This window comes from Streptomyces sp. DG2A-72 (assembly GCF_030499575.1).
Taxonomy (GTDB): domain Bacteria; phylum Actinomycetota; class Actinomycetes; order Streptomycetales; family Streptomycetaceae; genus Streptomyces.
In genome coordinates, this window is record NZ_JASTLC010000001.1 from 8,156,158 (window position 1) to 8,270,690 (window position 114,533).

At 70.1% G+C, this 114,533-nt stretch carries 101 protein-coding genes and 8 pseudogenes (2 of these 109 only partly in view); 52 read left to right on the forward strand and 57 right to left on the reverse strand.

Annotated elements, in window-relative coordinates:
* From dxs to QQY66_RS38745, 3 genes are all read left to right on the forward strand, one after another.
* A protein-coding gene (gene dxs, locus QQY66_RS38735; RefSeq protein ID WP_301985044.1) for a 1-deoxy-D-xylulose-5-phosphate synthase crosses the window boundary here: on the forward strand, positions 1-979 show its 3' portion. The gene continues 941 nt to the left of window position 1, outside the view; the window shows 979 of its 1,920 coding nt (coding positions 942-1,920); the start codon falls outside the window, past its left edge; its stop codon occupies positions 977-979.
* Between the two features lie 148 nt (positions 980-1,127).
* Positions 1,128-2,654, forward strand: coding sequence for an amino acid permease (locus tag QQY66_RS38740; protein ID WP_301985045.1), 1,527 nt, complete (start codon positions 1,128-1,130; stop codon positions 2,652-2,654).
* Between the two features lie 100 nt (positions 2,655-2,754).
* Positions 2,755-3,060, forward strand: a complete 306-nt coding sequence (locus QQY66_RS38745) for a hypothetical protein (protein ID WP_301985046.1) — start codon at positions 2,755-2,757, stop codon at positions 3,058-3,060.
* On the opposite strand, the gene QQY66_RS38750 is transcribed toward QQY66_RS38745, so the two are convergent.
* Together QQY66_RS38750 and QQY66_RS38755 are read right to left on the reverse strand one after the other, a co-directional pair.
* The gene (locus QQY66_RS38750; RefSeq protein WP_301985047.1) at positions 3,029-3,403 is read right to left on the reverse strand and encodes an NTP pyrophosphohydrolase; all 375 of its coding nucleotides are present in this window, start codon (positions 3,401-3,403) and stop codon (positions 3,029-3,031) included. The genes QQY66_RS38745 and QQY66_RS38750 overlap by 32 nt on opposite strands.
* Before the next feature lie 342 nt (positions 3,404-3,745).
* Entirely contained in the window at positions 3,746-4,687 is a 942-nt protein-coding gene (locus QQY66_RS38755) for an NAD(P)-dependent oxidoreductase (RefSeq protein ID WP_367667028.1), read from the reverse strand.
* Between the two features lie 147 nt (positions 4,688-4,834).
* Between QQY66_RS38755 and QQY66_RS38760 the strand changes: the two genes are divergently transcribed.
* The gene (locus QQY66_RS38760) at positions 4,835-5,851 is read left to right on the forward strand and encodes a hypothetical protein (RefSeq protein ID WP_301985049.1); all 1,017 of its coding nucleotides are present in this window, start codon (positions 4,835-4,837) and stop codon (positions 5,849-5,851) included.
* 66 nt (positions 5,852-5,917) lie between these two features.
* Here QQY66_RS38760 and QQY66_RS38765 read toward each other — a convergent pair whose 3' ends face one another.
* The 4 genes from QQY66_RS38765 to QQY66_RS38780 form a co-directional block, all read right to left on the reverse strand.
* Positions 5,918-8,044 carry a 3-hydroxyacyl-CoA dehydrogenase NAD-binding domain-containing protein gene (locus tag QQY66_RS38765; RefSeq protein ID WP_301985050.1) on the reverse strand — a complete coding sequence of 709 codons (2,127 nt, stop codon included), beginning with the start codon at positions 8,042-8,044 and terminating at the stop codon, positions 5,918-5,920.
* Complete coding sequence (locus tag QQY66_RS38770; RefSeq protein WP_301985051.1) at positions 8,041-9,267, reverse strand: acetyl-CoA C-acyltransferase; 1,227 nt, start codon at positions 9,265-9,267, stop codon at positions 8,041-8,043. The genes QQY66_RS38765 and QQY66_RS38770 overlap by 4 nt, the downstream gene beginning before the upstream one ends.
* 118 nt (positions 9,268-9,385) lie before the next feature.
* Complete coding sequence (locus QQY66_RS38775) at positions 9,386-10,423, reverse strand: LacI family DNA-binding transcriptional regulator (RefSeq protein WP_301985052.1); 1,038 nt, start codon at positions 10,421-10,423, stop codon at positions 9,386-9,388.
* Positions 10,420-12,807: a glycoside hydrolase family 2 protein gene (locus QQY66_RS38780; RefSeq protein ID WP_301985053.1), complete on the reverse strand. Its 2,388-nt coding sequence runs from the start codon at positions 12,805-12,807 to the stop codon at positions 10,420-10,422. The genes QQY66_RS38775 and QQY66_RS38780 overlap by 4 nt, the downstream gene beginning before the upstream one ends.
* A 152-nt stretch (positions 12,808-12,959) precedes the next feature.
* Here QQY66_RS38780 and QQY66_RS38785 point away from each other — a divergent pair, with 152 nt between their 5' ends.
* The 3 genes from QQY66_RS38785 to QQY66_RS38795 are packed head-to-tail and all read left to right on the forward strand — an operon-like array spanning position 12,960 to position 16,050.
* Positions 12,960-14,270 carry an ABC transporter substrate-binding protein gene (locus QQY66_RS38785; protein ID WP_301985054.1) on the forward strand — a complete coding sequence of 437 codons (1,311 nt, stop codon included), beginning with the start codon at positions 12,960-12,962 and terminating at the stop codon, positions 14,268-14,270.
* Positions 14,270-15,223: a carbohydrate ABC transporter permease gene (locus QQY66_RS38790; protein ID WP_301985055.1), complete on the forward strand. Its 954-nt coding sequence runs from the start codon at positions 14,270-14,272 to the stop codon at positions 15,221-15,223. Before QQY66_RS38785 ends, QQY66_RS38790 begins: the two co-directional genes overlap by 1 nt.
* Positions 15,220-16,050 carry a carbohydrate ABC transporter permease gene (locus tag QQY66_RS38795; RefSeq protein ID WP_301985056.1) on the forward strand — a complete coding sequence of 277 codons (831 nt, stop codon included), beginning with the start codon at positions 15,220-15,222 and terminating at the stop codon, positions 16,048-16,050. The genes QQY66_RS38790 and QQY66_RS38795 overlap by 4 nt, the downstream gene beginning before the upstream one ends.
* Before the next feature lie 18 nt (positions 16,051-16,068).
* Here QQY66_RS38795 and QQY66_RS38800 read toward each other — a convergent pair whose 3' ends face one another.
* Positions 16,069-17,370, reverse strand: a complete 1,302-nt coding sequence (locus QQY66_RS38800; RefSeq protein ID WP_301985058.1) for a ribonuclease D — start codon at positions 17,368-17,370, stop codon at positions 16,069-16,071.
* Between the two features lie 190 nt (positions 17,371-17,560).
* Between QQY66_RS38800 and QQY66_RS38805 the strand changes: the two genes are divergently transcribed.
* Positions 17,561-17,833, forward strand: a complete 273-nt coding sequence (locus QQY66_RS38805; protein ID WP_301985059.1) for a hypothetical protein — start codon at positions 17,561-17,563, stop codon at positions 17,831-17,833.
* A 51-nt stretch (positions 17,834-17,884) separates the two neighbouring features.
* Here the strand turns inward: QQY66_RS38805 and QQY66_RS38810 are convergent, their stop codons facing one another.
* The 3 genes from QQY66_RS38810 to QQY66_RS38820 all read right to left on the reverse strand — a co-directional run bounded on the left by QQY66_RS38810 (position 17,885) and on the right by QQY66_RS38820 (position 19,314).
* Positions 17,885-18,082 carry a hypothetical protein gene (locus QQY66_RS38810; RefSeq protein ID WP_301985060.1) on the reverse strand — a complete coding sequence of 66 codons (198 nt, stop codon included), beginning with the start codon at positions 18,080-18,082 and terminating at the stop codon, positions 17,885-17,887.
* A gap of 795 nt (positions 18,083-18,877) precedes the next feature.
* The gene (locus QQY66_RS38815) at positions 18,878-19,102 is read right to left on the reverse strand and encodes a hypothetical protein (protein WP_301985061.1); all 225 of its coding nucleotides are present in this window, start codon (positions 19,100-19,102) and stop codon (positions 18,878-18,880) included.
* A complete protein-coding gene (locus QQY66_RS38820) occupies positions 19,102-19,314 on the reverse strand; it encodes a hypothetical protein (RefSeq protein WP_301985062.1) in 213 nt (70 codons plus the stop codon). Before QQY66_RS38820 ends, QQY66_RS38815 begins: the two co-directional genes overlap by 1 nt.
* Before the next feature lie 385 nt (positions 19,315-19,699).
* On the opposite strand from QQY66_RS38820, the gene QQY66_RS38830 reads away from it, so the two are divergent.
* The 3 genes from QQY66_RS38830 to QQY66_RS38840 all read left to right on the forward strand — a co-directional run bounded on the left by QQY66_RS38830 (position 19,700) and on the right by QQY66_RS38840 (position 22,169).
* On the forward strand, positions 19,700-20,224 hold the full coding sequence (locus QQY66_RS38830; protein WP_301985065.1) for a DUF6879 family protein: 525 nt from the start codon (positions 19,700-19,702) through the stop codon (positions 20,222-20,224).
* Between the two features lie 20 nt (positions 20,225-20,244).
* The gene (locus tag QQY66_RS38835; protein ID WP_301985066.1) at positions 20,245-21,093 is read left to right on the forward strand and encodes a helix-turn-helix transcriptional regulator; all 849 of its coding nucleotides are present in this window, start codon (positions 20,245-20,247) and stop codon (positions 21,091-21,093) included.
* 581 nt (positions 21,094-21,674) lie between these two features.
* On the forward strand, positions 21,675-22,169 hold the full coding sequence (locus QQY66_RS38840; protein WP_301985067.1) for a hypothetical protein: 495 nt from the start codon (positions 21,675-21,677) through the stop codon (positions 22,167-22,169).
* Between the two features lie 650 nt (positions 22,170-22,819).
* On the opposite strand, the gene QQY66_RS38845 is transcribed toward QQY66_RS38840, so the two are convergent.
* The 7 genes from QQY66_RS38845 to QQY66_RS38875 all read right to left on the reverse strand — a co-directional run bounded on the left by QQY66_RS38845 (position 22,820) and on the right by QQY66_RS38875 (position 27,308).
* Positions 22,820-23,389, reverse strand: coding sequence for a hypothetical protein (locus tag QQY66_RS38845; protein WP_301985068.1), 570 nt, complete (start codon positions 23,387-23,389; stop codon positions 22,820-22,822).
* Between the two features lies 1 nt (position 23,390).
* A complete protein-coding gene (locus QQY66_RS38850; protein WP_301985070.1) occupies positions 23,391-23,639 on the reverse strand; it encodes a hypothetical protein in 249 nt (82 codons plus the stop codon).
* Positions 23,640-23,641: 2 nt separating this feature from the next.
* Positions 23,642-24,646 (reverse strand): hypothetical protein, encoded by a 1,005-nt coding sequence (locus tag QQY66_RS38855; protein ID WP_301985071.1) that lies wholly within the window; start codon positions 24,644-24,646, stop codon positions 23,642-23,644.
* Between the two features lie 7 nt (positions 24,647-24,653).
* A complete protein-coding gene (locus tag QQY66_RS38860) occupies positions 24,654-25,010 on the reverse strand; it encodes a hypothetical protein (protein WP_301985072.1) in 357 nt (118 codons plus the stop codon).
* Between the two features lie 475 nt (positions 25,011-25,485).
* Entirely contained in the window at positions 25,486-26,556 is a 1,071-nt protein-coding gene (locus QQY66_RS38865; RefSeq protein ID WP_301985073.1) for an AAA family ATPase, read from the reverse strand.
* 207 nt (positions 26,557-26,763) lie between these two features.
* Complete coding sequence (locus QQY66_RS38870) at positions 26,764-27,033, reverse strand: hypothetical protein (protein WP_301985074.1); 270 nt, start codon at positions 27,031-27,033, stop codon at positions 26,764-26,766.
* Between the two features lie 83 nt (positions 27,034-27,116).
* Positions 27,117-27,308: an AlpA family transcriptional regulator gene (locus QQY66_RS38875; RefSeq protein ID WP_301985075.1), complete on the reverse strand. Its 192-nt coding sequence runs from the start codon at positions 27,306-27,308 to the stop codon at positions 27,117-27,119.
* Positions 27,309-27,394: 86 nt separating this feature from the next.
* Between QQY66_RS38875 and QQY66_RS38880 the strand changes: the two genes are divergently transcribed.
* Positions 27,395-27,922 carry a helix-turn-helix domain-containing protein gene (locus tag QQY66_RS38880; RefSeq protein WP_301985076.1) on the forward strand — a complete coding sequence of 176 codons (528 nt, stop codon included), beginning with the start codon at positions 27,395-27,397 and terminating at the stop codon, positions 27,920-27,922.
* A complete protein-coding gene (locus QQY66_RS38885) occupies positions 27,903-29,189 on the forward strand; it encodes a site-specific integrase (RefSeq protein ID WP_301985077.1) in 1,287 nt (428 codons plus the stop codon). The genes QQY66_RS38880 and QQY66_RS38885 overlap by 20 nt, the downstream gene beginning before the upstream one ends.
* A 218-nt stretch (positions 29,190-29,407) precedes the next feature.
* Here QQY66_RS38885 and QQY66_RS38890 read toward each other — a convergent pair whose 3' ends face one another.
* A complete protein-coding gene (locus QQY66_RS38890) occupies positions 29,408-30,070 on the reverse strand; it encodes a response regulator transcription factor (RefSeq protein WP_155059374.1) in 663 nt (220 codons plus the stop codon).
* Between the two features lie 223 nt (positions 30,071-30,293).
* Complete coding sequence (locus QQY66_RS38895) at positions 30,294-30,917, reverse strand: DUF3000 domain-containing protein (protein ID WP_301985078.1); 624 nt, start codon at positions 30,915-30,917, stop codon at positions 30,294-30,296.
* A 266-nt stretch (positions 30,918-31,183) separates the two neighbouring features.
* Between QQY66_RS38895 and hemE the strand changes: the two genes are divergently transcribed.
* Positions 31,184-32,251 (forward strand): uroporphyrinogen decarboxylase, encoded by a 1,068-nt coding sequence (gene hemE / locus QQY66_RS38900; RefSeq protein WP_301985079.1) that lies wholly within the window; start codon positions 31,184-31,186, stop codon positions 32,249-32,251.
* A 1-nt stretch (position 32,252) separates the two neighbouring features.
* Here hemE and QQY66_RS38905 read toward each other — a convergent pair whose 3' ends face one another.
* The gene (locus QQY66_RS38905; protein ID WP_301985080.1) at positions 32,253-33,077 is read right to left on the reverse strand and encodes a rhomboid family intramembrane serine protease; all 825 of its coding nucleotides are present in this window, start codon (positions 33,075-33,077) and stop codon (positions 32,253-32,255) included.
* Between the two features lie 119 nt (positions 33,078-33,196).
* On the opposite strand from QQY66_RS38905, the gene QQY66_RS38910 reads away from it, so the two are divergent.
* Entirely contained in the window at positions 33,197-33,508 is a 312-nt protein-coding gene (locus tag QQY66_RS38910; RefSeq protein ID WP_301985081.1) for a hypothetical protein, read from the forward strand.
* An 80-nt stretch (positions 33,509-33,588) separates the two neighbouring features.
* Here QQY66_RS38910 and QQY66_RS38915 read toward each other — a convergent pair whose 3' ends face one another.
* Together QQY66_RS38915 and QQY66_RS38920 are read right to left on the reverse strand one after the other, a co-directional pair.
* Positions 33,589-34,986 (reverse strand): FAD-dependent oxidoreductase, encoded by a 1,398-nt coding sequence (locus QQY66_RS38915; protein ID WP_301985082.1) that lies wholly within the window; start codon positions 34,984-34,986, stop codon positions 33,589-33,591.
* A 41-nt stretch (positions 34,987-35,027) separates the two neighbouring features.
* Positions 35,028-36,002, reverse strand: coding sequence for a DUF4349 domain-containing protein (locus QQY66_RS38920; RefSeq protein WP_301985083.1), 975 nt, complete (start codon positions 36,000-36,002; stop codon positions 35,028-35,030).
* Positions 36,003-36,211: 209 nt separating this feature from the next.
* On the opposite strand from QQY66_RS38920, the gene hemG reads away from it, so the two are divergent.
* Positions 36,212-37,672, forward strand: coding sequence for a protoporphyrinogen oxidase (hemG, locus tag QQY66_RS38925; RefSeq protein ID WP_301985084.1), 1,461 nt, complete (start codon positions 36,212-36,214; stop codon positions 37,670-37,672).
* 5 nt (positions 37,673-37,677) lie between these two features.
* Positions 37,678-38,409, forward strand: a complete 732-nt coding sequence (gene hemQ, locus QQY66_RS38930; protein ID WP_301985085.1) for a hydrogen peroxide-dependent heme synthase — start codon at positions 37,678-37,680, stop codon at positions 38,407-38,409.
* Between the two features lie 6 nt (positions 38,410-38,415).
* On the opposite strand, the gene QQY66_RS38935 is transcribed toward hemQ, so the two are convergent.
* The 6 genes from QQY66_RS38935 to QQY66_RS38960 form a co-directional block, all read right to left on the reverse strand.
* Positions 38,416-40,068 carry an alpha/beta hydrolase gene (locus tag QQY66_RS38935; protein WP_301985086.1) on the reverse strand — a complete coding sequence of 551 codons (1,653 nt, stop codon included), beginning with the start codon at positions 40,066-40,068 and terminating at the stop codon, positions 38,416-38,418.
* Positions 40,069-40,184: 116 nt separating this feature from the next.
* Positions 40,185-40,961: a TIGR04222 domain-containing membrane protein gene (locus tag QQY66_RS38940; RefSeq protein ID WP_301985087.1), complete on the reverse strand. Its 777-nt coding sequence runs from the start codon at positions 40,959-40,961 to the stop codon at positions 40,185-40,187.
* 93 nt (positions 40,962-41,054) lie between these two features.
* On the reverse strand, positions 41,055-41,858 hold the full coding sequence (locus QQY66_RS38945; protein WP_301985088.1) for a DUF4142 domain-containing protein: 804 nt from the start codon (positions 41,856-41,858) through the stop codon (positions 41,055-41,057).
* A 136-nt stretch (positions 41,859-41,994) separates the two neighbouring features.
* Positions 41,995-43,311, reverse strand: coding sequence for a DUF692 domain-containing protein (locus QQY66_RS38950; RefSeq protein ID WP_301985089.1), 1,317 nt, complete (start codon positions 43,309-43,311; stop codon positions 41,995-41,997).
* A gap of 228 nt (positions 43,312-43,539) precedes the next feature.
* A complete protein-coding gene (locus QQY66_RS38955) occupies positions 43,540-44,334 on the reverse strand; it encodes an SAM-dependent methyltransferase (protein ID WP_301985091.1) in 795 nt (264 codons plus the stop codon).
* A gap of 100 nt (positions 44,335-44,434) precedes the next feature.
* Positions 44,435-45,526: an acyl-CoA desaturase gene (locus QQY66_RS38960; RefSeq protein ID WP_301985092.1), complete on the reverse strand. Its 1,092-nt coding sequence runs from the start codon at positions 45,524-45,526 to the stop codon at positions 44,435-44,437.
* A gap of 604 nt (positions 45,527-46,130) precedes the next feature.
* Between QQY66_RS38960 and QQY66_RS38965 the strand changes: the two genes are divergently transcribed.
* On the forward strand, positions 46,131-47,300 hold the full coding sequence (locus tag QQY66_RS38965; protein WP_301985093.1) for a N(5)-(carboxyethyl)ornithine synthase: 1,170 nt from the start codon (positions 46,131-46,133) through the stop codon (positions 47,298-47,300).
* A gap of 68 nt (positions 47,301-47,368) precedes the next feature.
* On the opposite strand, the pseudogene QQY66_RS38970 reads toward QQY66_RS38965, so the two are convergent.
* Positions 47,369-48,135, reverse strand: a pseudogene (locus tag QQY66_RS38970) (peptidyl-tRNA hydrolase).
* Positions 48,136-48,191: 56 nt separating this feature from the next.
* Here QQY66_RS38970 and QQY66_RS38975 point away from each other — a divergent pair.
* Both QQY66_RS38975 and QQY66_RS38980 read left to right on the forward strand, forming a co-directional pair.
* Complete coding sequence (locus QQY66_RS38975) at positions 48,192-49,046, forward strand: ATP-binding cassette domain-containing protein (RefSeq protein ID WP_301985094.1); 855 nt, start codon at positions 48,192-48,194, stop codon at positions 49,044-49,046.
* Positions 49,043-49,714: an ABC transporter gene (locus tag QQY66_RS38980; RefSeq protein ID WP_301985095.1), complete on the forward strand. Its 672-nt coding sequence runs from the start codon at positions 49,043-49,045 to the stop codon at positions 49,712-49,714. Before QQY66_RS38975 ends, QQY66_RS38980 begins: the two co-directional genes overlap by 4 nt.
* Here the strand turns inward: QQY66_RS38980 and QQY66_RS38985 are convergent.
* The 3 genes from QQY66_RS38985 to QQY66_RS38995 form a co-directional block, all read right to left on the reverse strand.
* Positions 49,706-49,885, reverse strand: coding sequence for a hypothetical protein (locus QQY66_RS38985; protein ID WP_031487047.1), 180 nt, complete (start codon positions 49,883-49,885; stop codon positions 49,706-49,708). The genes QQY66_RS38980 and QQY66_RS38985 overlap by 9 nt on opposite strands.
* Before the next feature lie 40 nt (positions 49,886-49,925).
* Positions 49,926-50,765, reverse strand: coding sequence for a polysaccharide deacetylase family protein (locus QQY66_RS38990; protein WP_301985096.1), 840 nt, complete (start codon positions 50,763-50,765; stop codon positions 49,926-49,928).
* Positions 50,766-50,855: 90 nt separating this feature from the next.
* On the reverse strand, positions 50,856-51,464 hold the full coding sequence (locus QQY66_RS38995) for a hypothetical protein (protein ID WP_301985097.1): 609 nt from the start codon (positions 51,462-51,464) through the stop codon (positions 50,856-50,858).
* Between the two features lie 186 nt (positions 51,465-51,650).
* Between QQY66_RS38995 and QQY66_RS39000 the strand changes: the two genes are divergently transcribed.
* Both QQY66_RS39000 and QQY66_RS39005 read left to right on the forward strand, forming a co-directional pair.
* The gene (locus tag QQY66_RS39000) at positions 51,651-52,847 is read left to right on the forward strand and encodes a sensor histidine kinase (protein WP_301985098.1); all 1,197 of its coding nucleotides are present in this window, start codon (positions 51,651-51,653) and stop codon (positions 52,845-52,847) included.
* Complete coding sequence (locus QQY66_RS39005; RefSeq protein WP_301985099.1) at positions 52,844-53,446, forward strand: DNA-binding response regulator; 603 nt, start codon at positions 52,844-52,846, stop codon at positions 53,444-53,446. Before QQY66_RS39000 ends, QQY66_RS39005 begins: the two co-directional genes overlap by 4 nt.
* Before the next feature lie 71 nt (positions 53,447-53,517).
* Here the strand turns inward: QQY66_RS39005 and QQY66_RS39010 are convergent.
* The 6 genes and pseudogenes from QQY66_RS39010 to zapE all read right to left on the reverse strand — a co-directional run.
* A pseudogene (locus QQY66_RS39010) lies at positions 53,518-53,853 on the reverse strand (alkaline phosphatase PhoX); the annotation flags it as partial.
* Positions 53,854-53,971: 118 nt separating this feature from the next.
* A complete protein-coding gene (locus tag QQY66_RS39015) occupies positions 53,972-54,931 on the reverse strand; it encodes a slipin family protein (RefSeq protein WP_301985100.1) in 960 nt (319 codons plus the stop codon).
* A gap of 144 nt (positions 54,932-55,075) precedes the next feature.
* Positions 55,076-56,569, reverse strand: coding sequence for a SulP family inorganic anion transporter (locus QQY66_RS39020; RefSeq protein ID WP_301987638.1), 1,494 nt, complete (start codon positions 56,567-56,569; stop codon positions 55,076-55,078).
* A gap of 8 nt (positions 56,570-56,577) precedes the next feature.
* Complete coding sequence (locus QQY66_RS39025) at positions 56,578-57,156, reverse strand: carbonic anhydrase (protein WP_301985101.1); 579 nt, start codon at positions 57,154-57,156, stop codon at positions 56,578-56,580.
* 77 nt (positions 57,157-57,233) lie between these two features.
* Positions 57,234-57,629 carry a hypothetical protein gene (locus tag QQY66_RS39030; protein WP_301985102.1) on the reverse strand — a complete coding sequence of 132 codons (396 nt, stop codon included), beginning with the start codon at positions 57,627-57,629 and terminating at the stop codon, positions 57,234-57,236.
* Positions 57,630-57,812: 183 nt separating this feature from the next.
* Positions 57,813-58,919, reverse strand: a complete 1,107-nt coding sequence (gene zapE / locus QQY66_RS39035) for a cell division protein ZapE (protein WP_301985103.1) — start codon at positions 58,917-58,919, stop codon at positions 57,813-57,815.
* Between the two features lie 164 nt (positions 58,920-59,083).
* On the opposite strand from zapE, the gene QQY66_RS39040 reads away from it, so the two are divergent.
* The 4 genes from QQY66_RS39040 (at position 59,084) to msrB (ending at position 62,327) form a co-directional block, all read left to right on the forward strand.
* The gene (locus QQY66_RS39040; protein WP_301985104.1) at positions 59,084-59,857 is read left to right on the forward strand and encodes a pyrimidine reductase family protein; all 774 of its coding nucleotides are present in this window, start codon (positions 59,084-59,086) and stop codon (positions 59,855-59,857) included.
* A 145-nt stretch (positions 59,858-60,002) separates the two neighbouring features.
* Positions 60,003-60,476, forward strand: coding sequence for an indole-3-glycerol phosphate synthase (locus tag QQY66_RS39045; protein WP_301985105.1), 474 nt, complete (start codon positions 60,003-60,005; stop codon positions 60,474-60,476).
* Between the two features lie 44 nt (positions 60,477-60,520).
* The gene (murC, locus tag QQY66_RS39050) at positions 60,521-61,906 is read left to right on the forward strand and encodes a UDP-N-acetylmuramate--L-alanine ligase (RefSeq protein ID WP_301985106.1); all 1,386 of its coding nucleotides are present in this window, start codon (positions 60,521-60,523) and stop codon (positions 61,904-61,906) included.
* 13 nt (positions 61,907-61,919) lie between these two features.
* Positions 61,920-62,327: a peptide-methionine (R)-S-oxide reductase MsrB gene (gene msrB, locus QQY66_RS39055; RefSeq protein ID WP_301985108.1), complete on the forward strand. Its 408-nt coding sequence runs from the start codon at positions 61,920-61,922 to the stop codon at positions 62,325-62,327.
* A gap of 8 nt (positions 62,328-62,335) precedes the next feature.
* Here msrB and QQY66_RS39060 read toward each other — a convergent pair whose 3' ends face one another.
* Positions 62,336-62,518, reverse strand: a complete 183-nt coding sequence (locus QQY66_RS39060) for a hypothetical protein (protein ID WP_301985109.1) — start codon at positions 62,516-62,518, stop codon at positions 62,336-62,338.
* A gap of 518 nt (positions 62,519-63,036) precedes the next feature.
* Between QQY66_RS39060 and QQY66_RS39065 the strand changes: the two are divergent.
* Positions 63,037-69,825 (forward strand): annotated as a pseudogene (locus QQY66_RS39065) (SDR family NAD(P)-dependent oxidoreductase); the annotation flags it as partial.
* Here QQY66_RS39065 and QQY66_RS50570 read toward each other — a convergent pair.
* Positions 69,717-70,025 (reverse strand): annotated as a pseudogene (locus QQY66_RS50570) (hypothetical protein); the annotation flags it as partial. The pseudogenes QQY66_RS39065 and QQY66_RS50570 overlap by 109 nt on opposite strands.
* Between QQY66_RS50570 and QQY66_RS39070 the strand changes: the two are divergent.
* The 6 genes from QQY66_RS39070 to QQY66_RS39095 all read left to right on the forward strand — a co-directional run bounded on the left by QQY66_RS39070 (position 69,983) and on the right by QQY66_RS39095 (position 80,029).
* Positions 69,983-75,007, forward strand: coding sequence for a type I polyketide synthase (locus tag QQY66_RS39070; RefSeq protein ID WP_301985111.1), 5,025 nt, complete (start codon positions 69,983-69,985; stop codon positions 75,005-75,007). The pseudogene QQY66_RS50570 and the gene QQY66_RS39070 sit on opposite strands and share 43 nt — an antisense overlap.
* Positions 75,007-75,330 carry an acyl carrier protein gene (locus tag QQY66_RS39075; RefSeq protein ID WP_301985112.1) on the forward strand — a complete coding sequence of 108 codons (324 nt, stop codon included), beginning with the start codon at positions 75,007-75,009 and terminating at the stop codon, positions 75,328-75,330. The genes QQY66_RS39070 and QQY66_RS39075 overlap by 1 nt, the downstream gene beginning before the upstream one ends.
* A 2-nt stretch (positions 75,331-75,332) precedes the next feature.
* Positions 75,333-76,139: an alpha/beta fold hydrolase gene (locus QQY66_RS39080; RefSeq protein WP_301985113.1), complete on the forward strand. Its 807-nt coding sequence runs from the start codon at positions 75,333-75,335 to the stop codon at positions 76,137-76,139.
* Positions 76,136-77,317 carry a glycosyltransferase gene (locus QQY66_RS39085; protein ID WP_301985115.1) on the forward strand — a complete coding sequence of 394 codons (1,182 nt, stop codon included), beginning with the start codon at positions 76,136-76,138 and terminating at the stop codon, positions 77,315-77,317. Before QQY66_RS39080 ends, QQY66_RS39085 begins: the two co-directional genes overlap by 4 nt.
* A gap of 16 nt (positions 77,318-77,333) precedes the next feature.
* Positions 77,334-78,431, forward strand: coding sequence for a class I SAM-dependent methyltransferase (locus QQY66_RS39090; RefSeq protein ID WP_301985116.1), 1,098 nt, complete (start codon positions 77,334-77,336; stop codon positions 78,429-78,431).
* 368 nt (positions 78,432-78,799) lie between these two features.
* Positions 78,800-80,029 carry a phosphodiester glycosidase family protein gene (locus tag QQY66_RS39095; protein ID WP_301985117.1) on the forward strand — a complete coding sequence of 410 codons (1,230 nt, stop codon included), beginning with the start codon at positions 78,800-78,802 and terminating at the stop codon, positions 80,027-80,029.
* A gap of 100 nt (positions 80,030-80,129) precedes the next feature.
* Here the strand turns inward: QQY66_RS39095 and QQY66_RS39100 are convergent, their stop codons facing one another.
* Entirely contained in the window at positions 80,130-81,161 is a 1,032-nt protein-coding gene (locus QQY66_RS39100) for a lysylphosphatidylglycerol synthase transmembrane domain-containing protein (protein ID WP_301985118.1), read from the reverse strand.
* A 170-nt stretch (positions 81,162-81,331) separates the two neighbouring features.
* Positions 81,332-82,696, reverse strand: coding sequence for a hypothetical protein (locus tag QQY66_RS39105; protein ID WP_301985119.1), 1,365 nt, complete (start codon positions 82,694-82,696; stop codon positions 81,332-81,334).
* Between the two features lie 113 nt (positions 82,697-82,809).
* Between QQY66_RS39105 and QQY66_RS39110 the strand changes: the two genes are divergently transcribed.
* The gene (locus QQY66_RS39110; protein WP_301985120.1) at positions 82,810-84,039 is read left to right on the forward strand and encodes a molybdopterin-dependent oxidoreductase; all 1,230 of its coding nucleotides are present in this window, start codon (positions 82,810-82,812) and stop codon (positions 84,037-84,039) included.
* On the forward strand, positions 84,039-84,497 hold the full coding sequence (locus tag QQY66_RS39115) for a hypothetical protein (protein ID WP_301985121.1): 459 nt from the start codon (positions 84,039-84,041) through the stop codon (positions 84,495-84,497). Before QQY66_RS39110 ends, QQY66_RS39115 begins: the two co-directional genes overlap by 1 nt.
* On the opposite strand, the gene QQY66_RS39120 is transcribed toward QQY66_RS39115, so the two are convergent.
* The 3 genes from QQY66_RS39120 to QQY66_RS39130 form a co-directional block, all read right to left on the reverse strand.
* Positions 84,386-85,138 (reverse strand): bifunctional 2-polyprenyl-6-hydroxyphenol methylase/3-demethylubiquinol 3-O-methyltransferase UbiG, encoded by a 753-nt coding sequence (locus QQY66_RS39120; RefSeq protein WP_301987639.1) that lies wholly within the window; start codon positions 85,136-85,138, stop codon positions 84,386-84,388. The two genes, QQY66_RS39115 and QQY66_RS39120, sit on opposite strands and share 112 nt — an antisense overlap.
* Positions 85,139-85,206: 68 nt before the next feature.
* Positions 85,207-85,815 (reverse strand): DUF2064 domain-containing protein, encoded by a 609-nt coding sequence (locus tag QQY66_RS39125; protein ID WP_301985123.1) that lies wholly within the window; start codon positions 85,813-85,815, stop codon positions 85,207-85,209.
* On the reverse strand, positions 85,812-86,507 hold the full coding sequence (locus QQY66_RS39130; RefSeq protein ID WP_301985124.1) for a glycosyltransferase family 2 protein: 696 nt from the start codon (positions 86,505-86,507) through the stop codon (positions 85,812-85,814). The genes QQY66_RS39125 and QQY66_RS39130 overlap by 4 nt, the downstream gene beginning before the upstream one ends.
* A 130-nt stretch (positions 86,508-86,637) precedes the next feature.
* Here QQY66_RS39130 and QQY66_RS39135 point away from each other — a divergent pair.
* Together QQY66_RS39135 and QQY66_RS39140 are read left to right on the forward strand one after the other, a co-directional pair.
* A pseudogene (locus QQY66_RS39135) lies at positions 86,638-87,407 on the forward strand (response regulator transcription factor).
* A gap of 2 nt (positions 87,408-87,409) precedes the next feature.
* A complete protein-coding gene (locus QQY66_RS39140; RefSeq protein ID WP_301985125.1) occupies positions 87,410-88,522 on the forward strand; it encodes a sensor histidine kinase KdpD in 1,113 nt (370 codons plus the stop codon).
* A gap of 106 nt (positions 88,523-88,628) precedes the next feature.
* Here QQY66_RS39140 and QQY66_RS39145 read toward each other — a convergent pair whose 3' ends face one another.
* The 3 genes from QQY66_RS39145 to QQY66_RS39155 are packed head-to-tail and all read right to left on the reverse strand — an operon-like array spanning position 88,629 to position 91,821.
* A complete protein-coding gene (locus QQY66_RS39145) occupies positions 88,629-89,612 on the reverse strand; it encodes an NAD(P)-dependent oxidoreductase (protein ID WP_301985126.1) in 984 nt (327 codons plus the stop codon).
* 53 nt (positions 89,613-89,665) lie between these two features.
* Positions 89,666-91,117, reverse strand: coding sequence for a HAMP domain-containing sensor histidine kinase (locus tag QQY66_RS39150; protein ID WP_301985127.1), 1,452 nt, complete (start codon positions 91,115-91,117; stop codon positions 89,666-89,668).
* On the reverse strand, positions 91,114-91,821 hold the full coding sequence (locus QQY66_RS39155) for a response regulator transcription factor (protein WP_301985128.1): 708 nt from the start codon (positions 91,819-91,821) through the stop codon (positions 91,114-91,116). The genes QQY66_RS39150 and QQY66_RS39155 overlap by 4 nt, the downstream gene beginning before the upstream one ends.
* 166 nt (positions 91,822-91,987) lie before the next feature.
* Between QQY66_RS39155 and QQY66_RS39160 the strand changes: the two genes are divergently transcribed.
* The 12 genes and pseudogenes from QQY66_RS39160 to QQY66_RS39215 all read left to right on the forward strand — a co-directional run.
* Entirely contained in the window at positions 91,988-93,325 is a 1,338-nt protein-coding gene (locus QQY66_RS39160) for a ferredoxin reductase family protein (protein ID WP_301985129.1), read from the forward strand.
* 10 nt (positions 93,326-93,335) lie between these two features.
* Positions 93,336-94,001 carry an FMN-binding protein gene (locus tag QQY66_RS39165; protein ID WP_301985130.1) on the forward strand — a complete coding sequence of 222 codons (666 nt, stop codon included), beginning with the start codon at positions 93,336-93,338 and terminating at the stop codon, positions 93,999-94,001.
* Between the two features lies 1 nt (position 94,002).
* A complete protein-coding gene (locus tag QQY66_RS39170; RefSeq protein ID WP_301985131.1) occupies positions 94,003-94,722 on the forward strand; it encodes an FAD:protein FMN transferase in 720 nt (239 codons plus the stop codon).
* A gap of 115 nt (positions 94,723-94,837) precedes the next feature.
* The gene (locus QQY66_RS39175; RefSeq protein WP_301985132.1) at positions 94,838-95,290 is read left to right on the forward strand and encodes a helix-turn-helix domain-containing protein; all 453 of its coding nucleotides are present in this window, start codon (positions 94,838-94,840) and stop codon (positions 95,288-95,290) included.
* A 48-nt stretch (positions 95,291-95,338) separates the two neighbouring features.
* Positions 95,339-95,935, forward strand: coding sequence for an IS630 family transposase (locus tag QQY66_RS39180; protein WP_301985133.1), 597 nt, complete (start codon positions 95,339-95,341; stop codon positions 95,933-95,935).
* 231 nt (positions 95,936-96,166) lie between these two features.
* Positions 96,167-96,541: a VOC family protein gene (locus QQY66_RS39185; RefSeq protein WP_301987640.1), complete on the forward strand. Its 375-nt coding sequence runs from the start codon at positions 96,167-96,169 to the stop codon at positions 96,539-96,541.
* A 250-nt stretch (positions 96,542-96,791) separates the two neighbouring features.
* Complete coding sequence (locus QQY66_RS39190) at positions 96,792-97,943, forward strand: ABC transporter ATP-binding protein (protein WP_301985134.1); 1,152 nt, start codon at positions 96,792-96,794, stop codon at positions 97,941-97,943.
* Positions 97,940-98,623: an ABC transporter permease gene (locus QQY66_RS39195; RefSeq protein ID WP_301985135.1), complete on the forward strand. Its 684-nt coding sequence runs from the start codon at positions 97,940-97,942 to the stop codon at positions 98,621-98,623. The genes QQY66_RS39190 and QQY66_RS39195 overlap by 4 nt, the downstream gene beginning before the upstream one ends.
* The gene (locus QQY66_RS39200; RefSeq protein WP_301985136.1) at positions 98,620-99,285 is read left to right on the forward strand and encodes an ABC transporter permease; all 666 of its coding nucleotides are present in this window, start codon (positions 98,620-98,622) and stop codon (positions 99,283-99,285) included. Before QQY66_RS39195 ends, QQY66_RS39200 begins: the two co-directional genes overlap by 4 nt.
* Before the next feature lie 347 nt (positions 99,286-99,632).
* Positions 99,633-100,589, forward strand: coding sequence for an ABC transporter substrate-binding protein (locus QQY66_RS39205; RefSeq protein WP_301985137.1), 957 nt, complete (start codon positions 99,633-99,635; stop codon positions 100,587-100,589).
* 499 nt (positions 100,590-101,088) lie between these two features.
* Positions 101,089-101,256: pseudogene (locus QQY66_RS39210) on the forward strand (MFS transporter); the annotation flags it as partial.
* 274 nt (positions 101,257-101,530) lie between these two features.
* Positions 101,531-102,064: pseudogene (locus QQY66_RS39215) on the forward strand (MFS transporter); the annotation flags it as partial.
* Positions 102,065-102,201: 137 nt separating this feature from the next.
* On the opposite strand, the gene QQY66_RS39220 reads toward QQY66_RS39215, so the two are convergent.
* The 8 genes and pseudogenes from QQY66_RS39220 to QQY66_RS39255 all read right to left on the reverse strand — a co-directional run bounded on the left by QQY66_RS39220 (position 102,202) and on the right by QQY66_RS39255 (position 109,369).
* Positions 102,202-102,819 carry an ATP/GTP-binding protein gene (locus tag QQY66_RS39220; protein ID WP_301985138.1) on the reverse strand — a complete coding sequence of 206 codons (618 nt, stop codon included), beginning with the start codon at positions 102,817-102,819 and terminating at the stop codon, positions 102,202-102,204.
* Positions 102,806-103,164: pseudogene (locus QQY66_RS39225) on the reverse strand (DUF742 domain-containing protein). Before QQY66_RS39225 ends, QQY66_RS39220 begins: the two are co-directional and overlap by 14 nt.
* Before the next feature lies 1 nt (position 103,165).
* The gene (locus QQY66_RS39230) at positions 103,166-103,585 is read right to left on the reverse strand and encodes a roadblock/LC7 domain-containing protein (protein ID WP_210579565.1); all 420 of its coding nucleotides are present in this window, start codon (positions 103,583-103,585) and stop codon (positions 103,166-103,168) included.
* Between the two features lie 11 nt (positions 103,586-103,596).
* On the reverse strand, positions 103,597-106,011 hold the full coding sequence (locus QQY66_RS39235; protein ID WP_301985139.1) for a nitrate- and nitrite sensing domain-containing protein: 2,415 nt from the start codon (positions 106,009-106,011) through the stop codon (positions 103,597-103,599).
* 130 nt (positions 106,012-106,141) lie between these two features.
* Entirely contained in the window at positions 106,142-107,146 is a 1,005-nt protein-coding gene (locus tag QQY66_RS39240; RefSeq protein WP_301985140.1) for a substrate-binding domain-containing protein, read from the reverse strand.
* A 228-nt stretch (positions 107,147-107,374) separates the two neighbouring features.
* Positions 107,375-108,178, reverse strand: coding sequence for an SAM-dependent methyltransferase (locus QQY66_RS39245; RefSeq protein ID WP_301985141.1), 804 nt, complete (start codon positions 108,176-108,178; stop codon positions 107,375-107,377).
* A 103-nt stretch (positions 108,179-108,281) separates the two neighbouring features.
* Positions 108,282-108,692, reverse strand: coding sequence for a DUF6114 domain-containing protein (locus tag QQY66_RS39250; RefSeq protein WP_301985142.1), 411 nt, complete (start codon positions 108,690-108,692; stop codon positions 108,282-108,284).
* Positions 108,692-109,369 carry a DUF6230 family protein gene (locus QQY66_RS39255; RefSeq protein ID WP_301985143.1) on the reverse strand — a complete coding sequence of 226 codons (678 nt, stop codon included), beginning with the start codon at positions 109,367-109,369 and terminating at the stop codon, positions 108,692-108,694. The genes QQY66_RS39250 and QQY66_RS39255 overlap by 1 nt, the downstream gene beginning before the upstream one ends.
* 534 nt (positions 109,370-109,903) lie before the next feature.
* Between QQY66_RS39255 and QQY66_RS39260 the strand changes: the two genes are divergently transcribed.
* Positions 109,904-110,557: a Tat pathway signal sequence domain protein gene (locus QQY66_RS39260; protein ID WP_301985144.1), complete on the forward strand. Its 654-nt coding sequence runs from the start codon at positions 109,904-109,906 to the stop codon at positions 110,555-110,557.
* An 18-nt stretch (positions 110,558-110,575) separates the two neighbouring features.
* On the opposite strand, the gene QQY66_RS39265 is transcribed toward QQY66_RS39260, so the two are convergent.
* Complete coding sequence (locus QQY66_RS39265) at positions 110,576-111,508, reverse strand: lytic polysaccharide monooxygenase (protein WP_301985145.1); 933 nt, start codon at positions 111,506-111,508, stop codon at positions 110,576-110,578.
* A 370-nt stretch (positions 111,509-111,878) separates the two neighbouring features.
* Between QQY66_RS39265 and QQY66_RS39270 the strand changes: the two genes are divergently transcribed.
* Both QQY66_RS39270 and QQY66_RS39275 read left to right on the forward strand, forming a co-directional pair.
* A complete protein-coding gene (locus QQY66_RS39270; protein WP_301985146.1) occupies positions 111,879-113,684 on the forward strand; it encodes a S8 family serine peptidase in 1,806 nt (601 codons plus the stop codon).
* 304 nt (positions 113,685-113,988) lie between these two features.
* Positions 113,989-114,533 carry the 5' portion of a ScbR family autoregulator-binding transcription factor gene (locus tag QQY66_RS39275; RefSeq protein ID WP_301985147.1) on the forward strand. Its footprint extends 103 nt past the window's final position, so only the first 545 of its 648 coding nucleotides appear in the window; the start codon lies at positions 113,989-113,991; the stop codon falls past the right edge of the window.

Below are 114,533 nucleotides of genomic sequence, written 5' to 3' on the forward strand. Positions count from 1 at the left end.
CTCCGACTGGACCTCCGTCTTCGGTGAGGAGATGGTGCGGCTCGGCACGGAGCGCGAGGACATCGTGGCGATCACCGCGGCGATGCTCCAGCCGGTCGGCCTCAAGAAGTTCGCCGACACCTTCCCGGACCGGGTCTACGACGTCGGGATCGCCGAGCAGCACGGCGCCGTCTCCGCGGCGGGCCTGGCCACGGGCGGTCTGCATCCGGTGTTCGCGGTGTACGCCACATTCCTCAATCGTGCCTTCGACCAGGTCCTGATGGATGTCGCCCTCCACAAGTGCGGTGTGACTTTCGTACTGGACCGGGCCGGCGTCACCGGCACCGACGGCGCCTCCCACAACGGCATGTGGGACATGTCGATCCTCCAGGTCGTCCCCGGGCTGCGGCTGGCCGCCCCGCGCGACGCCGACCAGGTCCGCGCCCAGCTGCGCGAGGCCGTCGACGTGACCGACGCGCCGACCGTGGTCCGCTTCTCGAAGGGCGCCGTCGGCCCCGCCGTACCCGCCGTGGGCCGTGTCGGCGGCATGGACGTACTGCGCGAGCCGGGGACGCAGACGCCGGACGTGCTCCTCGTCTCGGTGGGCGCCCTAGCGCCGATGTGCCTGGAGATCGCCTCCCTGCTCGACAAGCAGGGCATCTCCACGACCGTAGTCGACCCGCGCTGGGTCAAGCCGGTCGACGAGGCCATGGCGCCCCTCGCCGAGCGGCACCGCGTGGTCGTCACCGTCGAGGACAACTCCCGCGTCGGCGGTGTCGGTTCGACGATCGCCCAGGCACTGCGCGACGCCGGCGTCGACGTCCCGCTGCGTGACTTCGGCATCCCGCCGCGCTTCCTCGACCACGCCTCCCGCAAGGAGGTCATGGCCGAGATCGGGCTGACCGCACCCGACATCGCCCGCCAGGTCACGGGACTGGTCTCCAAGCTGGACGGCCGGTTCGACCGTCCGGAGGCCACCGTGGAGCCCGCGCGCGACTAGCGCCTCACCTCGCGTCCGGATGGGCCGGTTTCACCACCGCGAAGGGTGGTGAAACCGGCCCATCCGTGTGAAACGAACCGCGCCGGGGCATACGCACCACGCCCCCTCTCGATCATGTCGAGGACGACACAGCGTGGGAGGTACGCCCGTGAGCAGCACCCTCTTCAGGACGAAGAAGGTCGAGCAGTCCATCCTCGATACCGAGGAACCCGAGCACGCGCTCAAGAAATCCTTGTCCGCGCTCGATCTGACGGTGTTCGGCGTCGGCGTCATCATCGGCACCGGAATCTTCGTCCTCACCGGTACGGTCGCCAAGAACAACGCCGGTCCCGCCGTCGCGCTGGCCTTCGTCACGGCCGGCGTCGTCTGCGCGCTCGCCGCGCTCTGCTACGCCGAGTTCGCCTCCACGGTCCCGGTGGCGGGCTCCGCGTACACGTTCTCGTACGCCTCCCTCGGCGAGCTGCCCGCCTGGATCATCGGCTGGGACCTGGTCCTGGAGTTCGCGCTCGGCACGGCGGTGGTGGCCGTCGGCTGGTCCGGCTACATCGCCTCGCTGATGGACAACGCGGGCTGGCAGCTGCCCGAGGCGCTCGGCACCAGAGACGGCGCCGACGGCTTCGGCTTCGACATCCTCGCCGCCGCGCTCGTCCTGCTGCTCACCGCCATCCTCGTGGTCGGCACCAAGCTCTCCGCCCGGGTCACCTCGCTCGTCGTCGCCATCAAGGTGACGGTGGTGCTGACCGTGATCATCGCGGGCGCCTTCTTCATCGACGGCGACAACTACGACCCGTTCATCCCGAAGGCGCAGGCCGTGGAGGCGGGGGATAACCTGCAAGCCCCGCTCATCCAGCTGATGTTCGGCTGGGCGCCCTCCAACTTCGGCACGATGGGCATCTTCACCGCCGCCTCCGTCGTCTTCTTCGCCTTCATCGGCTTCGACGTCGTCGCCACGGCCGCCGAGGAGACCAAGAACCCACAGCGCGACATGCCCCGCGGCATCCTCGGCTCGCTCCTCATCTGCACGGCCCTGTATGTCGCCGTGTCGATCGTCGTGACCGGCATGCAGCACTACACCGAGCTGTCCATCACCGCCCCGCTCGCCGACGCCTTCAAGGCCACCGGGCATCCCTGGTACGCGGGCTTCATCAGCTTCGGCGCCGCGGTCGGCCTGACGACGGTCTGCATGATCCTGCTGCTCGGCCAGACCCGGGTCTTCTTCGCGATGAGCCGTGACGGACTGCTGCCGCGCTTCTTCTCCCACGTCCATCCGCGGTTCAAGACCCCGCACCGGCCGACCATCCTGCTCGGCGTGCTCATCGCGATCCTCGCCGGCTTCACCCCCCTCAGCGAACTGGCGGAGCTGGTGAACATCGGCACGCTGTTCGCCTTCGTGGTCGTCGCGATCGGTGTGATCATCCTGCGGCGCAGCCGCCCCGACCTGCACCGGGCCTTCCGCACCCCATGGGTGCCGTTCATCCCGATCCTGTCCGTGTGCGCCTCGCTGTGGCTGATGCTCAACCTGCCCGCCGAGACCTGGGTCCGCTTCGCCGTCTGGATGGCCGCCGGCTTCGTCGTGTACTTCGTCTACGGCCGCTCTCACAGCCGTCTCGGACGGCACGAGGAGACGGCTGTCAGCGATGTGCTGAAGCCGCCGAAGCCCGGCGACGCCCAGTAGCCGACCGAGCCACCGATCCGGCCCCGCAGGCCCGCTCCGGCGGAGACCGCGGGGTCGTAGGCTCGCCGGACACGCACCCGACCGGAACGGCGAGCCATCAGTGATCCGAGACCTGTACAACGTGCGGTACACGGGAGGCGAAGGGTCCACCCCGCTCACCGACGAGGAGGAACAGCGCACCAGATCCGCCCTGTTCCACGAACTCGGCAACCAGATCGCCGAACGCGGCTGGACCCGCTTCCCCGCCTACACCCCGCAGGAGCGCCGCCGTCTGGTCGACGTGGCCCAGCGACTCACCGCCCACTGGGGGCAGCGGGTGACGGTGGAGGCCGAGGACCAGTGCGGGATGCGGCTGTCGTTGGCCGGGTACGGGATCACCGGCGGCGGATCGACCGCGGGCCGGTGACCTCGGCTCCCAACTCCGTCACCCGGCGCCGAAGTTCACGGTCGGCCGTGACGACGAGACAGTCCCGGCCGCCCGCCCGCGCGACCAGCTCGACCGTGTGGTCGTCCCCGCTCCCGCTCGCCCCCTCGACCCGTACGCCGGGCACGGATTCGACCCCCCGAGCGGCCCCCTCGACCACGAGCACGATCTCCACGGGCCCGGGATGCCCCGGTACCCCGTCGGCAGCCAGCACATCCCGCAACCGCGCCGCGGCCCCACGCCGATCCCGCCACCACCCATCGGGAACCGACCCGACGACATTGGCGCCGTCGACGATGAGGAGCAGCGGGGATACGTCATCCATGGGTCCAGGGTCGCACGCGAGCGCCGCCACCTCCGCTGAGCTGCGGGCGTGCGGCGGGGGCGGTGCCCACCGAGCTGGCAGCAGGCCGCCGTCGAGTCAGGTTGCGGGCATGGGTGCCGCGGAGCCGGCGCCCACCCAGCTGGCGGCAGGCAGCCGTCTGGTCAGGTTGCGGGCATGCGTGCCGCGGGGGCGGTGCCACCCAGCAGGCGGCAGGCCGCCGTCCAGTCCGTCCAGTCAGGCTGCGGGCATGCGTGCCGCCTGGGGCGGCACGGGTGGGCGCAGGCGGCACCCCGTCAGCGCCGGGCTGCGCGACGCACCCCTGTCCAGCCCCCACCCCGGCGCTCAGTCCTCCGACTTCTCGTCAAAGCTGGCGAAATACGCCGCCACCATGTCCTCGCCCCCATGCCCCTGCACAACCGCCCGCTCCAACCGCTCCGCACCGGCCGCCGCGCCATCCAGCCGCACCCCCCGCCGCTCACCCGCCTCGACGATTAGCCGCGCGTCCTTCGCCGCCGTCGTCACCGCGAACTGAGGGGGCGTCAGCCGGTCCTCCAGCACGAGCCCGGCCTTCGCCCGCAGGTACCCCATGTCGAGCGGCCCACCCGCGATGAGGTCGAAGAACCCCTGGGGATCCACCTCGAGCGCCTTGGCCAGCGCCAGCACCTCACCGGTGGCGTTGGTCGCGGCGATCACCCAGCTGTTGGCCACCAGCTTCAGCCGCGTCGCGGTACCCGCCGCCCCGTCCTCCCCGGTCCACACGGTGCGCGCACCGACCGCGTCGAACACCGGCGTCACGGTCTCCCGCCCCCGCTCCGGCCCGGCAGCGAGCACGGTGAGCTGCCCGGCCTCGGCGGGCTGCCGGGTGCCCAGCACGGGCGCGTCGTAGAACACCAGGTCGTGTCCCTGGGCGAACGCGGCCAGATCGGCGATCGATTCGAGACCGGCGGTGGTGGACTGCATCCAGACGGCGCCGGGACGCAGGCCGGGCGCGGCCTCGTCCATGACGTCCAGCGCGGCGGGACTGTCGTAGAGCATGGTCAGTACGACATCGGCGCCCCGGACGGCGTCGGCGGGCGTGTCGGCGATGTACGCGCCGTCGGCGGCGAGGGGCTCCGCCTTGGCGCGGGTGCGGTTCCAGGCCCGCACGGAGAGCCCGGACTTCGCGAGGTTACGGGCCATCGCGGCCCCCATGATCCCGGTGCCCAGGACGCTCACGGTCAGCTGGTCGGTCATCTGCGTCAACTTTCTGTGTCGCGGGTGTGCGGGAGTGCCGCGTCTGTACAACTTATGGGAAGGAGCCTGCCCGGTTTCGGCGCCGGAAGACGCGGACGACGCCGTCCGGCCGCGCATGACGAGTGTCGGCTCCGCGTGGCTGTGACCAGGCGGGAGTCCGATCCCCGGTACGCGGTCCGCCCCGAATAGAGTGAGGCGGTGAACGGCGACTGGCTCATCCGCGGCCGAGACGGCCGCCTCGGCGTCTACTGGCCGTCGAACGACGCCGTCCTGTGCCGGGCGGAACGCGTCCCCGGCGGCCCGTGGGACCCCCCGCGCCGCGTGGGCGGCGAGCAGAGTGTGCAGGCGGGGTTCGCGGTCGGCCAGGGCGCCGACGGCTACGCCCATCTGGTCGCCTGGCGGCCCACTGGGCAGGGCGAGTCGGGCCTGGTGCACTCCACACACTTCCGGCCCCTGCTCGCGCCCCTGGACTGGATCCCGATCGGCCATCCCCAAAAGAACGGCGAGCGGACCGGCACCCCCGCCGTCACCGTCGACGCCGAGGGACGGGCGTACCTCTTCGTGCGCAACCGCGGCAAGGGCGTCCACACCATCAACCAGAAGGAACGCGGCGGCTGGAACGGCTGGCACAACCTCAGGGGCTCCAGGGTGCACGAGGAACTCGTCGCCGTCACCGGGGAGTCGGGCCTCGTCGAGGTGTACGCCACCAACCCCGACGGGATCCTGAGCTGGCATCAGCAGGAACCCGGCGCCCGCCCGGTCGCGGCCGATCCACTGCCCCTCCGCATCGAGCCGGGCACGCTGAGCGCGCTGCCGACCTCGAAGGAGCACACGACGCTGTTCTTCGCGGACCCCGAGGGCATGCTGTACGCGTGGCGGCCGGGCGGCGACCCGGTCGCGCTCATCGCCGCCGTGGGCCCAGGCCCGGTGGCCACCCTCCGCTGTGTCCTGGACGGCCATGACTGCACCCTGCTCGCGCAGCGCTCGGCCTCCGGCCGGGTGGCCTTCGCCGCCTACCCGACCGAACTGGAGTCGGCGGGCCTGTGGTGGACGGAGTCCGGCCCGCAGCTCCCGGCAGGCACCCGGGTCGCCCTGGCGGAGGACGCCGAGGGACGCGTCGTGGCCGCCAGCATGACCCCGGACGGTGTCCTGCGCCTCGCCCGGCAGAAGGACGAGCCCGGCCTCGCGCTCGCCGCCTGGCAGGAAGACCTCTGACCACGACAACGCCGGTGCCCCGCACACCGGTTGGCGTGCGGGGCACCGACGTACATCACCAGCGGTTTATACGGGGACGCTGGCCACGCCCGCTTCCAGGAACCGCTTCCCGTTCACGCGCTCCGACACGCCCTCACGGTCCAGGTACGGCGTGATGCCGCCCAGGTGGAAGGGCCAGCCGGCGCCGGTGATCAGGCAGAGGTCGATGTCCTGGGCCTCGGCGACGACACCCTCGTCGAGCATGAGCCCGATCTCCTGCGCCACCGCGTCCAGCACGCGCGCCCGCACCTGCTCCTCGGTCAGGACGACATCGCCCTGCTTGAGCAGCGCGGCGACCTCGGGGTCGAGTTCGGGCTTGCCGCTGTCGTAGACATAGAAGCCGCGCTTGCCCGCCTTGACGACGGCCGCGAGGTTGGGGGAGACCTTGAAGCGGTCCGGGAAGGCCCCGTTGAGGGTCTCCGAGACGTGCAGGCCGATCGCGGGGCCGACCAGCTCCAGCAGGACCAGCGGGGACATCGGCAGGCCGAGCGGCTCGACCGCCTTCTCGGCGACCTCGACCGGGGTGCCCTCGTCGATGACGTTCTGGATCTCGCCCATGAAGCGGGTGAGGATGCGGTTCACGACGAACGCCGGGGCATCCTTCACCAGAACCGCCGTCTTCTTCAGCTTCTTGGCGACCGCGAATGCCGTGGCCAGCGAGGCGTCGTCGGTCTGCTCGCCGCGGACGATCTCCAGCAGAGGCAGCACCGCGACCGGGTTGAAGAAGTGGAAGCCGACGACCCGCTCGGGGTTCTTCAGCTTCGACGCCATCTCGGTGACCGAGAGGGACGAGGTGTTGGTGGCGAGGATCGCGTGCGCCGGGGCGACCGCCTCGACCTCCGCGAACACCTGCTGCTTGACACCGATCTCCTCGAACACGGCCTCGATGATGAAGTCCGCGTCAGCGAAGCCCTCGGCCTTGTCCAGGACACCAGTCACCAGCGCCTTGAGGCGGTTGGCCTTGTCCTGGTTGATACGGCCCTTGCCGAGCAGCTTCTCGATCTCGGCGTGGACGTAGCCCACACCCTTGTCGACGCGCTCCTGGTCGATGTCGGTCAGCACGACCGGCACCTCCAGGCGGCGCAGGAAGAGGAGGGCGAGCTGGCTGGCCATCAGACCCGCGCCGACGACGCCGACCTTGGTGACCGGACGCGCCAGGTTCTTGTCCGGCGCACCGGCCGGGCGCTTGCCGCGCTTCTGCACCAGGTTGAACGCGTAGATGCCGGCGCGCAGTTCGCCACCCATGATCAGGTCGGCGAGCGCCTTGTCCTCGGCGTCGTAACCCTGCTGGAGGTCGCCGTTCTTGGCGGCGGCGATGATGTCGAGGGCACGGTAGGCGGCCGGAGCCGCCCCGTGCACCTTGCCGTCCGCGATGAAACGGCCCTTGGCGACAGCCTGGTCCCAGGCCTCACCGCGGTCGATCAGCGGGCGCTCGACCTCGACGTCGCCCTTGAGCACCTGGGCGGTCCAGATCAGCGACTGCTCCAGGAAGTCGGCGCCCTCGAAGACGGCGTCGGCGATACCCAGGTCGTAGACCTGCTGCCCCTTGAGCTGCTTGTTCTGGTTGAGGCTGTTCTCGATGATCACCGAGACGGCCTTGTCGGCGCCGATCAGGTTCGGCAGCAGCGTGCAGCCGCCCCAGCCGGGGACCAGGCCGAGGAAGACCTCGGGGAGCGAGAAGGCGGGCAGCGCCTTGGAGACGGTCCGGTACTTGCAGTGCAGACCGACCTCGACGCCACCGCCCATGGCGGCGCCGTTGTAGTACGCGAAGGTCGGCACGGCGAGGCCCGCGAGGCGCTTGAAGACCTCGTGGCCGCCCTTGCCGATGGCGAGCGCGTCGTCGTGGTTCTTCAGCAGCTCGACGCCCTTGAGGTCGGCGCCGACCGCGAAGATGAACGGCTTGCCGGTGACACCCGCACCGACGATCTCGCCGGCTGCGGCCTCCTGCTCGACCTGGTCGATGGCGGTGTTCAGGTTCGCCAGCGAGGCCGGACCGAACGTGGTCGGCTTGGTGTGGTCGAAGCCGTTGTCGAGCGTGATCAGCGCGAAGCGCCCGGCGCCGAACGGCAGGTCGAGGTGGCGTACGTGCGCCTGGGTGACGACCTCGTCCGGGAACAGCTCGGCCGCGCCCTTCAGGAGTTCAGCGGTGCTCACTTGTTGCCTCCGGCGTCCTTGTGGTGCGGGTTCTCCCAGATCACCGTGGCGCCCATGCCGAAGCCGACGCACATGGTGGTGAGGCCGTAACGGACCTCCGGCTGCTCCTCGAACTGGCGGGCCAGCTGCGTCATCAGGCGGACGCCGGAGGAGGCGAGCGGGTGACCGTAGGCGATGGCGCCGCCGTACTGGTTGACGCGCGCGTCGTCGTCCGCGATGCCGTAGTGCTCCAGGAAGGCCAGGACCTGGACGGCGAAGGCCTCGTTGATCTCGAAGAGGTTGATGTCCTCGATCGACAGACCGGCCTGGGCCAGCGCCTTCTCGGTCGCCGGGATCGGGCCGTAGCCCATGACCTCCGGCTCTACGCCCGCAAACGCGTACGAAACGAGGCGCATCTTGACCGGCAGGTTGTGCTCGCGGGCGAAGTCCTCGCTCGCGATGATCGACGCGGTGGCGCCGTCGTTCAGACCGGCCGCGTTACCGGCGGTGACCCGGCCGTGGACACGGAACGGGGTCTTCAGACCGGCCAGGTTCTCCAGCGTCGTACCCGGGCGCATCGGCTCGTCGGCGGTGACCAGGCCCCAGCCCGTCTCACCGGCCTCCGGGTTGGTCCGGCGCACCGAGATCGGCACCAGGTCCTGCTGGATCTTGCCGTTGGCGTACGCCTTCGCGGCCTTCTCCTGCGAGCGCACGGCGTACTCGTCGGCGCGCTGCTTGGTGATGGTCGGGTAGCGGTCGTGCAGGTTCTCGGCGGTCATGCCCATGAACAGGGCGGACTCGTCGACCAGCTTCTCGCTCACGAACCGCGGGTTCGGGTCCACGCCCTCGCCCATGGGGTGCCGGCCCATGTGCTCGACACCACCGGCGATGACGGCGTCGTACGCACCGAAGGCGATGGAGCCCGCGGTGGTGGTGACGGCGGTCAGCGCACCGGCGCACATGCGGTCGATCGAGTAGCCGGGCACCGACTGCGGCAGACCGGCGAGAATGCCCGCCGTCCGGCCGAGGGTCAGGCCCTGGTCGCCGATCTGCGTGGTCGCGGCGACGGCGACCTCGTCGATCTTCTTCGGGTCGAGACCGGGGTTGCGGCGCAGCAGCTCCCGGATCGCCTTCACGACAAGGTCGTCGGCGCGAGTCTCGTGGTAGATGCCCTTCGGGCCCGCCTTGCCGAACGGTGTGCGGACGCCGTCGACGAAGACGACGTCCCTGACGGTACGAGGCACGATGGCTCTCCTCCAGAGGTGCGGGACGCTGAGCGCTTGCTCAGACCATGCTACTTATGGGTAACGTAGCTGCACAGCCCCGGTGGGTCGAGCGGCGAAGGTCACATCTGGACGGTGGCTATCCCCGCGGCGGCGCCGTCGACCCCCGCGGCGTCAGCACCGGAGTAGGCACCGGATGCGACCCCCTCCCATCCCCCATGATCACACCGAACAGCGTCCGAGCCACATCCACCCCGAACCCGTGCACGTCATGACTCATCGCGGACAACGTGGGATGCGTGAGCCGGCACAACTGCGAGTCGTCCCACGCCAGCAACGAAACATCCCCCGGCACCGACAACCCCATCTCCGCCGCCACCGACAACCCCGCCACAGCCATGATGTCGTTGTCGTAAACGATGGCCGTGGGCCGATCCGGCGCCGCAGCCGTCAACAGCGAGCGCGTCGCCCGCGCCCCCGCCTCACCCGAGAAGTCGGTGGCGACCTGCCAGGCCCCCGCCAGCTCCAAGGCCCGCCCCGCCTCGTCGAACGCCGCCGTACGGATGGACGTATGGCCGAGGGCCGCCGCACCCCCGACCCGCGCGATCCGCCGGTGCCCGAGCGCCGCCAGATACCGCACGGCCTCGGTCACGGCCGTCGCGTCCTCCGTCCATACGGAGGTCAGACCCCCGGTGAGCGACGGATGCCCCACGGCCACGACCGGCATGCCGAGCCGCTCCACCACGCCCACCCTCGGGTCGTCCGCGCGGAAGTCGACCAGGATCGAACCGCCGATCTGCCGCCCCCGCCACCACGCCTCCTGGAGCCCGGCCTCCTCCTCCAGATTGCGTACGAGCCGCAGCAGCAGCGAGCAGGAGTGCTCGGTCAGCACGCTCTCCAGACCCGAGATGAACTCCATGTAGAACGGTTCCAGCCCGAGTATCTGCGCCGGCCGGCAGATCGCCAGCCCCACCACGTCCACGCGCGACCCCGCCAGCGACCGCGCCGCGAGGCTCGGTGCCCAGCCCAGCTCCCGGGCCGCCCGGAAGATCCGGTCCCGGGTCGCCTCCGACAGCCCCGGCTTGTGGTTGAAGGCGAGGGACACGGCACCCTTGGAGACACCGGCGCGCGCGGCGACGTCCTTGATGGTGACGCGGGATGTCGGCGTTTCCGTCATCGGGTGGGCTCCACGCAGTACAGGGCTGATCGGGCGGCGCCCGCATCGGGAGTCTTCCAGCCCCGCACACCGATGGTCACCCGCTCGCCCGGAAGCAGCGTGACCAGCCCCCGGTCGGCCCGTGCGTCCGGGTCCAGCCGGTCGGCCTGCAACAGCAGATCCCGTACGAGGGTGTGGGCCGTGACCTGTACCCCTCCCGGCACGAGCGCGACGTCGAACTCCGGCCGGACGTACGGGATTTCACGATCCGGGGCGGGAAAGTGCCACGCGCGCAGCCCGCCCCCGTCCGCGACCAGGAACTCCTTCGGACCCACCGGCTCCAACTCCCGTCGCACCCGCACCACCGCCACGGAACGCCCGCCCGCCGTGAAGCCCGCGCTCGCCTCACCGAGCACCGCGCCCTCGACAGACATCCGACGCAGCCTCAGTTCACCGGCCCATTCCTCGGCAGACTGGTTGACCGCCGCCAGCACCAGCCCGCCCTCCCTCCGCTGCACCGTCAGCAACCGGTCCGCATACAGCCGCCGCAACTCGAAGTACAACGGTTTCTCCCGCCCGTCCCCGTCGATCGCCGCCCACGACGTCACCGGCCAGCAGTCGTTGAGCTGCCATACGACCGTCCCCGCGCACACCGGCCAGTGCGACCGCCAGTGCTCGATGCCGGCGGCTACCGCACGCGCCTGATTGACCTGTGTGAGGTAGTGCCAGCGATCGAAGTCGCCCTCGGGAAACGCGAAATGACGCTCCAGGCCACGCCGCAGCTTGCCGTTTCCGTCGTCCGCCTTCTGGTGGTGCAGCATGCCGGGGGAGTCGGGCGCGAGCTCCTCACCCGGCAGCGCGCGCCGCAGCGTGGCGTGGGCGGGCGGTGCCTGCCAGCCGAACTCCGCGACAAAACGGGGGACTTCGAGCCGGTAGTCCTCATGATCCGCCCGGTTCCACACCTCCCACGAGTGGTGCGTGCCGTGCGCCGGATCGTTCGGGTGCCGCGCCCAGGACCCGGACCAGGGACTGCCCGCCGTGTACGGCCGCGTCGGATCCAGCTCGGCGACCACCCGCGGCAGCACGCCGAGGTAGTACCCCTCGCCCCAGGAGCCCCCGTCCAGCCGCCGCTCCCAGTCCCAGTCCCTGAAGCCCCACAGGTTCTCGTTGTTCCCGTTCCACAGCACCAGCGACGGATGCGGCATCAGCCGTACGACGTTCTCCCGGGCCTCCGCATCCACCTCGCCCCGCAGCGGCTGCTCCTCGGGGTAGGCCGCGCACGCGAACGGAAAGTCCTGCCACACCAGCAGCCCCAGTTCGTCGCACGCGTCGTAGAAGTCCTTGCTCTCGTAGATCCCGCCGCCCCACACACGCACCAGGTCCACACCCGCGTCGGCTGCCTGTCCGAGCCGCTCTCGGTAGCGGTCACGCGTCATCCGGGACGGAAACACGTCGTCCGGGATCCAGTTGACGCCCCGCGCGAAGAGCCGCTCACCATTGACGACCAGCGTGAACCCCGATCCGTACGCATCCGGCGAGGTGTCCAGCTCGACGCTGCGGAAGCCGACGCGCCGACGCCACACGTCGAGCGCGTCGCCATCGTGCAGCAGCGTCAACTCGACGTCGTACAACGGCTGTTCACCGGACCCCCGGGGCCACCACAGGTCCGCTTCGGGGACTTCCAGCCGTACGACGCCCCGAGTGCCGTCGATCGAGGCGCGCACCCGTGCACCGCCTGCACCGCCCATCGTCGCCTCGACGGACAGCGGTGCCTCGACCCGGGTCCGCTCGACGTCGACGTACAACTCGACCCGCCCTGTGCCTTCTTCGACGGTGACGAGCGGGCGCACGCGGGCGATCCGCGCCGTCGACCAGTGCTCCAGCCGTACCGGGCGCCAGATCCCGGCCGTCACCAGGGTCGGCCCCCAGTCCCAGCCGAAGGAGCAGGCCATCTTGCGGATGTACGGGAAGGGCTCGGCGTAGGCCGCCGGCCGCTCGCCCAGCTTGCCGCGCACGGCCTCGGCCTCGGCGTACGCGGAGGTGAAGTGCACGGACAGGCGCCCGTGGAGACCGGTTACGTCGAATCGATGGGAGCGGTGCATATTCCGTGTGCGGCCCAGCAGCCGTCCGTCGAGCAGGACTTCGGCGACCGTGTCGAGGCCGTCGAAGACGAGGTTGGTCTGCTCATGCCCGGATACCGCGTTCAGGTCCGTTTCATAGACCCAGTCCCGCCGCCCCACCCACGCGACCTCGGTCTCGTTCCGACCGAGAAACGGATCCGGGATCACCCCGGCCGCCAGCAGATCGGTGTGCACACAGCCGGGCACGGTGGCCGGGAGCGTGTCCCCAGTGCCTCCGGGGTGTCGCAGGATCCATCCCTCGGTGAGCGGTGCGACCTCCAGCATGGGGCACTCCCTAAACCGGTCAATCCCATTACAGAGAAGGTTTCTGACACCCGTTGGCGAGATAGGGACTTTACCGGTCGAGAAAGCGCTGTCAGAGTTCCGAATCAGCCAACCCGCAGTGCTCGTCCGTCTCGTGAACGGAGCTGATGCACATGTACCGCCGTACAGTCCTGGCCATTGCCGCGGGTGCCTTGCTGCTCTCGGCGTGCACCGGTACCGGAGGCTCGTCGAAGGGGGCGGATGCCGAAGCGCCCGATGATCCGGCCCAGGTGAGCGGAACCATCAAGGTGCTCACCGTGCGGACCGACCTCGTGCAGGACGGCACGATGGACCGGTACGCCGCCGAGTTCAACAAGACCTATCCGAAGGTCGAGGTCGAATTCGAGGCCCTGACCAACTACGAGGCCGAAGTCAAGATCCGTATGAACACGGAGAACTACGGCGACGTCCTGCTGATCCCCGCGGTTATCAAGAAGAGCGACTACCCGAAGTTCTTCGCCTCGCTGGGCACCCAGGAGGAGCGCAGCAAGAAGTACCGCTTCACCGACTACACCACCGTCGACGGCAAGGTCTACGGTCAGAGCCCGGTCGGCGTGGCGCCCGGCTTCCTCTACAACAAGAAGGTCTGGCGTCAGGCCGGAATCACCGACTGGCCCACCACCCCGGCCGAGTTCCTGACCGCCCTGAAGGCGATCAAGTCGAAGACCGACGCCGTCCCCTACTACACCAACTTCGCCGCGGGCTGGCCGCTGACGTCGTGGACGTACGTCAACGGCTCGGTCCACTGCGACGCCGAGGCCACCACGAAGCTGGCCGAGGGCGACCCCTGGGCGCAGGACGCCGACCTGCGCGTCGGTGACACGCTGCTGCACGACATCGTCAAGCAGGGCCTGGCCGAGAAGGACCCGGCCACCACCAACTGGGAGGAGTCCAAGCCCCGGATGGCGAAGGGCGAGATCGCCACGCAGTGGCTCGGCACGTGGGCGATCGTCCAGTTCCAGGACGCCGCGAAGAAGGCCGGAGAAAACCCCGACGACATCGGTTTCATGCCGTTTCCCGCCCAGGCGGACGGCACGTTCTGCGCGGTCGTCGCCCCCGACTACAACCAGGCCGTCAACGTCCACTCGAAACACAAGGAGGCGGCCCGCGCCTGGATCGACTGGTTCACCGACAAGTCCGGCTACGACAAGGACAACCTGGCGATCTCCCCGCTCCAGGACGCCCCGCTGCCCGAGGTGCTGAAGCCGTACGAGGACGCCGGTGTGAAGCTCATCGACCTGGACGACGCCAAGGGCGCCCAGGTGAAGCTCATCGACAACGAGTCCGAAGCCGGTATCTACGCCCCCGAGTACCGCCAGAAACTGGTCGACGTGGCCCGCGGTGCCACCGAGGGCAGCCTCGACGATCTCTTCGCCGACCTCAGCAAGCGCTGGACCGAGGCACAGAAGTCCGTGGGGTCGTGATGACGGACACCACCCCGAAGGCGGCCGTGCGGGCCGGGGCCGGGGCGGCGCACCTGGCCCCCGTCCCGGCCCGCGCCCCCCGCCGGGCACGCCTGTGGCGGGGCGTCACCCCCTGGCTGTTCTTGATCGCCCCGCTCGCGCTCCTGATCATCTTCACCTACGCGCCGATCGCCAACATGGTCGCGTACAGCTTCACCGACTGGGACGGCGTGAGCCCCGAGCTCAACTACACGGGCGCCGAGAACTACGCCGAGATCTTCACCCGCGAAGACCTCTTCCGCGTCTTCTTCGTAAGCGGCTACTACCTCGCCGCCTCCGTCGTCCAGATCGCGGCCGCGCTCTACTTCGCGACGATCCTGAGTTTCAACGTCCGTTTCCGGAACTTCTTCAAGGGCGTGCTCTTCTTCCCGTATCTGATCAACGGGGTAGCAATCGGTTTCGTCTTCCTCTACTTCTTCCAGGACGGCGGCACCCTCGACTCGATCCTGAGCCTCTTCGGCGTCACGACCGACCACGCCTGGCTCGGGACATCCACCTCCGCGAACGTCTCACTCGCCGGCGTCTCGGTCTGGCGCTACATGGGCCTGAACTTCGTCCTCTTCCTCGGCGCGATCCAGTCGATTCCGGGGGAGCTGTACGAGGCCGCCGAACTGGACGGCGCGAACCGCTGGCACCAGTTCCGCTACATCATCGCGCCCGGTATCAAGCCGGTCCTGAGCCTGACGGTCATCCTCTCCATCTCGGGCTCCCTCTCGGTCTTCGAGATTCCGTACATCATGACCGGCGGTGCGACGGGCACGGAGACGTTCGTGATCCAGACCGTCAACCTGGCCTTCCGCTTCAACAAGACGGGGCTCGCCTCGGCCGCCGCGGTCGTGCTGCTGCTGATCATCCTCGCGGTGACCTGGGTCCAGCGGCGCCTCGTCCCCGACGACAAGGTGGACCTCGTATGACGCGCCGAGCCGTAGCCCGTACGCTCGTCTATCTCTCGCTGACAGTCGCCGCGTCGATAGTCCTGCTCCCGCTCGTCGTAGTCCTGCTGACCTCCCTCAAGACGGAGAAGGAGATGGCGGACGCCGACGGAGCCCTGTCACTCCCCGCCGACCTGCTCAACTTCGGAAACTACGTCACCGCGTTCCAGGACGGCCGTATGCTCTCGGCGTTCGGCAACACGGCCCTCATCCTGCTGTTCGCCGTCGGCGGCACGGTCCTCATCGGCTCGATGACGGCGTACGCGATCGACCGCTTCACGTTCCGCTTCAAGACACTGGTCGTGGCGCTCTTCCTGGTCGCCGCGCTGGTCCCCGGTGTCACCACCCAGGTGGCGACCTTCCAGATCGTCAACAGCTTCGGCATGTTCGACACGCTCTGGGCGCCGATCGTGCTCTACATGGGCACGGACATCGTGTCGATCTACATCTTCCTGCAGTTCGTACGATCCATCCCGATCTCCCTGGACGAGTCGGCACGCCTTGAGGGAGCCAACGCCTTCACGATCTATCGCAAGATCATCTTCCCGCTCCTCAAGCCGGCGATCGCCACGGTCGTGATAGTCAAGGGGATCACCGTCTACAACGACTTCTACATCCCCTTCCTCTACATGCCGTCCGAGGATCTTGGCGTGATCTCGACGTCGCTGTTCCGCTTCCGCGGCCCGTACGCGGCGCACTGGGAAACGATTTCGGCGGGAGCGGTCCTGGTGATCCTGCCGACGCTGATCGTGTTCCTGTTCCTGCAGCGCTTCATCTACAACGGTTTCATGCGAGGAGCGACGCGCTGAGAGACCTAGAGGAACCGTTTACGGCGCCTTGGCGGACAACGCCTCCACCAGCACCGGAGTCACCAGCTCGACTTGCCAGGCCCGAGCCCCGAACCCGGCCAGAGCCGCCCCCACCGCCCCGGCATCAGCCGGAACCGGCGGCTCCCAGCACACTCTCCGCACCGTGTCCGGCGTGATCAGGTTCTCCTGCGGCATGTTCAGTTCCTCGGCCAACGCCGAGACCCCGGCGCGGGCCGCGGACAGCCGAGCGGCCGCGGCCGGATCCTTGTCGGCCCAGGCCCGCGGCGGCGGAGGCCCCATGACCGGCTGACCCGGCTGTGGCAACTGCGCGTCGGCCAGCGCCTTCGCACGATCCACCGCCGCCTGCCACTGCTCCAGCTGCCGCCGCCCCATCCGGTGCCCGAACCCGTTCAAAGCGGCGAGCGCATGCACATTGGCCGGAAGAGCGAGCGCGGCCTCCACGATGGCCGCGTCACTCAGCACCTTGCCCGGCGACACATCCCGCCGCTGCGCGATCCGGTCCCGCGTCTGCCACAGCTCGCGCACGACGCCCAGCTGCCGACGCCGGCGCACCTTGTGCATCCCGGACGTACGACGCCAGGGATCCTTGCGCGGCTCGGCGGGCGGCGCCGCCGCGATCGCCGCGAACTCCTGGTGGGCCCACTCCAGCTTGCCCTGCCGGTCCAGTTCCTTCTCCAGCGCGTCCCGCAGGTCGACGAGGAGCTCCACATCCAGCGCGGCGTACCGCAGCCACGGCTCTGGCAGCGGGCGGGTGGACCAGTCGACGGCCGAGTGCCCCTTCTCCAGGACGAAGCCGAGAACGCCCTCGACCATCGCGCCGAGCCCGACCCGCGGGAACCCGGCGAGCCGCCCGGCCAGCTCGGTGTCGAACAGCCGCGTCGGCACCATGCCTATTTCCCTGAGGCAGGGCAGATCCTGTGTGGCGGCGTGCAGCACCCACTCCACGCCGGACAGCGCCTCGCCGAGGCCGGAGAGGTCGGGACAGTCCACCGGGTCGATCAGCGCGGTGCCCGCGCCCTCGCGGCGCAGCTGGACGAGATAGGCGCGCTGTCCGTAGCGGTAGCCGGAGGCGCGCTCGGCGTCGACGGCGACAGGGCCGGAGCCGGCCGCGAAGGCGGCGATCACCTCGGCGAGCGCGGCGTCGTCGGCGACGACCGGCGGAATACCGTCACGCGGTTCGAGCAAAGGGATCGGTTCAGGGTTCGGCGCCCCCGTAACAGAAGATCCGCCGTCGTCCGGAGGGGCGCCTCCGGTGGTTCGCAGTGAGCTGTCTGCTGCGGTCTCTTGGGCGTCGGTCACATGTCAAGGGTATCTGTACGAGCGAACGCCTGACCTGCACCTTCAAGCCATCGATCGACTGACCTGCGAAAACGTATCTCAGTGAGTTCTATCGCTTCACACTGATTCTCGCAGCGGTGTGCCCCGGATGTGCCCTCGCGGCACCGCGCCGCAACACTGGACGTACGGCACCTGCAAAGAAGTGATCGTCATGACCATCGGTAAGAGCGAGACCGCCAACCCTCTGCGAGACGTGATCGGCTCGAACGACGACCTGATCAAGGCGTACACGCTGATCATTGCGGCGCTGGCCGGAGATGCCCAGACCTATGACCGGATCATGAACGACTGCGGCGAAACCGAGGCGCTCACCGAAGCCCTGGTCAAGGTCGCTGGTTCTCTTCTGTTCCAGGCCCACACCCCGCTGGTCAGCGCCCTCACTGAGGGCAGGCCCGAGATTGCGTTCGCGGACACGGACGACTGACCCGCGCTGACGCGAAGCCCCAGAGACCGACCCTCCGGGGCTTCCGCATGGTCACAGCACGCCAAGGGTCGACAGCACTGTCAGGCAGAGGATCAGGCAGCCAGCGAACGCGCCGCCGCCGTACAGGACAGCCTCACTGATGGGCGAGCCGGGGGCGTGGCTCATGAGGCCAGCCACGATGGCCACGATGACGGAGATCAGGATGCAGATGATGACCACCAGCACCTTGACGCCGAACGAGAGCTTCAACGGTCTGAGTACCTTTCCGGCGATCAGACCTTCGGCACGCAGCTCTCAGCCTGACCACCACGTGACGTACGTGTGAGGTCTTGCTGAGGCCGTGCCGACGTTCAGGGTCTCGGTGCCTTGCCAGGGCTGATCCGGCTAGTCCCTCTCCTTTGATCCCAACATGGCATAAGCGCCGGGCAGGTCGCGTGCGGGTGCCACCGCATGGGCCTCGACCTGCCGGTCAATGCCAGCCCCGAGGTTGGCCTCGCCGTTGCGACTGCCTCTCCAAGGTGCGCAACACCGACGGACCACCTGGGTACGTCGGAACCCAGGCTCTCGTAGGTCTGTGCGCGCAACTGTAGCCGAAGCCAGGGGTGTTGAAGGTTCACGCAGCCCGATGGGGCCATAGGGAGGGTACAGAGATTTCCCCGGCGCCCGGAGTCCCGGCACCGGGGGGAGTTAGTTCCAGACCACGAACCGGAACCATGCCCAGTGGGCATGGCTGGGCAGGCTTCTCAGAGTCCACGGACGGGCGGTTTACCCACTGCGCTCCTCCCTTGTCGTCCACGGCAACCGCCAGGCCAAGCCCTTTCAGGAGTTCCAGCGCGACCCTGCCCAGGTTGTCGGGGTATAGCTCGCGCCCCTCGGATACCGTGTGGAGCGTCCGGCACAGTGCCTCGAACTCCTTGACCGAGACAGTCGGCTTCTCAATTGCGACCATGATTTCAAGTCCCTCACAGAGAAGGTTGTCCTGCCTCCACCGCACGCCGCGCCCAGGGTGGTGTCAAGGCGAGCACCGCCGCCGAAGGTCCCTGACTATGGCTCGGCCGGAGCACGCATGGCCTCGGCCATCCGCGCTGCCGCCTCCGCGCGGACCATGCCGAGGTGTACGTAGGGCTTGCCGCTGTGGGTCACCATCGGGCGCACGCTGCCCCAGACGCTTTCGGGGAGGCCAAGACCGGCCAGGGCTGCTCGGATCGCCTCTGCCGCTTCGGTGGCCTCCTTGCGGCGGTCCCTGTAGGTCTGCATGTCCATCGCCATCAGTGCACTCCCGAGGCGTGATCGCGGACCTCAGTGGCATGCTTGGCGGCCTGCGTGATGTCGCCCTTGTGCTTCGCGGCGTTGAGCTGTCTCCAGTTGGCCGCACACACCTTGCAGCCGGGGACCGGGACGCAGTCGAGAAGCCACGCGTTCAGGCCCACTGGGAGGACTACCGGCGGCTCCTGGGTGGTCTTTGGGCGTGTGGCTGCCATCGTGTCTCCCCGACTCGTGTGACTCCGGTTACGACCGTAGGAATTAGTGAACGGGCTGGTCCATGAAGTTGCACACGGTTGCACAGCCTGGTGCGCGCCCTTGACGCTCCTTCACCACCAGGGCAACTCTGCAACCGACAGCAACCGGCTTGACGTTGGGGAGGGCCCATGCAGGAGCTACGGTTCGTCGGGAAAGATCCGGAGTCCGGAGATCACGGCTGCCCTGCGGTGTGGGTAGACGAAGCGACGCGTGATCTCGTGATCCAGGGCGTCAGGGCCGACGCAGACACTGTGGCCCGGACCGTCCAGGACAGCCCTCTTCCGGACCATGAGGGCGTGATCCGGCTACCGCAGCGCATGATCCCGCTGTTGAGGGAGGCACTTGATGGCGCAGAGCCTCAGTAGCTTTGCTGACCTGATCCGGTCCGTGGAGCGTTCCGCTGTGCACCTTGAGATGCGGGACGTATACGCGATCTCCAACGAGGACGAGGGCTTTGCGGCGTGGAAGCGGGGCCACCGGCTCGACCCGGACGACCGCCAGTCCTGGTGGCGTTCCTGGCTCGACCTGGTCCAGGAGGTCACCGCCAAGGGTGTCGTCATGCGCCGCGCGAGGATCGTTGGCGAGCCGCCAAGCGAGTACATCCGGTACGAGCACTCGTTCACCTTCACCAACGTCGCCGCAGGCGAGGACATCCGCTGGCTCCCGAGGCGGCAGGCATCCGACCTCGCCCTTCCGGGGAACGACTTCTGGCTCTTCGACGGCCGTATCGCGCAGTTCAACGTCTTTGACGGTGACGGGCGTTGGGTGCACACCGACCAGACGGACGAGCCGGCGGTTGCCCGGTTGTGCTCCACCGCGTTCGACGCCGTCTGGGAGCGGGCCATCCCGCACGAGAAGTACGCCATCTGAGAAGCCCGGTACGCCAGTTCATGTCCACATCTCCGCTGTCCACCGCCCAAGCCGCCCGCGCGGCCATTGCTTCCCGCCTGGATGAGATCAGGAGGGATGCCGGGCTCACCGGACATGAGCTGGCGCAGCGTTGCGGCTGGCACAAGTCGAAGGCGTCCCGCATCGCACGTGCCAAGACCATCCCGTCCGATTCCGACATACGTGCATGGTGCCAGGCCTGCGGCGCCGAGGATCGGGCGCCGGACCTGATCGCCGCCTCCCGCACTGCCGAGTCCATGTACACACAATGGAGGCAGATCCACCGCGACGGCATGCGGCGCATCCACGAGAAGACCGTCCCGCTGTACGAGCGCACGCGCCATTTCCGCGTCTACGCCTCGAACCTGGTTCCCGGCATGCTCCAGAGCGCCGACTACGCGACAGGGCTCCTTCGGTCCATCACGGACTTCCAGGGCACACCCGACGACGTGGCCGACGCCGTACAGGCACGCCTGAACCGCTCCCGCGTCGTCTATGAGGGCGACCACCGCTTTGCCCTGCTGCTCGAAGAGACGGTGCTCTACCACCGGGTCTGCGACGACGCGGCGATGGCCGTGCAGCTCCGGTACCTGCTGGAGATCATGTCCCGGCCGAACGTGTCCCTCGGGATCATCCCGTTCACGGCCCGCCGCACCGTGTGGCCGCTGGAAGCCTTCTACGCCTTCGACGACGCACAGGTTGCGGTCGAGACACTGACGGCCGAGGTCAACATCACAACTCCCGGAGAGATCCGCACGTACCTCAAGGCGTTCGCTGAGCTGTCCCGAATCGCGATGCACGGCGCAGGTGCAAGAGCCGCTATCAACAAGGCAATTGACTCACTGGACTAAGGCCGAACATCCAGGGCCAGTGCGCTGGAAAGTACGGGGACGTGGGCGCCCGTCAGGAATGCGGCGTACCCCTCTGTGCGGTAAAACGGAAGGGGGCAGGCTCCAGCGGAGGCAACAATGACCCACTACGATCACATCACCGAAAGGATGGATCTATTCCGGGCTCGGGGGTCTGGTTTGACCGTCACTCCCTGGAGTGCTCAGGACCTTTGCGAACAAGATGAACCGCCTGCCGACGCCGACAAGATCATTGATACCTACGGACTCCTGTACCATTGGACCACAGAGAGCACACTCTCTCTCATAAAGAGGAACGGCCTGGGCCTACCAGACCATGGAACGTTTCTCACACCTTCCACGTATTCGGCATGCATAGCTCCATACAGGTTGGGGCTTCACACGCCACGCAACGTGTGCTTGGCCGTCAGCGTCCAAGGTGTAAAAGATATATGGGGACCGGGTGTCGCTCCACCAATGGTTTCGATCTGGAGGGGCGGCGGCCTTGAATTTTATTGCAGGGAGGTAATTCCCGTAGCGAATATCCGGGCAATCTATGAAGTCGACCCATGCGGAGACATGCAATGGATGAAGTTGGCGAGTTGAATGCGGTCTACGATGCAATAGAGTCGGTAGTGGAAACTGCTGGCTCGCTCGCAGTCGACGAGCATGGAATGAAGCTGGGTCCGCTCATGAAGACCTGGGACGCGGGTTCGCGAATCCTCAGCTGGCGCGATCTCAATACAAAGGACGCAAACATTCGAGCGGAAATAATCGCAATCATCGGCTCGTACGAGACGACACTTGCTCGCAGGATTTCCGAAAGTCCGGTGAAGGTCTCCTTCTACGCCCGAGCCCGGAGGATACGACCGCATGACGTAACGGAGCTTATCGATGTGTGGAGCGGGCACTTCGGGATGAATACATCCCCTGACCCCAAAGCACTTGGGAGTCACATCGCCGAGGCCGGAAAAAAGGCCGAAGAGTTGGCGGCGGCCCTGCGCCACAAGAAGGGGCGGAGCAAGGAGGTACTGTTTTCCAGCCGCGATGTCGGGGGCCTCTTCGACTCCAGCTATTAGGGCACGGTTGACCCAGTTAGCTCCCGACCTGCGCATATGCGCAATCGAAAGCGTGGAGAGAGTAGCGGAAGACGTCCGGTCCTCCTGGGCACTAGTTTATTACGTCGCGACCCCCGCCCCCCGGTATGGGTGGTACCTATGCCCGAGTACATCACTGAGGCACCACCTCACTCACACACAAAAAGATTGATTGATTTTCTTTTTGTTTCTTTCATTTATTTGTTTTGTTTGTTCTTTATTGTGTATTATGTGTGCATTGTATGTATATAGTATAGATATATGGGTAAGGTATGGGGGTAGGAGTGGGGGGTACCCCCTCTCCCCCTCTATGTATGGGTAGTAGTACACACATGTACGTAACCCATTTATTAAGTACTAGTAGGTACGGGGATGCAGTATCCGGTGGGTGCCAACCCTCACCATTCCCCCTTGCGCTGTTACACGAGTAGCCTCCCGTATGTTCGCCTTGTCACCCCACAAATCAGGGCGAATAGAAACAGAAATGATATGGTCCACTGTCCATGCCTTGGGGTGTCGGGAATGTGTGCGCCCCATTGATATTAAGGGGCCCAGGTAATTGCGGGCCTGGCCCCCGCATTAAATGATGACGGCCCGAAGTGAGGAGTTAGACACCTCGGGCCGCCACCGGTCTACTTGAATCCATCCGTGAACCCACGGTCTTTGTCACGGGCGCAAAGACGATCCTGGTCGCAGGCGCGGTGCACCTTGGCCGTCCTGCCCCTGGCCTTGCTGAGCAGGCTCTCCGCCTCGTCCAGCGCTTCGCGGGCCTGGCTTTCTGCGGTCCGCAGCTCGCCCAGGTCGGGGTGCTGCCGGAACGTCCAGCCGTCCGGCCCGTAACCCACGCTGCCGGGGTCGTTCTCGGCCTGCACGCGGGCTACGGTCGCGGATGTCCAGGCTTGAGATGCCTGCATGTAAGCCTCGGCGGCCTCTTCCTCGGCCCTGGTCGCCTCGGCGATCTGCGGGGCGTACCGGTCGACGACTGCCTGCTCGGCCTTGCCCAGCGGATCGGACTTCGGGGGAACGGAGAAAAGCTCGATCCTGCCGTCAGCCCGGCAATACCAGGCGATGGTCTGTCCGGCGAACCTGCCTTTGCCCTCGATGGCCCAACCGTCAGCTTCACAACCCTGGTGAGGGCACTGGGCGCTACCGTTGGCTTCGCCGGCTGCGGCAACTGCCTTGTTGCTCCGGGGAGTTCGCATCTCACATCACCCCCGCCGCATGCTCGACCGCAATCTGCTTGGCTCGTTCGACCACCGCGATAAGCCTTTCGGTTTCGTACATGTTGCGGCGAGTCATGACGCTATTGAGCAGCGCTACCGTGTTGGAGGGCAGCGGCTCTCCGCCCTGAGTGTCGCCACCATCGTTGATGTACAGCGCCCGGCGTAGCTCGGCCTGCTTCTCTTCAGTGGGCGACGGGCTTGAGTTGAGATCGTCGCGGTTTTCGCTCATTTTCAGTAACCCATCCTTTGTAGCCGTGACCGGCTCTCGTATAGCCGCACGTCTTCTTCCGATTCTTCGGGGTGACTAATGTGCCGTAGCTCGTGAGGAACGACATTCCAGCAATCATCTTCGGACAGGCCGGAGTTGAGTTCTATGACACTGGGTGCCGCCTTTGGGTGACACCTACCGAGCAACGGAACTTCTGACCAGAAATCCATAAATTCGTCCGCCCCATCTTCGGCCGAAAACCACTTGATGCGAATCTGATCCCGGTCTAGCCCCAACTCTGGAGCGTAGGTGCCGATGGCGGCATAGGCTGCGTCGCGGACCGTCTGCGGCACGATCCATGCTTTGTCGTATGAATATCCGACTCCCACCTCCTTCACGTAGTTGTGATAGAGGCGTTCCACCTCGGTACGCAGTGCTTCGTGGCGGCACTCCTCGTCCAAACGCTCGCGAATGGTAATCAATTCGTCGGTCTCCAGGTTCTTCCTGATCCGCAAAAGTTCACGTCGCTCGACATCGCTGATGTCTGACCGGCTCTTAATGCTTACGAGTTCGGTCCCGATCGAGGCGGCTTGCAGGACCGGGGATATCTCCCTGACTTTCACTGACGAGATGTACCTCGTAGGGCGGCCCTTGATGTCCTTTCCCATTCGGCTCTTGATTTCGTCCAGGCTCCAACTGAACTCGGCCAGGTCTCCGAGACCTTTCAGCACGGCGTGTGCGTCACGGCCTGCCACGGAGTCCATGAACAGTTCGCCGACTACCCTTGCTGTGTTGCCGACCACCTTGATGCTTCCGCGTCCGATGGGCATTGCGTTCGGTCCCCATGCCGAATGATTCCAGCCGCTGATGATTACAGGTCCTTCTTTGACGGCTCCCGGTTCCACAATGTCTCCATCGTGGTCACGGACCCCGAAGGTCACGAAGGTCGCCTCTATCCTCCCGCTTGCATCGGTTCCGGCCACCGCCTTGACGGTCACGCCGTTGGATGCTGTCTTACGCTCAATCATCACTACTTCACCTCCCCTTGCCTTGCCTTGCCTTCTTCAGAATGAACGCTTTATCGAACACATAGAACTTCTTGCCTACCGGCACGCCGCCCAGCTCTACCCGCCTCCGGTTTACCGTTCGCGGTGAGACGCCAAGAATTTCGGCGCACTCCTCCCCACAGATCAATTGTGACCCAATGTCCAGTACCGGACGGGATTTATGTCCCGTACCGGTCAGCTCGGCGAAAATCCGCAGCAGTTCTTCTCGCCGGGCGCCGTTTAGGAGCTTCTTCGCCTCCTTGCTCGGATCGGCGTGCAGGGCGATGTGGATCGCGTTGCTCAGCAGGTTCGCTTGTATGGACCCCACTGCGTACGTCGGCTGCATCACTACGACCACCGCCCCCAGCAGGAAAGCCCGAAGCGGCAAAGACGCGCCTGAGAGGCGATTGAGGACCGCTCGGGTACCTGATAGCTGGAAGGCATTCGAGAGGCCCTGAGATGCCGCCCAGGACCTTCTTGGGGGCATTTACGCATGGCGGCCACCACGCCGGAGCGGACATGAGTCGGAATGCCGACCAGAGAGCCCGAAATCGCTGCACCACAGGCAGTCAGCCAAGAGCGGCTCGTCCATGGGATCGGCGACGGACACCGCCTCGGCGGCCAGACCGGCTATTAGGTCGGACAGATCAATTTCGTCTTCCATCGTGATTCCTTTCTTAAGGGCTTGCCCTGGTCGTCCAGCGCGTACCCTCACCGACGGTCAGGCCGGTACGGCGGGTGACCGTGTGATGTGACGTGACCTCCCTATAGGGAGAGGTCACATCACGCACACGTGAGCGGTCACGTGTGACATTCGGTCATCACGCGGCTTGACCAGGGATTTCTTCGAGAGCGAACCATTGAGCGGCTTTCCCTACGCCTTCTGGGGGGATCTGGTCGGCCAGGTTCAGTTCCGCGAGGCGGTTCAGTCCTCGTGAACACGTCTCTCGGCGGAGCCCGTGGCCATGCTTTTCTGCGATCCGGTCAACCAGTTGCGCGACTGTCTCTGGTCGCCCTCCGGCCGCAATCATTGCTTCCAAGAGCTTCCGTTCAGACGGTGTCAGTTCAGCCGTTCCGTCTTCTGGTTCATTGGCAGCTTGCTCAATGGAGTACTGCATCGGGCTGCTGAGATCATCGGGGTCATCGGCGCGTACCCGGCGAATGAGCGTCATGGCGGGAACCGCTATTTCGTCGCCTTTGAACTGCCACTTCAGCCGCACCGTCGACTCCTTGGTATTCGGATCTGTACGCTCACCACCCTGTACGCCAACGCTGATCAGGAACCGCCCCCATTCGGCAGGGCCGACACCGCTGGATCGGTCGTGGCCGTCACCTTGACCAGTTTTGTTCCAGTGATGCGTGATCAGCAGCGATGCATCAAACTCCTGTGCAATGCGCTGCACTCGGTAGAGCATTGCCCCCATGGAGTTGAGGTCGCTGCTCTTTGCTTTGTCTCCCGCCGCCAAGTAGAGCGGATCGATGATGATGAGTGATGGTCGATACTGTTCAACTGCTTTCCGGACCTCATGCAGAATCTGCAAGTCGTTCAGTTGCGGTGCAGTGAAACACGGCACTATTGGAAGCCGGTCAGTATCGGCTTCCGCTATCCCCTTCGACTTCCCGACTGCGCGAGCCCGCCGCACCATCTTGCGTTTGCTTCCCTCGCCGAAGAAAACGATGACCGGACCGGATGCCTCACATTCGAACTGTCCGAGCCATGGAAGACCTGCGGCGCAGGAAATAGCGGCGTCGAGGATGGCCCACGTCTTACCGGCCTTGTACTCGGCACTCAGGATTCCGTAATCGCCTTCAACGACGATGCCTTTGAACAGCCATCGGGGCGGCCCTGCCGCATCCACCTCGGCCGCCACTTCAGCCAGTGAGTGGAACACGAGGCGCGCAGGGGGTGGTGCATGGTTGCCCGTGCACTCAGAGTCGTGTGCTGGGCATGCCATTCACAACCACCCCCGGCGCGGCGCGTTACAATATGCAGTACAAAGATCGATGTTGCTATCGGGCCCCCTGGTTGTTGCCGCCAGGGGGTTCGTGTTGTCTGACATAAGACACTTGGATTCCTTGTCTACGGGTCGTTGAGGTCTTCAGAGACTGGTCGCCACGTAATCGACCAGGCAGGCTGCCTCGGTGCAGGGTCCGCACACGCGGCGGTCCTTCGCGGACGGCACGGCCTCTTCGCGGAGCACCACGCACACACCGCACCACTTCGGCGGCACTCGCATGAGCAGCGCCGCCTGGAGCTGTTCGTAGCGTCGCGTCCATGAGTCGTCGTCGGGGTTCAGTTGCTCGGTGTCGCGCTCGAACTGGTCGAGCAGTCGGGCAAGTTCCTCGGATATCGCTTCCTGGGGTTTCACTTCTCATCTGTTCACTTCCTGCGGGGTCGTTGGTAAGTCGGCTTGTTGGGATCGATCCCTATGTCACGGCCTCGGCCCCCGCGTCAAGCGGCATCACCCCGCGACTGCTGGTCGAGCCACTTCTCTATGTCGGCCCACCTGTAGCGCCGGAAGCGGCCGACCTTGATCGGCGTCGGTCCGATACCCCGATATCGCCATTGCGCGAGGGTCGCCCTCGGGATGCCGAGATACTCGGCCAGTTCCTCTGGGGTGGCTAGTTTCTTCTCTCCGGGCATGATCACTCCTTCTTGGCTGATGACTGCCTAATTCGAAGTCTGCCACCACGGCTTGCCATGCGCCAGAATGGGCGTATTCTGCTTGCATGGCAGGAACGACGAGGCGTCACAGCGAAACCGGTCCAGTAGGCGACCAGGTGGCCGACAACGTGGCGGAGATCAGGCGCAGGCGCCGCATGACGACGAAGCAACTGGCCGAGGCGGTAGGCGAGATGGGCGTTCCCATGACCGCCTCGACGGTCACCAAGATCGAGACGCAGGGGCGCCGGGTCTTCGTCGACGAGTTGGTCGCCCTGGCCGCCGCGCTGGACGTGACCCCGGCCGCGCTGATGCTGCCCGGCAGGGACCCGCGACAGCCGGTCTGGATGGGCGAGCCGATGCCTTGGCGGCGTGCCTGGCGCTGGATGCACGGAGCGGCTCCGCTCCCGAGCCGTGAGGAGCTCTACGGGGAGGACTTCGGAGGGTTCCTCTCATGGCTGTCGATCAACCGCCCGTACATGACCGAGGTGGAGTTTCAGCGCGAGTACCTCGGCCCGGCGCGCCCCGCGACCTGGCAGGAATTCATGAGGGGGGCCGAAGAGGAGGGCGAGGAAGATGAAGGCCCAGGTAGTTGATCGCTGGCACCTCGCGCGGCCGGGCAATGATGCCCAGTCGTGCGGGCAGCACAGCACCAAGACGAAGAGGCTTGTGCCGTCCGCTGCGCACGGACACGGCAAGCGCTGGCAAGTTCGGTACCGCGACGCCAAGGGCGATCAGCGCAAGGAGAACTACGCGCGGGGGTCGGATGCCGACGCCCGCGCCGCCGCTGTCGAGACGGATCTGAACAGGGGCGATTTCATCGACCGCAAGGCCGGTAGGGAGACGTTCCGTGAGTATGCGGAGCGCTGGCGTATATCGGCCCATCATCGCCCCTCAACCGTGGCCAGCATCCGGCAGAGGCTGGAGACGCATGTCTACCCGACCTTCGAGGACATGCCGATAGCCGACATCCGCCCCTCGGAGATCAGGGCGTGGACCAAGGGGCGCTCGGAGGTGCTCGCCCCCGTGAGCCTGAAGAACACCTACGCGATCATCAAGGCAGTGATGCGTACGGCGGTGCTGGACGGAGTCATCCGCTCTTCACCCTGTGATGGCGTGAGGCTCCCGCCGAACCGGAAGCCCGAGATCGTACCGCCCAGCGATGCGGCGGTAAGGGCGCTCATCGATGCCGCGCCCACGATGAGGGAGCGGGCTCTCGTACTGCTGGCCGCCGCATCGGGACTTCGGCAAGGCGAGCTGTTCGGGCTTGAAGTGCACCACGTCGACTTCCTACGGCGCGAGGTGCGGGTGGAGCAGCAACTCTGCGACGTCACGGGTAAGGGCGCTGGTGGCGTCTTCCTTGGGCCGACGAAGACCCATGAGGCAACCCGGACGGTGCCGCTGGCCAAGGCTGCCGTGGATGCCGTCGCCGCGTACCTCGCTCAGGGCCCGGTGCCCGAAGTGGAGATCTGGGACCGCACGAATCCGCGCAAGCCGGTGAAGCGCAAAGCCCGGCTGCTGTTCCCGAACGCCTCTGGGCGGCCAATCCAGCGCTCGCCCTGGGCGCGGACATGGTCGGGCATCGAGAAGCGCGCGAACGTGGCTCTGGAGGTGGCTGGCAGCGGTGTGCGTGTGCCCGTAGGCACGACGTTGCATGACCTCCGCCACTACTACGCCAGTCTGCTGATCAAGCACCGCGAGTCGGTGAAGACCGTTCAGAAGCGCCTGGGGCACTCGAAGCCGAGCATCACGCTCGACACCTACACCCATCTGTGGTTGGACGATCAGGACACGACCAGGGCAGCCGTCGAGGCGGTCCTTGGTGATGTGCCCCCGATGTGCCCTGCAAGGGAGGCCGGATGACTGTATGTGCAGGTCAGGCGCCCACCGGGACAGATCAAGGGTATCTGTGTATGGACAGCGCCCGTCGACGGAACGTTCCGTCGACGGGCGCTTGAGGGTCGTAAACCAGTCAGGTCGGTGAAAGATCCGGTTCACGACGCATGGGGTTGGTGAGGCGGGACCAGCGGCCGATCCCTTTCATAAGTTCACGACTGTGAATACGGCGGCTCGGTTCGGGCTCAGTGGATGATTCCGGTGCGCAGGGCCACCGCGACCATGCCGGCGCGGTCGCCCGTGCCGAGCTTGCGGGCGATACGGGCGAGGTGGCTCTTGACGGTCAGGGCGGACAGGCCCATCGAGACGCCGATCGCCTTGTTCGACTGGCCCTCCGCCACCAGTCGCAGCACCTCGACCTCACGGCCGGACAGCTCTCGGTAGCCGCCCGGGTGGCTCGGGGCACCCGGGGGGCGGCGGTGCATACGGGCGGCGGCGGCGCCGATGGGGGCGGCGCCCGGTCGGGTGGGGAGCCCGACGGTGGTACGGGTGCCGGTGACGACGTAGCCCTTGACGCCACCGGCGAGGGCATTGCGTACGGCGCCGATGTCGTCGGCGGCGGAGAGGGCGAGGCCGTTGGGCCAGCCCGCGGCGCGGGTCTCCGACAGGAGGGTGAGGCCGGAGCCGTCGGGCAGGTGGACGTCGGCGACACAGATGTCGCGGGGGTTGCCGATGCGGGGACGAGCCTCCGCGATGGACGAGGCCTCGATGACGTCGCGCACACCGAGCGCCCACAAGTGGCGGGTGACGGTGGAGCGGACGCGGGGATCGGCCACGACCACCATGGCGGTCGGCTTGTTCGGGCGGTAGGCGACCAGGCTTGCGGGCTGCTCGAGGAGAACGGACACCAGGCCTCCTGGGTGCGGGGACGACTTCTAGGTCACAGTCGTCTTCGGCACCAAACCTCTGTTTCTTTAGAGAAAGATCACGATCTAGTGAGTAACAATCAGGGCAATTCGGACAGGCTGTCGATCGCTCGATGAGCGAATCGGTTCGTTCGAGGGCTCGTTCGTGACTGAAAGTGGCCGTATCGACAAAGCGAGAGGGTGGCGTCGGCCGTTGGGGTGGCCGTCAGCGTGACTGCGGCCCCCGTCGCTGCGGCAGCGTCACCACCGAAGCGTCGCCCGGACCGGCCGGCGGCAGACCCGCGACCTGGGCGAGCAGATCGCACCAGGACGCCAGGTGCGCCGCCGCGTCCGGGACGCCGCCCAGGCCCTCACGCGGCGTCCAGGAGGCGCGGATCTCGATCTGCGAGGCCGACGGGCGCTCGGCGAGGCCGCCGAAGTAGTGCGAGCTCGCGCGCGTGACGGTGCCGCTCGGCTCGCCGTACGTCAGTCCGCGCGCCTGCAGCGCACCGGTCAGCCAGGACCAGCACACCTCGGGCAGCAGCGGGTCGGCGGCGATCTCCTGTTCCAGTTCCGCGCGCACCAGCGTCACCAGCCGGAACGTGCCCCGCCAGGCGTCGTGTCCGGCCGGGTCGTGCAGCAGCACCAGGCGGCCGTCGGCCAGATCCTGGTCGCCGTCGACGACCGTGGCCTCCAGTGCGTGGGCGAAGGGGGCCAGGCGCTGGGGCGCGCGCGTCGGCTCGACCTCGACCTGCGGCCGCAGCCGTGCGGTGCGCAGCGCGTCGACGGCGGCGCGGAAGGGTGGCGGAGCGGTGGTGTCATGCCCAGCGCCCTCCTTCGCGTCGTCCATTCCGTCAGCGCCTTCCGACAGTTGTCCCTGAGCCGCAGCCATGCGGTGCAGATTAAGCGGAACGGGGGCTGGGTGCAGGGTAGACACCCTTGCCTGGGGTGGTTTGGTCGCCTACGGGGAGGGGTGGTCGCTGCTGTGGGGGCGGCTGCGGGCCGGTGAGGGCTGGGCGCGCCCACGCGGCGGAGCCGCATATCGACGCAGCCCCGCGCCCCTGGGTTGGCTGCCCTCGGACTGGGTTGTCAGTTGGGCGTGCGAGACTTTCCGTCGTGAGCGTCAATGACAGCCCTGCGGGCAAGCAGCCGACGGTGACGTATGACTCCGCCTTCATGAAGGCGTGCAGGCGGGAGAGCGTGCCGCATACGCCGGTGTGGTTCATGCGGCAGGCAGGGCGCGCACTGCCGGAGTACCGCAAGGTCCGCGAGGGCATTCCGATGCTCGAGTCCTGCACGCGGCCGGAGCTGGTCACCGAGATCACTCTTCAGCCGGTCCGTCGGTACGACGTGGACGCGGCGGTCTACTACAGCGACATCGTCGTCCCGCTCAAGGCCATCGGTCTCGACCTCGACATCAAGCCCGGCGTCGGCCCGGTCGTCGAGCAGCCGATCCGCACCCGCGCGGACCTGGCCCGGCTGCGTGACCTCACCCCCGAGGACGTCGGTTACGTCACCGAGGCCATCGGCCTGCTCACGCGCGAGCTCGGCCAGACCCCGCTCATCGGTTTCGCGGGCGCGCCTTTCACCCTCGCGAGCTACCTCGTCGAGGGCGGCCCGTCCCGGACGTACGAGAACGCCAAGGCGATGATGTACGGCGACCCCGAGCTGTGGGCCGACCTGCTCGACCGCCTCGCGGACATCACGGCCGCCTTCCTGAAGGTCCAGATCGAGGCGGGCGCCTCGGCGGTCCAGCTGTTCGACTCCTGGGTCGGCGCGCTCGCCCCCGCCGACTACCGGCGCTCGGTCATGCCCGCCTCGGCGAAGGTGTTCGAGGCGGTCGCGGAGTACGGCGTGCCGCGCATCCACTTCGGTGTCGGCACCGGCGAGCTGCTGAGACTGATGGGCGAGGCCGGCGCGGACGTCGTGGGCGTCGACTGGCGTGTCCCGCTGGACGAGGCCGCCCGCCGCGTCGGCCCCGGCAAGGCGCTCCAGGGTAACCTCGACCCGACCGTCCTGTTCGCCTCCACGGAAGCCGTCGAGACCAAGACCCGCGAGGTCCTCGACGCGGCGGCCGGCCTGGAGGGGCATGTCTTCAACCTCGGCCACGGCGTCATGCCGAACACCGACCCGGACGCGCTGACCCGCCTCGTGGAGTACGTCCACACCCACACCGCACGCTGACTCACCACGTGTGCCGGGGCCGTGCCCGCCTGCCGAACAGCAGGCCGCGCGGCTCCGGTGGCGGTGGGGTGCCCTGCTTGAGCGGCCAGGCGAGCAGCATGCCGGCGAGGAAGCCGACGATGTGCGCCGCGTACGCCACCGTGCCCGCGTCGGAGATGCCCTCGCCGGACGAGTACACGGCCTGGAGCACGAACCACAAGCCCAGCACCAGCCAGGCGGGCAGCCGCAACGGCAGGAAGATCAGGAAGGGCACGAGGACCCAGACGCGGGCCTTCGGATACAGCACCAGATAGGCGCCCAGCACCCCGGCGATGGCCCCGGACGCGCCGATCAGCGGTTCGCCGGAGTCGGCGTTGAGGAGCGCGAAGCCGTACGACGCCGCGTAGCCGCAGACGACGTAGAAGAGCGTGAACCGCACATGGCCCATGCGGTCCTCGATGTTGTTGCCGAAGATCAGCAGGAAGAGCATGTTGCCGAGCAGGTGCAGCCAGCTGCCGTGCAGGAACATCGCCGTGAGGACGCTCAGTTCCGGCGACTTGTCGTAGGACGGCGGGCCGACCACGCAGCCCGGTCCCTGCCGGCCGACGGCGATGTCACCGGTGGGCACCAGCTGGGGCATCTGGTGGTGGATCAACTCCCTTGGCACCGCCGCGTAGTGGTCGAGGAAGGCCTGGAGGTTGCAGAGCTGGGCCAGGCTGCTGTCCCCCGCCACGGAGCCGGCGATGCCCGGCATGGACAGGAAGACGACCACGTTCGTGGCGATCAGCGCGTACGTCACCCAAGGGGTGCGGCGCGCCGGGTTCACGTCATGGACGGGGATGACCACAAGGAAGTAGTGCCCCCGATGAGGGCGGCGAATCGGTGAACGTCGCCGGGGGAGCGTGCGTATGTCTCTTCAACCGCCCGCGGAATGGCGCTTCGCGGGGATGACGTGAGGAACAGGCGATGAACGACCGAGTGACTCCTCCGATTCAGGCCTTGCCCGACGGTGAGGCCCAAGTTTCCCTGGTACTGAATCTGCCCTGGGAGGACATTGCCCGGCTCGGCCAGGAGGCGGGGCGGCTGGCGGCGCAGATGCAGCGGCCGGTGACGTTGGATGAGGCCGTCAGCCATAGGTTGCGGTCCGCGCGGGCTGCTGCGCACGCTCGGCCGGCGGGGGAGCAGCCGGCGGCTGCGGCGTCGGTTTCGTCTTTGCCGGCGAGGCCTCCGGCGGAGCAGGCGCGTCAGGCTATTGATCGGATCAACGGGACTGGTTGATTTTCGGGGTGCGCCGTAGGGGTGTGGGTTGGTTGCGGGCTGTGGGTTCGTTGTGGCTTGTCGCGCAGTTCCCCGCGCCCCTAGGGATGCTGCTCTACTGCCTTTGATGCCTTTCTGGCCGCTACCAGTACCGGGTCCCAGACCGGGGAGAAGGGTGGGGCGTAGCCGAGGTCCAGGGCTGTCATTTGCTCGACCGTCATGCGTGCTGTGAGGGCTACCGCTGCGATGTCGACCCTCTTGCCCGCGCCCTCTCTGCCCACGATTTGGACGCCTAGGAGGCGGCCGGTGCGGCGTTCGGCGAGCATTTTCACCGTCATGGGGTTGGTGCCGGGGTAGTAGCCGGCGCGGCTGGTCGATTCGATGGTTACCGAGGTGAATTGGAGGCCCGCTCGGCGGGCGTCCTTTTCGCGGAGGCCGGTGCGGGCGATTTCCAGGTCGCAGACCTTGCTGACGGCTGTGCCTACGACGCCGGGAAACGTGGCGTAGCCGCCGCCGATGTTGGTGCCGATGATCTGGCCGTGTTTGTTGGCGTGGGTGCCCAGGGCGATGTGGCGTTGTCGGCCGGAGACCAGGTCGAGGACTTCGACGCAGTCGCCGCCGGACCAGATGTCGGCGTGGCCGCGTACGCGCATCGAGAGGTCGGTCAGCAGGCCTCCGTACGCGCCGAGGGGGAGGCCTGCCTGGGCGGCGAGGGTGGTCTCCGGGCGGACGCCGATGCCCAGGACGACCACGTCCGCCGGGTATTCGGCGGCCTCCGTGGCCACCGCGCGAACGTGGCCGTCCTCGCCGGTGAGGATCTTGGTGACCGCCGCGTCGTTGACCATGGTGATGCCGAGACCCTCCATGGCCTCGTGCACCAGGCGGCCCATGTCCGGGTCGAGGGTGGACATGGGCTCGCTGCCACGGTTGACGACCGTCACCTCGTAGCCGCGGTTGATGAGGGCCTCGGCCATCTCGACGCCGATGTAGCCCGCGCCGACGACCACGGCGTGTCGGCCACGCGTGCGTGCCAGCGTGTCGATGAGGGTCTGGCCGTCGTCGAGGGTCTGGACTCCGTGGACGCCGGGCGCGTCGGCGCCCGGCATGTCGGGGCGGATCGGGCGGGCGCCGGTGGCGATCACGAGTTTGTCGTACGACGTCCAGGACTCGGCGCCGGAATCGACGTCACGCGCGCGTACGCGCTGTCGGTCGACGTCGATCTCCGTGGCCTCGGTACGCAGGCGCAGGTCGATGCCGCGGGCGCGGTGCTCCTCGGGGGTGCGGGCGATCAGCTGGTCCCGGTCGGAGACGTCGCCGCCGACCCAGTAGGGGATGCCGCACGCCGAGTACGAGGTGAAGTGGCCGCGTTCGAAGGCCACGATCTCCAGCTCGTCCGGGCCTTTGAGGCGGCGGGCCTGTGACGCCGCGGACATTCCCGCGGCGTCGCCGCCGATCACGACCAGTCGTTCCCGTGCACTTCGTGCAGCGCTCATGCTCATGCGAACACGCTACGGGGGCCGGGCATTTCAAGCCCGTACCCTCAGTCCTCGTCTTCTGCGCGGGGGCGCTCCGGTGCCGGGTGCGCCGCCGGGATCGGGCCCAGCGCGCTCATCGCGGGCGCGGGGGCCGGGCGGCGGGGCAGCCGGGGGCGGATCAGGCGCAGCCAGAGCAGGACGAGCAGCGCCGCCGCCGCGGCGAACGGCAGCACCGCCGCGATCGCCACGCCGATCCAGCGCAGCACCGTCACGAACGCGTCCCAGCCGCCCGTGAGTGCGTCCACGAACCCTGGGTCGTCGTCCTCGGCGGCATCCTTCTTCACGGGCGTCTGCGAGAGGGAGAGCGTGATGGTGGCCAGCGTCGTGCGGTCCTTCAGGGACACCTGCTGGGCGAGGAGGGACTCCAGGTTGGCCTGGCGGGTGCTCAACTCGCCTTCCAGGGTGACCACATCGCTGAGCCTGGTCGCCTGGTCCATCAGCTCGCGGATCCGGGCGACGCTGGCGCGCTGCGACTTGATGCGGCTCTCCACGTCGACGACCTGCTCGGTGACGTCCTGCGCCTTCGCCGTGCGGTCGAGGAGCTTGCCCGCGCCCTCCAGATCGGTGAGGACCTCCTCGTACTGGTCGATGGGCACGCGCAGGATCACGCGGGTGCGCTCGTTGCCCTTCTCGTCGCGAGTGGTGGTCTCGTTGCCGACGTAGCCACCCGCGTTCTCGGCGGTCGTACGGGCCTCGTCCAGGGCCTTCGGGACGTCCTTGACCTGCACGGTCAGCGAGGCCGTACGGATGATGTGGCTCGCGGACAGGTTGGGCGGGGCGTCGGCCTTGGCGCCGCTCGCGTCGCTTTCGCCGCCCGCGGCGCCCTCCTGGCGCCCCTCCGGTGCCGCGGCGGCCGCGTCGCCGCCGCTGCCACGGTCGGAGCTGTCGTTCGCGCCGGTGCAGCCCGTCAGCGCCAGGGCGGCGGCCAGCAGGATCCCGGCCAGCGCCGGAACCGGTCGTACGGAACGTCGTGTGCGCATGTGCGGCTACCCCCGAGGGTCGGTGACGACTGACATGACTTCGACGCCGGGGCGGGCCGGGACGTTGGCCGGAAACGGTCCCGAAGAGGTCACGGTCGGGACTCGCGCCGGACACCCGGGGCGCTGTGTTTGATGGCTCAGTCGCCTGCGGCGCGCCCCTTCGGCTCCCTCGCGGACGGACTGTCAGTGGGGTCTGAGAGGCTGGGGACATGCACGAAACGGAGACTCGTACGGGTGCGGGGCAGGTCGTCGTCATCGGTGGCGGTGTTGCCGGGCTGGCCGCCGCCCATCGGCTGGTGCGGCGTGGGGCGCGCGTGACCGTCCTGGAGGCGTCGGACCGGGTCGGCGGCAAGCTGCTGCCCGGCGAGATCGCGGGCGCGCGGGTGGACTTCGGCGCCGAGGCGATGCTCGCGCGCCGCCCCGAGGCGGTGGCCCTCGCCCGCGAGGCAGGGCTCACCGACCGCCTCCAGCCGCCCGCCACCGCGTCCGCCGCGATCTGGACCCGCGGCGCCCTGCGCCCGATGCCCAAGGGCCACGTCATGGGCGTCCCCGGCACCGCCTCCGCCCTGACCGGCGTCCTCTCCGAGGAGGGTCTGCGCCGCATCGAGCGCGACGCCGACCTGCCGCGCACCGAGGTGGGGGAGGACGTCGCCGTCGGGGCGTATGTGGCCGAGCGGCTGGGCCGTGAGGTCGTCGACCGCCTGGTGGAACCTCTGCTCGGCGGTGTCTACGCGGGCGACGCCTACCGCATCTCGATGCGCTCCGCGGTCCCCCAGCTCTTCCAGGCGGCCCGGACGCACCACTCGCTCACGGAGGGGGTCCGCGAGATCCAGGCGAAGGCGGCCGCCGCCCAGCAGACCGGTCCCGTCTTCACGGGCATCGAGGGCGGGGTGGGCAGCCTGCCGCTCGCCGTGGCCGAGTCGGTGCGCGAGCGGGGCGGCGAGATCGTCACCGGGGCGGCCGTCACGGAGCTGCGCCGGGAGCCCTCCGGGAGGTGGCGGGTCGTCACCGGCGACCGCGTCCTGCACGCCGACGCGGTGGTCGTCGCCGTGCCCGCACCTGCCGCCGCCGACCTTCTGCGCGCCGAGGTCCCCGCCGCCGCGGCCGAGCTCTCCGCCGTCGAGTACGCCTCCATGGCGCTGGTCACCCTCGCCTACCGCCGCGCCGAGACCGCACTCCCCGAAGGCAGCGGATTCCTCGTGCCGCCGGTCGACGGGCGCACCATCAAGGCGTCCACCTTCGCCTCGCAGAAGTGGGGCTGGATCGCCGACGCGAACCCCGACCTCGTCGTCCTGCGCACCTCCGTCGGGCGGTACGGAGAGACCGAGATCCTTCAGCGGGCGGACGACGAGCTGGTGGACGTCTCGCGGCACGACCTCAAGGCGGCGACCGGCCTCGACGCGACCCCCGTCGAGACCCGGGTCACCCGCTGGGACGACGGCCTGCCCCAGTACCCCGTCGGCCACCACGCGCGCGTGGCCCGCATCCGCGAGCACGTGGCCAAGCTGCCGGGCCTGGCGGTGTGCGGCGCGCAGTACGACGGCGTCGGCATCCCGGCGTGCATCGCGAGCGCGTACGCGGCGGTGGACCAGATCCACGGCGACCTGCGCGCTGTGGAGGACCTCACCGCCCACCCGGTGCGGAGTCCGCACGGCGGAGCGGGAGAATGAGGGACATGAGTGACGACGCCCCCACCACCGAGTCCGCCAGGGTCCCGAACAAGGGCAAACTGGCCAAGGACCTCAACGAGGTCATCCGCTACACGCTGTGGTCCGTCTTCAAGCTGAAGGACGTCCTCCCCGAGGACCGCGCGAGCTACGCCGACGAGGTCCAGGAGCTGTTCGACCAGCTCGCCGCGAAGGACGTGACGATCCGCGGCACCTACGACGTGTCCGGGCTGCGCGCCGACGCCGACCTCATGATCTGGTGGCACGCGGAGACCAGCGACCAGCTCCAGGAGGCGTACAACCTCTTCCGCCGCACCAAGCTGGGCCGCGCGCTCGAGCCGGTCTGGTCGAACATGGCGCTGCACCGCCCCGCCGAGTTCAACCGCTCGCACATCCCGGCGTTCCTCGCCGACGAGACGCCGCGCAACTACATCAGCGTCTACCCCTTCGTGCGCTCCTACGACTGGTACCTGCTGCCCGACGAGGACCGCCGCCGCATGCTCGCCGACCACGGCAAGATGGCCCGCGGCTACCCGGACGTGCGCGCCAACACGGTCGCCTCGTTCTCGCTCGGCGACTACGAGTGGATCCTCGCCTTCGAGGCCGACGAGCTGTACCGCATCGTCGACCTCATGCGTCACCTCCGCGCCTCCGAGGCCCGGCTGCACGTCCGCGAGGAGGTGCCGTTCTACACGGGCCGCCGCAAGGACATCGGCGAGCTGATCGCAGGGCTCGCCTGATCAGCCTCAGCCCTTGTGCCGGGCGGCTGTCGCCTTGTCGGCGCGGTCGCCCGTCCGGGGCGGCTCGGCGGACTTCGTCTCCGGCTTGGGCTCCGGATGTGCCTTGCAGGCCGCGCGCCACAGTGGCAGACGGCCCTCCAGCAGATACGCGTCCAGGTGCCCGTTGATGCAGGCGTTCGGCCCGCCCGCGATGCCGTGCGTGCCGGAGTCCCGCTCGGTCACCAGCACCGAGCCCGTGAGCCGCCGCTGCATTTCGCGGGCGCCGTCATAGGGGGTGGCCGCGTCCCGCTCGGCCGCCAGGATCAGCGTCGGCGGCAGCTCGCCCGGCGCGGTGCGCACGTCGAGGGGCTTCTGCCGGGGCGCCGGCCAGTAGGCGCACGGCAGGTTGAGCCACACGTTGTCCCAGGTCTCGAAGGGTGCCACGCGCGCGAGTTGGGTGTTGTCCCGGTCCCACACCGCCCAGTTCGTCGGCCAGGGTCCGTCGTTGCACTCGACGGCCGTGTAGACGGCGCCCGAGTTCTCCTCCTCGGCCGCCGCCTCGGTCTGCGGCCCGGCGATGTCGATCAGCGGCTGCGGATCGCCCTTCAGATACGCCGACAGGGCCTGCGCGCGCCCCGGCCAGTAGTCGTCGTAGTACCCGGCCGTGAGAAACGCGTCCTGCAACTGCCCCGGCCCCACCTTGCCGCCCGCCGGCTTGTCGGCCAGCCGCGCCCGCGCCTTCTCGTAGTTGCGCAGCACCTGCTGCGGGGTGTCGCCGAGGCCGTACACGCCGTCGTGCTTGGCGATCCACTTCCGCAGATCCGCCCAGCGGCCCTCGAACGCGGCCGACTGGGCGAGGTTGTTGCCGTACCAGATCTGCTCCGGGTCCGGGTTCACCGGCCCGTCGAGCACCATCCGCCGCACATGCGTGGGGAACAGCGTCGCGTACAGCGCCCCGAAGTAGGTCCCGTACGAGGCGCCCATGAACGTCAGCTTCTCCTCGCCCAGCGCGGCCCGCAGGACGTCCAGGTCACGGGCGTTGTTGAGGGAGTGGTAGTGCTTCAGGGCGCTGCCCGACCGCTTGGCGCAGCCGCGCGCATAGGCCTTGGCCTGCGCGATGCGCTCCTTCTTGTACGCCTGAGAGGGGTACGTCGGCGACTGTGAGGGTGCCTTGAAGAACTGCTTGGGGTCCTGGCAGGACAGCGGCGCGGACCGGCCGACGCCGCGCGGGGCGTAGCCGACGAGGTCGTACGCTCCGGCGACGCGCTTCCACTCGGGGACCATCCCGACCAGCGGGAAGTACATGCCCGAGGCGCCCGGCCCGCCCGGGTTGTAGACCAGGGCGCCCTGCCGGGGCACCTCGCGCTTGCTGTTGTGCGGGTCCTTGTGGGTCGCCCGCACGCGGCTGACGGTGAGCTTGATCTGCTTGCCGTTCGGCTGCGCGTAGTCGAGGGGGACGGTCACCGTGCCGCACTGCATGCGGCCCGGCATGTCCTGTCCCAGCGCGCACTTGCCGAAGTCGATCCCGGCCGCCTCGGCGCGCGCGGCGGCGACCGCGGTGCCGTGCAGCTCGGGCATGCCTGTCGCGGCCTCGGTACCGCCGGCCGGCGGGGCGGTGACACCGGCAAGGGCTGTCAGGAGCAAGGACCCGGCGGCCGAGTAGAGGGCGGGGGCTCTCATCAGGTATCCCTTCGGTGCACGGCAGCAACAGAAGGGATGTTTCGGTCGGCCGTTGGCGAAGGCAAGCACCGCCCGCCGGTGTCGGCGCCATTGCGCCCTATGCGCCCCCTGACGTGTCAGTGGCGCCAGTACGGATCACGGCGCCCGAAGGCCGCGCGCAGGTCCGGTTCGCCGATCGCTCGCACCCCGCGTACGGCGACGGAGGTGAGGTACGTACGGTCGTCAGCGGAGCCGGCGTGCAGGGCCAGGGCGCCCAGCAGGCGCTGCCCGGCCGGGGAGGCCCAGTGCGAGTACCGGTGCACTTCGATCCGCGCGATCGCCAGGCAGCTCAGGGTGAGGGTGAGGGGGAGCGCGAACCAGAGGGCGACCAGATTGGGCGGCAGCTCCGAGGGGGCGGGCGTCAGCGCGGCGGCGCCCAGTGCGAGGACGGCCACCGCGGCGAGCCGCACCTTGCGGACCGCGGCCCCGACGGACGTACGGGAGCCGAGGGGCACGGCGAGGCCCGCGCCGACCAGCCGGTCGGCGAGGCTGCCGACCGCGTCGGCGGCAGCGGCGGCATCCCGCACCGGAGCGATCGGCGACTGCCCCTCCGGTCCGATGGCCCCGATCACCGAGCGCTCCATCTCGTCCCGCCCGCGCGGGTCGACGACCGTCGCCCAGCCCGTGTGCGCGAGGAGCAGCCGGTGCTGGCGGGCCATCGACACCAGCGTCAGATCGGCGACCCGGCGGGGGCCGCCGGACAGGAACGCCGCCTCGTACAGCGTCAGGTCGTGTCTGCGGGCCGCGGCGGCGTCGGCGTCCGCGGCGGCCGTGCGTACGGCGGCCAGGCATAACCGGGTGCACGACGTTCCGGCGGCCGCCCAGGCCAGCAGCAGGAGCAGAACCCAGAACATGGCGCCATTGTGCGGCTAAACCGCCGCCGCTTTCGCGGAGTTGGTTGCTTGCCGTGGGGGTTCCTCAATTAATGGTTGCGGCTTTTGGGCGTTTCATTGGGAATCACCGGTAATGCCCGGCGGTGGGCTGGTGGCCGGTGGTGGGAGTGGGTACGTCGGCGACGGTGACGGCGGCGGGGCCAGCGGGACGACCGCGCCCGGGTCGGTGGTGGGGCCGGGCGGGGCCGGGGAGGGGGTGAGCGGGGGAGTGCTGCCGACAGCCATGTCGCGGGCCAGGGCGTCGAAGTCGACGTAGCCCGTGGCCTCCAGGACCTTGATGTGGTCCAGCACGGTGGTGTTCGCGTCGTCGGCGAGCGCGCGGACCAGGGAGTTGCGGGTGCTTGCGCGGACCTGGGCGACTAGGGAGAAGACCTTGCCGTGCGCCAGGCGCAGGATGTTCGCGAACTCGCGGTCGTACGTCACTCCCTGCGCCGCGTCGAGGGTGGCGAGCCATTCCTTCTGCTGGTCGGTGGGCTCGTTGGGCAGGGCGAGACCGAGCCGGGACGCGACGTCGCGGGCCCGTTCGTCCAGGAAGGCGTGGCCCTCGATCAGGTGCCGGCCCGCTGTGCGTACGGCCGGGGTGGTGCCCTTCTGCTGGGCCTGGCGGCCCGCAGGCAGCTCCCACAGGCCCGCGAGCCGGACCTTCGTGACGAAGTCGCGGTCCAGTCCCGACAGCGGTCCGAACCTCGTCGACACCGTCTCGGCGTTGAGTACGTCAACGCCGGTTCCTGATCGGTCGGTGTACGACCAGATCGGGAAGATCAGCGCGGCGAGGGTGGCTGCCAGGCCGGTGATGATCAGGCCGGTGCCGCTGAATATGCCTCGGCCGTTGATCGGCGGGCGGGGTCGGGGTCGCATGGTGCCTCCTGCTCGCGGCACCGCACGTTAGTGCGCTTTTGGTGCAGCGTTGGCATATTACCTCGCGGTCTATGCCAACTTCGTTATGGGGAGGCAGGGTTGGGGTGGGGGTGGGCGCAGCTGCAGGGAGACGTGCTCAGCGGCGCAGCAGTACTTTGCGGGTTGCGCGGGCCAGGCGGGTTGCGGGGCGGTGGGAGGGTGGGGTGGGGGCTGAGCGGTCCAGGTGCCAGGTGCGGAGTTGGCGTCGGGCTGTCGCGTCCTCGGGGTGGCCCGCGGACAGCACGTGGCCTGCGAAGTCCAGTGCGTCCTGGCGGTAGCCGCCGGTCATCGGGTGGCCCTGGGCGTAGGCGAGGAAAGCGGGGCGGTAGGCCTGGCCCAGGATGTGCGGGAGCTCGGGGGCGACCTTGGCCACGACGTCCGCCCGCTTTCCGGCCAGGGCACGGGCCTGTACGCCCAGCCGGACCCGGTCGAAGCCTTCGGGTACGGGCGTGCCGGCCACCAGGGCGGAGAGGAGGGCCGTCTGCGCGAGGGCGAGGCGCTGGCGGGCGGTGGTCGTGTCGGCGGGAGGCTCGACGGGCGAGTGCTGCGGTGACGCCGTACGCCGGCCTGCCGTAGCCTCCCGCGCCGCCCGCCCCTTCTCCAGCGCCCCCCGGATCGCCCCCAACTCCCGCTCCAGCTCGGCCGGTTCCGGGAAGTTCTCGTCCCGTTCCAGTAGGACTCCGGGCGGCGAGACCCGGGAGGCGAGGTCGGTCAGAATGTCGAGGACCGCGTCGGGGACCGGGTGGGCGTGGCTGTCGTGCCAGACGCCGTCGCGTTCGAAGCCGCCGGCGACATGGACGTAGGCGATGGCTTCGAGGGGGAGTTCGGCGAGGGACTTGGCCGGGTCCTCGGCGCGGTTGACGTGGTTGGTGTGCAGGTTGGCCACGTCGATCAGGAGCCGTACGCCGGTGCGGTCGGCGAGGTCGTACAGGAACTGGCCCTCGGTCATCTCCTCGCCGGGCCACGCGATGAGCGCCGCTATGTTCTCCACGGCGAGCGGCACGGGCAGGGCGTCCTGGGCGACGCGGATGTTCTCGCAGAGGACGTCGAGGGCGTCCCTCGTGCGGGGGACCGGCAGCAGGTGGCCCGCTTCCAGGCGCGGGGATGCGGTGAGGGGGCCGCCCGCTCGTACGAACGCGATGTGCTCGGTGACCAGCGGGGAGTCCAGCGCCTCGGCCCGCTCGGCGAGCGCCGTGAGGCGGGTCTCGTCGGGGCGGTCGGCGCCGCCGAGGCCGAGGGAGACGCCGTGCGGGATCACGGTCACGCCGCGCTCGCGCAGCCGCCGCAGCGACTCGGGGAGATGGCCGGGGCACACGTTCTCCGCCACGGCCTCGACCCAGTCGATACCCGGCATCCGCTCCACGGCGTCCGCGATCTCCGGCCGCCACCCGATTCCCGTCCCCAGTCGCTCCATCGTCCCCTCCTCCGCCCGGTGTCACCTGGCTGTGCAGCGTCGTCTCCTTCGACGTTCCGCCGCTGTGTGACGGGGGTATGGCCCCGGCGTACCGACCCGAACCGCGCTCCGGGCGCCTTCAGAGCAACATTTGAGGTTCGGGGGAGGAAGCGGACGTGGACGGGAGGCCGCCGACGTCGGGAGATACGCGCGGGAGGCGGCCCGTGTTCAATGGCGGGGGCAGACCGTTCAGCGCTTGACGGCCACGCCTCCGAAGCTGTCCACGTCCCGCCGCTCGTCCGTGCCGGCCGGGTCGGAGCGCCACTCGGCGACCGGGACCAGGCCGGGTTCCAGCAGGTCGAAGCCGTCGAAGAAACGGGCCAGCTGCTCGGGGGCCCGGTTGATCCGCGGGTTGTCGCTCGCCTCGTTCCAGCGCTCGACCATCGCCCGCATCTCGTCCGCGTGGAACACCTCGGTGCTGTCGCAGAACACCAGGTGGCTCCCGGCGGGCAGGGCGTCCTTGAGCTGCTCCACGATCGGGTAGGCGGTGTCGTCCGGTACGTGCGCGACGATGCCGAGCAGCATGAGCGCGACGGGCCGGTTGAAGTCGAGCGTGCGCTCGGCGCCCCGCAGGATGGACTCCGGGTCGCGCAGGTCGGCGTCGATGTAGTCGGTGGCGCCTTCGGGGGTGCTGGTGAGCAGCGCGTGGGCGTGGGTCAGCACGACGGGGTCGTGGTCCACGTACACGATCCGTGCCTCGGGGGCGATGCCCTGGGCGACCTCGTGGGTGTTGTCGAGGGTGGGCAGGCCGGTGCCGACGTCGAGGAACTGCCGGATCCCGGCCTCCGCGGCCAGATGGGTGACCGCGCGCTTCAGGAACCCTCGCTGGGCGCGCGCGATGTCGACGATCTCGGGGTTGAGCTCACGCATCTGGTCACCGACCTGCCGGTCGATCTCGTAGCAGTCCTTGCCGCCCAGCCAGTAGTTCCAGATACGAGCGGAGTGCGGCACCTTGCTGTTGATCAGCGGACGGTCGACTGACATGACAACTCCCGGACATTCCCTCGGCGTTGCGCGCTCCCAGCGGCGCGGGTCTCACGGTAGCCGGATGATCTGTGCGGGGCGACCAGCGCCCCGCTCCGGATCAGTACTCCAGTTCGGGGCGCAGCGGGCCGCCGACCGCGTGCAGGTGCCGCAGGACCTGGGCGTAGGCGTTGAGGAGTCCGGTCTCGTGATAGGCGATGCCGTGCCGGGCGCAGAACGCGCGCACGAGTTCCTGGGCATGGCGCAGGCTGGGCCGCGGCATGGAGGGGAACAGGTGGTGTTCGATCTGGTAGTTCAGCCCGCCGAGCGTGAAGTCGGTGAACCGGCCGCCACGGACGTTGCGTGAGGTCAGTACCTGCCGGCGCAGGAAGTCGATCTTGTCATCCTTGCCGAAGATGGGCATGCCCTTGTGGTTGGGGGCGAACGAGCAGCCCATGTACAGCCCGAAGAGCCCCTGGTGCACGGCGAGGAAGACCACGGCCTGGAGGGGCGTCAGGACCAGGAACAGGGCGGCGAGATAGCCGACGAGATGCGCGGTCAGCAGTCCCGCACCGGCCAGCTTGGCCGCCCGTGAGCCCGCGGTGCTGTCGCGCTCGAACTGCGCCCGTACGCCGGCCACGTGCAGGGCGAGACCTTCCAGAAGCAGCATCGGGAAGAACAGCCAGGCCTGGTGGCGGGCCAGCCAGGCATAGGGGCCGCGGCGGACCCGGGCATGGTCCTCGGTGAAGGCGATCGCACCGTCGGCGATGTCGGGGTCGCGGTCGACGTGGTTGGGGTGGGAGTGGTGCCGGTTGTGCTTGGCGATCCACCAGCCGTAGCTGAGGCCGATCAGCAGGTCGGCGTGCACGCGGCCGAGCAGGTTGTTGACGCGCTTGGAGCGGGCGATCTGCTGGTGTCCGGCGTCGTGCCCGATGAACCCGGTCTGGGTGAACATCACCGCGAGGAAGGCGGCGGTCACCATCTGCCACCACGACTGCCCGATCAGGGCGAACGCGGTCCATCCGGCGGCCAGCAGAAGCAGGTTCCCCCCGACCTTGGCGGAGTAGTAGCCCGGCCGCCGCTTCAGCAGCCCGCTCTGCTTCACCTCACGGGACAGTGCGGCGTAGTCGCTGCCTCGGCCGGCGGGCGGGGATTTCGTCGTCCCGACGTGGTCCGGCGGCTCGGTGCCCCGGTTGATGATCTCAGTGGTCACGTCTTTCCTTTCGGGGTGGGTGCGGGCCGGCTGTCGACGGCGCGGGGGCAGGGCGCCGGATGCGGAAAGCCCGTGGGGAAGCAGCGCGAGGCAGGCCCGCGGCGCGGGCCTGCCTCGGAACGGGGTGTCCTCAGAGTGCGCGGACCTGGTCAGGGTTGAACCACTTCACAGTTCCTTGAGCCATGTGAGGTCTCCTTCGAGATGGCGAGTAGATGCGGAGAACGCGCGCTCGCGCGTCCCCGGGCTGCTGGTCGCCACCCGTCGAAGAAGACCCCCGAAACTTCAACTACAACCACTCCGTACAACGTCCCGGGCGCCGGGAACGTTCCCGGCGGGGTGGGGAAGTGTCCGGTGCGCCCCGACTGGTCGGCTTCGGGTCCGGAGGGGAGTACGGTTGCGGCACCGAGCGCACCTCGCATGCCGTCATCCGTTTCGGCGTCGCCCTCGGGGAACTGTCGTGCCGCCTTCTGTATGCCGTTGAGCGCCCCGCGGCAGCGGTTCTCCTGGTTTCCGCAGTGCCGAAGCGACATTCCGGCACCGGCCCGCCTCATCTGGAGCCGGCAACCACACCAAGCACGACAAGAACGAAACGATGAGGAAGCGTATGAGCCTGATGAGCCTCGGAGTACTGGCGTCCTCCCGCAAGGAGAACGAGTTCCGGCTGCCGTTGCACCCCGGTCACCTCGGCCGGATCGCGCCGGACGTACGCGAGAGGATCTTCCTCGAGCAGGGATACGGCGCCCGGTTCGGCGTCGCCGACGACGCACTGCGACCCCTCGTGGCCGGCCTTCGTTCCCGAGAGCAACTCCTCGCCGAGTGCGACGTGTTGCTGCTGCCCAAACCCATGCACGAAGACGCCGCCGCGCTGCGCGAAGGCCAGGTGCTGTGGGGCTGGCCGCACTGTGTGCAGGACGAGAAAATGACGCAGATCGGCATCGACCGGCGGCTGACCCTGATCGCCTGGGAGGCCATGAACCACTGGACCTCCACGGGCGCCTTCAGCGTCCATGTGTTCCACAAGAACAACGAGCTCGCCGGTTACTGCTCGGTGCTGCACGCCCTCCAGCTCGGCGGGCTGACCGGCAGCTACGGGCGTCGCCTCAGGGCGGTGGTCATCAGCTTCGGAGCCACGGCGCGCGGAGCGGTCACGGGCCTGGGTGCCATGGGGGTCTCCGATGTCACGGTGCTCACCCAGCGCGCCGCGGCGGCGGTGGCGTCACCGATGCCGTCGGTCGTGATGGGCCACTTCGAGGAGCAGGAGGACGATCCCTCGCGCCTGCAGGCACTCACCGGGCTCGGGGCCGTGCCGCTCGCGGAGTACCTCGCCGGTTTCGACATCGTCGTCAACTGCATCCGGCAGGACACCGACGCGCCGCTGATGTTCGTCACCGACCAGGAACTCTCCCTGTTCCGGCCGGGAACCTTCTTCATCGACGTTTCCTGCGACGAGGGCATGGGCTTCTCATGGGCCCGTCCGACCTCCTTCGGCGACCCGATGCCGACGGTCGGGCCGGGCTGCCACTACTACGCGGTGGATCACAGCCCGTCCCACCTGTGGGACTCGGCCACGTGGGAAATCAGCGAGGCGCTCCTGCCCTACCTCCGCAAGGTCATGAGCGGCCCCGCGGCATGGGAGACGGACACCACGGTCAGCAAGGCCATCGAGATCCGCGACGGCGTCGTCCTGAACCCGAAGATCCTCTCCTTCCAGCACCGGACAGCCGCCTACCCCCACCTCGCCGAGACCCCGGCCCCCGCTCCCACCCGGCGATGAACTCCTCCGCCCGGCCTGCCTGACCATCCGCCGACGCGCTCGTATCCCTTACGACGCAGGGCGTCCGCCTACGGGCGTCGTTCGCGCGGGAGAGGGCACAAGCGGCTGCCTCCTTCGACGGCGACGGTTTTCCCGGGGGCGATCTCCGTGAAGCCCGCGTCGCGGACCACCGGCAGGCCGCTGGTGGTGAGTTCGGGCCAGCGGTCGGCGGGGGCGGTGCGGACGGCCAGGGGAAGCCGGCGTCGCGCCAGGCGGCGCGGTCCTCGTCCGACAGCTCCCACCAGGCGAGCTGGGCGCCATGGCCGGCCTGCGCCATCGCCTTGCCGGCCGTCATGTCCAGATCGGGGCTGAGCCACAGCACCGGCACGCCCGGGTCGGCCTCGGCCGGCGGCTCCGGGTCGTCGAGGTCGGTTCCGGAGACCTGGAGCCGGGCGAGGTCCTTGGGCCAGCCGTCCAGCGGGACGGGCGGGAAGACCCGTACCTCCGCGGACTTGCCCGTGACCGTGATGCCGGGCAGTGCCTCGGCCCGCCGCCACTCGGCGCCCCGCGCCCGCCGCACCACCTTGCGGATCCGCGCGTCCTGCCAGTCCCGCACGGCCTGCGCCCACTCGCCGTCCCCCAGCGCACGCTCGTCACTGAGCAGCACCAGCACCGCGCGGGCCGCGGTCTCCAGCGCGTCCGTACGGGCCGGGGGAGCAGCCCGCTCCATCCGTACGACCAGCGGCAGCACGAACTGCGGCGCCTCGTCGCGCACGGAGGGCTCGGAACGGAAAGGGCTCTCCCGGGGAGGACCGGGAACGCCGGGAACGCCGGGAACGGATGGATCACTGGTCACGTCCTCCAGTCTGCCAGGCGGAAGATCGGTTCCTCCGGGGGCGAGAGGATGACCGCATGACACGTGAGTTACGGCTGGAGCGCGTCGGCCGCCGCTACGGCCTGCGCGGACCCTGGGTGCTGCGCGGGATCGACCTGGCCGTGACCCCCGGCACTCTCCTGCGTATCGAGGGCGCGAACGGCATGGGCAAGTCCACCCTCCTCCGGCTGCTCGCCGGGATCGACGTCCCGACGGAGGGCCGGATCAGCGGCCGTCCGCGCACGGCATACGTCCCCGAGCGCTTCCCGACGGCGCTGCCCTTCACCCCGTCCGGCTATCTCACCCACCTCGGCGCGGTGCACGGCCTGTCCCGTACGGCGGCGGCCCGCGCCGCCGACCAGTGGCTGGAGCGCTTCGGCGCCGCGGCCCATGCCCGTACGCCGATGTCGCAGCTGTCGAAGGGCAGCAGCCAGAAGGTCGCGGTCGCCCAGGCCCTGCTCGCCGAGCCGGACCTGCTCGTCCTCGACGAGGCCTGGACCGGCCTGGACGAGGCCGCCCGCGCCGAGCTGGAACGGGCGGTCGCGGAACGGACTGCGGCGGGCGGGGCGGTGGTCTTCGTCGACCATGACCCGAGCCGGCTGGCGGGGGCGCCCGACGCGACGTACACCGTGCGCGACGGCGCCCTCAACCGCAGTACAGAACAAGGGACTTCGCCCTCGGGACCGTACGTCGTCATCGTCGTCCAAGGCCCTCCCGGTGGACCACTGCCCGCCACCCCGAAGCTCACCTCCGCCGAGGAGACCGCGCCCGGCGCCCACCGGCTCACCGTCCCCGCGTCCCACTCGGACGTCGTCCTGCGCTCCCTGCTGACGGCCCGCCCGCCGTGGCATGTGGTGAGCGTCGCGCATCAGGACGTCGAGGAGGTCCGATGACCGCGCTCCTGCGCTATCAAGCCGCCCTGCTGGTGCGTTCGCAGCGCTGGCTGCCGCCGTTCATCCTGTACGCCGTGTTCCTGGGCGTCGGTGTGCAGGGCGGGCAGCCCGTGCTCGACTCGCTGGGGTATGCCGCGGCGGCTCTGCTGCCCGTCGCCGCCTGGCTGGTGCGGATCTGTGTCGGCAACGAGCCGCCCGCCGCCCGCGCCCCGGTGGCCGCCGCGGCCGGACCCGGACGGGCGCACCTGGCCTGTCTGCTGGTCGCGCCGGCGTCGGCCGCGGCGCTCGGCACCGTGGCGACCCTCGTCGTGACGCTGATCAGCGATCCGGTGACCTCCGACCACCAGACCCGGGTGGCGCCGTTCCCGGCGGGCGCGGCCGGACTGCTCGCCGCGCTGGCCTGCGCGCTGCTCGGCACGGCCGTCGGCGCGCTCACCTCCTGGCCGCTGCTGCGCTCGCCCGGCCGGGCGGTCCCGGCGATGCTGCTCGCGGCCCTGCTGTCCGTGGTCGTCACGGGCTCCCCGGCGCAGGCGGCGGTCAGCGGACTGGTGACGGGGTCGCAGTCGGGCAAGGTCCCGCTGCCCCTGCTGCCGCTCGGCGCCGCCGCCCTGCTGACCGCGGTGGCGATCGCCGTGGCCTGCGCGCTCACCTCCCGCCGGTCACCCTGAGCAGGCCGTGCGCTGGGCCTCCTGCCACTCGCAGACCGGGCAGAGGGTGATGCCCTTGTACGACTCCGGGTACTCCGTCGGCTCCCGGCACAGCACGCACTCCGCGTACGGCGGCCCGTCCGCTTTCGGCGGCCTGGTCGCGTCGATCAGGCAGTAGTCGTCGTCGCTCATATGTCCAGCGTACGAGGGTCAGCTGCCCGTCGTACGAGCGTCAGCGCCGCCCGCCCGCGGCCCCGATCAGCTCGGACACCTTCACGAACCGGAAGCCCTTGCGGCGCAGCTCGGGGACGATCGTACGGAGGGCGCGTTCGGTCGTCGGGGCGGCGCTGGTCGTGCAGTGCAGCACGACCACCGAGCCCGGCCGTACGCCGTCCAGCACCTGCCGGGCCACCGCGTCCGCGTCGGTGGCGAAGGCGTCCCCGCCGACGACGTCCCACTGCACGGCGGTGACCCCGGTCGCGCTCAGCGCCTTCAGGGCCCGGCCGTCGTAACAGCCGCCCGGGAAGCGGAAATACGGCATCGGCTCCCGCACCCCGGCCTTGCGGAAGGCCGCGTACGCCTGCTCCACGTCCGTCCGCATCCGGTCCTCGGAGACGGTCGGCAGGCCGTAGCAGTCGTCGGTGAAGGCGTGGTGGCTGTACGAGTGGTTGGCGACCTCGAAGAGCGGGTCCCGGCCGATGGCGCGGGCCTGGGGCGGGTACTCCTCGGCCCAGCGCCCCGTCATGAACACGGTGGCCGGCACCTTCAGCGCCCGGAGCGCCGCGATGAGCCGAGGATTGTCGAACCGCTCCCCGGCCGCCGCCCGCGGCCCCTGGTCGGCGGTCATGTCGGCGTCGAAGGTGAGGGCGACGGTCTTGTCCCCGGTCCGCGGGCCGTTCTCGAAGACAGGGGTCAGGCCCGCGGGGCCGGGGGCGAGGGTCGGGGGCCGCGACGGGGCGACGGTCCGTTTCGAGGGGGTGGGAGGAGGGTGCGGTGGTTCAGTCGTCCCGCAGGAGGCGAGGGTGGCGCTCAGGGCGCAGGCGATGGCTACTCGTCGTACAAGTGTGATCACCGCATGAACGTAGCTATGTGTGGAATGTGACTTTTGTCTTTTACGGCTGCTTACGGGGTGTCTCTCGCCGAATTCACCCGCCCGCCGGGATCACAGCAGGAACGCCAGCTCGACGCCGATGCACACGTCGATCACGCCGCACCACTCGGCGAAGGTGCGGGAGACGATGCCGTCGAGGCGCTTGAGCATCAGGTGCGCGAAGTCCCAGACGCCGTGGAAGAACCAGCCCGCGGCGACCAGGTAGCGGCCCAGGTCGGGGTCCACGGCCAGGCCCGCCAGGGCGAGCGCGCAGAAGACGAACGCCCCGGCGGCCTGGATCCGGAAGGTGACCGGGCCGTGCGGAGTGCCGCGGACGGCCCCCAGCACCAGGACGAACAGTGCGATCACGGTCAGGGGCACGGACGGGGACACCAGGTCCAGCGCCCGAAGGGCGACGATCGACGCCAGGCCCGCCCCGACGACGGGCCAGGTCAGCCGCGGCTTCCCCAGCTGTTGGACGATCAGATACAGCAACGGCAGCAGAGGCAGCGCCTCGCCGTACATCTCGACCGAGTCGGCCGCGCTGTCGCCGCCCGAGCCGCCGGTGACCATGCCGGGAACCGAGAGCAGGAGGGCCAGGGCGGTGGGCCAGCGGCGGAGCAGGGTCTGGAACGGGGGGCGGCTTTCCGGAGCCGATGGTGCGGGCGTGACAGCGGACATGACGTGCCTCCATACGGGGGTGGGGTATCCCGAACGCCTTCAGACTGCTGAGGGGAGGAGATCGCCAGTAGTGCCGAAACGGCATGCTTACCCGTGGAGTTGTCACCGCCCGGCATGACATCTGTCATGCCGGAAGCGGCCGTTCGGCACTCCGCCAGGGCGAGCCGCCGCTGCGACAATGGCCGGATGGGCGACGGGCCGAGTGAGCGCGGGGTGGCGGGGCTGACCGGCTTCCGTCGCTACACGTGGTGGGCCGTGCCGGGCTCCTCCGCGCTCCTTCTGGTGCTGCTGATCGGTGACTGGATCCTGGACGACGACTGGCCGGTCTGGATCCGGGCAGTGGGCGCGCCCGTCCTGGTGGTGGAGACGCTGGCGAGTGTGGTGCTGCTCAGTCGGCGACTGGAGCCTCGGTCAGCGGACGCGAACTCCCGTCGTCTGCCGGTGGGCTGGCTGGTCGTCGCGGGTGCGGCGGCGCTGGTGCTGGCGGTGCTGCCGCTGACGCGGCGCGAGTACGGGGTGTGGGCGGTGGCGCCCGCGGTGACGGTCGCGATCGCCGCGACCTATCTCGTGCCTCGGCACAGACGGCAGTTGATCGCCGGGGCGGTGGTGCTGGCCTTGCTGCCGGGCGGCGTGCTCAGCCTGGTCTCCGGGGATGGCGAGCTGGCCTATGCGGCGCTGTTCCCGGCCGGGCTGGTCGCCTTCACCGTGTGGGTGACCCTCGGCCCGCTGTGGGCCTGGGACATCGCGGGGCGGCTGGACCGGGCCCGGCGGCTGGAGGCGGAGCTGGCGGTCAAGGACGAGCGGCTCCGGTTCGCCGCGGACCTGCACGACATCCAGGGGCACCATCTGCAAGTCATCGCGCTGAAGAGCGAGTTGGCCGGGCGGCTCGTCGAGTCCGACCCGGTGCGCGCCGCCGGTGAGGTGACGGAGATACGACAGCTGTCCTACGACGCGCTGCGTGACACCCGCGCCGTGGTGCAGGGCTACCGCCGTACGACGCTGGACGACGAGATCGCCAACGCCACGCGAGTGCTGGCGGCGGCGGACATCGACGCCGGGATGCGCCTCGACACCCCCACGGACGGGCTCGCCGACTCGGCCCGGCACCTCCTCGGACTGGTGATGCGCGAGGCCACCACCAATGTGCTGCGGCACAGCCGGGCGCGGCACGCAGCCGTCGCGTACCGCGTCACCGGCGGTGTCGCCTCGCTGCGGGTCAGCAACGACGGTGCCGTCGAAGGCCGTTCGGACACCGAGGGGACCGGATTGCGGTCGCTCGCCGAACGATTGCGGGCTGCCGGAGGTGAGTTGACGTGGGAACGTGACGGCGAGCGGTTCGTCGTACGGGCCGCGCTGCCCGTGGACTCCCGTGAGGTGACATGATCCGGCTGCTGCTCGCCGACGACGAGGACCTGCTCCGCAGCGCCCTGGCCGCGTTGCTCGGACTGGAGGACGACCTGACGGTCGTCGCCGAGGCGGCCACCTCCACGGACGCCGTACGGCTGGCCCGCGAGCACCGCCCCGACATCGCCGTGCTCGACCTGGAGATGCCGCCCACCGACGGACTGCGCGCCGCCGAGGAGATCCGGGCCGAGCTCGGCACCCAGATCGTCCTCGTCACCCGGCACGCCCGCCCCGCGGTGCTCCGCCGCGCCCTGTCCGCAGGCGTCCGCGGCTTCGTCCCCAAGACGACCCCGGCGGCCCGGCTGGCGGAGATCATCCGCGACATCGCCGCCGGCCGCCGCTATGTGGACCCGGACATCGCCGCCTCCGCCCTGACCGAGGACGACTGCCCGCTCACCGACCGGGAGCTGGAGGTCCTGCGGGCGGCCCGCACCGGCGCCTCGGTCGCCGAGATAGCCACCGCGGTCCACCTGGCGCCCGGAACGGTCCGCAACTACCTCTCCGCCGCCATGTCGAAACTGGGCACCCCGACCCGGCATGCCGCCGCCCATCGCGCGTGGGAGCAAGGCTGGATCTAACGGGAACCGGTGAAGGCCGGTGCGGTACAACGCCCCGTCAGGGGCGCGGGGCTGTATCGATATGCGGCTCCGCCCCAAGGGGTGGGCTCGCCCGCGCAGTTGACGGCCGTACCGGCGATCGCGACCCGTTCGGACCGGACCCGGCCGCCGCTGTCCAGCGTCAGGGCCGTACAGCCGCCCTTGCCCGCGGGATCGTGGGTGAGGCCCTCGACCGGCGGGACTGGGACCTCGGCGTCGGCCCTGTTCTCGTGGTTTCGGACCAGGTGGACGCGACCGTGCCGGCCCGCGAAGGCCGCCATGCCGTCCGGGTGGGAGGGCACATCGCCCTCGCCGGAGCGCAGTGGGTCGGGGACGAGCGGGCCGTAACCGGTGTGGCCCAGGTTCACTTGCGGTGGGCGAGTACCTGACGGCGTGTCGTACGGCCGTTCTCGGACATGGGGCAACCTTCCTGCCGGCGGACAGGACTGTGACGCCGCCGTGTCTGTCACCTGGTTGCGGCCACGTGAACCACGCGCGTAGAACCCGTCATTGCTCCAGCGAGCGGTCGGGTGAGGGCTGCCGGCCGGAAGGGGCGGGTGGGAGCTCGTCGGGGTGCTCGGGAGGGAGCTGGTCGAGGCTGTCGGGCGGGAACTGGTCGGAGGGGTCGGGAGAGAGCTGGCCGGAAGGGGTGGGCGGTACCTGGCCGGAGCTGTCCGGTGCGGGGCGGCCGTGGTGTTCCGGGTGCGCCTCCGCCCCCTTCTCCAGGAACCGCAGCAGCTCCACCGGGATGGGCAGCACCAGCGTGGAGTTCTTCTCCGCCGCCACGGCCATCACCGTCTGGAGCAGCCGCAACTGGAGTGCGGAGGGCGTGTCGGCCATCTGCTGTGCGGCCTCGGCGAGCTTCTTGGAGGCCTGGAGCTCGGCGTCGGCGTTGATGACCCGGGCCCGACGCTCGCGGTCCGCCTCGGCCTGCCGGGCCATGGAGCGCTTCATCGTGTCCGGCAGGGACACGTCCTTGATCTCGACGCGGTCGATCTGCACGCCCCAGCCGATGGCCGGGCTGTCGATCATCAGCTCCAGGCCCTGGTTGAGCTTCTCGCGATTGGAGAGCAGGTCGTCCAGGTCGCTCTTGCCGATGATCGAGCGCAGCGAGGTCTGTGCCATCTGCGAGACCGCGAAGCGGTAGTCCTCGACGTTGATGATCGCCGCCGCCGCGTCCACGACCTTGAAGTAGACGACCGCGTCGACCCGCACGGTCACGTTGTCGCGCGTGATGCCCTCCTGCGCGGGCACCGGCATCGTCACGATCTGCAGGTTCACTTTGTACAGCCGGTCAATGGCGGGGATGATCAGGGTGAAGCCCGGTGGCCGTACGGCGCCCCGCAGGCGCCCGAGCCGGAGGACCACCCCGCGCTCGTACTGCTTGACGACCCGCGCCGCCGCGGCGATGTACACCACCCCGGCGGTCCCGGTGGCGATGGCCGCGGTCAGCAACTCTTCCAGCATGATGACGACCCCTGTTCAGCCGTCCCTGCACCTTAAAAGCGGGATTGGCAACCTCTTCCAACGATATGCCCGAATAGGGCAACGGTAAGCCCGGCTGAAGCCCCGGTTCGGGCTTCAGCCGGGCATCGCCGGACTCAGGGAGGGCTACCTCCGGGCCTCAGGTGCTGCCACGGCACCGTCGAGCCGTACCGGATCGGTGCCGGCCGCGCTGTGCCGCTCGGCCCAGTTCTCCAGCGCCGTACGGCAGGCGTGGTCCAGGTGGTGCAGCCCGGACAGGTTCAGCTCGACGGGACGGTCCTGGGGCAGGGACTCCAGGCTGTCGAGTATCTTCGGCAGCCGCAGGAAGGTCGCGTTGCCCGACAGGTAGGCCTGGACGGGCCCGGCGCCCTTGTCTATGACCTCCAGCTTGATGTGCGAGGCCTCCCAGGCGGTCTTGGCGATGGCCAGCGCGAGGCCGATGAGGACGCCCTCGAACATGCTGACCGCGACGATCGATACCGCCGTGACCACCAGGATCAGCGCCTCACCGCGATGCTCGCGCCACAGCGACACGATCTCCCGCACCGGGATGAGCTTGGCGCCGGCGTGCACCAGGATGCCCGCCAGGGCCGGGATCGGGATGTAGGCGAGGACGGCCGGCAGCAGGGCCGCGAACAGCAGCAGCCATACGCCGTGCATCACCCGGGACGCCTTCGTCCGCGCGCCCGCCTGGACGTTCGCCGCGCTGCGTACGATCACCGCGGTCATCGGCAGCGCGCCCAGCGCACCGCAGACGGTGTTGCCCGCGCCCTGTGCGAGCAGCTCCTTGTCGTACTCGGTGCGCGGACCGTCGTGCAGCCGGTCCACCGCCGCCGCGCTGAACAGCGACTCGGCGGACGCGATCAGCGTGAAGGCGGCCACGGTGGCGAGCACGCCGACATCGGCGAGCTCACCGAAGGCGTCCGGGGACGGCGGCTGGATGGAGCCCAGCAGCCCCTGCACCTCGACGGTGGCCACCGGCAGGCCGAAGACCAGGGCGGCCAGCGTCGCCAGGCCCACCGCGGCCAGCGGACCGGGCACCGTGCGCACCTGGCGCGGCATCCGCTTCCACAGCACCAGCACGGCGACCGTGCCCGCGCCGAGACCCAGCGAGGCCATGGCCCCGGTGTCCTGGACGGCGTCCGAGAGCGCCCCGGGCAGCCCCGCGATCTTCGCGAGCCCGGAGGCGGGGGCCTCGGCGTCCGCGACCGAGTACAGCTGCCCGGCGATCAGGACGAGCCCGATACCGGCCAGCATGCCCTCGACCACGGCGACCGAGATGGCCCGGAACCAGCGCCCCAGCTTCAGGGCGCCCATCAGCATCTGGAGCAGGCCGGTGACGAGCACGATCACACCGAGCACCGGCAGCCCGAACTCGCGCACCGCCTCGAAGACCAGCACGGTCAGCCCGGCGGCCGGGCCGGACACCTGAAGGCTGCTGCCGCGCATCAGCCCGGTGACGATGCCGCCCACGATGCCGGTGACGAGCCCGAGCTCGGCCGGCACACCGGAGGCGACGGCCACGCCCACGCACAGCGGGAGCGCGACCAGGAAGACGACGAGAGACGCGGCGAAGTCCTGCCGCAGATGAGGGAACTTGGTGAGGGTGGAGGGGTTCATGGCGGTGCTCACAGGGCCTTGAAGGTGTCGGTCTGCGGGGTGTGCGCCAGTACGGCACCGGTGTGCACCTCGTAGTACCAGGCGTGCAGGGCGAGTTGGCCCTGGGTCAGCTTCTGGGCGATACAGGGGTAGGAGCGCAGCCGCAGCAGCTGCGCCAGGACATGGCTCTGCACTCCCTCGGCCACGGTCGGATCGCCGGCCGCTCCCTGCGGACGCGGCGTCGCGGCGGCGAGCCAGTCGCGGACGGCGGGTACGGCGTCCAGATCGTCACCGCGCACCAGCGCGCCGACCGCTCCGCAGTGGGAGTGGCCGCAGACGACTATGTCGCGGACGCCGAGCACCTCCACCGCGTACTCGACGGTGGCCGCCTCGCTGGTGGGGTGCTCGGAGGCGTACGGCGGGACGATGTTGCCCGCGGTGCGCAGCTCGAAGAGCTGGCCGGGGCGGGCGCCGGTGATCAGGGCCGGTACGACCCGGGAGTCGGAACAGGTGATGAACAGGACCTCGGGGGACTGGCCTTCGGCGAGTTTGGCGAACTCCTCAGGGCGCTGTCCGAACGTGCGGGCGTTGTCGATGAGGGGCTGCATGATGTGGTGACTCCTCCTGGCGCGCCAAAGGCGCGTCGGACGTGCAAGACAGAGTGGTGGTACTGCTCTGCTCTCTCTCAGCAGCGGAAGACCTGAAGTGCCGCCGGAGAGTGGGTTGTCGAGGATCTCGCCGTGCGACATTGCACGGCGCGCAGCACCGTCGGGTGCGCGGCTGTCGTGCCCGGGGCCACGAGCGGGCGCTCCTGCGCCCCGGGCCAGGCGACGGAGGAGCGGTTCCGCTCCCGCGTGTGCTGGGGACCGGTCGGGTCCCCGGAGCAGCTCACGTCACGGAACGCGATGATTCCGTTGCGCAGTGCCTTGGGTGACAGCTTGGATCCGGGCTGAGCCTTGGCCTCGACATGACCGACCGTGTGCGCGGATGCGAACGACGTGGAGGGAGCGAAGAACTGCAGGGCGAGCAGGACGGCGGCGAGGGCCGACACCACGGTCCGGGCCGTCGTACCTCGCAACATCCGCCCCCCTCCAGGCAGTTCACGACTTATGCACACGCCAACACTTGGTCAATGGCTGGTCAAGAAACACGTTAACCCTGCAAAGTTGTTTGCAGGGTTAACTTAACGTTTCAGGCTGAAGAGAGCCTGAAAGTCGTGGTCACTTGGCCTGAAATACCTCTTGACCTGGGGGGAGTTGTCGGGCTAGCCGGCGTCGACGAGTCCCTTGGCGTCCCGGGCCAGCGCGGTGAGCCGGGAGATCGCCCGGAAGTACTTCTTGCGGTAGCCGCCGTTCAGCATCTCCTCGCTGAACAACTGGTCGAAGGGGAGTCCCGAGGCGAGCACGGGCACCTCGCGGTCGTACAACCGGTCCGCGAGGACGACGAGCCGCAGCGCCGTCGACTGGTCCGGGATCGGCTGGACGTCGGTGAGGCACACCGCCCGGATTCCGTCGGTCAGCGCGCCGTACCGGCTGGGGTGGACCCGGGCGAGGTGCTCCAGCAGATGCGGGAAGTCGTCGAGCGAGGCGCCCTGCGTGGCGTACGCGGACTTGGTGACCTGCTCGTCGGAGAACGGCGCCGGCGCCTGGGGCAGCCCGCGGTGGCGGTAGTCCTCGCCGTCGATGCGCAGGGATCGGAAGTGCGCGGACAGGCCCTGGATCTCGCGCAGGAAGTCGGCCGCCGCGAACCGGCCCTCACCGAGCTTGCCCGGCAGCGTGTTCGAGGTGGCGGCGAGCGCGACGCCCGCGTCCACCAGCTTGCCGAGCAGCGTCGAGACCAGGACGGTGTCGCCGGGGTCGTCCAGCTCGAACTCGTCGATGCACAGCAGACGGTGCCCGGACAGGGTCTGGACGGTCTTCTGGAAGCCGAGCGCGCCGACCAGGTTCGTCAGCTCCACGAACGTGCCGAACGCCTTGAGCGCGGGCTCGGCCGGGGTGGCGTGCCAGAGGGAGGCGAGAAGGTGGGTCTTGCCGACGCCGTAGCCGCCGTCGAGGTAGACGCCGCGGGGGCCGGCCGGGGCCTTCGGTGCCTTCGCCCTGCCGAAACCGAAGAAGCCGCGCTTGGCGGTGGCGGTCGCGTGCGCACCGCCGAGTCCGCCCGCGAAGGCCTCCAGGACCCGGACGGCCTCGGTCTGACTGGGCTGGTTCGGGTCCGGGATGTACGTGCTGAAGCGGACCGAGTCGAAGCGGGGTGGTGGCACCATCTCGCCGACCAGGCGCTCCGCGGGGACGTGGGGCTCGCGGGCACACAGCGAGACGGGGCTCACGTCGGATATCGGACCCGGCCCGGAGGCGGCGGTGGAGTTACGCACGTTTCCCAACTCTAAGTGCACCGCTTCCAGGCCGGTACTTCGTCTGCTGGTCCGTTGTGGCTGGTCGCGCCCACGCGGCGGGGCCGCACATTGATACAGCCCCGCGCCCCTTTGGGGCGCCTGACCTCCCCAGACCTGCTTGGCACCGTGCCACACTGCACGACATGCGACGTCTGTTCCCTGTGACCTACGAAACAGCCCCGGACGCCCGTGAATGGAGCCTCGGCGAGCTGGCCGACGCCTATGCCTATCCCGAGCCGGGTCCCGGTGGGCGGGAGCCGTGGCTGCGGGCCAACATGGTGGGGACGCTCGACGGTGCCGCCCAGCACGGTGGCCGCTCGCAGCCCATTTCCAGCGCGGCGGACATGCGGATCTTCGGCACGCTGCGGGCGCTGGCGGATGTGGTGGTGGTCGGGGCGGAAACGGTACGCCAGGAGGGGTACCGTCCGGCACGCGCGCGTGAGGAGTTCGCTCGGCGGCGTGACGAGGCCGGACAGGCGCCCGCGCCGGCGATCGCGGTGGTCACCGCGAGCATGGACCTGGACTTCTCGCTGCCGCTGTTCGCCTCGCCCACGGTGCCGACCCTGATCCTGACGGGCGCCGCCGCGGCCCCCGACCGGATCGCGGCCGCGGAGAAGGCGGGCGCCCAGGTGGTGATCGCCGGGGACGGGGTCGGAGTCGACCCGGCCCGCGCCGTACGGGCCCTCGGCGGTCTCGGACACACCCGGCTGCTGTCCGAGGGCGGCCCGCGCCTGCTGGGCCAGCTGGTGGCGGCCGAGGTGCTGGACGAACTGTGTCTGACCGTGTCCCCGATGCTCACCGCGGGAGACGCGCAGCGCATCGCGGGCGGGCCGACGGTCGCGGTGCCGCGCCGATTCACACTGGTGTCCCTGTTGGAGGAGGACGGGTTCCTCTTCGGCAGGTACCGGCGAGCTTGAGTGCGCTGGTCAGGTAATCGCCGGAATCTACCGTTCCGTTTAGCTTCCGGCGGGCACACTAAATCTCGCAGTCCCCGTGCGATCGCGGGGCAGGATGGTTTCCGCAGGGGCCGGCCAAGGCCCACGGAGGAGAAGGACGCCTGTCGTGTTCACAAGCGTATTGATGATCGAGAAGGCCCTGACATCCGCCGACGTGGAGTTCGTCACCACCTTGCACGGGGACGAGCCGGTCTCCTTCCACGTCCTGCTCCAGCCGCGCGGCGACCAGGCCGACCGGCTGCTGCGGGCCATCGACGACATCGCACTCGGCGAGATCGACGAGGCGGCTCGCGAGCTGGAGAGCCCGGACGGCAAGGACGCCGCCGCCCTCGGCGAGCAGGCCCTGGAGGTGTCCCTCACGGCTCTGCGCGGCTCCGGCAGCGAGGCGGAGGGCCGTCTCATCGAGGACCACCCGCTGGACGCGCTCCGGGCCCTGGTCGAGGAGACCGGGGCGGACGAGGTCATCGTGCTGACCGACCCCCACTACGTGGAGGAGTTCTTCCACCGGGACTGGGCCTCGCGGGCCCGGCACAAGGTGGGGGTGCCGGTGCTGAAGCTGTTCTCCCACAGCAAGGCATAGGCTGACCCCTCGATACGTGTCGCATCACTTGGGGAGAAACACTCATGGCACCCGGCCTTCCTACCGCCATGGACCGCCCGCACTTCATCGGCATCGGCGGGGCCGGGATGTCGGGGATCGCGAAGATCCTCGCGCAGCGGGGCGCGAAGGCGGCGGGCAGTGATGCGAAGGAGTCCGCCACCGCCGAGGCGCTCCGTGCGCTGGGCGTGACCGTGCACATCGGGCACGCCACAGAGCACCTCGCCGACGACGCCAGCTGTGTCGTGGTGTCCTCGGCGATCCGCGAGGACAACCCGGAGCTGGCCCGCGCGGCCGAGCTGGGCATCCCGGTGGTGCACCGCTCCGACGCCCTCGCGGCCCTGATGGAGGGATTGCGTCCGATCGCGGTCGCGGGCACCCACGGCAAGACCACGACCACGTCGATGCTGGCCGTCTCGCTGTCCGAGCTGGGCCTCAAGCCCTCGTACGCCATCGGCGGCGACCTGGACGCCCCCGGCTCCAACGCCCTGCACGGCGACGGGGAGATCTTCGTCGCCGAGGCGGACGAAAGCGACCGCAGCTTCCACAAGTACGCGCCCGAGGTCGCCATCGTCCTCAACGTGGAGCTCGACCACCACGCCAACTACGCGTCGATGGACGAGATCTACGAGTCCTTCGAGACCTTCGCGGGCCGGATCGTGCCCGGCGGCACGCTGGTGATCACCGCGGACCAGGACGGCGCGCGCGAGCTGGCCCGGCGGATCGAGGGCGTCCGCGTGGTGACGTACGGCGAGTCTCCGGACGCGGACGTACGGATCCTGTCGGTGCGGGCCCAGGGGCTGAAGAGCGAGGTCACGGTGCTGCTGGACGGCACGGAGATCACCTTCGCGGTCTCCGTCCCCGGCCGGCACTACGCCCACAACGCCGTCGCCGCGCTCGCCGCCGGCGTGGCGCTGGGCCTCCCCGCCGCTCAGCTGGCGCCCGCGCTTGCCGCATACACCGGCGTCAAGCGCCGCCTGCAGCTCAAGGGCGAGGCGGCGGGCGTCCAGGTCATCGACTCCTACGCGCACCACCCGACGGAGATGACTGCCGACCTGGAGGCGATGCGCTCGGCGGCCGGTGACGCGCGGATCCTGGTGGTCTTCCAGCCGCACCTGTTCTCCCGCACCCAGGAGCTGGGCAAGGAGATGGGCCAGTCCCTGTCCCTGGCGGACGCCTCCGCCGTCCTGGACATCTACCCGGCCCGCGAGGACCCGATCCCGGGCATCACCAGCGAGCTGATCATCGACGCCGCGCGGGCGGCGGGCGCGGACGTCACCGCGGTCCACGACAAGGCCGAGGTGCCGTCGGTGATCGCGGGAATGGCCAAGGCGGGCGATCTCGTTCTCACCATGGGCGCGGGCGATGTGACCGACCTGGGCCCGCTGATCCTGGACCGTCTGTCGCAGTGAGGGGCTGACACCCATGTCGTACGACGTCGAGAAGCCGGACGAGCAGTGGCGCGCGGAGCTGACGCCGGGCGAGTACGCGGTGCTGCGCCAGGCCGCCACGGAGCCCGCCTTCACCGGTGAGTACACCGACACCAAGACGAAGGGCATCTACTCCTGCCGCGCCTGCGGCGCCGACCTCTTCACCTCGGACGCGAAGTTCGAGTCCCACTGCGGCTGGCCGAGCTTCTTCGACGCCCGCGACTCCGACGCGGTGGAGCTGATCGAGGACCGTTCGCACGGGATGGTGCGGACGGAGGTGCGGTGCGCCCGGTGCGGTTCGCACCTTGGGCATCTGTTCGAGGGCGAGGGCTATGCCACGCCCACCGACCAGCGGTACTGCATCAACAGCATCGCGGTGCGGCTGACGCCCGACGAGGGCTGAGCCGCGTTTCAGGGGCCGACGCGTTCCTGGAGTACGGCGCGTTCGGCGGGGTGGGCGGTCAGGTCGAGGGCGAGGCGGTCCGCGGTGCGGGCCGCGTCGGGGTGGCCCAGTGCGCGCAGGAGGTCGGCGCGGGTGGCGTGGAACATGTAGTAGCGGTCGAAGCGGCGGGCCGGCGGATACGACAGCCACACCGGCGGATTCCCGAAAAGTCACCTGCCGCGGCCGGTTGTGTTTCCGTTTGCCGAATTTTCCGTGAACCGATCGGGGCACGTCCTGGGGGTGCCCGAATTGTCTTCGCGTTCTCTCCGCGCGCTCTCCGCCCGGCCTGTTCCGGCCGGGGTGAGGTGGACATGCAAAGTTTACAAAGCGCCGAGGAACGGTCGAGCGTGTTTCGAGAGCATGAGGCGTGAGTGAACTGGTCAGTGCTCTGCCGGATTCCCGGCGCCGGCCTGTGTTTCTGTCGCCCGGCTCGCGACACGGCCGAATGGGATTATCCCTGATTTTTCGGCTCTTGGGGTCATCGGTCGGTGCTGGCCGAATGTGATACGGCGGTATGCCGAAAGCCGGGCCCTTGTTGACCGGCCGGTAATTTCTGGTGTTGGCTTCCGCATGGTTTTTGACGACCGATTCCGTCGGCATTCCCACCCCCACCGTGCAGTCTCACCGATTATTCGGGAGCATCATGACGTCTGCTGTGCGCGCCGAGGACATGATCATCGGAGTCACCCCGTTCGGTGAACCCGACGCCCGTCTGGCCGCGGCGGTCAGCCGCGCCGGCGGGCTCGGGATCCTGGACCTGGGTGCCGGCGACCGAAGAACAAGAGCAGCGCTGGCGCGAATACGACGCCTCAGGCCCGGTCCGTACGGAGTGCGGGTCGGCGCGCGGTGCCGGCTCCGGCCCGAGGACGTCCTGAACGACGGTCCCGGCACCGTCGTCCTCTCCGTGGACGCGGTCTGGCGGATCGGCGAAGTTCCCTCCGCCATCCGGGTGTTGGCCGAGGTCACCGATCTGGAGCAGGCGCGGGAGGCGGTGCGTGCCGGGGCGCACGGGCTGATCGCCCGCGGGTCCGAAAGCGGCGGCCGGACAGGGGAGTTGAGCACCTTCGTGCTCCTCCAGCAGCTGCTGTCCGGCGTCGGCCTTCCCGTGTGGGCCTGCGGCGGCATCGGCCCCCGGACCGCCGCTGCCGCCGTCGCGGGCGGCGCCGCCGGAGTCGTACTGGACAGCCAACTGGCCCTGCTGGCCGAGTCGGAGCTGCCGGAACCGGCCGCTGCCGCGCTGCGGTCGATGGACGGCTCCGAGACGGTCGTGGCCGGCGGTCACCGGGTGCTGCGGCGCCGCGGACCGGACGCCCCGGACATGCCGGACGACGACACGGTGGCGGATCTGCTCGGCGCGCAGGATCTGCGCCGCCAGGTGCTGCCGGTGGGGCAGGACGGGTTCCTGGCCGCACGGTTCGCCGAACGGTGGGGTGATGCGGGGCGGATGGTGCGCGCGCTCACCGACGCCGTACGGGAAGCGGTGCGCGACGACACGGCCGTACGGGCACTGCGGGACGGGTCACCGATGGGCCGCGCCCTCGGTACCCGGCTGCCCGTCGCGCAGGGTCCGATGACCCGGGTGAGCGACCGGGCGCGGTTCGCGGCGGCCGTAGCCGGGGACGGTGCCCTGCCGTTCATCGCGCTCGCCCTCGCGAACGGGGAGCAGACCCGGGCGATGCTGGAGGAGACCAGGGACGCCGTGACCGGGCGGCCCTGGGGTGTCGGCGTGCTCGGGTTCGCGCCGGAGGAGACGCGGAACGCCCAGCTGGAGGTCGTACGCGAGCTGCGGCCGACGCACGCGATCATCGCGGGCGGGCGGCCCTCGCAGGCCGAGGCGCTGGAGCGGGAGGGGATCAGCACCTTCCTGCATGTGCCCTCGCCGGGGCTGCTGCGGCAGTTCCTGCAGGCCGGGGCGCGCAGGTTCGTCTTCGAGGGTTCCGAATGCGGCGGCCATGTCGGGCCGCGGGCGAGCTTTCCACTCTGGGAGGCCCAACTCGCCGTCATCGAGGACCACTTGGCGGACGCCGAGGACGGCTCCGACATCGAGGTGTTCTTCGCGGGCGGCGTCCACGACGAGCGATCGGCCGCGATGGTCGCCGCGCTCGCCGCACCGCTGACCGCGCGCGGGGCCGCCGTCGGCGTCCTGATGGGCACCGCCTACCTGTTCACCGAGGAGGCCGTGGAGTGCGGGGCGATCCAGCCGCTCTTCCAACGGCAGGTCGTCGCCGCGACCGCCACCGCCCTGCTGGAGACGGCTCCCGGCCACGCCACCCGCTGCGTGCCGAGCCCGTTCAGCGACGACTACCGCGAGCGCGAGGCCGAACTGCGTGCCGACGGCGTGCCCGACCGACGGATCTGGGAGGAGCTGGAGCGGCTGAACGTCGGGCGGCTGCGGATCGCCAGCAAGGGCGTCGACCGGGACTCCTCCGGCGAGTTGACGGCCGTCGACGAACGACGGCAGCTCACCGACGGGATGTTCATGGCCGGGGAAGTGGCGGTGCTGCGCTCGGCCACCACCACCATCGGCGCTCTGCACCGGTCGGTGGCCGAAGGCGCGGCCGGCTTCCTCGACGAACGGGCGCGAGAGCTGCGTGCGCGGTTGAGCGTCGAGGCCGTGGAGCCCGCTGCCCCCGCGCCGCTCGACATCGCCGTCGTCGGCATGGCCTGCATGTTCCCCGAGGCCCCCGACCTCGCCGCCTTCTGGGCGAACATCCTCGGCGGACGCGACGCCGTCACGGAGGTCCCGCCCGAGCGCTGGGACCCGGCCGTGCACTACGGCCCCGACGGCGACGGCGCCAGCACATCCAAATGGGGCGGCTTCCTGCCGCGCATCCCCTTCGACCCCCTGCGCTACGGCATCCCGCCCACGTCCCTCGGCGCCATCGAGCCCGTGCAGCTGCTGGCCCTCGAGGCCGCCCGGCGGGCGCTGGAGGACGCCGGGTACGGCGAGCGCGGGCGGGCGTTCGAGCGGGCGCGCACCTCCGTCGTGTTCGGCGCGGAGGCGGGCAGCGACCTGTCCAACGCGACCACGCTGAGGGCCGTACTGCCCTCGTACCACGGCACGATCCCCGACGGCATCGAGCAGCAGCTCCCGCGGCTCACCGAGGACTCCTTCCCCGGCATGCTGGCCAACGTCATCTCCGGCCGCATCGCCAACCGGCTCGATCTCGGCGGCGCCAACTACACCGTCGACGCGGCCTGCGCGTCCTCGCTGGCCGCCCTCGACGTCGCCTGCAAGGAACTCGTCGGCGGGACCAGCGACGTGGTGTTGTGCGGCGGCGCCGATCTGCACAACGGCATCAACGACTACGTCCTCTTCTCGTCCGTGCACGCCCTGTCCCCGACGGGCCGGTCCCGCGCCTTCGACAGCTCGGCGGACGGCATCGCGCTCGGTGAGGGCGTCGCCTGCGTGGTGCTGAAGCGGCTCGCGGACGCCGAGCGGGACGGGGATCGGATCTACGGCGTCATCAAGGGAGTCGGGAGTTCCAGCGACGGGCGTTCGCTGGGGCTCACCGCACCGCGCCCCGAGGGCCAGCGCGCCGCGCTCCAGCGGGCCTACCGCAACGCCGGGGTCTCGCCCGCCGACGTCGGCCTGGTCGAGGCGCACGGCACCGGCACCGTCGTCGGCGACCGTACCGAACTCACCATCCTCAGCGAGGTGTTCAGCGAGGCCGGGGCCGAAGCGGGCGGGTGTGCGCTCGGGTCGGTCAAGTCGCAGATCGGGCACACGAAGTGCGCCGCGGGACTCGCCGGGCTGATCAAGACGGTGCTGGCACTGCACCACGGCGTCAAGCCGCCGACGCTGCACGTCCAGCGGCCCAACTCCGGGTGGCGCGAGGACAGCAGCCCGTTCGTGTTCCATGCGCAGGCGCGTCCCTGGGCGGCTCCGGCAGAGGAACGCCTCGCCGGGCTCAGCGCGTTCGGGTTCGGCGGGACCAACTTCCATGCGGTGCTGGGGGCTTACGGCGATGCCGTGCCGTCGGCGCAGGGGCTGGACGCGTGGCCCGCGGAGCTGTTCACGTTCCGGGGGAAGGACTTCGCGGGGGCGCGGCGGGCCGTCGAGGACGTGCTCGAGGTCGCCGAGTCCGTGGCGGCGGAGAGCGGGTGGCCGTGGCGGCTGCGCGATCTGGCACTGAGCGTCGCGCGACGGTCCGATGCCGGGCACGATCCGGTGCAGATGGCGGTCGTAGCGACGGATGTGGCTGGTCTGGTAGGGCAGTTGCGGAGGGCGCTGGCCGGGGAGCACGATCCGGCGGCGGGGATTCATATGGCCGGCCAGGGCTCGGAGGGCGGAGCCGGCGCGGGCTCTGAGGGCAAAGCTGACCGCGGCCCCGTGGGTGACGCCGACCACGGCCCCAGGGGGCAAGCCGACGCAGGCCCCGGCGCCCCAGCCGACCAAAGCTCCCACGGCAAAGTCGCCTTCCTCTTCCCCGGCCAGGGCAGCCAGCGGCCCGGGATGCTCGCCGACGTCTTCATCGCGTTCCCCGAACTCCAGCACCACCTCGAACTCGGCCGCGCCTACGCCGACGTGCTGTACCCGCCCGCCGCCTTCGACGACACCGAGCGAGAGCGTCAGCGCGCCCGCCTCACCGACACCCGCGTCGCCCAGCCCGCCCTCGGCATCGTCGGTCTCGCCGCCCACGAGCTGCTCACCAGGGCCGGGATACGGCCCGACATGGCCGCCGGACACAGCTACGGCGAACTGGTCGCCCTGTGCGCGGCGGGCGCCCTCGACCCGGAGACACTGCTGACGCTGAGCGCCGAGCGGGCGGAGGCGATCCTCGACGCGGCCGGGGCGGACCCCGGGACGATGGCGGCGGTGGCGGCCGGTGCCGGAGACATCGAGCGGGTGCTCGACGCATCGGCCGAGGTCGTCGCCGCCAACCACAACTCACCCGGTCAGACGGTGATTTCGGGACCCACGGCGGCCGTCGAGGAGGCCGTACGACAGCTGCGCGCGGCCGGGATCGGCGCCAAGCGCATCCCCGTGGCCTGCGCCTTCCACAGCCCGCTGGTGGCGGGCGCCGGTGAGCGGTTCGCCGGGGCCTTGGCCCAACACGCCGTGCGCGCACCCGAGTTCCCGGTGTGGGCCAACCGCACCGGGAGCCCGTACGGCGACGACGCAGCCGCCGTACGGACCGAACTGGCCGCCCAGATCGGCGCACCCGTCGCCTTCGTCACGCAGATCGAGGCGATGTACGAGGCCGGAGCGCGCGTCTTCGTCGAGGCGGGCCCGGGATCCGTGCTCACCCGGCTGGTCGGACAGATCCTCGGCGACCGCCCGCACCGCACCGTCGCCTGCGAGCCCCGCGCCGGCAGCGGACTGCGCGGCTGGCTCGACGCACTCGCCCAACTCGCCGTCGCCGGGCAGCCGGTACGCACCGCGTGGCTGCTGCGGGGCCGGGACGCCGTCGACGCCGTCCGCACCCCCGCGCCGAAGCGGCCCGGCTGGACGGTCGACGGCCAGCTGGTCCGCACCGCCGCCGGAGAACTCCTCCCCGGTGCCCTCGCACCGGCCCGACGCGTCGTGGAGACGACTGTGACGACCAACCACACGAACGGCACCCCGGCCCACTCGGACAAGGACGCGCTGATCTCCGAGTTCCTGCGCACCAGCCGCGAGATGGTGGCGGCCCAGCGGGACGTGCTGCTGACGTACTTCGGCGGGGCCGCGGCGGCAGGGCAGTGGGTTCCGGCACAGCAGCCGGTCCAGCTTCCTGTGGAGCAACCAGTTCAACTGGCCGTGGAGCAATCGGCCTTGCAGCAGGCGCCGCAGCCTGAAGCCGCCTCCGAAGCAACAACCGAAGAAACAACCGACGAAACCGATGTCCTCTCCGTCGTGCTCGAGATCATCAGCGAGCGCACCGGCTACCCCATGGACATGATCGAGCCCGACCTCGACCTGGAGGCCGACCTCAGCATCGACTCCATCAAGCGCGCCGAGATCGCCGGTGAACTGGCCAAGCGCCTCGGCGCAGGCGGCGGCGCCGACCTCGCCGCGCTCGACGACGCCGAGCTGGAGGAGTTGGCGAAGGCGCGTACGGCGGCGGCGGTCACCGAGTGGCTCGCGGGGCGGCTGTCCCCGGCGGAGCAGCAGCCCGAGCCGGTCGTGGCGGCGGAGCCCGACCCCGACCCGGTGACCGGTGAGGCGCCGAAGCGGTTCGTGCTGCGGCCCGTCCTCCTGGAGCCGGCCGCCGCGGACCCGGCCGCCGAACTCACCGGGCGGCGGTTCATGCTCATCGGTGAGGACGAGACCGCCGAAGCCGCCCGGGAGATCGCGGCCCGGCTCACCTCGCACGGCGCCGAGACCGTGGCCCTCGGCCGGGAGCACCTGCTCTCCGAAGCCGACGGCCGGGTGGACGGCGTGCTGTACCTCCACGCCCTCGCCACCGCCGCCCCGCCGGTGCTGCCTGACGCCTTCCCCGTCCTGAAGGCCGCCCTGGGCCGCGCTCCGCGCCACCTGATCGCCGTACGTCCCGCCGCCCCGAGTCCGCGGTCGGCCGGTCTGCACGGCCTCTTCCGCACCATCGCCCGCGAGTACCCGGAGACGGTCGCACGGGTCGTCGACCTGGACGACACGAGGCCCGCCGCCGTCGCCGACGCGCTGCTCGCCGAACTGCTGGCGCCGGAACCGGCCGCCCCGGTGGTGCTGCGCACCGCATCCGGCCGCCATGGGCTGGAGTTGGCGGAGACACCGCTCGGCACCCTCGGTACGACCGGTGCCGGACCCGCCGGGGACGGGGCCGCCGAGGCCGCCGCGCTCGGACTCGACCGTGACTCGGTCGTGCTGCTGGTGGGCGGCGCCCGCGGGATCACCGCCAAGTTCGCCGTCTCGCTCGCCGCCGCCTCCCGCTGCCGTATTGAACTGCTCGGCCGCACGCCCGCACCGGACGGACCCGAGGACCCGGTGACCGCCGCCGCACCGGACCGGGCCGCCCTGCGTGCCGCCCTCGCCGCCCGCGGTGGTCTGACGCCCGCCGAGATCAACCGCGAGACCGGACTCCTGCTCGCCCAGCGGGAGATCACCGCCACGCTCGACGAACTGGCCGCCCTCGGCAGCCGGGCCCGCTACCACTCCGTCGACTTCCGGGAGCCGGACGCCGCACTCCAGGCGGTGAAGGAGATCCACGCCGAGCACGGCAGGCTCGACGGGGTCGTCTACGCGGCCGGGGTGATCGAGGACAAGGTGATCGCCGAGAAGGCCACCGAGTCGTTCGAGCGGGTCTACGGCACCAAGACCGTGGGCGCCGAGACGCTGCTGACGGCGCTGGAGGAACTGCCGGGCGGGCCCGCGTTCGCGGTGCTGTTCGGGAGTATCTCCGCCGTGCTCGGCAACCGCGGCCAGTCGGACTACGCGGCAGCCAACGACGCTCTGGAGAGCCTGGGTTCGGCGTGGGCCGCGCGCACCGGCCGCCGGGCGCTGACCGTGCACTGGGGACCGTGGGCGCCGACCGGCGCGCACACCGGCATGGTCAGTCCGGAGCTGGGCCGGGAGTACGCCCGGCGCGGGATCAAGCTGATCGACCCCGAGGAAGGGACCGCGGCACTGCTGCGCGAACTCGCCTGGGGCGACGAGTCGGCACGCGCGGTCGTCCACACCGCGTCGGGCTGGTGACATGAGGGACAACCATCAGTCACAGCCGCCCGTCGCCATCGTGGGGATGTCGGTGCTGCTGCCGGGCGCCGCCGACCTCGACTCGTACTGGCGGAACCTGGTGGCCGGCACGGACGCCATCACCGACGTACCCGAAGGGCGGTGGGACTCCGACTACTACCGTCCGGGTTCCGCCGCCGGGCGTGCGGTCGCCGACCAGGTGTACTGCCGGCGCGGCGGATTCGTCGACACCCTCGCCGAGGTGGAGGTCACCCGGTTCGGGATCATGCCGAATTCGGTTTCCGGCACCGAGCCCGACCAGCTCATCGCCCTGCACGTGGCCGCCGCGGCGCTCGCGGACGCGGGCGGTGAGGAGCGGCTGCCGGACCGGCAGCGGATCGGAGTCGTGCTGGGCCGGGGCGGGTACCTCACGCCCGGGCTGGTCCGGCTCGACCAGCGGGTGCGTACGGCGGGGCAACTCGTCCGCACGCTGGGGGAGTTGCTGCCCGATCTCGACGGCGGGCAACTGGAGCGCATACGGGCGGCGTTCACCGAACGGCTCGGCCCCGACAGCCCCGAGTCCGCGATCGGCCTCGTCCCCAACCTCGCGGCGTCCCGCGTCGCCAACCGGCTCGACCTGCGCGGGCCCGCGTACACCGTGGACGCCGCCTGTGCGTCCTCGCTGGTCGCCGTCGACCAGGCGGTGGGCGAACTGGCCGCCGGGCGCTGCGACCTGATGCTCGCCGGGGGAGTGCACCACTGCCACGACATCACCCTGTGGTCCGTCTTCTCCCAGCTCCGCGCCCTCTCCCCGAGCCAGCGCATCCGCCCCTTCCACCGCAACGCCGACGGCCTCCTGATCGGCGAGGGCACCGGCGTAGTCGTCCTCAAGCGCCTCGCCGACGCCGAGCGTGACGGGGACCGCGTGTACGCCGTCATCCGCGGCACGGGCGTCGCGAGCGACGGGCGTGCCGCCGGTCTCGTCAATCCCGACCCCGGCGGCCAGGCCCGTGCGATACGGCAGGCGTGGCGGGCAGCGGGGCTCGATCCGGCGGCGTCCGGGTCCATCGGGCTGCTGGAGGCACACGGTACGGCTACCCCTGCGGGGGACGCGGCCGAACTGGCCACGCTGGCCGATGTGTTCGGACCGGGCGACGCTGCGGTGATCGGCTCGGTGAAGTCGATGATCGGTCACACGATGCCGGCGGCGGGCGTGGCGGGGCTGGTGAAGGCGGCCCTCGCGGTCCATCACCGGGTGCTGCTGCCGACGCTGCACTGCGACGAGCCGAATCCGGGGCTGGCCGAGACCCGTTTCCGGCCGCTGGAGAGGGCGGAGCCGTGGGAGGGGGGTGAGGTGCGGCGGGCGGCGGTGAACGCGTTCGGATTTGGCGGGATCAACGCGCACGTGGTACTGGAGGAGCCGCCGGTGCGGCAGCGCCCCGTAGGGGCGCGGGGAACTGCGCGACCAGCCACGACGCAGCCGCACCCGACCGACGGCACATCACGCGTGCTGCTCCTCGCCGCCGACACCCCTGAGGGCCTTGCCGCACAGCTGGACGCCGACGACGCGGACGTACGCGCGGCCGGTCTCGACGGGGTGACGCCGGAGGCATACGCCCGGCTCGGCATTATCGACCCCACCGCGAAGCGCCTCGCGCTCGCCCGACGCGCGGTAGCCCGCGGACGCGCCTGGCACGGTCGTAACGACGTCTGGTTCTCACCCGCCCCGCTCGGCGGAAAGCTCGCGTTCGTCTTCCCCGGCCTCGAAGGCGACTTCGCACCCCAAGTGGACGATGTCGCCGCCCACTTCGGCCTGTCCGCGCCCGTACCGGGAGCCGCCCAGGTCGGCGACATCGGCCGGCACGGGCTCGGCGTCGTCGCTGTCGGGCGGCTGCTCGACGCGGCGTTGCGGCGGATGGGGATCGTGCCGGACGCGGTCGCCGGGCACAGTGTCGGCGAATGGACGGCGATGGTCGCGGCCGGGCTGTACTCCGGGCACGAGGTGGACGGCTTCATGGCGTCCTTCGACCCGGACGCGCTGACCGTGCCGGGGCTGGCGTTCGGGGCGCTCGGGGCGCCGGCCGAGCGGGTGCTGGAGGCTCTGTCCGCCGACTGGCCGGACGCCGGGATCGTGCTGTCCCACGACAACGCGCCCGCCCAGTCGATGGTGTGCGGTCCGGACACGGCCGTGACGGAGTTCGTACGGGCCTTCCGCGCGCAGGGCGTGATCAGCCAGGTGCTGCCTTTCCGGTCCGGCTTCCACACGCCGATGCTTCAGCCGTATCTCGGACCCATCAAGGAGGCGGCGAGCCGCTTCCGGCTGCATCCCCCGGCCGTGCCGGTGTGGTCCGGGACCACGGCGGCGCCGTTCCCGTCGGGGGAGTCGGCGGTCCGTGAGCTGTTCGTCCGGCATCTGCTGGAGCCGGTCCGCTTCCGGCAGCTCGTCGAGGCGATGTACGCGGCCGGGCACCGCACGTTCGTCCAGGTCGGCCCCGGCCGGCTCGGCTCCCTCGTCGGCGACACCCTGTCGGGCCGCGACCACCTCGTCGTATCCGCCAACTCTCCCCACCGCACGGGCCTCGCCCAGCTGCAGCGGGTGGCGACGGCGCTGTGGGCGACCGGCGCGAAGCGCTCCGCCGGAATGGCCGCGGTGGGTCGTCGGTTGTCTGCGGCGCCGCGGGGGCTGGTCGCGCAGTTCCCCGCGCCCCTTGGGGGCGCTGCCGAATCGCAGTCGACTTCGGCTCCCGCGCGAGGGGACCGGCCCCCGGTCCGGCTCGACCTGGGCGGGGCGCTCGTCTCGCTCGACGGGCCGATCCTGGCGGAGTTGCGTGCGCAGTTGAAGGCCGGTTCCGCGGCCGACCGTGGCGCGGCACCGGCGGTGGCTCCGGGCGTGGCCCGCCTCGTCGGCGACGCCGTGGGCCGGACGGGCGCGGACGCTCTCGGGGGTGCGGCTGTCTCTCGCGTCCCGGAGCGCGCATCGACGGCGGAGCATGCCGCCGTCCCGGGAGCCCTGACCGCGTCCGGCCCGTCGACGCTGGACGCGGTCGCCGCGCACTCTTCGGCCGCCGCCGAACTGAGCGCTCTCCTACGGGAAACCGCGGAGACGGCAGCCGAGTTGATCGCGGCGGCCGATCGTCGCCCGGCCCCGGCGACCGGAGGTCATCCGGCTCCGGCGATGGCTTCCGCCTCCGCGGCGGTAGCGGGCACACCCTCCGTCGCGGCCGTTGAGGCGCTGCGCGCCGGGACCGCGACCTCGGAGCCGCAGGCGAACTCGGGCCCGCCGGTCCCCGGCCTCGCATCGGCCGCCATCGTGCCCCACTTCGCATCGGGCCCGCCGGTCCCCGGCCCCGCATCGGCCCCGCCCCTGCCTCGCCGCGCCTCGGCCCCGCCCGTGTCCCACCCCGCGCCGCCCACAGGCCTCCCCGCCGCTCCGCCGCCCCCGAATCCCCCCGGCCACCACCACGGAACCGGTCACTCGCGCGCCCACCGCACCACCGTCCACGTCTCCCCGGACACCATGCCCCACCTCCTCGACCACTGCTTCTTCCCCCAGCGCCCCGGCTGGCCCGACGTGTCGGACCGCTGGCCGGTCGTGCCGGCCACGACGATCGTGCAGCACATGATGGAGGCGGCGGAGCAGGCGGTACCCGGTACGCGGGCGGTCGCCGTGCACGGGGCGCGTTTCGACAAGTGGCTCACCGCCACCCCGCCCGTCGACGTCGAGGTCGCCGTCGCCCCTGTCCCCGACGCCCCCGCCCGGCGCGCCGTCTCCTTCGGCCCGCAGGCACGCTCGGTCGTCGAGCTGTCCGACCGCTACCCGGCGACATCCCCCGCCCCCTGGCACCCCGACCCCGCCACCGAACGCACCCCCGACCACACGGCCGCCCAGCTCTACGCCGAACGCTGGATGTTCCACGGCCCGGCGTTCCAGGGCGTCAGCGAGCTCACCGCCATCGGTGAGACGCACGTGCGCGGGGTGATCACTACGCCGCCCGCGCCCGGGTCCCTCCTCGACAACGTCGGCCAGATCCTGGGCTACTGGATCATGGCGACCCGCACCGAGCGGACCGTCGTCTTCCCGGTGCACATGCGGCAGATGCGCTTCTACGGGCCGCAGCCGCTCCCCGGCACGGACGTCGGCTGCTTCGTACAGATCACATCCCTCACCGACACCGTTCTCGAAGCGGACGTCCAGCTGACCGTCGACGGCGAGGTCTGGGCCGAGCTGACCGGCTGGCAGGACCGCCGCTTCGACAACGACCCGCAGACCCGGCCGGTCGAACGGTTCCCCGAGCGCAACACCCTCTCCGAGGCCCGGCCGGACGGCTGGGTGCTGCTGCACGAGCGGTGGCCGGACCTGGCCTCGCGGGACCTCATCATGCGCAACTCGCTGAGCGGCGTGGAGCGTTCGGAGTACGCGGCGCATGCGCCGCGCGGTCGCAGACAGTGGCTGCTCGGGAGGATCGCCGCCAAGGACGCCGTACGGCGGTGGTTGTGGGATCACGGTGAGGGGCCCGTTTTTCCGGCCGAGATCCGCGTCCTGAACGACGACTCGGGGCGGCCGTACGTCACCGGCATGCACGGCCGGCGCCTCCCCCCGCTGGATCTCTCGCTCGCCCATCGCGCGGAGGCCGGCGTGGCGATCGTACGGCCGCACACCCCGGGCCCCGGGCCCGGCATCGACATCGAGGAAGTCGTCGAACGGGACCGGGAGACCCTCGCCGCCGCCCTCGGTCCGGACGAACTCGCCCTGCTGCGGGCGCGGTGCGCGGCCACCGCGGAGTCCGAGGCGTTGTGGTTCACCCGGTTCTGGGCGGCCAAGGAGGCCGTCGCGAAGGCGGAGGGAACCGGTTTCGGCGGGCGGCCGCGCGACTTCGCCGTGCTGGCGGCCGACGCGGACCGCCTGGTCGTCTCGGGGCGGCTGGAGCGAGCGCGTTACAGCGTGCGCTGCGAACGGACCGGCAACCCGCCCGGGTTGCCGAGCAGGGAGTACGTCGTGGCCTGGACGACGGGACCGACGCGACAGGACGACGAGGAGAGGGACTGATGCAGCCCAACCCGCAGCCCGACCCGCAGGCCACCGACGAGGAAACCGTGCTCGCCGACATCACCGGCATGCTCGCGGCGCTCCTCGACGAGTACGGCCTCGACGACGTCGAGATCGGCATGCAGACCACGTTCAACCGCGATCTGGAGCTGGAGAGCATCGACCTCGTCACGCTCGCCGGGCTGCTGGAGGAGCGGTACGGCGGACGGGTCAACTTCGCCGAGTTCCTGGCCGGGATGGAGTTCGACGAGATCATCGAACTCACCGTCGGCCGGCTCGTCGAGCACATCGTGCAGAGCCTCAAAGCGGCGGAGGCGGTCTGAGCATGGCCATCGTCGACACGGGCGACATCCGGCTGCACGTCCAGAGAGTGGGCCCCAGGGACGACCGACCCACGACGGCCACCGCGGTGCTGGTGCACGGCCTGCTCACCGACAGCCTCGCCAGCTACTACTTCACCGTGGCACCGGTGTTCGCGCTGGCCGGCATCGACGTCGTCATGTACGACCTGCGCGGCCACGGCCGCAGCGAACGCCCCGAAACCGGTTACCACCTCGACGACAACATCGACGACCTGGAGGCCCTGCTCGACCGGCTTGCGGTCACCGGGCCGGTCCACCTGGTCGGCAACTCGTACGGCGGCACGGTCGCCTTCGGCTACGCCGCCTGCCACCCGGAGCGCGTCGCGAGCCTCACTCTCATCGAGTCGGAACCGGCCACCGAGGCCTGGGCGGTGAAAATCGGCGGCATCCTGCACCGTGTGCTCACCCAGCTCGCGCTCAACGAGGACGACGCCCTCGCCTGGATCACCGCGAACCGCAGCCACAACACCGCCCGCCTCGCCAAGGGCGCGGCCCGCCTGGCCCGTACCACGAGCCTCCCGCACGACATCCCGGCCAGCCGGGTGCTGACGGAGGAAGAAATCCGGTCCGTGTCGTGTCCCGTCCTCGCCCTGTACGGCGGTGACTCCGACCTCGCCGAACTCGCACCGTGGCTGAAGGCACTGTTGCCCGACTGCCGGACAGTGGTCGTGCCGGGGCACGAGCACTCGGTGCTGGTCGAGGCCGCCGGTGTGGTCGGCGAGCACATCCTCCAGCTGATCCGGCAGGCGCAGCTGGCGGAGGTGCGGTGAGCAGGTTCCTGTTCGTCGTGCCGCCGCTCGTCGGTCATATCAACCCGGCCGTGGGGGTCGCCGCCGAACTGACCGCCCGGGGACACCGGGTGGCCTGGGCGTGTGCCGATCCCGGCCTGGTGCTGCGGCTCGCGGGCGGGAAGGCCGTCGTGTTCTCCTGCGACGGGCCCGTGCCGGGGGCGGGGGACGGCGTACGACCACCCGAAATCCGCGGACCCGAGGCGCTGAAGTTCCTGTGGGAACGGTTTCTCGCACCGCTCGCCGAGGCGATGGCGCCCGGAGTGGCCGCCGCGGTACGGGAGTTCGGCCCGGACGTGGTCGTCGCCGATCAGCAGGCGCTCGCCGGAGGGCTGGTCGCCGAACGGCTGGGCGTGCCGTGGGCGACGTCGGCCACCACCTCCGCCGAGTTCACCGATGTGCTGGCGGGCATGCCGAAGGTCGCCGACTGGATCGACGGAGTCCTGAGGGGGCTGCGGGCCCGGATGGGTGACCCGTCCGGTACCGCCGATCCCCGCTTCTCGCCCCAACTCGTGCTCGCCTTCAGCATCCGGGAGTTCGTCGGGCCGGACGCCAGGACGGGCGAGCAGATCCGGTACGTCGGCCCGTCCATCACCGAACGGCCCGGCCCGGCCGACTTCCCCTGGGACTGGCTGGACGCCTCCCGCGCGACCGTCCTGGTCACCCTCGGCACCGCCAACACCGATGTGGGACCGCGGTTTCTCGCCGAGTGCCATCGGGCCGTACGGTCCCGTGCCGACCGGATGCAGGCGGTGATCGTGGATCCGGCGGGAGCACTCGCGGGCGCCGACGACAAGGACGTACTGATCGTGCGATCGGTCCCTCAACTCCCGCTGCTGGAAAGGGTCGACGCCGTCGTCTGTCACGCCGGTCACAACACCGTCTGCGAGGCGCTCTGGCACGGTGTGCCCCTCGTCGTGGCGCCCATCCGGGACGATCAGCCGGTCGTGGCCGGGCAGGTGGTGGAGGCCGGGGCGGGGATCAGGGTCCGGTTCGGGCGGGTCACCGCCGTGAAGCTGGGCGAGGCACTCGACGCCGTTCTGCACGAACCCGGTTACCGTGCCGCGGCCGAGCGCATGCGCAGCGGATTCCGGGCCGCCGGGGGTGCCACCGCGGCGGCCTCCCGTCTCGAAGAGCTGGTCGCCGAGGAGGCGTCATGAACGAGGAAGAGGCGTCATGAGCGAGAAGGGCGTCATGAACGAGGAACAGCGCAAAGCGCCGAGCCGCAATGAGCAGGTCGCCGCTCTCCGCCCCGGCTACCTGGCCGACCTGGCCGACGGCCTGGAACGGTTCTTCGAACCCCGGCGCACCACCTGCCCGTGGTGCGGTGCGCAGGACCTGCAGACCCGGCTGCGCACCACCGATCTGCTCCAGCACAAGCCCGGCCGGTTCGTCCTCGACCAGTGCCAGGCGTGCCGGCACACCTTCCAGAACCCCCGACTCAGCGCCGAGGGGCTGGAGTTCTACTACCGGGACTTCTACGACGGCCTGGGCGAGAAGCAGCTGGGCAACACCTTCGCGGGCCGGACGAAGATGTACGAGCAGCGGGCCGCGTCCCTGCTGCCGTACGCCGCCGACCCGAAGAGCTGGCTCGACGTCGGTACCGGGCACGGTCACTTCTGCGAGGCCGCCCGCATCGTTCACCCCGGTACGAGGTTCGACGGGCTCGACTTCACCGACGGGGCGGAACTCGCCGAGCGGGCGGGGCGGGTGGAGCGGGGTTACCGGGGGAGCTTCCCGGAGCTGGCGCCGGGGTTCGCCGGGCAGTACGACGTGGTGAGCATGTTCCACTACCTGGAGCACAGCACCGAGCCGGACCGGGAACTGAGGGCCGCGCACGAGGCGTTGCGGCCCGGCGGGCATCTGCTGATCGAGGTGCCCGACCCCGACAGCCGGTACGCCCGGCTCCTCGGCCGGTGGTGGCTGCCGTGGCTCCAGCCGCAGCATCTGCACTTCGTGCCGGTCGGCAATCTGCGGCAGCGGTTGACCGACCTCGGCTTCACGGTCGTGGCGGAACAGCACACCGAGCCGCACGATCCCGTCGATCTGCTGGCGGGGACGTGGCTGGCGCTGGACGCGGTGGCTCCCCGGGACAACCTGCCGTGGCTGCGGTCCGGGCCCAACGCGCTCCAGCGCACCCTGCGCGGTGCGCTGCTTCTCGCCGGTGTCCCGGCCCTGGTCGCGGGCACGTTGCTGGATCGGTTCGCGATCAGGCCACTGTCGCATCGGCTCGGTGTGTCCAACGCATACCGGCTGGTGGCTCGACGGGACTGAGCGCTCGGCCGGATACGCGGTTTGGATGTCCGCGGGCCGGTGGGGGCTGGTCGCGCAGTTCCCCGCGCCCCTGAAGGGGGGCGATGCGGCACCGTACTTCATACGCACGTGCGACGCTGGATGCGCGGTTTGGTTGTCTGCGGGTCGGTGAGGGCTGGTCGCGCCCACGCGGCGGAGCCGCATATTGATACAGCCCCGCGCCCCTTCGGGGCGTTGCCGAACCGCAGCCGACTTCACCCGCCCCGCTGTGGGACAACTCTGCGCGCCGCTTCGGCAGTTGTTCATCCGGGTGGGTTCGGAGGGCCCACCGGGTGTTCCCCGGGCGGAAGAAGCTCGCGGGCATGACATCCAGCTCGTACAGACTCAGGATGACTCGTGCCGCGGCTGTGACGACGGCCGTAGTGACCCTTCTGGTCGCCCCCGGCGGCCATGCCCAAGCTGCCGACAAGACGCTTCCCCTCGGTGACGCCGACCTCGTGGAGACCCGCAGCAGCCGGGTGCTCGCCGATGGTGTCACGCTGACCCGGGTCGTGCGGGGCACCGAACCCGCTCCGGCCGATCAGATCAACACGACGACACGCGGCCCGTGGGTGGTCAACGTCCTGACCATCGACCCCCGCAGGACCCGCGGCCATCTGAAGGCGACGTACGGACCGGACCTGGCCCGCACGGAGAAGACCACCGATCTCGTCCGTTCCTCCGGAGCGCTCGCCGGGGTCAATGCCTCCTTCTTCACCTTCACGGCCAGTGCCCAATACCCCGGCGACCCGGTCGGGTTGGGCCTGTACGGCGGGAAGCTCCTCAGCGAGCCGACCGCGGATCCCGCCGAGGCCGACCTCGTCGTCGACTCCCGTACCGACCGCGTCCTGATGGGCAAGCTCAGCTGGTCGGGCAGCGTGACGAACCGGGCGACCGGCGCCGCGCTCCCGCTGGAGTTCCTCAACCACCCGCCCGTCGTCCCGGCGGCCTGCGCGGCAACCGCCGACTGCACCGAACCCGGCGATGTCACCCGCTTCACCCCGGAGTTCGCCGACGCCACGCCCTCCGGGCCCGGGACGGAGGCCGTCCTGGACCGGCGCGGCTGCGTCGTACGCACATCGACGACCCGGGGGACTGCCCTGACCGCCGGTCAGACGTCGATCCAGGCGACGGGCCGGGAGGCGGCCACCCTGCTCCAGGTGGCCGGAACCGGCTGCCTCAGGGTGACCTCGACACTCACCGACGAGCGCGGTGAGACGCTTCCGGTGCGGCCGGGGCTGTCCGGCGTCAACGGGCGCTACCGGCTCACCGCGAACGGCACGATCGTGGTGCCGCCCGGCTCCGGCAGCTTCTTCGACCGCAACCCGCGCACCATCGCCGGAACGACACGGGACGGCAGGATCGTCCTCGCGACCATCGACGGCCGCGTGACCACCAGCGTCGGCACGACCATGAACGAGACCGCCGAGGTCGCCCACGCCCTCGGCCTCCACAACTCCATCAACCTGGACGGCGGCGGCTCCACGGCCATGTCGGTGGAGGGCACCTTGGTGAACCGCCCGAGCGGAACGACGGAGAGGGCGGTAGGGGACGCCTTGGTATTCACGGACGCCCCGTGATTTTCAAGAGACGCCCCCTGAAACGCGCCCCATAGGGGCGCGGGGAACTGCGCGACCAGCCACAACGAACCCGCAGCCAAGAAGCGACAGGCGGAAGCACTCACAACATCTTCCGCCGCACCATCCCCGACAACACCAACGCCCCCGGCAACAACGGCAACCACACCGTGATCACCCGAAAGCCGATCACCGCACCGGTAGCCAGAACCATGGGCGCGCCAAACACGACGAGCGTAAAGACCAGCGCCGCATCAACGGGGCCGATGCCGCCCGGCGAGGGCACCGCCCCCACCGCGGCGCTGGCCGCGAGATACGCGAAGATCACATGCACCCAGGGCAGTTGCAGCCCGAGCGACGACCCCACCGAGGCCAGCACACAGGCCTGCAGCAGCGGAAACGCCGCCGCCCCGCCCCACAGCTGAAGCACCCGGACCGGACGGGTGTGCAACAGCCGCGCGTCGGTCAGGGCGGAGTTCAGACAGCCGAGCAGCGGTCGCCGCAACGGCCGTACGGCCGTCACCAGCAAGGTCGCCGCGCCGAGCACGCAGGCGATGCCGATGCCGGCCACGATCAGCGTCGATGCGTCCGGGACGAGCTGGCCGATGCGCAGCGTGCCGGGGAAGGCGGCGAGGAACGCCAGGATCAGCAGCGTCTTCACGACCGGCTTGACCAGCGAGTACAGCGCCAGCGACGCCGTCGCCCGGGGGATGGGTATCCCCTGTTTCTGCAGAAACCGCAGGGTCACGGCGTGCGCGCCCAGACCGGCCGGCAGAACATGATTCGCGGCGCCCGCGGCGAACTGCGAGGCCAGCAACGGACCCGGCGGCAGCCGTTCCGGCAGGGCGCCCTGCCGGGTCACGGACGCGGCCACCCAGCACAGGATGTTGAACACGGTTCCGGCCAGCAGCCACCAGGGGTCGGCACCGGCCAGCCGGACAGCGCTGTCATGGACGGTGGGCCAGTCGAACGCCGCGTACCCGCCGATCAGCAGGAGCGGCAGCAGACTCAGCGCCCAGCGGAGCCGGCGCTGACGCGTCGTGGTCGGTGTGGGGGCACTGACCGAGGCGGGAGCGGGGATGGGGACGGGGGTGAGCGATGGCTTGGGGAGCTCGTCGAGCTGGAGCGGGGACACGGCGCACGTCGTCCTTCCACGTCGTACCCGACGGTTAGGCGGGACTGACGGGTACGAGGAGGCGAGCAAAGGGGGACGCGGGGGAGCGTTCCCTTTCTGCGTGACGGGACGGTGGCCGGGAACCGACGAGGCGAGGGCGGACGGGCAACGCGGTCGCGGTGTGACCGGAGTCACCAGCCCGTCAGCAAGAGATGGTTGACGAGAAGCGCGACGATCGCCTGCGCCGCCAGCCACCCCCGTACGCCCTTCAGAAGCGCGCACGCCGGCAGCAGCCACAGCGCGAACGGCAGCCAGATCCGTTCCGTCTCCGCCTTGCTCATCCCGGACAGATCGGCGACGACCATGGCGACCAGCGCCGCCAGCACCAGCACACCGAGGCGCACGGCGGTCCTGTCGTCCCGGCGGAGCAGGGCCACCCCCGTCCGCCGCAGCCCGGCCGCTGTCGCGAGGCCCACCACCAGCACCGTGCACGCGAAGTTGGCCCACACCCAGTAGCTGTACGGCCGCACGCCGCCCACGCCCTCGTAGTAGCGGGTGACCAGCAGGTCGTACGCCTCCCACCAGTAGAAGCCCAGCGCGGTGAACACGACGGGGACGACCACGAACCCGGCGAGCACGAAGGGAAGCGGTCTGATGCGGTGGGTCCCCAGCAGCAGGACGGCCGCGGCGATCAGCGCGAAGAGCGTGAGGCCGTACGACAGGTAGGCCGTCAGGCCGAACAGGAGGCCGGAGGCCAGGCCGGTCCAGTGCGGGCGGTGGCCTGTGACGGCCAGTGCCAGGAACGCGACCGCCCAGGCGGCGACCGCCGCGAAGTAGCCGTTGGCGGAGGTGCCCATCCACACCGCTCCCGGTGCCAGGACCAGGAAGGGCGCGGCGCGGCGGGCGAGGTTCTCGTCGGTGAGGAGGCGGACGGTGACGAGGACGGCGAGGGCGGCCGTGGCGCCGACGGTGATGCACCAGACTCCGGCCCAGGCGCCGCCGCCGAGGCCGATGCGGTCCAGGTAGACGAAGGTGAGGGTGGCCGCGGGGGGATGTCCGGCGACATGCGCGGGCCAGTTGTCCGGCGAGTGGATCAGGATGTGCTGGGTGAAGTCCCGCAGGGTGGCCGGGATGTCCCCGAAACTGTCGATGACCTGGAGGTATTCGGCGCGCGTCGTCAGCCGCCGGGCGATGCCGCGGTCCCAGCCGTCGATGAGCGCCAGCGACCATGTCCAGGCCATGCCCGCCCCCCAGACCGCGAGCAGCAGGGAGCGCCACGGCAGGCGAACGGCGAGGACGGGGCCGTACGCGATGACCGCGAGCGCGACGGCGAGCGCGGCCGGGGTGCCGGGGCCGATGTGCGGGTCCCAGTGCGCCAGCAGCGGGGGCCAGCGGACGAAGAGCGTGTCGTCGCGGCGCTCGATCGCGCTGCCGACCAGCGCGGCGGTCAGGACGAGCAGGGCGGCGGCCGTCGCCGTGTACAGGTCGCGCCTCAGGTCCCGGCGGGCGTCGGGGAGCGCGTCGGGGCGGGTGCCTGGCAGAAGATCGGGGGTCACGTCTGAACGCTAGGACGCCCGGCGTGCGCCGGACGCGTGACGGGCGCGGACGTCAGAGATTCGTCATGGTTCGCGGGCCCTGTCCTGGGGTGATCCAGGCCTACGGTCGGGGCATGCGACGCACACTTCCCACTCCGTTCGCGCCCGGATTCTGGCGCAGCCCGCTGCGCGGGCCCCGGTTCACCTCGGTGCTCGGCGTCGTGCTGCTCGGCGGGATCACGGTGCTGTTCCTGACGGGGCTGGTGTCGTACGCCGCCTACAACCCGGACCTGGATCCGGTGAACGACAAGACCCAGGGCAAGGGGATCCTCGGCTTCTACCTCTTCTCCTGGCCCACCGACCCGCACTGGCTGTACCGGCTCAACCAGGGCATCCACGTCACGCTCGGGATCGCCCTCATCCCCGTGCTGCTGGCCAAGCTGTGGTCGGTCGTGCCCAGGCTGTTCACCCTGCCACCGGCCCGCTCGCTCGCGCACGCGGCGGAGCGGATCTCACTGCTCCTGCTGGTCGGCGGGGCCCTCTTCGAGTTCGTCACCGGTGTGCTGAACGTCCAGCTCGACTACATCTTCCCCGGCTCGTTCTACGCCCTGCACTTCTACGGGGCATGGGTGTTCTTCGCCGCGTTCGTCGCCCATGCCGCGCTGAAGACGCCGAAGGCGCTGCGCAATCTGCGGCAACTGCGCGAGGAGAAGGACGACTTGGTGGCCCCGGAGCCCGCCGAGCCGACCGTGTCCCGGCGCGGTGCCCTGTGGTTCGTCGGGGGCGGCTCGCTGCTGCTGTTCGCCACGACCGTCGGACAGAGCTTCGACGGCTTCCTGCGCCGTACGGCCCTGCTCGCCCCGCACGGCGGCGGAGAACCGGGCTCGGGACCGAACGGCTTCCAGATCAACAAGACGGCCGCGAAGGTGGGGATCACCCCGGCGGAGACCGGCGCGGAGGCCTGGCGGCTGGTCGTCACCGGCCGCACCGGCACCGTCCGGCTCAGCCGCGCCGACCTGCTTCAACTTCCCTTGCATTCCGCCTCGTTGCCCATCGCCTGCGTCGAGGGCTGGTCGACCTCCGACCAGTGGTGGCGCGGCGTACGGCTGCGGGATCTGGCCGCCCTCGTCGGCTACGACGATCCGCCCGACGTCTTCGTGGAGTCGCTGCAACGCGCCGGCGCCTTCCGCCGCGCCGCCCTGCGTGCGAACCAAGTCGCCGACGAACGCTCCCTGCTCGCCCTGACCGTCAACGGCGAGGACCTGTCCCCCGACCACGGCTACCCGGCCCGGGTCATCGTGCCCGCGGCGCCCGGTGTGCTCAACACCAAGTGGGTGGCCCGGATGACGTTCGGAGATCTGTGATGCGCGCGCGTCTCGCTGTCGGCAGCCCGTTCCAACTGCTCCTGCTCGCCGCATCGTTCGCGCTTGCCGGATACGCGGGCCTGCGGCTGCTCGACGGCGACTGGTTCGAGGTCGCGCTGTGGTTCGTGGGCGCCGCCGTCGTCCACGACCTGGTCCTGGTGCCGCTGTACGCGGCGGCCGACCGCGCGCTGGTGGCGGCCTGCGGCGCGGCCGGGCGGCGGTGGGCGGCCGGCTACGTCCGCGTGCCGGCCGCCCTGTCGCTGTTGCTGCTGCTCGTGTGGTTCCCGCTGATCAGCGGGCGGGTGGCGGACCGCTACGCCGCCTCCACCGGCATGTCCGCGGACTCCTACCTCGCCCGCTGGCTGCTGATCACCGCCGCACTGTTCGCGGGCTCCGCGATCGTCTTCGTACGGCGGCTGCGCAGGGCGGCGAAGGAACGGCCGCCGGAGGTCCACTGATCGACGGCACTCCAGCCCGCGCTGTCGGCGTGCCGCAGCAGGGCGGGAGTGCCGAGGCGGGCCCACGGGAACGGGGCGCCGACCGCGCCCCGGCCGTCGGTCACGTGCACATGGACACGCTCGTCCACGTCGACAGCGGCCGTCTCGGCGATCAGCAGCCCGCCGGGAGCCAGCAGCTGGCCCAGCCGGTCGAGCAGGGCGACGGGGTCGCCGCCGATGCCGACATTGCCGTCGGCGAGCAGGACGGTGCCCCAGCGGCCCTCTCCCGGCACCGGCTCGAACACCGAGCGGTGCAGCGCCTGTCCGCCGAGCCGCACGGTGTGCGCTACGGCCGCCTCGCTGACGTCGATGCCGAGCGCGCGCCGGCCCCGGGCCGCGAGTTCGGCGACCAGCCGGCCGGGACCGCAGCCCACGTCCAGCACCGCGCCCTCGCACCGGGCCAGCACCTCCAGGTCCACGGCGTCCGCCCGCGCACACCAGCGCTCCACGTCCAGCGGCAGCAGCCAGCCGTCCGTACGGCGCAGGAAGAGCGGCCCGCGCCCGGTGCGCAGGGCGTCGCTGTAGAGGTCGACGGTCCAGGGGCGGGCGTCGGGAGGCGTCTCGCGGACGATCGGGCGGGCGTCGGGGGTCGTCTCGTGCATGATCGGGCGGCCGTCGGGGGTCGGCTGCCGAACGATCGGCACCACCTGCTGGGCGCTCCGCACCGCACTCACCGCGCCTCTGTCGTCAGCCGCTCCAGCTCCGCCGCGAAGCGCCCGCCCGGCGCCGCCTTGGCGACGACCTCCGCGTCGTACGCCGTGTCGACGTCGCGCAGGCGCGGCAGGTCCCGCACCCGCAGTCCCGCGAGGCGGTCGCGTTGTACGGCGCCGGTGTGCGGCGTCGACATCGGGACGCCCCGCAGGAGGGCGGGGTCCGGTGCGGCCAGGCCCAGCGCCCAGAAGCCGCCGTCCTCGGCGGGACCGAAGTACGCGTCGCAGCCGGCGAAGTCCACCGTCAGCAGCTCCGGCGTCACCTGCGGGGTGTCCATGCCGATGAGCAGGGACGGGCCGGTGCAGGCCGCGAAGGCGGCGGCGAGACGTTCGTCGAGGCCTCCCGCGCACTGCGCTACGACCTCGAAGCCGGACGGCAGCCAGCGCCCCGGTCTGCCGTCGAGGACCAGAATCCGGCGCGTGGCCGGCGCCCGCGCCACCACGTCCAGGGTGTCCGCGAGCGATGCCTCGGCGAGGGCCGCCGCCGCCTCGGGCGTGAACGGCGGCGTCAGCCGGGTCTTGACCCGGCCCGGCCGGGGCTCCTTGGCGATGACGAGCAGCGTGGTCACGGGCGGGCTCCCTGCTCGGCGGCGGTCTCGGTCAGTACGCGGCTCATGTCGCGTACCGCCTGCCAGGTCCCGCGCCAGGTGCCGGTGACCTTGGAGGCGCCGGTGCGCGGGAAGTACGGAACGTCGTGCTCGGCGATGCGCCAGCCCGCGTCGGCGGCACGCACCACCATCTGCAGCGGATAGCCGCTGCGCCGGTCGCTGAGCCCGAGGGCGAGCAGCGGCTCGCGCCGGGCGGCCCGCAGCGGGCCCAGGTCGTGCAGGCGCAGCCCGGTACGGCGGCGCAGCATCCGGGCCAGTGCCAGATTGCCCGCGCGGGCATGCGCGGGCCACGCGCCCCGGCTCCGCGGGCGCCGCCTGCCGAGCACCAGGTCGGCCGCGCCGCCCGCCACTTCCCGTACGAAGGGCACGAGGTCGCCCGGGTCCAGGGAGGCGTCGCAGTCGCAGAAGCACACGAAGTCGGCGGTGGCCGCCGTCAGGCCCGCATGGCAGGCGGCGCCGAAGCCGCGCCGCTCCTCGTGCACCACGGTCGCCCCGAGGGCGCGGGCGATGTCGGCGGAGCCGTCCGTGGACCCGTTGTCCACGACGAGCGCCCGCCAACCGGGCGGGATGCGCTCCAGGACCCAGGGCAGCGCCTCGGCCTCATTGAGACAGGGGAGGACCACGTCGACTTCCTGGTCCGTTCTGTGGTCCATCGGAGAAGAGGTCGTCACGGCTTTCACCCTACGAGCGCGAAACGGGCATAACGGACTCCGGCTCCTTACGAAACAAGGACGTCAGCGGGGGCGGGCGCCATCGGCGGGCGGGTGGTGCGAGGCTGGCGGCATGGAACAGCAGCAGCATGCGGGGCCCGGGGCCCGGGTCCTCGTCGTCGACGACGATCCGACCGTCGCCGAGGTGGTGTCCGGATACCTCGACCGGGCCGGATACGTGGTCGACCGGGCCGGGGACGGGCCCGACGCGCTGGAGCGGGCCGCCGCGCACTGGCCGGACCTCGTCGTGCTCGACCTGATGCTGCCCGGCATGGACGGCCTGGAGGTGTGCCGGCGGATGCGGGTGCGCGGGCCCGTGCCGGTCATCATGCTCACCGCACGCGGCGACGAGGACGACCGGATCCTGGGCCTGGAGGTCGGCGCCGACGACTACGTCACCAAACCCTTCAGCCCCCGCGAACTCGTCCTGCGCGTCGAGTCCGTGCTGCGCCGCGCCCTCCCCTCTCTCTCGACTCCGCTCGAGCCGGGGGGACCCCCATCGCCCAGCCGTCCGCCAGCCTGCACGCGGCCGGGCTCACCGTCGACCCGGCAGCCCGGCGCGCCGCCAAGAACGGCACCGAACTCGCCCTCACCGTCCGCGAGTTCGACCTCCTCGCCTTCTTCCTCCGGCACACCGGCCGGGTGTTCAGCCGGGAGGACCTGATGCGTGAGGTGTGGGGCTGGGACTTCGGCGACCTGTCGACCGTCACCGTCCATGTCCGCAGACTGCGCGGCAAGGTCGAGGACGATCCGGCGCGGCCGAGGCTGATCCAGACGGTGTGGGGCGTCGGCTACCGGTTCGACACCGGCTTCGGCAGCGGTTCCGGCACCGGGGAGGCGTGATCATGCGCGACATGCTCCTCATCGCCTTCTTCGCCTTCCTCGGCGCCGCCGCGGCCGGCGTGCTCGGCGCGGGCGTCCTGCGGCTCATCCGGCGCCGCTCGCTCGCCGTGCACCTCGCCGTGGTCGCCGCCGTCGGGGTCACCGCGATGCTCGCGGGCACCCTCGCGGTCGCGCAGGCGATGTTCCTGTCCGAGCACGATCTGAAGGTCGTCACGCTGGTCGTCGCGATGGCCGCCGTGGTCTCCCTCGTCACCGCGACTCTGCTCGGCCGCTGGGTCGTCGCCCGCAGCCGCGCCCTCGCGCTCGCCGCGCGCTCCTTCGGCGACGGCGGCGACTTCACCTCGCCCGTCGGTCCCGCCACCGCTGAACTCGCCGCGCTGAGCCGCGAGTTGGAGGCGACCAGCGTCAGACTCGCCGAGTCCCGGACCCGTGAGCGGGCTCTGGAGTCCTCGCGGCGTGAACTCGTCGCCTGGATCTCGCACGATCTGCGTACCCCGCTCGCCGGGCTGCGCGCGATGGCCGAGGCGCTGGAGGACGGTGTCGCCGCGGACCCCGACCGCTATCTCCGTCAGATCCGCACCGAGGTGGAACGCCTCAACGACATGGTGGGCGACCTCTTCGAACTGTCCCGCATCCATGCGGGGACGCTGGCGCTGAGCCCCAGCCGGATTTCGCTGTACGACCTTGTCGGGGACGCCCTCGCGGGGGCGGATCCGCTGGCGCGGGAGCACGGTGTGCGGCTTGTCGGTGATCGGGTGGAACCGGTGCCGGTCGAGGTGGACGGTAAGGAGATGAGCCGTGTTCTCGGCAATCTGCTCGTCAATGCCATTCGCCGTACGCCGACGGACGGGACGGTCGCCGTGGCCGCCCAACGCTCGGCCGATGGTGTGGTGTTGTCCGTGACGGACGGCTGTGGGGGGATTCCCGAGGAGGATCTGCCGCGTGTGTTCGACACCGGGTGGCGGGGCAACGATGCGCGGACGCCTCCGGCGGGGGCGGGGCTGGGGCTGGCGATCGTGCGGGGGATTGTGGAGGCTCATCAGGGGCGGGCCGCGGTTCACAATGTGCCGGGTGGTTGTCGGTTCGAGGTGACGTTGCCGATGGCTGGGGTGTGACAAGCGGGTTTCGCCCCCTCCGCCCCTACCCGTCCCATCCCTGGGGCTCCGCCCCAGACCCCGCTCCTCAAACGCCGGAGGGGCTGGATTTCAGCCGGTGGGGCTGTTACTGCGCGAACTCCCGCATCCCCTCCTCGAAGCCCACCTCCGCCTTCCAACCCAACTCCGCCCGCAGCCGTGAGGAGTCGGCCGTGATGTGGCGTACGTCGCCCAGGCGGAACTCGCCGGTGACCACCGGCTCCGGGCCGCCGCACGCCGCTGCGAGGGCGTGGGCCATCTCGCCGACCGTGTGGGGGTCGCCGCTGCCGGTGTTGTACGAGGTGAGCGTGCCGTTGGCCGAACTTGACTCCAGTGCCGCCACGTTGGCCGATGCCACGTCCCGTACGTGGACGAAGTCGCGGCGCTGGCGGCCGTCTTCGTAGACGCGGGGGGAGTCGCCGCGGGCGAGGGCGGAGCGGAAGAAGGAGGCGACGCCCGCGTAGGGGGTGTCGCGGGGCATGTTGGGGCCGTAGACGTTGTGGTAGCGCAGCGACACCGCCGAGCCGCCGGTCGACCGTGCCCAGGCCGCGGCGAGGTGCTCCTGGGCGAGCTTGGTCGTCGCGTACACGTTGCGTGGGTCGACGGGGGCGTCCTCGCCGACCAGGCCGGGGGACAGGTCTTCGCCGCAGACGGGGCAGAGCGGCTCGAAGCGGCCCGACTCCAGGTCGGCGACCGAACGGGGGCCCGGTCGCACCACGCCGTGCCACTCGCACGAGTACCGTCCCTCGCCGTACACCACCATCGACCCGGCCAGCACCAGCCGTCGTACGCCCGTCTCCGCCATGGCGGTGAGCAGGACCGCGGTGCCCAGGTCGTTGTGGGAGACGTAGTCGGCCGCGTCCGAGAAATCGACGCCGAGGCCGACCATCGCCGCCTGGTGGCAGACCGCGTCCACGCCGGTCAGGGCGGCGCGGACGGCGTCGGGGTCCCGTACGTCCGACGCCGGGTCGTCGCGGATGTCGTGGACGACGGGCTCGTGGCCGTGGGCCCGCAGGGCCTCGACTACATGGGACCCGATGAACCCGGCACCGCCGGTGACCAGTACGCGCATGCCCTCAACGTAGGCCTGCGGCCAGTCCTTACGGGTGGGCCGCGCCCGTCATGTCACCGGTCCGTAAGACCTTTCGGGAGGGGCAGCGAGACCGTGAACACCGTGGCGCCCGGTTCGCTGGTGACGTCGATCGTGCCGGCGTGCGCGCACACCAGCGAGTGCGCCACCGCCAGGCCGAGTCCGCTGCCGCCGCGGTCGCGGCTGCGGGCCTTGTCGACGCGGTAGAAGCGGTCGAAGATCCGTTTCCGGTCGGCGGGCGGTATGCCGGGGCCCGCGTCGGCGACCCGGACGACGGCCCGGCCGTCCGTGACCGACACCGACAGGGACACGTCCGTGCCCTCGGGGGTGTGCACGGCCGCGTTGGTGAGGAGGTTGTCCAGGACCTGCCGGACGCGTTGCGGATCCAGCCGCATCGTCAGCCGGGAGGGGCCCGTGGCCACCGTCAGCGGGTGGTCCGTGTGGGCCGCGCGGAAGGCGTCCGCGGCGTCCTCCACCAGCTCCACCAGGTCCGCGTCCTTGATCCGCAGCGGCGCCTCGACCTCGGCGGCGTCCAGCCGGGCGAGCAGCAGCAGGTCGTCCAGGAGGAAGCCCATCCGGGCGGCTTCGGCGCGCAGCCGGGCCAGATGCTTGTCGCGTTCCTCGGGGGCGTTGGCGGCGGCGTACTGGAAGAGGTCGGCGTAGCCGCGTACCGACATCAGCGGTGTGCGCAGCTCGTGCGAGGCGTCCGCGACGAACCGGCGCAGCCGCTGCTCCGCCTCCGCACGGACCGCGAGGGAGACGTCGATGTGCTCCAGCATCGTGTTGAACGCGGTGCGCAGCTCCTCGACCTCGGGGCCGCCGCTGCGCCCGTCGTGCCGCACCGGCAGCCGCGCCGAGTCCGTCAGATCGTGCGAGGTGATGCCGCGCGCCGTGTGCGCCATGTCGCTCAGCGGCTTCAGACCGCGCCGCAGCATCCCCCGGCCGGCCACCACCAGGGCGAGCAGCGCGAGCCCGAACGTGACGGCCTGGATGGTGATCAGCTGGCCCACGGTGTCGTCGATGCCGGCCATGGGCGCGGCGCTGACCAGGATCAGACCGGGCTCGACCGCGCAGGCGCGCAACCGGTAGTCGCCCTTGCCCTTGAGGTGGTCGGTGCGCAGGACTTCCGCGTCCGCGGTGGTCTGCGCTCGCGCCACGGCGGTGAAGTCGTCGACGTCCTCCGGCAGGTCGGCGGGGTCCTCCGGCTTGCGGAGCACGGGCGTGCCGTCCCGCACGTCGTACACGGCGTAGTACCAGCTGTAGTACTTCTTCCCGGAGAGCGTGCCGTAGTCCGCGATGGACTTGGACTGGGCGATCTGGCCCTGCGCCAGCTGTTCGTCGAGCTGCTTCGACAGGTAGTCCCGCATGTACGTCGTCAGCGCCGTGCCGACGACCGCGAAGACGACGAGGGACAGCACGCCGAGGCCCAGCGCGAGCCGGGTGCCGAGGCGCAGTCTGCGGTAGGTCTGCCTGAGCCGCCGGATCACTCGGCGGCCTGCCGGATGACGTATCCGAAGCCCCGGACGGTGTGGATCAGCGGAGTCGTGCCGGCGACGGGCTCATCGGGCTCATCGAGCTTGCGGCGGAGCCGGCTGACGACCAGCTCGACGACGTTCGAGCGGCCGCCGAAGCCGTACTCCCACACATGGTCGAGGATCTGCGCCTTGGTGAGCACGGTCGGCGACTTGCGCATCAGGTAGCGCAGCACCTCGTACTCGGTGGGAGTGAGGGTGAGCAGCCGGTCGCCGCGCCGCACCTCACGGGTGTCCTCGTCCATCGTGAGGTCGGCGACCTGGAGGACGGACCGCTGGAAGCCGGGCCCGGCGCTGCGTCGCAGCACGGTGCGCAGCCGGGCCATCAGCTCCTCCACCGCGAACGGCTTGACCAGGTAGTCGTCGCCGCCCCGGGTCAGCCCCGCCACCCGGTCGGCGACCGCGTCCCGCGCGGTGAGGAACACCACCGGCACCATCGTCCCGGAGCGGCGCAGCCGGTCGAGCACGCCGAAGCCGTCCAGGTCCGGCAGCATCAGGTCGAGCACCACGATGTCCGGGTGGAACTCGGCGGCGGCGCGCAGCGCCTCCTCACCGGAGTTCGCCGTGACCGCGTCCCAGCCTTCGTAACGGGCGACCGTCGCGACGAGGTCGGCGATCGGCGGGTCGTCGTCCACGACGAGCAGTCGTACTTTTTCCACCCCCACATAGTGCGGCACGCGCCCCCGGACGCCATGAGCCCGGTCGGGGCCGGGGCCACATCGATAACCACTTGAAAGAACAACGACAGGTCTTCGACAGCTCCCGCCAGCGAAGCTCGGTGTCCGAGAACCGACGTTCCAGAATCCGACCAAGGAGCTGCCGCCCGTGACAACCGTCCAATCGCCCCCTGCGCCCCCCACGGCGATACGCCCCAGGGTGGCCGCCCGCACGGGCCTGTACGCCGTGCTGGCCGTGAACGTTGCCGTGGTGGCCTATTTCTTCGTCCAGGCCGGGTTCGCCTCCAACACCCTGATCGTTTTGGGCCGGCTGTGCGGCCTGCTGGGCGGGCTCCTGATGGCGTTCCAGCTGCTGCTGGTGGCCCGGCTTCCGTGGTTCGACCACCGGATCGGCATGGACCGGATGACCCTCTGGCACCGCTGGATCGGCTTCTCACTGCTGTGGACGCTGGTCGGCCACGTGGTCTTCATCACCTTCGGCTACGGCGAGTCCTCCGGCCTGGACCCGGTCAACCAGCTGGTGGACCTCGCGGAGACCACCGAGGGCGTGCTGCGCGCACTCGTCGCCTGGGTGCTGATCATCTTCATCGGCGCCCTCTCGGGCCGCTGGGCCCGGCGCCGGCTGGCCTACGAGACCTGGCACTTCATCCACCTGTACACCTACGCCGCCGTGGTCCTGGCGTTCACGCACGAAGTGGCGGTCGGTACGACGTTCGTCGCGTCGTCCCTGGCCACCGCCTACTGGTGGACCCTGTGGGGCTTCGCGCTCGGCGCGGTGGTCCTGGGCCGGGCCGTGCTGCCGCTGTGGCGGAACTGGCGCCACCAACTGCGCGTCTCGGCCGTCGTCCCCGAGTCCCACAACGTCGTCTCCGTCTACATCACCGGCCGCGACCTCGACCGACTGCCCGCGCGGGCCGGCCAGTTCTTCCTGTGGCGGTTCCTCACCCGGGACCGCTGGTGGCAGGCCAACCCCTTCTCGCTGTCCGCCGCGCCCGACGGCCGCAGCCTCAGGCTCACCGCCAAGGCGGCCGGTGACGGCAGCGCGGCCCTGCGGCACGTGAAGGTCGGCACGCGCGTCTTCGCCGAGGGCCCCTACGGCGCGTTCACCGCGATGCACCGCACCCGGCCCGAATCCCTCCTCATCGCGGGCGGCGTCGGCGTCACCCCGATCCGTGCCCTGCTGGAAGAGCTGGAGGGCCACGCCGTCGTCATCTACCGCGTGAGCAGCGACCGGGACGCCGTCCTCTATGACGAGCTGCGCGACCTCGCCGCCACGAAGGGCGCCGAGCTGCACCTGGTGACCGGATCGCCCGTCCCGGACCGGCTCGCGGCGCCGGAACTCGGCCGGCTCGTGCCGGACATCGCCGACCGGGACGTCTTCCTGTGCGGGCCGCCGCCCATGATGAACGCGGTGCTCGGCACCCTGCGCGAGCTGGGCGTGCCCAAGCCGCAGATCCACTTCGAGCGTTTCAGCCTGGCTGGATGAGAGGGACACCGTGAAGCGAGTCATACCCGCCCTTGTCCTGTCCGCCGCCGGCCTGGTCACCGTCTGGCGCTACGAACCGTCCGTCGGCACCGCCGCGTCCACGGAAGCGGCGGCACCGGCGTCCACGCCTTCGGCATCCTCCGGCTCCACCGTGGTCACGGGCTCGACCATCCAGACCGAAAAGGGTCCGGTGCAGGTCGAGGTCACCTTCGAGGGTGACAAGATCACCGCCGTGCGGATGCTCCAGCAGCCGAACCACCCGCAGACGACGGCCGCGGTGCCGAAGCTGATCGCGGAGACGCTGACGGCCCAGAGCGCGGACATCGACACCGTGTCCGGGGCCACGATCACCACCGAGGGCTACAAGGAGTCGCTCCAGGCGGCGATCGACAAGAACGCAACCAGTAACGCAACCAGTGAGGTGGTGGCGGGCTCGACGATCACCACCGAAAAGGGTCCGGTGCAGGTCGAGGTCACCTTCGAGGGCGACGCCATCAAGTCGGTGCGGATGCTCCAGCAGCCGAACCACCCGCAGACCACGGCCGCGGTGCCGAAGCTGATCGCGGCGACCTTGGAGGCGCAGAGCGCGGACGTCGACACGGTGTCCGGTGCCACGATCACCAGCGACGGCTACAAGGAGTCCCTCCAGGCGGCCATCGACGCGAAGGGCGCCTGACATGCACCGGGTCGAGCACGTCATGGGCTTCCCCGTCTCCCTGCGCATCGACGACGAGGACGTTCCCACCGCGCTCGCGGACGAGGTCTTCGCCTGGCTGCGCGAGGTCGACGAACGGTTCAGCCCGTTCAAGCCCGACAGCGAGGTGTCCCGGCTCGACCGCGGCGACATCGCCCTCGGCGAGGTCAGCGCCGACCTTGCCGAGGTGCTCGACCTGTGCGAGCAGTACCGCCTCGCCACCGGCGGCGCCTTCGACGCCCGCCGGCCCGGCGAGGGCCTCGACCCGTGCGCGGTCGTCAAGGGCTGGTCGGTGCAGCGGGCGGCGGACCTGCTGACCGCCGCCGGGGTGCGCAGGTTCTGCCTCAACGCCGGCGGCGATGTCGTCGCGGCGGGCGGTCCCTGGCGCGTGGGCGTACGGCACCCCGAACACGCCGATCAGCTGTGCACGGTGCTGGAGATCATCGACGGCGCGGTCGCGACGTCGGGGCGCTATGAGCGCGGCGACCACATCGTCGACGGGCGTACCGGGCGTCCGGCGGCCGGTCTTCTCTCGGTCACCGTCGTGGCGTCCACGCTCACGGAGGCGGACACCGCGGCGACGGCGGCGTTCGCGATGGGCGCGGAGGGTGTTGCGTGGGCGGCTGGGCGGGAGGGGTGCGAGGTGTTCGCCGTTGACGCCGAGCGGCGGGTGTTGCGCACGGAAAAGGTGCCGGTCGCCTGAGAGTTCGGCTGTGACACAGGCCGTCTAGTGGCTCGTCACGCAGCCTTGGCCGGGTAATCGACGTGCTGCTCGTGGGTCAGCAGACTGTCTCCAGGATCTGATCCCGGAGGTGGGCGTGGGGCGTCGACCGAGTGTGTTCGTCCATCCGGCCAGCGCGGAAGAAGACCGCAGACTGCAGCGCATCAGTCGGACCGCGAAGGACCCGGTGCGGCTGCGGCGGGCGATCGTGGTGCTGATGTCCGCCCAAGGCCAGACCGTCAAGCACATCACCTCCCTGATGCAGGTCAGCGCGGATTACGTCCGCGGTGTCATCCACGCTTACAACGAGCGAGGGTTCGACGCGCTGGACCCAAAATGGAGCGGAGGACGCCGACCGTCGATAGGTGAACGGGTGCGAGAGCACATCCGTCTGATCGCCCGGACGTCCCCCGTCGACTGGGGCGTGACCGGCTTCTCCACGTGGAGCCTGAGCAAACTCGCCGACCACCTGGTCGAGCGGCGCGTGGTCCCTCGTATCAGCCGGGAGACGCTGCGCCGCATCCTGCGTGAAGGCAAGGTCTCCTGGTAGACCACGACCACCTGGAAGGCATCCACCGACCCAAACTTCATCAGCAAAATGCACCAAGTCCTGGCCCTGTACGACACCCTGCCAACCGACGGACGGGTGATATGCGTCGATGAGTTCGGCCCACTCAACCTTCAGCCGCGCAAAGGCAAGACGTGGCGTCCGGCCGGCAGGCCCCGCAGGCTGCGGGCGACCTACAACCGCTACGGCGGGGTGATGCACATGCTCGCCGCCCTCGACCTGGCCACCGGCAAGATCTACTACCGCATCCGCACGCGCAAGCGGTGGCGCGAGTTCCTCGGCCTGCTCAAGACCCTGCGAGCCCGCTGGCCCGGGGAGAAGCTGTACGTGGTGCTGGACAACTTCTCCCCGCACCGGCACGGCGAAGTCCGCATCTGGGCCGCTGACAACGACGTCCAGCTGGTCTTCTTACCGACCTACGGCTCGTGGCTGAACTGGATCGAGTCCGAGTTCGCAGCCCTGCGCTACTTCGCACTGAACGGCACCGACCATCACACCCACAACGAACAGAACGCCGCCATCGCCGACTACATCCGCTGGCGCAACGCACGCGCCGAGCCCAAGACCAACTTCGCCTCCGACTCACCCATCCGTCAGTGGACCGCATACCCGACCAAAGCTGCGTGACGAGCCAACAAGCAGCCGATCGCTAACCTGTTGTCGCAGCCAGCAAGATCAAGTAAAGTCCCCGACGTGAACACCGGACCGGCGCTACGCCACACACGGATTGGCCACCCGGTGGAGGGCTGATCGCACAGCGGGTGCGCAGATGGCACCCCATCAGTTCGGCACGCGGACCTCCCAATGCTCGTGCACTACGAGTCCGTTTTCGTGTCGAACAACAGCGAGGTCAACCGCATGCCAGCCACCTTCAACCACACCATTATCGCCGCCAAAGACCGCAACGAGTCGGCTCAATTCTTCCGTGAGCTTTTGGAACTTTCGGAAGCGCCGTCCTGGGGCCCGTTCACCAACATCCAGCTCACCGACGGCGTGCTTCTTCAGTTCGCCGAGCCGCCGGTGGAGATCCAGATGCAGCACTACGCGTTCCTGCTCGACGACGAGCTGTTCGATCGGGCATACCAGCGACTGTGCGATCGCGGCGTCGAGCACTGGGCCGATCCGCAGATGCAGCGCTCGGGCGAGATCAACAACGGACACGGCGGTCGAGGGGTGTACTTCAAGGACCCCGCCGGTCACGCGATTGAGCTGATCACCCGCCCGTACCTGTAACCGAGGCGGTGCCTGGTCGGGCACCCAAAACGTGGCGCCCGACCAGGCAACCAATCGGCGAAACCCCCTGCTGCCCCGGGGCACTACGGCGGTCGTGCAAGCCGTCCTCGCCATCCACGCCGCCGACGCGAGACAGCACTCCGTTTACCCGGTCAACGATGCGAGCCGGACCACTAGACTCTCCCCGGAACGGCCCGCGCCATGGCCGAAAGCGGGCGACTTCTGCCAGACCCGAAGGGTATTCGGCGTTTTGATACGGATAGATTCAGTCACGAAGCGGTACCCGGACGGCACGGTGGCGGTCGACCGGCTCTCCTTGGAGATACCCGACCGCTCGATCACCGTCCTCGTCGGCCCCTCGGGCTGCGGGAAGACGACGACCCTGCGCATGATCAACCGGATGGTGGAGCCGAGCGAGGGGACCATCACCCTCGACGGCGTCGACATCATGAAGCAGCCGGTCAACACGCTGCGCCGGTCCATGGGTTACGTCATCCAGAACGCCGGACTCTTCCAGCACCGCACGATCGTCGACAACATCGCCACCGTGCCCCGCATGCTCGGCTGGGGGAAGGGCAAGGCACGGGCGCGGGCCAGGGAGCTGATGGAGCGGGTCGGACTCGACGCCGCCCTCGCCAAGCGGTACCCCTACCAGCTGTCCGGCGGTCAGCAGCAGCGCGTCGGCGTGGCACGGGCGCTAGCCGCGGACCCGCCGGTGCTGCTGATGGACGAGCCGTTCTCGGCCGTCGACCCGATCGTCCGCAAGGGCCTGCAGGACGAACTCCTGCGGATCCAGGCGGAGTTGGGCAAGACGATCGTCTTCGTCACCCACGACATCGACGAGGCCGTCAAGCTCGGCACCATGGTCGCCGTGATGCGCACCGGCGGCCATCTCGCCCAGTTCGCGCCGCCCGCCGAACTGCTCACCGACCCCGTGGACGCCTTCGTGGAGGACTTCCTCGGCGCCGACCGCGGCATCCGGCGGCTGTCGTTCTTCCCGTCCGCGGGCCTCGAACTGCTGACCGCGCCGATCATCGCCGTCGACGCGACCGCCGAACAGATCGCCGCCCGCAACACCACGGACGCGCCCTACCTCCTCGTAACGGATCTGGACGGCAAGCCGCTCGGCTGGGCCGAACCGGGGGAGCTGACCGCGGGGGAGATCCGGCAGGACCAACTCCTCTCCTACGGACGGCCGTTCACCGCCGGTACGGACTCGCTGCGGGCCGCGCTGGACTGTGCCGTGCTCTCACCCACCGGGTGGGCCGTCGCCGTGGACGGCGAGGGCCGGGCCGCCGGAGTCGTCTCCCAGCAGACCATCGGCGAGGCGATCCGCGGTGCGCACGCGGAGCGGCGCGCGGACGGCAAGGCTGACGGCAAGACCGAGAAGACCGCGCGATGAGCGAACTCTTCGACCTGCCCAGCGACCTCCAGCACAGCTACTTCGGCCTGGTCATGCTGCATCTGCGCGAGGCGCTGTTGCCGGTGCTGTTCGGGCTGCTGGTGGCGCTGCCCCTGGCCCAGTTGTGCGTGCGGGTGCGCTGGCTGTATCCGCCGGTGCTGTGGGTGACGACCGTGCTCTACGCGATCCCGTCGCTCGCGTTCTTCGTCATCCTCATCGACTACACCGGGCTGAGCGAGCTCACGGTGATGATCCCGCTGGCCGTCTACAGCCTGGTCGTGCTGGTCCCGGCGATCGTCGACGGGGTGCGGTCGGTGCCGCAGGAGACCCTCGCCGCGGCCACCGCGATGGGCTTCGGGCCCGTACGACGCTATGTCCACGTGCAGTTGCCGATCGCCGCGCCCGCGATCATCGCCGGGCTGCGGGTGGCGTCCGTGTCCAGCGTCTCCCTCGTCAGCGTCGGCATGCTGATCGGCAACCAGGGAGCCCTCGGCAACCTGCTCAACAGCGGCATGATCTACAACCAGCCGCGGCTGATCTGGCTCTCCGTGCTGGGCACGGCCGTCCTCGCCATCCTCGTGGACGCCGCGCTGATCGGGGTCCGGATCCTCCTCACGCCCTGGATGCCGCGCGGCACCCGCAAGAACACCCGTACGCTCGCGAAGGCGGCCGCCCGGTGAACGTCCTGAACTACATCGACGCCTTCTTCAGCGACAGCGCCCACTGGCAGGGCTACGACGGCATCCCGACCCGTGTCGCCGAGCACATCCAGTACACGCTGGAGGCGCTCGCCATCGCCGCCGCCGTAGGGCTGCCGGTCGGCCTGCTCACCGGCCACACCGGACGCGGCGGCAACACCCTCGCCCTCATCGCCACCGCGGGGCGCGCGCTGCCCAGCTTCGGCCTGATGGTGCTGATGTTCGTGCTGCTGGGCCTGGGCCTCGCCCCCGTCATGATCCCGCTGGTCGTGCTCGCGATCCCGCCCATCCTCGTCACCACGTACGAGGCGATGCGCTCCGTCGACCCCGCGCCGGTGGACGCCGCCCGCGGCATGGGCATGGCCGAGACCAAGATCCTCTTCCGGGTCGAACTGCCCGTCGCGCTCCCGCTGATCCTCAGCGGACTGCGCTCCGCGGCCATCCAGATCGTCTCCACGGCCACCATCGCCGCGTACGTCAGCTTCGGCGGCCTCGGGCGCTACATCGTCGACGGCCTCTACCAGCGCGACTACGAGAAGGTCGTCGGCGGCGCCACGCTGGTCGCAGCCCTCGCCCTGGTCACCCTCGGGGTGTTCTGGGCGGCGGGCCGCCTCTCGGTGTCACGCGGAGTGCGCCGCGCGTAGCTCCGCTGGAGGTGCCGCGCGGTTGTCGGTCCGCTGCGGCGCCGTCGTGGCTGGTCGCGCAGTTCCCCGCGCCCCTCCGGGGCGCTGTCGAACCGCGTGCCCATAAGGGGCGCGGGGAACTGCGCGACCAGCCCCAGACGGCCCGCAGTGAACCACGAACCTTCGACGCCCCTCGCTACGGGCCAGGGCCAGTTCGCCACCCGGGCGAGTTCGCGCCCGGCGACCTCGGCGGCCTCCTGCGGGTACGCATCGAAGCCAATTGGTGACCCGGCTGCCCTTGACTGACCAAGAAGTGGCTGGATTGGATCAGATGAAGTCATCCAACTTCTGAGCCCGGAACGGGAATCGTGACTTCTACCGTGAAGAGCAGCTGGTCCAGCATGCGACACCCCCGCGCGGCCGCGGTCGCCCTCGCAGCAGTGGCGGCGCTCGTTGCCGGATGCGGCTCCGCCGACGATTCGTCCAACCCGCTGACGGAAGACAAGGCGGACGGCAACACGGTCGTCGTCGGCTCGAACAACTTCGCCGAGAGCATCCTGCTCGCCGACATCTACGGCGAGGCCCTGAAGGCCAAGGGCATCAAGGTCGAGTACAAGCCGAACATCGGCAGCCGTGAGACGACCTACGGCCTGCTCAAGAACGGTTCCATCACCGTCCTGCCCGAGTACAACGGCTCCCTGCTGGCGTACCTGGACCCGAAGGCGGAGCAGAAGTCCATCGAGGCCGTCGGCTCCGCGGTGAAGGCCAAGCTCGACTCCAAGCTGACGCTCCTCGACCCCTCGCCCGCCGAGGACAAGGACTCCGTGTCGGTGAACGCGGAGACCGCCAAGAAGTACAACCTCACCACGTCGTCCACCCTCGAGGACATCAAGGACGTCGCGCCCGAGATGGTCATCGGCGGCTCGCCCGAGTTCCAGACCCGCCAGCAGGGCCTGCTCGGCCTGAAGGACGTATACGGCCTGGAGTTCAAGTCCTTCAAGGCGCTCGACGCGGGCGGCCCGCTGACCACGGCGGCGCTGAAGAAGAACACCGTGCAGGCCGCGGACATCTTCACCACCGACCCGAACATCACCAAGGAGAAGTTCGTCGTCCTCCAGGACCCGAAGAACCTCTTCGGCTTCGCCAACGTGACGCCGCTCGTATACAAGTCCGGCCTCTCCCAGGAGGGCGTCGCCGCCCTCAACGCGGTCTCCGCCAAGCTGGACACCAAGACCCTGCTGGAGCTGGACTCCCAGGTCCAGCTCGAGAACAAGGACCCGCTGGACGTCGCCAAGACCTGGCTGAAGACGGCCGGCCTGAGCTGACCCCCGGTTCGGTCATGACGGGGCGGAGGGCACCGACGCCGACGCGTCGGTGCCCTCCGCCTTCAGTGAACCGCTCGTCGGGCCGGTAGAACCGGCGACGAGCCGGCCATCGCGTGCACCACCTCGCCGTGAGGGAAATCGACACCGCGACGGCCGCCCATGGAAGGAATCCTCCAACTCCCGGCTCCCGCTGGAGCACCCGGGTCTCCACCCGCACGCTGACCCGTGATCGGCCCCGACGCCCCGTACCGGCGGCTCGGGCCGGTGTGTCGACGACGGTGGAGAGGGACTCCGATGACTCCTGAGCGTGTGCTCACGCCGACTCCGGCGACGTACCGGTGGCGGTGGACGGCACTTGCCGCGCTGCTGCTCGGTGAGGCGATGAACCTGCTGGACGCGACGATCGTGCAGGTCGCCGCGCCGGCGATGCACTCGGATCTGGGCGGGGTCGGTGTCCGACATCCAGTGGTTCACGACGGCCTACACGCTGCCGTTCGCCGTGCTGCTGATCACCGGAGGCCGGCTGGGCGACATCGCGCGCCGCAAGCGGCTGTTCGTGACCGGCGTCCTGGGCTTCATGAGCGCATCGCTGGCCTGTGCCCTGGCACCCGCGGCGGGGCCGCTGATCGCCTTCCGCGTGGTGCAGGGCGCCGCGGCGGCCGTGATCATTCCGCAGACCGTCGGCCTGATCAAGACGATGTTCTCGGGACCCGAGCTGTCCAAGGCGCTCGGCAGCAGGACCGGTGATGGGTCTGGCAGCCGTCTGCGGACCCGTGCTCGGCGGAGTCCTCACCCACGCCGACCTGTTCGGCTCGTCCTGGCGGGCGGCCTTCCTGGTGAACATCCCGGTGTCCCTGGTCGTCCTCGCCCTCTCACCCAGGCTGCTGGAGAACCGCGCCCCGAAGCGGCCCACCCTCGACCTGACCGGCACGTTGCTCGCCATGGCCGGGATCGGGCTCGTGGTCTTCCCGCTGATCGGCGCCGACCTGGCGGCCCTGTCCGGGTGGAACTGGGGGTTCATGGTGGCCGGTCTCGTCCTGCTGGGGGTGTTCGCCGTGCACCAGCGCGGCGTCGCCGCCACGGGCCGCAGCCCCCTGGTGGAGCCCAGTCTGTTCGCCCATCGCGGCTTCCCGGCCGCCCTGGTGACGTCGACGGCGTTCTTCGCCGTGACCAACGGCCTGATGACGGTGATCGTGCTCCAGCTCCAACTCGGCCTGGGAGCCGATACGTTGAAGGCCGGACTCACCCTTGCCCCGTGGTCGGTGGGCCTCGCGGTCGCCTCCTGGGTGGCCGGCGCGCACCTCGTCAAGCGCTACGGGCACCGCATGATGTCCCTCGGCCTCGCCGTCCTGCTGGTCGGCGCGCTCGCCGCCATCGCCGTCTACCACTCGGCCGACCCGGACTCCTACCCCACACCCCTGCTGTTCGCCCTCGGGGTCGTCGGGCTCTTCAATCCCGCGTTCTTCACCATCGCTCTGAAGCCGCTGCAGCCGCAGGAGATCGGCTCGGCCGCCGGACTGCTGAACGCGGTCCAGGTCGCCTTCCGGGTTGCCGTCGCTCTGGTGGTCGTGAGCTTTGTGACCACGGATCGTCGCCCCCTCGGGCCAGCCGCTCACCGGTCCCGACGAGTGAGACCGTCGTCCCCGTCGGCCTCGATGGCGTCGGCGATCAACTGGTCGATCAGCGCGATCAGTACGTCCCGGCACGACTCCCGCTTCCGCGCGTCGCACAGCAGTACGCGGACGTGCTCCGGCAGTGCCAGGGCGTCCCGGATGTCCTCGGGCGGGTAGGGATGTGCGCCGTAGAAGCCGTTCACTCCCACGACGAAGGGGATGCCGCGGCGCTCGAAGAAGTCGATCGCGGCGAAGCTGGACTCGGGCCGGCGGACGTCGATCAGGACCACCGCGCCCAGAGCGCCGATGGCGAGGTCGTTCCACATGAACCAGAACCGCTGCTGCCCGGGCGTACCGAACAGATACAGCACCAGCTCCCGGCTGATGGTGATCCGGCCGAAGTCCAGGGCCACGGTGGTGGCCCGCTTCTCCTCGATGCCGTCGAGGTCGTCGATGCCCAGGCCCGCCGCGGTCAGCGGTTCCTCGGTGCGCAGCGGGACGATCTCGCTGACGGACCCGACCATGGTGGTCTTGCCGACGCCGAAGCCCCCGGCGATCAGGATCTTGACCGTGTCGGGTGGCGCTGCCGCCGTGGCGGCGGGCTCAGAGCCGGCCAAGGCCGTCCCTCACTTTCTGCAGCAGGTCCAGATCCGGGGAACGGGGGAGACGGGGTGCGGCGGGTGGGCGGTGATCAGGCCCACCTCCAGCAGATCGCACAGCATGATGACGACGACGCTCACCGGAAGGTCGAGATGGGCCGCCAGCTCCGCCACGGCGATCGGCTCCCCGCACCGGCGCAGGATCCGCGCCTGCTCCGGCTGCGGGCGGGGTGCCCGCACCGGCGGCGGATCCACCGCGGTGACCGTCGTGATGAGCGTGAAGTCGGCGCGGCTGGGCCGGGTCCGTCCGCCGGTCAGGGCGAAGAGTCGTACCAGCCGGCCCGTCGAGTCGTCTCCGGCCACCTCACGCGCCAGGACCGACATTGGCCCGCGGCGCCGCACTCAGGTGCTCGCCGATCTTCTTCACCAGCATGTTCATCTGGTACGCCACCACACCGACGTCCGCGCCCTGGCTGGTGAGGACGACGAGATGGGCGCCCGGGCCCGCGGAGGTGAGGATCAGATAGCTGTGCGCCATCTCGATCAGCGCCTGGCGCACCGGGCCGCCGCGGAAGTCCATGCTGACGCCCTTGCTGAGGCTCATCAGGCCCGACGCCGTCGCCGCCAGCCGTTCGGCGTCGTCGCGCAGAAACCCGGTGGACTTGCTGACGACCAGCCCGTCCTCGGAGAGCACGACGGCGTGGTTCACCTCGGCGACCCGCTCCACGAGTCCGGTGAGCAGCTGATCGAGCTGGGTGTGCGTGGCGGGGGTGGGGCGTGTCATGGCGGAGTCCTTCATGAGCGGTCGGCGGGCGGAGTCGAAGACTGGGGGGCGTCGGCCGCGGTCGGCTCCTCGTCGGCGCCGTCGTCACGCGCCCGGAGCGTGCCGCGCTGGAACCCGGCGAGCGAGGAGGCGGCCTGCTCCGCGGTGAAGTCGTCCGCGTGACCGTTCTCTTCGGCGGCCGGGGCCTCCTCGCGCAGCTCGGCGGCGAGGCTGGTCTGCGGCACTCGGCGGGGCAGCGGGGTGAGGCCGCCCTTGGAAGCAGCGTGGGCGGGCCGACGGTCCGCGGCCGGGGCGGAGGCGGTGCGGGCGGAGGCGGTGCGGGCCGCGACGACGGGACGGGGCGCCCGTACGGGCTCCTCGGGCTCGGCGGCCTCGGCGTGCTCGATGTCGTCCGCGTCCGTGATCGAGTCCGCGGCCGTAACGGCATTCGCGCCTGCAACCGTGTCCGCATCCGTAACCGAACTCGCGTCCGCGTCCGCATCGGTGTCCGAGGCCGGCACGTCCCGCACCACGACGTCGTGCGGGATGAGCACGATCGCCGTGGTCCCCCCGTACGGCGAGGAGCGCAGGGTGACGGCGATGCCGTGCCGGTGTGCGAGCCGGGAGATCACGAACATGCCGAGCCGGAGGTCGTCGGCGAGTGCCACCACGTCGAACTGCGGTGGCTCGGCCAACTGGGCGTTGAGGGAGGCGTAGTCCTCCTCGGACATCCCCAGCCCCCGGTCCTCGACCTCCACGGCCAGGCCCTTGGCGACCAGCGCGGCCCGCACCCCGACCGGGCTGGGCGCGGGGGAGTACACGGTCGCGTTGTCGATCAGCTCGGCCAGCAGATGGATCACGTCCGCCACCGCGGGCGGCGCGAGCGCCACCTCCTCCTCGGTGTGCACCTCCACCCGCTGGTACTCGGCGACCTCGCCGACCGCGCTGCGCAGGATGTCGGTCAGCGCGACCGGCTCCGTCCAGGTGCGGCCGGGCCGCTCACCGCTGATGATGACGAGGTTCTCCTCGTAGCGGCGCAACTGGCTGGCCGTGGAGTCCAGTTCGTACAGGCCCTTGAGGATCTCGGGGTCCTGGTGCGCGCGCTCCAGCGCGTCCAGCTTGGTCAGCTGCAGATTGACCAGGTTCTGGCTCTGCCGGGCGATGCCCAGGATCACCTTCTGGAAGCCGCGCCGGGTGTCCGCGAGTTCGACCGCGGTGTGCACGGCCGTGCGCTGCGCGGTGTTGAACGCCGTGGCCACCTGGCCGAGTTCGTCGTGGCCGTAGTCCAGCGGCGGGGTCGCCTGCTCCACGTCGACCTTCTCGCCCCGGTCCAGCCGGGCGACCACATCGGGCAGCCGCTCCTGGGCCAGGCCGAGCGTGGCCACGCGCAGACCGCGCAGCCGCCGGGACAGGGAGCGGGTGATGCGCCAGGACATCCACACGCACAGCAGCAGGGCGAGCAGTCCGCCGGCGCTGAGCGAACCGGCCGTGATCAGCAGGTTGGCCGACGTGTCGGCGCTCCGGTCGAGCAGTCCGGCCGTCTGCCGTGTGATCAGCAGCCCGTACTCGTCGGCGAGTTTCGTGAACGCGGTTTCCCACTGTTTTTGCACATCGGGCAGGGGGATCCTGCGGGCACCCGCGCTGTCCGCCCGGGCCGCCAGCACCTGGTCCTCGAGGGATTCCAGCGTCTGCCATTCCCTGCTCTGCAGGATCCGCTCGGTCTCCGTCTTCGCGTCGCCGCTCATCTGGGGGACGATCTGGTCCTCGACGAGCCAGCGGCGCGTGTTGACCGACTCCGCGAACCGGGACCAGGCCTCCTCGTCCAGGTACCCGGACGGCCACGCCAGGGTGAGCCGGGCATCCTCCTGGGAGGCCAGCTCCGCCGCGTGCTCCAGCGCGACGAGCGGGCCCGCCTGGGCGGTGAGGTCGCCGTCGTCGACCTGGGAGAGCGCCTGGAAGGCGTGGATCTGCTCGTCGATGATCGCGCTGTACTGGTCCAGCGCCTGCTGTGCGGTGATGTCGGTGGGGTCGTCGACCTGCCCGCGGTAGTACTCGAGGCTGCTCACCGATCCGACGACGGAGGTCAGCCGGTCCGAGATACGGGCGGGGGCGCGCTCGATCTCGTCGTTCTGGCCGACCAGTTTCGCGACCGCCTCGTCCGTCTTCCGCCGCTGCGCGTCCAGGGCGTTCCGGGAGCCGTTCGGTGAGGCCAGCCACGCGGCCGACAACCTGCGCTCCGTCTGCAGGGCGAGCGTGGCCTCGGTGCCCATGGCGCCGGTCGACCGGCTCAGCTCGTTCTGCCCGCGCAGCCGCAGTCCCTCCGTGAACATCTGCGTCGTCGTCACACCCCACATCGCGGCGAGGGTGACGCTGGGCACCAGGGCCAGGAGGATCAGGGAGAGACGTATGGAGCCGAGGCGGCGCCGGGAACGTGTCCGTGGAGACATCGTCGTCCTAGGGCGATCAGTGGGGCAACGGGGGAGTGGGCGGGGGTGCGCAGGATGCTATCCGCACAAGTGACCGCACGTGTCGTGAGGGGGGTGAATCTTTGGCGACACCGGTGCATGAACTGTCCGGTCAGCGCGTGCCCTTGGCGGCGAACCCGGCCACCGCGCCGACGTTCGCCCTGGAGACGATCGCCGGGCCGGTGAGCACCGGGGCCACACCGCCGCCGCTGATGTTGCCGTTCGTCCGGTACAGCCACAGGGAGTCCACGGCGAGATACCCCTGCAGATACGGCTGCTGGTCCACCGCGAACTGCACGGAACCGTTCGCCACGGCCTTGACCAGGTCGTTGTCGAGGTCGAACGTCGCCACCTTCGCGGCGCTGCCCGCCTCCTTCACCGAGCCGACCGCGGCGAGCGCGAACTGCGCGCCCAAGGTGACCACTTCGTCGATGCTCGGGTCCTGGCGCAGCTCGGCCGTGATCGCGGCGGAGGTCGCGGCCATGTCGGTGCCCTCCACATAGAGCATCTGCGTCGCGCCGCCGAACGTCTTCTTCACGCCGGCGCAGCGCGCCTCCAGGGCGACGTTGCCGCGTTCGTGGATGACACAGAGGGCGTGCTTGGCCTTGAGGTCGTCCAGCTTGTCGCCGACGGCCCGGCCCGCGACGCTCTCGTCCTGGCCGAAGTACTCCAGGAGCCCCGCCGACTGCCAGGCGTCGATGCCGGAGTTGAGTCCGACCACGGGTATGCCCGCCGCCTTGGCCTCGGCGACCGCACCGGTCATCGCCGCCGGCTTGGCCAGGGTCACCGCGATGCCGTCGGCCTTGTCCCGGATCGCGTTCCGCATCAGCTCGGCCTGGCCCGCCGGGTCGGAGTCGCTGGTGTAGGTGAGTTCGACGTCGTCCTTGGCGGCCGCCGCCTCGGCCCCCTTCCGCACCTGCTCCCAGAAGACGTCGCCCTCTGCGCCGTGGGTGATCAGAGCGACCTTCATCCCTGTCCCGCCCGCCGCTGCCGTGTCCGCCCGGCTGTCGGCGTCATCGAGCCCGGAGCAGCCGGCCAGCAGCAGACAGGCGGCGGCCAGGACGGCGGCGGCACGAGCCGGACGTGGGGAACCGGAGGGAGGAGGCGGAGTCTTCATGGGGTGCGTGCACCTCGCTGTGCGGCCGAGCCGGAGGAACAGGGAGAGCGCTTGCCGGGCCGCACGAGGTGTGCGCCGAACGGGTGACTCTCGCTGGGGCGGATCACATCGCGTACGGCCACCGGTCGTCAAGTGCACCACGACGTGGAGTGAGTTGTCGCTCCCACATCGTGATGTGCGCCGGCCGCAAGCGCGAAGCGCTGCCGGACCGGTTGCGCCGGCAAACCGTCAGATCGCCTTGCGCGCCACCGCCCCGTACATCGCGATGTCCTCGTCCCGGACCACCTCGGTGCCCGTGCCGTCCGGACGCCACTTGTGGACCTGGACGATGCCCGGCTCGACGAGCTCGAGGCCCGTGAAGAACTCCTCGGCCTCGCCGTGCGTCCGCAGCCGCATCGGCATACCGCGAGCCGCGTACTCCCGCGCCACCCGTCCGACCTCCTCGGGCGCGAACTCGGCGGTACCGATGGACATCGCGAGAAAACTGCCCGCGGGCAGCGGTTCCAGCAGTCGTCGTACGATCCCGACGGCGTCGTCCTCGTCCAGCAGGAAGTGCACGATCGCGATCACCGTCAGCGCGACCGGCTCACCGAGATCGAGCGTGTCACGGAAGGCCGGGGCGTCGAGCACGGCCGCCGGTTCACGCATGTCCGCCTCGATGTACGACACCCTGCCCTCCGCCGTACCCGACATCAGCCCTTCCGACAGCGCGAGCACGAGCGGATCGTTGTCGACGTACACCACCCGTGCACCGGGAGCCGCTGCCTGGGCGATCTCATGGATGTTCGGCGAGGTCGGTATGCCCGTCCCGATGTCCAGGAACTGCCGTATCCCCGCCTCCTCCGCCAGATACCGAACCGCCCGGTTCATGAAGTCCCGGTTGGCCCGCATATGAACAGGCAACGCAGGCCACTCCCGAACCATGGCATCACCGGCTTCCCGGTCGGCCGGGTAGTGGTCGTTTCCGCCGATGATGTAGTCGTAGATCCGGGCGGAGTGAGCATGCTCGGTGTCGATGCCATCGGTGGTCAAGTGGCCTCCCTGATAAAGAAGTTGACGCCAGCCGACCTTAGGGGCGCGGGGAACTGCGCGACCAGCCCCCACAGACCCGCACCCGCCAAACTCAACGAAACCCCTACGGCGAGACCGCTTTCACAACCTTCCGCCGAAACCGCCGAGGTTCCTGATCCGGCAGCCACCCGAACACAAGACAACTCCCCACCACACCCAACAGCAGCCCCACGAAGAAGCCACCCAGGTTCGACGTCATCCAGGTCCCCAGCGACACCAGCACCCCGGTGATCGAATAGAACAACCGCTGCGCCGGATTGAACAGAACCAGCAACCCCAGCAGCACCATCAGTGTCGGCAGCAGATATCCCGCCACCCCCTGCATCCCCACATGCAGCATGACCTTCATCGACGCCTTCATGGTGAGCAGGACCTCCACCCCGCCCAGCACGAGCAGCAACCCGCCCCAGAACGGCCGGCCGGCCCGCCACCCCCGGAAGGCGGGCCGCAGTCCTCGACGTGGACGCTCCGACATCAGCAACCCTTGCTGCTGAAGCCGAGTTTCAGGCCGGGAAGCTTGAACACCCCTGCCGTGGTCGCGTAGTTGGTCTGCCGCAGATTGGCGATGCGCACGGTGTCGGCCTGCTGGCTGAACACCCCGATCGGCCCCTTCACCCCGGCCTTGGTCAACGTACTCGCGTCGTTGCCGATCTCGATGTTCTTGAAGGCGGCGTCACCGGACAACTCGGTCGAGTCGGTGGTCAGGTCGCGCGCCCGCACCTTCTGCGCACCACTGCCCGCCGTGATCAGCAGGTTCGTACCGCCGAGATCGACGCTCTGACACAGCTTGGTGAGCGTCGCGTCCTTGATCGCGGACGTGACGACCAGTACCTGTCCGCCGGTGTCGCCCGCGTTCGGGCTGCCCGGCGCCATGTTGTCGAGGCCGCCGAACTGCTCGAAACCGGTGCCCTTGAGCTCGGTCGCCGTGACGGTGAAGGGCATGCCGGAGATCGCGAACTGCACGCCCAGCGCCCCTTCGGCGGTGAGCACCGCGAGCGCGGCCGTGACCAGCGTGGCGGGTACCGCCAGCACCGCGGCCCGACGCAGCCGGACCCGGCCGCGTCTGTGCGGCTCGGCGGAGGCTGTGGAACCGCTTTCGGGGTTCTCGGGGGTGTGGTCGGCGGACGACGAGACGTCCGAAGGTGGGGTCATGTCGGCTCCCAGGGGACTGGTGAATGCGGTCGGATCGTGCACGGCACGGTGTCCTGGCGCGGACAGCGGCTGCCGCGCACGCCTCCTCACAACTCCCGGCGGACGCAAGGGCTTTCTCGTTACGCGGCAGTAGCCGCCGAGGAAGTTACCGGGGGTTACATTCGAGGGTCAAGAGAGTTGTGGAAAAAGCGTGCCGATTGTGTGCCGCCTGTGCCCCAAGGGCCTTCCGGGCTTCCGCAAAGGCCACAGCTCGTGTCCCAACTCCCTTGAGGACCCTTGACGTTGAACAACCCTCAGGTCTACAACTTGCACTGCTCTCCCCGGATCCGTGGCGCCGGATCCGCCCCGCGGGCACTGCCCGCGTTCTCCCGGACCTCTTGTCCCCCTCCGCGGGCATTTCCCGCCCCCTCCCCGGCCGCCCACAGGCCGGCTGTCGTTGCCGGTCCGTCACGTACGGAGAAGGCGTCACGGACCGGCAACGGCGGACGCTCACGCGCGCCCCCACACCCTTCACCTCAGAATCGAGGCACCCGCATGCGCACGCGAACCCTGCTCACCCTGGCCACCGCCGTCGCCGCCCTCACCCTCCCGGCCGCCGTCCCCGCCTCCGCGGCCGACACCCCGGTCCTCACCACCGGCGGCCTCGCCGGCACGCCCGTCGCCGTCGGCGATGTCCTCACCGCACCGCTGGCCAGTGGCACCACCGCCACCCTCTACTCCAGCGCGACCGGCACCAGCGGTATCTCGTGCACGTCGTCGCAGTTCACCGCCACCGTCACCGACAACCCCACCGCACCCGGCACCGCCACGGAGTCGGTCACGGGCCACACCTTCAACAGCAGCAGCTGCACCACCAACGTCGTCGGCGTGCTCGGTGTCACCAGCATCTCCGTCGACAACCTGCCCTACAGCACGTCCGTGTCCTCCGACGGCAGCCTCACCGTGACCCCGGCGAGCGGCTCCGCCATCCAGACCACGGTCGTGCTGCGCACCCTTCTGGGCAGCATCACCTGCGTCTACCAGGCCCCCAGCCTGACCGGCAGGGCGGACAACACCGACAACAGCATCGCCTTCACCGCCCAGCAGTTCACCAAGACGTCCGGCTCCTCGCTCTGCTTCGCGAACGGTTACTTCACCGCCAAGTACGCCCCGGTGACCAATTCGGGCGCGCTCGTCTACGTCAACTGACCTTCGTACGCCCGGCGTTCAGCGCCGGCGCAGACGCAGGGCCAGGGCGGCGCCGCCGGTGAGCACCAGCACCGCCGCGGCGCCGCCCGCCACCATCGGGGCCGAGGGACCCGAGTCGGCGTCGGGGGTGGAGGCGAGCGGGGTGCTGTCCGGGGTCTGCGGGGTGGCCGGGGCCGTCGGACTCGGCGGCGCGCTGCTTCGGGTGGGCGTCGGCGACGGGGCCTTGCTCTTCGCGGCAGCCGATGCCGACTTATCGGCCGGCGACGCCGAGCCCGGCGCTTTCGGCGTCGCCGCGCTCCCGCCCTGCCCGGACGCCGGGAACATCACGTCCGAGCACGAGTAGTACGTGTCCGCCGTGCTGGTGTTCTGCCAGATCGTGTACAGCACATGCCGGCCCGTCCGGTCGGACGGCAGCGTCCCGGTGATCCGGTACGCCCCGTCCGTCAGGGCCGGGTCCGTCACCTCGGCAAACGGTTGCGACGGCAGGTCGGACCAGGTGAGCGGTTTCGACGGGTCGTATCCCTGCTTCGTCAGGTAGAGCCGGAACGTGCCGGTGTGCGGGATCGTCGAGGCGTACCGCATCGTCAGCGCCGCGCCCGGTTTCAGGCTCGTCGACGGCCAGTCGGAGCGGGCCAGGTCGAGGCCCCGGTACGCGGGCAGGCCGCCGCTGCACAGCTGTCCGTCGGGGATGGTCTGCCGGTCCCGGCCGTTCACGTTCGCGATCCGCAGGTTGTCCCAGGCGGTGAAGGGCGCGCCGTTCGCACCGACGGCCGCCTCGCAGGCCGCCGAACCGGTCGCGTCGCCGCCCTCGGGGGAGCAGGCGTACACCCGGCTCACCGGGTCCGTGGGCGCACCGTGCGCCTGTGCCGGTCCCGCCGCCCAGAGCGGAAGAAGGAACGGGACCACGGCTACGGCCCTCAGGGCTCTGCGGTATGCGGTCATCCGGGACATCCGGAACGTCTCCTCGGCCGGGCATGCGAACGGTCTGCTGTGTGCAGTACGGAAAACGCGTCCGGTGCGTTCATCGTGTGACGTCCGGGGAGAAAGGTGTCGCAACCGGTCAACTGCCTGCTGCCTAGGGTGGGTTTCTGGCCGGATCGAGGGTTTCCCCTGTATCCGGATGGTGATTCTTTTGCCTATCGTTCGACCACAGCTGACCCACAGGTAACCCCTCGACGGGTCGGCATCCGCGCCTGGCCGGCCACGCAACGCACCTCGGGTTCCTCCCGACCGCTTTTCGGCTCACCCCCGCCGCTTCGAGGACGAAGCGAACCGACCGCACTCCGCGCTGCCCGGAGTCCGGCAACGAAAGGCAAAGCCCTTGCGTACCTCCCCCTCGCTCAGACGGAAGCTGATATCCGTCGCGGCGGTCTCCGCCGCACTCGTCACCGCCGCCACCGCCTCGGCCGCCGTCGCCCAGGAAACGGGCGCCCCGGAAGCCTCCGCCCCGGCCGCGCAGACCGAGGCCGCCCCCGGCACCGTCGCCGAGCGCCTCATCGTCGGCTACAAGTCCGGTGCCACCGAGGCCAAGTCGAACAGGGCCGCGGACGCCGACGCCGTGGCCAAGGGCAAGGAGGCCGGCGAAGACCTGGACTTCCAGCGCCGCCTCGGCACCGGTGCCGCCCTGGTCGAGCTCGGTGAGAACCTCACCAAGGCGGATGTCGCCGACGTCGTCGCCGAGTACCAGGCCGACCCGCAGGTCGCCTACGTCGTACCGGACCGTCTGAACAAGCCGCAGGCCACGCCGAACGACCCCGAGTACACCAAGCAGTGGGACCTGTTCGAGACCACCGCGGGCATGAACGTGCCGGGTGCCTGGGACGTCACCACCGGCACCGGGGTGACCGTCGCCGTCATCGACACCGGTTACGTCAGCCACTCCGACCTCGGCGCCAACGTCGTCGCGGGCTACGACTTCATCTCCGACGCCACCATGGCGAACGACGGCAACGGCCGCGACAGCAGCCCGGCCGACCCGGGCGACTGGACCGTGGACAGGGAGTGCTCCAGCACCTGGGTGGGGCAGTCCTCCTCCTGGCACGGCACCCACGTCGCGGGCACCATCGCCGCCGTCACCAACAACAGCAAGGGCGTCGCGGGCATCGCGTACGGCGCCAAGGTCTCCCCGCTGCGCGTCCTCGGCAAGTGCGGCGGCTACGACTCCGACATCATCGACGCCATCACCTGGGCGTCCGGCGGCACGGTCTCCGGTGTCCCGGCCAACACCAACGTCGCCAAGGTCATCAACATGAGCCTCGGTGGCGGCGGCGCGTGCACCACCGCGACCCAGAACGCGATCAACGCCGCTGTGAACCGCGGTACCACGGTCGTCGTCGCTGCGGGCAACAGCAACGCCAACGCGGCCAACTACTCGCCCGCGAGCTGCAACAACGTCATCTCCGTGGCCGCCACCAACCGCGCCGGCTCCCGGTCCTCCTACTCCAACTACGGCTCGGTCGTCGACATCGCCGCGCCCGGTGGCGAGACCCGTACGAGCTCGGCCAACGGCATCCTGTCCACGCTGAACTCCGGCGCGCAGGGCCCGTCCAGCGAGAACTACGACTACTACCAGGGCACCAGCATGGCCGCCCCGCACATCGCGGGCCTGGCCGCGCTGATGAAGTCGGCCGCCTCGTCGCTGACCCCGGCCCAGATCGAGTCCGCGATCAAGACCAACTCGCGTGCTCTGCCCGGCACTTGCTCGGGCGGCTGTGGCGCCGGTCTCGCGGACGCGGCCAAGACGGTGCAGGCGGTGAGCGGCTCCGGCGGCTCCACGGGAGGCACCACCTTCACCAGCAGCACGGCCGTCTCCATCCCGGACAGCGGCGCGGCCATCGAGTCCTCCATCGCGGTCAGCGGGCGCAGCGGCAACGCCCCCTCGGCCCTCCAGGTGGGCGTGGACATCACCCACACCTACCGTGGTGACCTGGTCATCGACCTGGTCGCGCCGGACGGTACGAGCTATCGCCTGAAGGCGGCCAGTTCGTCGGACTCCGCGGACAACGTCAACACCACCTACACGGTGAACGCGTCCAGCGAGACCGCGAACGGCACCTGGAAGCTGCGCGTCCAGGACACGGCGGCGCAGGACACGGGCAGGCTCAACAGCTGGAAGCTGACCTTCTGAGCGAACGGCCGAGCCGACGGTCATGAACCGACGGACGGCCACGAGCGGACGGGCCGACTGGTGCGGATGGGCACCGGTCGGCCCGTCGTTTTGTGTCGTCGTTCGATACCGTCCACCCTGTTTTTCGGCCAACCCTTCACGGACGCCACACGATGCGAAGGGTGTGAATGCGCTAGTCGCGGGAATGGAGTGAAAGTCGGCGGACCGACTTCGGCTCGTCGATCACGCTGTACGGTGAGTTATCTTATACGGGGAGTCAGAAACAAACGGCGCGAGCCGTCTTTTTTGTTCAGGAGTCCCCACGATGGCGAGGCAGTTACGCGCCGAGCAGACCCGTGCGACGATCATCACGTCGGCTGCCGATCTGTTCGACCGCCAGGGTTACGAGTCGACCAGTCTGAGCGACATCGTCGAGCACGCCCACGTCACCAAGGGCGCCCTGTATTTCCACTTCGCGGCCAAGGAGGACCTGGCCCACGCCATTCTGGAGATCCAGTCCACGGCGGCCCGAAAGCTGGTGGAGGAGATGGACAGCCGGGGCTGCACTTCCCTCGAAGCGCTGATCCGCACCACGTTCGGCATAGCCCGCCTGTCCGTGGACGGCCCGATACACCGGGCCGGACTCCGGCTCGCCACCGCCGGGGTCGCCGTACGGCCGCCGCTGCGGCACCCCTTCACCGAGTGGCTGGAGTTCTTCTCGCGCAGGCTCGGCGGCGCGGTCAGGGAATCCGACGTCCACCAGGACATCGACATCGAAGCCGTCGCCCACGCCCTGGTCTCCTTCTTCGTCGGCACCCGGGTCGTGGGGCGCTCCCTCGACCCGCTCGCCCGGCAGCCTCGCCGCATGGC

Bases quoted from the DNA above. Each gene is read 5' to 3' on its own strand.
- QQY66_RS38750 (WP_301985047.1), bottom strand. From the start codon at position 3,403: ATGGATGACGTATCCCCGCTGCTCCTCATCGTCGACGGCGCCAATGTC.
- QQY66_RS38775 (WP_301985052.1), bottom strand. From the start codon at position 10,423: ATGACGGAAACGCCGACATCCCGCGTCACCATCAAGGACGTCGCCGCG.
- QQY66_RS38780 (WP_301985053.1), bottom strand. From the start codon at position 12,807: ATGCTGGAGGTCGCACCGCTCACCGAGGGATGGATCCTGCGACACCCC.
- QQY66_RS38785 (WP_301985054.1), top strand. From the start codon at position 12,960: ATGTACCGCCGTACAGTCCTGGCCATTGCCGCGGGTGCCTTGCTGCTC.
- QQY66_RS38790 (WP_301985055.1), top strand. From the start codon at position 14,270: ATGACGGACACCACCCCGAAGGCGGCCGTGCGGGCCGGGGCCGGGGCG.
- QQY66_RS38795 (WP_301985056.1), top strand. From the start codon at position 15,220: ATGACGCGCCGAGCCGTAGCCCGTACGCTCGTCTATCTCTCGCTGACA.
- QQY66_RS38805 (WP_301985059.1), top strand. From the start codon at position 17,561: ATGACCATCGGTAAGAGCGAGACCGCCAACCCTCTGCGAGACGTGATC.
- QQY66_RS38815 (WP_301985061.1), bottom strand. From the start codon at position 19,102: ATGGCGATGGACATGCAGACCTACAGGGACCGCCGCAAGGAGGCCACC.
- QQY66_RS38820 (WP_301985062.1), bottom strand. From the start codon at position 19,314: ATGGCAGCCACACGCCCAAAGACCACCCAGGAGCCGCCGGTAGTCCTC.
- QQY66_RS38830 (WP_301985065.1), top strand. From the start codon at position 19,700: ATGGCGCAGAGCCTCAGTAGCTTTGCTGACCTGATCCGGTCCGTGGAG.
- QQY66_RS38835 (WP_301985066.1), top strand. From the start codon at position 20,245: ATGTCCACATCTCCGCTGTCCACCGCCCAAGCCGCCCGCGCGGCCATT.
- QQY66_RS38840 (WP_301985067.1), top strand. From the start codon at position 21,675: ATGGATGAAGTTGGCGAGTTGAATGCGGTCTACGATGCAATAGAGTCG.
- QQY66_RS38845 (WP_301985068.1), bottom strand. From the start codon at position 23,389: ATGCGAACTCCCCGGAGCAACAAGGCAGTTGCCGCAGCCGGCGAAGCC.
- QQY66_RS38850 (WP_301985070.1), bottom strand. From the start codon at position 23,639: ATGAGCGAAAACCGCGACGATCTCAACTCAAGCCCGTCGCCCACTGAA.
- QQY66_RS38855 (WP_301985071.1), bottom strand. From the start codon at position 24,646: ATGATTGAGCGTAAGACAGCATCCAACGGCGTGACCGTCAAGGCGGTG.
- QQY66_RS38860 (WP_301985072.1), bottom strand. From the start codon at position 25,010: ATGCAGCCGACGTACGCAGTGGGGTCCATACAAGCGAACCTGCTGAGC.
- QQY66_RS38875 (WP_301985075.1), bottom strand. From the start codon at position 27,308: ATGCCCGGAGAGAAGAAACTAGCCACCCCAGAGGAACTGGCCGAGTAT.
- QQY66_RS38880 (WP_301985076.1), top strand. From the start codon at position 27,395: ATGGCAGGAACGACGAGGCGTCACAGCGAAACCGGTCCAGTAGGCGAC.
- QQY66_RS38885 (WP_301985077.1), top strand. From the start codon at position 27,903: ATGAAGGCCCAGGTAGTTGATCGCTGGCACCTCGCGCGGCCGGGCAAT.
- QQY66_RS38895 (WP_301985078.1), bottom strand. From the start codon at position 30,917: ATGGACGACGCGAAGGAGGGCGCTGGGCATGACACCACCGCTCCGCCA.
- QQY66_RS38910 (WP_301985081.1), top strand. From the start codon at position 33,197: ATGAACGACCGAGTGACTCCTCCGATTCAGGCCTTGCCCGACGGTGAG.
- QQY66_RS38915 (WP_301985082.1), bottom strand. From the start codon at position 34,986: ATGAGCATGAGCGCTGCACGAAGTGCACGGGAACGACTGGTCGTGATC.
- QQY66_RS38920 (WP_301985083.1), bottom strand. From the start codon at position 36,002: ATGCGCACACGACGTTCCGTACGACCGGTTCCGGCGCTGGCCGGGATC.
- hemG (WP_301985084.1), top strand. From the start codon at position 36,212: ATGCACGAAACGGAGACTCGTACGGGTGCGGGGCAGGTCGTCGTCATC.
- hemQ (WP_301985085.1), top strand. From the start codon at position 37,678: ATGAGTGACGACGCCCCCACCACCGAGTCCGCCAGGGTCCCGAACAAG.
- QQY66_RS38935 (WP_301985086.1), bottom strand. From the start codon at position 40,068: ATGAGAGCCCCCGCCCTCTACTCGGCCGCCGGGTCCTTGCTCCTGACA.
- QQY66_RS38940 (WP_301985087.1), bottom strand. From the start codon at position 40,961: ATGTTCTGGGTTCTGCTCCTGCTGCTGGCCTGGGCGGCCGCCGGAACG.
- QQY66_RS38945 (WP_301985088.1), bottom strand. From the start codon at position 41,858: ATGCGACCCCGACCCCGCCCGCCGATCAACGGCCGAGGCATATTCAGC.
- QQY66_RS38950 (WP_301985089.1), bottom strand. From the start codon at position 43,311: ATGGAGCGACTGGGGACGGGAATCGGGTGGCGGCCGGAGATCGCGGAC.
- QQY66_RS38955 (WP_301985091.1), bottom strand. From the start codon at position 44,334: ATGTCAGTCGACCGTCCGCTGATCAACAGCAAGGTGCCGCACTCCGCT.
- QQY66_RS38965 (WP_301985093.1), top strand. From the start codon at position 46,131: ATGAGCCTGATGAGCCTCGGAGTACTGGCGTCCTCCCGCAAGGAGAAC.
- QQY66_RS38975 (WP_301985094.1), top strand. From the start codon at position 48,192: ATGACACGTGAGTTACGGCTGGAGCGCGTCGGCCGCCGCTACGGCCTG.
- QQY66_RS38980 (WP_301985095.1), top strand. From the start codon at position 49,043: ATGACCGCGCTCCTGCGCTATCAAGCCGCCCTGCTGGTGCGTTCGCAG.
- QQY66_RS38985 (WP_031487047.1), bottom strand. From the start codon at position 49,885: ATGAGCGACGACGACTACTGCCTGATCGACGCGACCAGGCCGCCGAAA.
- QQY66_RS38995 (WP_301985097.1), bottom strand. From the start codon at position 51,464: ATGTCCGCTGTCACGCCCGCACCATCGGCTCCGGAAAGCCGCCCCCCG.
- QQY66_RS39000 (WP_301985098.1), top strand. From the start codon at position 51,651: ATGGGCGACGGGCCGAGTGAGCGCGGGGTGGCGGGGCTGACCGGCTTC.
- QQY66_RS39005 (WP_301985099.1), top strand. From the start codon at position 52,844: ATGATCCGGCTGCTGCTCGCCGACGACGAGGACCTGCTCCGCAGCGCC.
- QQY66_RS39015 (WP_301985100.1), bottom strand. From the start codon at position 54,931: ATGCTGGAAGAGTTGCTGACCGCGGCCATCGCCACCGGGACCGCCGGG.
- QQY66_RS39020 (WP_301987638.1), bottom strand. From the start codon at position 56,569: ATGAACCCCTCCACCCTCACCAAGTTCCCTCATCTGCGGCAGGACTTC.
- QQY66_RS39025 (WP_301985101.1), bottom strand. From the start codon at position 57,156: ATGCAGCCCCTCATCGACAACGCCCGCACGTTCGGACAGCGCCCTGAG.
- QQY66_RS39030 (WP_301985102.1), bottom strand. From the start codon at position 57,629: ATGTTGCGAGGTACGACGGCCCGGACCGTGGTGTCGGCCCTCGCCGCC.
- QQY66_RS39040 (WP_301985104.1), top strand. From the start codon at position 59,084: ATGCGACGTCTGTTCCCTGTGACCTACGAAACAGCCCCGGACGCCCGT.
- murC (WP_301985106.1), top strand. From the start codon at position 60,521: ATGGCACCCGGCCTTCCTACCGCCATGGACCGCCCGCACTTCATCGGC.
- msrB (WP_301985108.1), top strand. From the start codon at position 61,920: ATGTCGTACGACGTCGAGAAGCCGGACGAGCAGTGGCGCGCGGAGCTG.
- QQY66_RS39070 (WP_301985111.1), top strand. From the start codon at position 69,983: ATGAGGGACAACCATCAGTCACAGCCGCCCGTCGCCATCGTGGGGATG.
- QQY66_RS39075 (WP_301985112.1), top strand. From the start codon at position 75,007: ATGCAGCCCAACCCGCAGCCCGACCCGCAGGCCACCGACGAGGAAACC.
- QQY66_RS39080 (WP_301985113.1), top strand. From the start codon at position 75,333: ATGGCCATCGTCGACACGGGCGACATCCGGCTGCACGTCCAGAGAGTG.
- QQY66_RS39090 (WP_301985116.1), top strand. From the start codon at position 77,334: ATGAGCGAGAAGGGCGTCATGAACGAGGAACAGCGCAAAGCGCCGAGC.
- QQY66_RS39095 (WP_301985117.1), top strand. From the start codon at position 78,800: ATGACTCGTGCCGCGGCTGTGACGACGGCCGTAGTGACCCTTCTGGTC.
- QQY66_RS39110 (WP_301985120.1), top strand. From the start codon at position 82,810: ATGCGACGCACACTTCCCACTCCGTTCGCGCCCGGATTCTGGCGCAGC.
- QQY66_RS39115 (WP_301985121.1), top strand. From the start codon at position 84,039: ATGCGCGCGCGTCTCGCTGTCGGCAGCCCGTTCCAACTGCTCCTGCTC.
- QQY66_RS39120 (WP_301987639.1), bottom strand. From the start codon at position 85,138: ATGCACGAGACGACCCCCGACGCCCGCCCGATCGTCCGCGAGACGCCT.
- QQY66_RS39130 (WP_301985124.1), bottom strand. From the start codon at position 86,507: ATGGACCACAGAACGGACCAGGAAGTCGACGTGGTCCTCCCCTGTCTC.
- QQY66_RS39140 (WP_301985125.1), top strand. From the start codon at position 87,410: ATGCGCGACATGCTCCTCATCGCCTTCTTCGCCTTCCTCGGCGCCGCC.
- QQY66_RS39145 (WP_301985126.1), bottom strand. From the start codon at position 89,612: ATGCGCGTACTGGTCACCGGCGGTGCCGGGTTCATCGGGTCCCATGTA.
- QQY66_RS39170 (WP_301985131.1), top strand. From the start codon at position 94,003: ATGCACCGGGTCGAGCACGTCATGGGCTTCCCCGTCTCCCTGCGCATC.
- QQY66_RS39180 (WP_301985133.1), top strand. From the start codon at position 95,339: ATGCACCAAGTCCTGGCCCTGTACGACACCCTGCCAACCGACGGACGG.
- QQY66_RS39185 (WP_301987640.1), top strand. From the start codon at position 96,167: ATGCCAGCCACCTTCAACCACACCATTATCGCCGCCAAAGACCGCAAC.
- QQY66_RS39195 (WP_301985135.1), top strand. From the start codon at position 97,940: ATGAGCGAACTCTTCGACCTGCCCAGCGACCTCCAGCACAGCTACTTC.
- QQY66_RS39230 (WP_210579565.1), bottom strand. From the start codon at position 103,585: ATGACACGCCCCACCCCCGCCACGCACACCCAGCTCGATCAGCTGCTC.
- QQY66_RS39235 (WP_301985139.1), bottom strand. From the start codon at position 106,011: ATGTCTCCACGGACACGTTCCCGGCGCCGCCTCGGCTCCATACGTCTC.
- QQY66_RS39240 (WP_301985140.1), bottom strand. From the start codon at position 107,146: ATGAAGACTCCGCCTCCTCCCTCCGGTTCCCCACGTCCGGCTCGTGCC.
- QQY66_RS39250 (WP_301985142.1), bottom strand. From the start codon at position 108,692: ATGTCGGAGCGTCCACGTCGAGGACTGCGGCCCGCCTTCCGGGGGTGG.
- QQY66_RS39255 (WP_301985143.1), bottom strand. From the start codon at position 109,369: ATGACCCCACCTTCGGACGTCTCGTCGTCCGCCGACCACACCCCCGAG.
- QQY66_RS39260 (WP_301985144.1), top strand. From the start codon at position 109,904: ATGCGCACGCGAACCCTGCTCACCCTGGCCACCGCCGTCGCCGCCCTC.
- QQY66_RS39265 (WP_301985145.1), bottom strand. From the start codon at position 111,508: ATGTCCCGGATGACCGCATACCGCAGAGCCCTGAGGGCCGTAGCCGTG.